Annotated in this window: 89 protein-coding genes and 1 tRNA gene (1 of these 90 running past the window's edge); 34 read left to right on the forward strand and 56 right to left on the reverse strand. The window is 62.1% G+C overall.

The features are described 5' to 3' along the window. Positions 1 to 250: 250 nt before the first annotated feature. Entirely contained in the window at positions 251 to 1,153 is a 903-nt protein-coding gene (locus tag CXK96_RS10555; RefSeq protein WP_102836426.1) for a serine aminopeptidase domain-containing protein, read from the reverse strand. Between the two features lie 99 nt (positions 1,154 to 1,252). Here CXK96_RS10555 and CXK96_RS10560 point away from each other — a divergent pair, with 99 nt between their 5' ends. Next, positions 1,253 to 1,834, forward strand: coding sequence for a TetR/AcrR family transcriptional regulator (locus tag CXK96_RS10560; RefSeq protein ID WP_102836427.1), 582 nt, complete (start codon positions 1,253 to 1,255; stop codon positions 1,832 to 1,834). Between the two features lie 90 nt (positions 1,835 to 1,924). Here CXK96_RS10560 and CXK96_RS10565 read toward each other — a convergent pair whose 3' ends face one another. Then, positions 1,925 to 2,707: an IclR family transcriptional regulator gene (locus CXK96_RS10565; protein ID WP_102836428.1), complete on the reverse strand. Its 783-nt coding sequence runs from the start codon at positions 2,705 to 2,707 to the stop codon at positions 1,925 to 1,927. 617 nt (positions 2,708 to 3,324) lie between these two features. Between CXK96_RS10565 and rpmB the strand changes: the two genes are divergently transcribed. Both rpmB and rpmG read left to right on the forward strand, forming a co-directional pair. After that, positions 3,325 to 3,561: a 50S ribosomal protein L28 gene (gene rpmB / locus CXK96_RS10570; protein WP_019339373.1), complete on the forward strand. Its 237-nt coding sequence runs from the start codon at positions 3,325 to 3,327 to the stop codon at positions 3,559 to 3,561. Between the two features lie 11 nt (positions 3,562 to 3,572). Then, entirely contained in the window at positions 3,573 to 3,728 is a 156-nt protein-coding gene (gene rpmG, locus CXK96_RS10575) for a 50S ribosomal protein L33 (RefSeq protein ID WP_025243687.1), read from the forward strand. A 196-nt stretch (positions 3,729 to 3,924) separates the two neighbouring features. Here rpmG and CXK96_RS10580 read toward each other — a convergent pair whose 3' ends face one another. Beyond that, positions 3,925 to 5,244, reverse strand: a complete 1,320-nt coding sequence (locus CXK96_RS10580; protein ID WP_102836429.1) for an aspartate aminotransferase family protein — start codon at positions 5,242 to 5,244, stop codon at positions 3,925 to 3,927. Between the two features lie 203 nt (positions 5,245 to 5,447). Here CXK96_RS10580 and CXK96_RS10585 point away from each other — a divergent pair, with 203 nt between their 5' ends. Next, a complete protein-coding gene (locus CXK96_RS10585; protein ID WP_102836430.1) occupies positions 5,448 to 6,941 on the forward strand; it encodes an aldehyde dehydrogenase in 1,494 nt (497 codons plus the stop codon). 96 nt (positions 6,942 to 7,037) lie between these two features. Here CXK96_RS10585 and CXK96_RS10590 read toward each other — a convergent pair whose 3' ends face one another. From CXK96_RS10590 to CXK96_RS10635, 10 genes are all read right to left on the reverse strand, one after another. After that, positions 7,038 to 8,441: a glycosyltransferase family 2 protein gene (locus CXK96_RS10590; RefSeq protein WP_102836431.1), complete on the reverse strand. Its 1,404-nt coding sequence runs from the start codon at positions 8,439 to 8,441 to the stop codon at positions 7,038 to 7,040. Beyond that, positions 8,438 to 9,553, reverse strand: a complete 1,116-nt coding sequence (locus CXK96_RS10595; RefSeq protein WP_178114612.1) for a HEAT repeat domain-containing protein — start codon at positions 9,551 to 9,553, stop codon at positions 8,438 to 8,440. The genes CXK96_RS10590 and CXK96_RS10595 overlap by 4 nt, the downstream gene beginning before the upstream one ends. Then, complete coding sequence (locus tag CXK96_RS10600; RefSeq protein ID WP_256061674.1) at positions 9,543 to 10,682, reverse strand: YaiO family outer membrane beta-barrel protein; 1,140 nt, start codon at positions 10,680 to 10,682, stop codon at positions 9,543 to 9,545. Before CXK96_RS10600 ends, CXK96_RS10595 begins: the two co-directional genes overlap by 11 nt. Further along, complete coding sequence (locus CXK96_RS10605) at positions 10,679 to 11,068, reverse strand: response regulator transcription factor (protein ID WP_064480983.1); 390 nt, start codon at positions 11,066 to 11,068, stop codon at positions 10,679 to 10,681. Before CXK96_RS10605 ends, CXK96_RS10600 begins: the two co-directional genes overlap by 4 nt. Beyond that, a complete protein-coding gene (locus CXK96_RS10610) occupies positions 11,065 to 13,935 on the reverse strand; it encodes an ATP-binding protein (protein WP_102836432.1) in 2,871 nt (956 codons plus the stop codon). Before CXK96_RS10610 ends, CXK96_RS10605 begins: the two co-directional genes overlap by 4 nt. Before the next feature lie 174 nt (positions 13,936 to 14,109). Continuing rightward, positions 14,110 to 15,741 carry a diguanylate cyclase gene (locus CXK96_RS10615; protein ID WP_102836433.1) on the reverse strand — a complete coding sequence of 544 codons (1,632 nt, stop codon included), beginning with the start codon at positions 15,739 to 15,741 and terminating at the stop codon, positions 14,110 to 14,112. Further along, the gene (locus CXK96_RS10620) at positions 15,734 to 16,123 is read right to left on the reverse strand and encodes a response regulator (RefSeq protein WP_102836434.1); all 390 of its coding nucleotides are present in this window, start codon (positions 16,121 to 16,123) and stop codon (positions 15,734 to 15,736) included. Before CXK96_RS10620 ends, CXK96_RS10615 begins: the two co-directional genes overlap by 8 nt. Further along, the gene (locus CXK96_RS10625; protein WP_102836435.1) at positions 16,120 to 18,522 is read right to left on the reverse strand and encodes a PAS domain S-box protein; all 2,403 of its coding nucleotides are present in this window, start codon (positions 18,520 to 18,522) and stop codon (positions 16,120 to 16,122) included. The genes CXK96_RS10620 and CXK96_RS10625 overlap by 4 nt, the downstream gene beginning before the upstream one ends. Positions 18,523 to 18,556: 34 nt before the next feature. Beyond that, positions 18,557 to 18,943, reverse strand: coding sequence for a response regulator (locus tag CXK96_RS10630; protein WP_102836436.1), 387 nt, complete (start codon positions 18,941 to 18,943; stop codon positions 18,557 to 18,559). 96 nt (positions 18,944 to 19,039) lie between these two features. Then, complete coding sequence (locus tag CXK96_RS10635) at positions 19,040 to 21,994, reverse strand: PAS domain S-box protein (protein WP_102836437.1); 2,955 nt, start codon at positions 21,992 to 21,994, stop codon at positions 19,040 to 19,042. Positions 21,995 to 22,263: 269 nt separating this feature from the next. Here CXK96_RS10635 and desA point away from each other — a divergent pair, with 269 nt between their 5' ends. Together desA and CXK96_RS10645 are read left to right on the forward strand one after the other, a co-directional pair. Continuing rightward, positions 22,264 to 23,454, forward strand: coding sequence for a delta-9 fatty acid desaturase DesA (gene desA, locus CXK96_RS10640; protein WP_102836438.1), 1,191 nt, complete (start codon positions 22,264 to 22,266; stop codon positions 23,452 to 23,454). 141 nt (positions 23,455 to 23,595) lie between these two features. Then, the gene (locus CXK96_RS10645; RefSeq protein WP_102836439.1) at positions 23,596 to 24,594 is read left to right on the forward strand and encodes a GGDEF domain-containing protein; all 999 of its coding nucleotides are present in this window, start codon (positions 23,596 to 23,598) and stop codon (positions 24,592 to 24,594) included. A gap of 68 nt (positions 24,595 to 24,662) precedes the next feature. On the opposite strand, the gene aguA is transcribed toward CXK96_RS10645, so the two are convergent. From aguA to CXK96_RS10665, 4 genes are all read right to left on the reverse strand, one after another. Beyond that, positions 24,663 to 25,778: an agmatine deiminase gene (aguA, locus tag CXK96_RS10650; protein WP_102836440.1), complete on the reverse strand. Its 1,116-nt coding sequence runs from the start codon at positions 25,776 to 25,778 to the stop codon at positions 24,663 to 24,665. Between the two features lie 139 nt (positions 25,779 to 25,917). Then, a complete protein-coding gene (aguB, locus tag CXK96_RS10655; RefSeq protein ID WP_102836441.1) occupies positions 25,918 to 26,796 on the reverse strand; it encodes an N-carbamoylputrescine amidase in 879 nt (292 codons plus the stop codon). Positions 26,797 to 26,931: 135 nt separating this feature from the next. Then, positions 26,932 to 27,588, reverse strand: a complete 657-nt coding sequence (locus CXK96_RS10660) for a TetR/AcrR family transcriptional regulator (protein WP_102836772.1) — start codon at positions 27,586 to 27,588, stop codon at positions 26,932 to 26,934. Positions 27,589 to 27,752: 164 nt separating this feature from the next. Beyond that, positions 27,753 to 29,129 carry a glutamine synthetase family protein gene (locus tag CXK96_RS10665; protein ID WP_102836442.1) on the reverse strand — a complete coding sequence of 459 codons (1,377 nt, stop codon included), beginning with the start codon at positions 29,127 to 29,129 and terminating at the stop codon, positions 27,753 to 27,755. A gap of 251 nt (positions 29,130 to 29,380) precedes the next feature. On the opposite strand from CXK96_RS10665, the gene CXK96_RS10670 reads away from it, so the two are divergent. The 8 genes from CXK96_RS10670 to CXK96_RS10705 all read left to right on the forward strand — a co-directional run bounded on the left by CXK96_RS10670 (position 29,381) and on the right by CXK96_RS10705 (position 38,624). Further along, positions 29,381 to 30,127, forward strand: a complete 747-nt coding sequence (locus CXK96_RS10670; RefSeq protein WP_102836443.1) for a gamma-glutamyl-gamma-aminobutyrate hydrolase family protein — start codon at positions 29,381 to 29,383, stop codon at positions 30,125 to 30,127. A 45-nt stretch (positions 30,128 to 30,172) separates the two neighbouring features. Beyond that, positions 30,173 to 31,531 (forward strand): glutamine synthetase family protein, encoded by a 1,359-nt coding sequence (locus CXK96_RS10675; RefSeq protein WP_102836444.1) that lies wholly within the window; start codon positions 30,173 to 30,175, stop codon positions 31,529 to 31,531. Between the two features lie 68 nt (positions 31,532 to 31,599). After that, the gene (locus CXK96_RS10680; RefSeq protein ID WP_102836445.1) at positions 31,600 to 32,958 is read left to right on the forward strand and encodes an aspartate aminotransferase family protein; all 1,359 of its coding nucleotides are present in this window, start codon (positions 31,600 to 31,602) and stop codon (positions 32,956 to 32,958) included. Between the two features lie 205 nt (positions 32,959 to 33,163). Then, a complete protein-coding gene (locus CXK96_RS10685; RefSeq protein ID WP_102836446.1) occupies positions 33,164 to 34,261 on the forward strand; it encodes a polyamine ABC transporter substrate-binding protein in 1,098 nt (365 codons plus the stop codon). Between the two features lie 228 nt (positions 34,262 to 34,489). After that, the gene (locus CXK96_RS10690) at positions 34,490 to 35,575 is read left to right on the forward strand and encodes a polyamine ABC transporter substrate-binding protein (RefSeq protein ID WP_102836447.1); all 1,086 of its coding nucleotides are present in this window, start codon (positions 34,490 to 34,492) and stop codon (positions 35,573 to 35,575) included. A 105-nt stretch (positions 35,576 to 35,680) separates the two neighbouring features. Next, positions 35,681 to 36,832: a polyamine ABC transporter ATP-binding protein gene (gene potA / locus CXK96_RS10695; protein WP_102836448.1), complete on the forward strand. Its 1,152-nt coding sequence runs from the start codon at positions 35,681 to 35,683 to the stop codon at positions 36,830 to 36,832. After that, positions 36,829 to 37,725 carry an ABC transporter permease subunit gene (locus CXK96_RS10700; protein WP_102836449.1) on the forward strand — a complete coding sequence of 299 codons (897 nt, stop codon included), beginning with the start codon at positions 36,829 to 36,831 and terminating at the stop codon, positions 37,723 to 37,725. Before potA ends, CXK96_RS10700 begins: the two co-directional genes overlap by 4 nt. Beyond that, positions 37,722 to 38,624: an ABC transporter permease subunit gene (locus tag CXK96_RS10705; protein WP_102836450.1), complete on the forward strand. Its 903-nt coding sequence runs from the start codon at positions 37,722 to 37,724 to the stop codon at positions 38,622 to 38,624. The genes CXK96_RS10700 and CXK96_RS10705 overlap by 4 nt, the downstream gene beginning before the upstream one ends. A gap of 12 nt (positions 38,625 to 38,636) precedes the next feature. Here the strand turns inward: CXK96_RS10705 and CXK96_RS10710 are convergent, their stop codons facing one another. Beyond that, complete coding sequence (locus CXK96_RS10710; protein ID WP_102836451.1) at positions 38,637 to 39,254, reverse strand: DUF6436 domain-containing protein; 618 nt, start codon at positions 39,252 to 39,254, stop codon at positions 38,637 to 38,639. 86 nt (positions 39,255 to 39,340) lie between these two features. Between CXK96_RS10710 and CXK96_RS10715 the strand changes: the two genes are divergently transcribed. Continuing rightward, positions 39,341 to 40,279, forward strand: coding sequence for an alpha/beta hydrolase (locus tag CXK96_RS10715; RefSeq protein ID WP_102836452.1), 939 nt, complete (start codon positions 39,341 to 39,343; stop codon positions 40,277 to 40,279). 25 nt (positions 40,280 to 40,304) lie between these two features. On the opposite strand, the gene CXK96_RS10720 is transcribed toward CXK96_RS10715, so the two are convergent. Continuing rightward, the gene (locus tag CXK96_RS10720; protein ID WP_102836453.1) at positions 40,305 to 41,057 is read right to left on the reverse strand and encodes a hypothetical protein; all 753 of its coding nucleotides are present in this window, start codon (positions 41,055 to 41,057) and stop codon (positions 40,305 to 40,307) included. A gap of 107 nt (positions 41,058 to 41,164) precedes the next feature. Between CXK96_RS10720 and CXK96_RS10725 the strand changes: the two genes are divergently transcribed. After that, a complete protein-coding gene (locus CXK96_RS10725) occupies positions 41,165 to 41,773 on the forward strand; it encodes a 2OG-Fe(II) oxygenase (RefSeq protein WP_102836454.1) in 609 nt (202 codons plus the stop codon). 62 nt (positions 41,774 to 41,835) lie between these two features. Here CXK96_RS10725 and dctM read toward each other — a convergent pair whose 3' ends face one another. The 9 genes from dctM to rfbB form a co-directional block, all read right to left on the reverse strand. Then, positions 41,836 to 43,116, reverse strand: coding sequence for a C4-dicarboxylate TRAP transporter large permease protein DctM (dctM, locus tag CXK96_RS10730; protein ID WP_102836455.1), 1,281 nt, complete (start codon positions 43,114 to 43,116; stop codon positions 41,836 to 41,838). Beyond that, positions 43,117 to 43,743 (reverse strand): TRAP transporter small permease, encoded by a 627-nt coding sequence (locus CXK96_RS10735; RefSeq protein ID WP_102836456.1) that lies wholly within the window; start codon positions 43,741 to 43,743, stop codon positions 43,117 to 43,119. Positions 43,744 to 43,982: 239 nt separating this feature from the next. After that, positions 43,983 to 44,978, reverse strand: coding sequence for a C4-dicarboxylate TRAP substrate-binding protein DctP (gene dctP / locus CXK96_RS10740; RefSeq protein WP_102836457.1), 996 nt, complete (start codon positions 44,976 to 44,978; stop codon positions 43,983 to 43,985). A gap of 382 nt (positions 44,979 to 45,360) precedes the next feature. After that, positions 45,361 to 46,752, reverse strand: coding sequence for a sigma-54-dependent transcriptional regulator (locus tag CXK96_RS10745; RefSeq protein ID WP_102836458.1), 1,392 nt, complete (start codon positions 46,750 to 46,752; stop codon positions 45,361 to 45,363). Between the two features lies 1 nt (position 46,753). Next, positions 46,754 to 48,553 carry a sensor histidine kinase gene (locus tag CXK96_RS10750; RefSeq protein ID WP_102836459.1) on the reverse strand — a complete coding sequence of 600 codons (1,800 nt, stop codon included), beginning with the start codon at positions 48,551 to 48,553 and terminating at the stop codon, positions 46,754 to 46,756. Between the two features lie 112 nt (positions 48,554 to 48,665). Continuing rightward, the gene (gene rfbD, locus CXK96_RS10755) at positions 48,666 to 49,577 is read right to left on the reverse strand and encodes a dTDP-4-dehydrorhamnose reductase (protein WP_102836460.1); all 912 of its coding nucleotides are present in this window, start codon (positions 49,575 to 49,577) and stop codon (positions 48,666 to 48,668) included. Next, complete coding sequence (gene rfbC / locus CXK96_RS10760; protein ID WP_102836461.1) at positions 49,574 to 50,119, reverse strand: dTDP-4-dehydrorhamnose 3,5-epimerase; 546 nt, start codon at positions 50,117 to 50,119, stop codon at positions 49,574 to 49,576. The genes rfbD and rfbC overlap by 4 nt, the downstream gene beginning before the upstream one ends. Beyond that, entirely contained in the window at positions 50,116 to 50,988 is an 873-nt protein-coding gene (rfbA, locus tag CXK96_RS10765) for a glucose-1-phosphate thymidylyltransferase RfbA (RefSeq protein WP_102836462.1), read from the reverse strand. Before rfbA ends, rfbC begins: the two co-directional genes overlap by 4 nt. Further along, positions 50,985 to 52,055: a dTDP-glucose 4,6-dehydratase gene (gene rfbB, locus CXK96_RS10770; RefSeq protein WP_102836463.1), complete on the reverse strand. Its 1,071-nt coding sequence runs from the start codon at positions 52,053 to 52,055 to the stop codon at positions 50,985 to 50,987. The genes rfbA and rfbB overlap by 4 nt, the downstream gene beginning before the upstream one ends. A 334-nt stretch (positions 52,056 to 52,389) precedes the next feature. On the opposite strand from rfbB, the gene CXK96_RS10775 reads away from it, so the two are divergent. Then, entirely contained in the window at positions 52,390 to 52,689 is a 300-nt protein-coding gene (locus tag CXK96_RS10775) for a hypothetical protein (protein ID WP_102836464.1), read from the forward strand. Here CXK96_RS10775 and CXK96_RS10780 read toward each other — a convergent pair. The 7 genes from CXK96_RS10780 to CXK96_RS10810 form a co-directional block, all read right to left on the reverse strand. After that, positions 52,686 to 53,813, reverse strand: coding sequence for an ABC transporter permease (locus tag CXK96_RS10780; RefSeq protein WP_102836465.1), 1,128 nt, complete (start codon positions 53,811 to 53,813; stop codon positions 52,686 to 52,688). The genes CXK96_RS10775 and CXK96_RS10780 overlap by 4 nt on opposite strands. 1 nt (position 53,814) lies before the next feature. Next, a complete protein-coding gene (rbbA, locus tag CXK96_RS10785; protein WP_102836466.1) occupies positions 53,815 to 56,556 on the reverse strand; it encodes a ribosome-associated ATPase/putative transporter RbbA in 2,742 nt (913 codons plus the stop codon). Next, the gene (locus CXK96_RS10790; protein ID WP_102836467.1) at positions 56,553 to 57,629 is read right to left on the reverse strand and encodes an HlyD family secretion protein; all 1,077 of its coding nucleotides are present in this window, start codon (positions 57,627 to 57,629) and stop codon (positions 56,553 to 56,555) included. The genes rbbA and CXK96_RS10790 overlap by 4 nt, the downstream gene beginning before the upstream one ends. A 111-nt stretch (positions 57,630 to 57,740) precedes the next feature. Next, on the reverse strand, positions 57,741 to 58,364 hold the full coding sequence (locus CXK96_RS10795; RefSeq protein ID WP_102836468.1) for an ABC-type transport auxiliary lipoprotein family protein: 624 nt from the start codon (positions 58,362 to 58,364) through the stop codon (positions 57,741 to 57,743). Then, positions 58,361 to 59,299 carry an MlaD family protein gene (locus CXK96_RS10800; RefSeq protein WP_102836469.1) on the reverse strand — a complete coding sequence of 313 codons (939 nt, stop codon included), beginning with the start codon at positions 59,297 to 59,299 and terminating at the stop codon, positions 58,361 to 58,363. The genes CXK96_RS10795 and CXK96_RS10800 overlap by 4 nt, the downstream gene beginning before the upstream one ends. Continuing rightward, positions 59,299 to 60,084, reverse strand: a complete 786-nt coding sequence (locus CXK96_RS10805; RefSeq protein ID WP_423835189.1) for an ABC transporter ATP-binding protein — start codon at positions 60,082 to 60,084, stop codon at positions 59,299 to 59,301. Before CXK96_RS10805 ends, CXK96_RS10800 begins: the two co-directional genes overlap by 1 nt. After that, on the reverse strand, positions 60,081 to 61,268 hold the full coding sequence (locus CXK96_RS10810; protein ID WP_102836471.1) for an MlaE family ABC transporter permease: 1,188 nt from the start codon (positions 61,266 to 61,268) through the stop codon (positions 60,081 to 60,083). The genes CXK96_RS10805 and CXK96_RS10810 overlap by 4 nt, the downstream gene beginning before the upstream one ends. Positions 61,269 to 61,573: 305 nt before the next feature. Here CXK96_RS10810 and CXK96_RS10815 point away from each other — a divergent pair, with 305 nt between their 5' ends. Beyond that, complete coding sequence (locus CXK96_RS10815) at positions 61,574 to 61,981, forward strand: VanZ family protein (protein WP_102836472.1); 408 nt, start codon at positions 61,574 to 61,576, stop codon at positions 61,979 to 61,981. A 15-nt stretch (positions 61,982 to 61,996) separates the two neighbouring features. On the opposite strand, the gene CXK96_RS10820 is transcribed toward CXK96_RS10815, so the two are convergent. Next, positions 61,997 to 62,650, reverse strand: coding sequence for a DUF2238 domain-containing protein (locus CXK96_RS10820; RefSeq protein ID WP_102836473.1), 654 nt, complete (start codon positions 62,648 to 62,650; stop codon positions 61,997 to 61,999). 138 nt (positions 62,651 to 62,788) lie between these two features. Here CXK96_RS10820 and coxB point away from each other — a divergent pair, with 138 nt between their 5' ends. Genes coxB through CXK96_RS10850 form a run of 6 tightly spaced genes read left to right on the forward strand, consistent with a single transcriptional unit; the run spans position 62,789 to position 69,245 of the window. Further along, positions 62,789 to 63,808 (forward strand): cytochrome c oxidase subunit II, encoded by a 1,020-nt coding sequence (gene coxB / locus CXK96_RS10825; RefSeq protein ID WP_102836474.1) that lies wholly within the window; start codon positions 62,789 to 62,791, stop codon positions 63,806 to 63,808. Next, entirely contained in the window at positions 63,805 to 66,333 is a 2,529-nt protein-coding gene (gene ctaD, locus CXK96_RS10830) for a cytochrome c oxidase subunit I (RefSeq protein ID WP_102836475.1), read from the forward strand. The genes coxB and ctaD overlap by 4 nt, the downstream gene beginning before the upstream one ends. Next, complete coding sequence (locus CXK96_RS10835; RefSeq protein ID WP_102836476.1) at positions 66,330 to 66,755, forward strand: hypothetical protein; 426 nt, start codon at positions 66,330 to 66,332, stop codon at positions 66,753 to 66,755. Before ctaD ends, CXK96_RS10835 begins: the two co-directional genes overlap by 4 nt. Continuing rightward, positions 66,752 to 67,381, forward strand: coding sequence for a cytochrome c oxidase assembly protein (locus tag CXK96_RS10840; protein WP_102836477.1), 630 nt, complete (start codon positions 66,752 to 66,754; stop codon positions 67,379 to 67,381). The genes CXK96_RS10835 and CXK96_RS10840 overlap by 4 nt, the downstream gene beginning before the upstream one ends. Next, positions 67,362 to 68,633: a c-type cytochrome gene (locus CXK96_RS10845; RefSeq protein WP_102836478.1), complete on the forward strand. Its 1,272-nt coding sequence runs from the start codon at positions 67,362 to 67,364 to the stop codon at positions 68,631 to 68,633. Before CXK96_RS10840 ends, CXK96_RS10845 begins: the two co-directional genes overlap by 20 nt. A gap of 3 nt (positions 68,634 to 68,636) precedes the next feature. Continuing rightward, entirely contained in the window at positions 68,637 to 69,245 is a 609-nt protein-coding gene (locus CXK96_RS10850) for a DedA family protein (RefSeq protein WP_019340847.1), read from the forward strand. Between the two features lie 45 nt (positions 69,246 to 69,290). Here the strand turns inward: CXK96_RS10850 and CXK96_RS10855 are convergent, their stop codons facing one another. The 8 genes from CXK96_RS10855 to CXK96_RS10890 form a co-directional block, all read right to left on the reverse strand. Further along, positions 69,291 to 70,475 (reverse strand): polysaccharide pyruvyl transferase family protein, encoded by a 1,185-nt coding sequence (locus tag CXK96_RS10855; protein ID WP_102836479.1) that lies wholly within the window; start codon positions 70,473 to 70,475, stop codon positions 69,291 to 69,293. An 8-nt stretch (positions 70,476 to 70,483) separates the two neighbouring features. Further along, positions 70,484 to 71,542, reverse strand: coding sequence for a nitroreductase family protein (locus tag CXK96_RS10860; protein ID WP_102836480.1), 1,059 nt, complete (start codon positions 71,540 to 71,542; stop codon positions 70,484 to 70,486). Continuing rightward, entirely contained in the window at positions 71,539 to 72,867 is a 1,329-nt protein-coding gene (locus tag CXK96_RS10865; protein WP_102836481.1) for a flippase, read from the reverse strand. Before CXK96_RS10865 ends, CXK96_RS10860 begins: the two co-directional genes overlap by 4 nt. A gap of 600 nt (positions 72,868 to 73,467) precedes the next feature. Then, positions 73,468 to 75,126 (reverse strand): GGDEF domain-containing protein, encoded by a 1,659-nt coding sequence (locus CXK96_RS21095; RefSeq protein WP_272867944.1) that lies wholly within the window; start codon positions 75,124 to 75,126, stop codon positions 73,468 to 73,470. A gap of 225 nt (positions 75,127 to 75,351) precedes the next feature. Further along, a tRNA-Thr gene (locus CXK96_RS10875) sits at positions 75,352 to 75,427 on the reverse strand. A gap of 75 nt (positions 75,428 to 75,502) precedes the next feature. Next, positions 75,503 to 76,732 (reverse strand): methyltransferase, encoded by a 1,230-nt coding sequence (locus CXK96_RS10880; RefSeq protein ID WP_102836482.1) that lies wholly within the window; start codon positions 76,730 to 76,732, stop codon positions 75,503 to 75,505. 93 nt (positions 76,733 to 76,825) lie between these two features. Then, entirely contained in the window at positions 76,826 to 78,202 is a 1,377-nt protein-coding gene (locus CXK96_RS10885) for a TRAP transporter large permease (protein WP_102836483.1), read from the reverse strand. Next, the gene (locus CXK96_RS10890; protein WP_102836484.1) at positions 78,195 to 78,740 is read right to left on the reverse strand and encodes a TRAP transporter small permease subunit; all 546 of its coding nucleotides are present in this window, start codon (positions 78,738 to 78,740) and stop codon (positions 78,195 to 78,197) included. The genes CXK96_RS10885 and CXK96_RS10890 overlap by 8 nt, the downstream gene beginning before the upstream one ends. Before the next feature lie 194 nt (positions 78,741 to 78,934). Here CXK96_RS10890 and CXK96_RS10895 point away from each other — a divergent pair, with 194 nt between their 5' ends. Beyond that, a complete protein-coding gene (locus CXK96_RS10895; RefSeq protein ID WP_102836485.1) occupies positions 78,935 to 80,035 on the forward strand; it encodes a TRAP transporter substrate-binding protein in 1,101 nt (366 codons plus the stop codon). Between the two features lie 62 nt (positions 80,036 to 80,097). Here the strand turns inward: CXK96_RS10895 and CXK96_RS10900 are convergent, their stop codons facing one another. The 4 genes from CXK96_RS10900 to CXK96_RS10915 form a co-directional block, all read right to left on the reverse strand. Continuing rightward, positions 80,098 to 80,523: an OsmC family protein gene (locus CXK96_RS10900; protein ID WP_102836486.1), complete on the reverse strand. Its 426-nt coding sequence runs from the start codon at positions 80,521 to 80,523 to the stop codon at positions 80,098 to 80,100. A 99-nt stretch (positions 80,524 to 80,622) separates the two neighbouring features. Beyond that, entirely contained in the window at positions 80,623 to 80,931 is a 309-nt protein-coding gene (locus CXK96_RS10905) for a DUF2388 domain-containing protein (RefSeq protein ID WP_102836774.1), read from the reverse strand. Positions 80,932 to 81,008: 77 nt separating this feature from the next. Then, positions 81,009 to 85,706 carry a PAS domain S-box protein gene (locus CXK96_RS10910; protein WP_102836487.1) on the reverse strand — a complete coding sequence of 1,566 codons (4,698 nt, stop codon included), beginning with the start codon at positions 85,704 to 85,706 and terminating at the stop codon, positions 81,009 to 81,011. Positions 85,707 to 85,929: 223 nt separating this feature from the next. Beyond that, the gene (locus CXK96_RS10915) at positions 85,930 to 87,579 is read right to left on the reverse strand and encodes a L,D-transpeptidase family protein (protein WP_102836488.1); all 1,650 of its coding nucleotides are present in this window, start codon (positions 87,577 to 87,579) and stop codon (positions 85,930 to 85,932) included. A 239-nt stretch (positions 87,580 to 87,818) separates the two neighbouring features. Here CXK96_RS10915 and CXK96_RS10920 point away from each other — a divergent pair, with 239 nt between their 5' ends. Next, positions 87,819 to 88,529 (forward strand): murein L,D-transpeptidase catalytic domain family protein, encoded by a 711-nt coding sequence (locus CXK96_RS10920; RefSeq protein WP_102836489.1) that lies wholly within the window; start codon positions 87,819 to 87,821, stop codon positions 88,527 to 88,529. A gap of 68 nt (positions 88,530 to 88,597) precedes the next feature. Here CXK96_RS10920 and CXK96_RS10925 read toward each other — a convergent pair whose 3' ends face one another. Both CXK96_RS10925 and CXK96_RS10930 read right to left on the reverse strand, forming a co-directional pair. Then, a complete protein-coding gene (locus CXK96_RS10925) occupies positions 88,598 to 90,382 on the reverse strand; it encodes a GspE/PulE family protein (RefSeq protein ID WP_102836490.1) in 1,785 nt (594 codons plus the stop codon). A gap of 209 nt (positions 90,383 to 90,591) precedes the next feature. Further along, on the reverse strand, positions 90,592 to 91,956 hold the full coding sequence (locus CXK96_RS10930) for an inorganic triphosphatase (protein ID WP_102836491.1): 1,365 nt from the start codon (positions 91,954 to 91,956) through the stop codon (positions 90,592 to 90,594). Positions 91,957 to 92,060: 104 nt separating this feature from the next. Between CXK96_RS10930 and CXK96_RS10935 the strand changes: the two genes are divergently transcribed. From CXK96_RS10935 to argA, 4 genes are all read left to right on the forward strand, one after another. Next, positions 92,061 to 92,738, forward strand: a complete 678-nt coding sequence (locus CXK96_RS10935; protein ID WP_045164191.1) for a TIGR00153 family protein — start codon at positions 92,061 to 92,063, stop codon at positions 92,736 to 92,738. A 38-nt stretch (positions 92,739 to 92,776) separates the two neighbouring features. Next, positions 92,777 to 94,042 (forward strand): inorganic phosphate transporter, encoded by a 1,266-nt coding sequence (locus tag CXK96_RS10940; protein ID WP_102836492.1) that lies wholly within the window; start codon positions 92,777 to 92,779, stop codon positions 94,040 to 94,042. 102 nt (positions 94,043 to 94,144) lie between these two features. Continuing rightward, a complete protein-coding gene (gene argE / locus CXK96_RS10945; RefSeq protein WP_102836493.1) occupies positions 94,145 to 95,299 on the forward strand; it encodes an acetylornithine deacetylase in 1,155 nt (384 codons plus the stop codon). Between the two features lie 102 nt (positions 95,300 to 95,401). Next, complete coding sequence (argA, locus tag CXK96_RS10950) at positions 95,402 to 96,703, forward strand: amino-acid N-acetyltransferase (protein ID WP_102836494.1); 1,302 nt, start codon at positions 95,402 to 95,404, stop codon at positions 96,701 to 96,703. Positions 96,704 to 96,731: 28 nt separating this feature from the next. Here argA and CXK96_RS10955 read toward each other — a convergent pair whose 3' ends face one another. The 4 genes from CXK96_RS10955 to CXK96_RS10970 all read right to left on the reverse strand — a co-directional run bounded on the left by CXK96_RS10955 (position 96,732) and on the right by CXK96_RS10970 (position 101,516). After that, positions 96,732 to 96,911, reverse strand: coding sequence for a hypothetical protein (locus tag CXK96_RS10955; protein ID WP_073299324.1), 180 nt, complete (start codon positions 96,909 to 96,911; stop codon positions 96,732 to 96,734). Positions 96,912 to 97,085: 174 nt separating this feature from the next. Further along, the gene (gshA, locus tag CXK96_RS10960) at positions 97,086 to 98,675 is read right to left on the reverse strand and encodes a glutamate--cysteine ligase (protein WP_102836495.1); all 1,590 of its coding nucleotides are present in this window, start codon (positions 98,673 to 98,675) and stop codon (positions 97,086 to 97,088) included. A 130-nt stretch (positions 98,676 to 98,805) separates the two neighbouring features. Next, entirely contained in the window at positions 98,806 to 99,192 is a 387-nt protein-coding gene (locus CXK96_RS10965; protein WP_102836496.1) for a PaaI family thioesterase, read from the reverse strand. A gap of 2 nt (positions 99,193 to 99,194) precedes the next feature. Beyond that, complete coding sequence (locus CXK96_RS10970; RefSeq protein WP_102836497.1) at positions 99,195 to 101,516, reverse strand: Tex family protein; 2,322 nt, start codon at positions 101,514 to 101,516, stop codon at positions 99,195 to 99,197. Positions 101,517 to 101,760: 244 nt separating this feature from the next. Here CXK96_RS10970 and lapG point away from each other — a divergent pair, with 244 nt between their 5' ends. Both lapG and lapD read left to right on the forward strand, forming a co-directional pair. Beyond that, on the forward strand, positions 101,761 to 102,462 hold the full coding sequence (gene lapG, locus CXK96_RS10975; protein WP_102836498.1) for a cysteine protease LapG: 702 nt from the start codon (positions 101,761 to 101,763) through the stop codon (positions 102,460 to 102,462). A gap of 9 nt (positions 102,463 to 102,471) precedes the next feature. After that, on the forward strand, positions 102,472 to 104,454 hold the full coding sequence (lapD, locus tag CXK96_RS10980; protein ID WP_102836499.1) for a cyclic di-GMP receptor LapD: 1,983 nt from the start codon (positions 102,472 to 102,474) through the stop codon (positions 104,452 to 104,454). Here the strand turns inward: lapD and CXK96_RS10985 are convergent. Next, a complete protein-coding gene (locus tag CXK96_RS10985; protein ID WP_102836500.1) occupies positions 104,419 to 104,748 on the reverse strand; it encodes a tryptophan synthase subunit beta in 330 nt (109 codons plus the stop codon). The two genes, lapD and CXK96_RS10985, sit on opposite strands and share 36 nt — an antisense overlap. Positions 104,749 to 104,798: 50 nt before the next feature. Continuing rightward, positions 104,799 to 111,542, reverse strand: coding sequence for a retention module-containing protein (locus tag CXK96_RS21100; protein WP_102836501.1), 6,744 nt, complete (start codon positions 111,540 to 111,542; stop codon positions 104,799 to 104,801). A 300-nt stretch (positions 111,543 to 111,842) separates the two neighbouring features. Here CXK96_RS21100 and CXK96_RS10995 point away from each other — a divergent pair, with 300 nt between their 5' ends. Next, the gene (locus tag CXK96_RS10995) at positions 111,843 to 113,192 is read left to right on the forward strand and encodes a TolC family outer membrane protein (protein WP_102836502.1); all 1,350 of its coding nucleotides are present in this window, start codon (positions 111,843 to 111,845) and stop codon (positions 113,190 to 113,192) included. Between the two features lie 22 nt (positions 113,193 to 113,214). Next, positions 113,215 to 115,343, forward strand: the 5' portion of a protein-coding gene (locus CXK96_RS11000; RefSeq protein WP_102836503.1) for a type I secretion system permease/ATPase. Its footprint extends 43 nt past the window's final position; 2,129 of the gene's 2,172 nt are visible here — the first part of the coding sequence; its start codon is at positions 113,215 to 113,217; the stop codon falls past the right edge of the window.

Consider the following 115,343-nt stretch of genomic DNA (forward strand, 5'->3'; position numbering starts at 1 on the left):
GGCCGCAGCGCTATCTACGTCGCAGGCTCAAAGCCTAAGGGTGGATACGGCTTCCTGGCCTTCCCCCGATGATCAGTCGGGAACTATCACCCCAACATAGCGTGGTAGTCGAGATACAAGGGTGGATGTCGCCTTTCACATCCACGCGGGCGGTTTGGCGCGCATTGGTGGATCGGTGAAGCGTGATCCACCCCACGATCGCAGGCGTATATAGCGGCTCACGTAGATAATCTGGTTGGTGGCAATGAGGCTACGTTGCCGATGCCAGCGCAGCAGTCTGGCCCTGGTGGCTCTGCTCCAACTCTGGCAGCAAATAATCCGTCCACAACGTTGGCGCGAAGACTCGGCGGAAGAAGCCGAAGTGGCCGATGCGATCTGCGCCGACTTCACTGGGCGAGATCCGGCGCATGGTCTTTGGCGCGCCGGTGTAGAAGCCATGCAACGATTCCGTGTTGCGTGCCGACATCATCTCGTCATCGGTGAATGACAACGACGTCAGCGGCGTGCGCACGGCGGAGAAGGCCTGGCGCATCGGCTCACCTTCGATACCGACCAGATAGTCGGGGTGCAAGCACCAGCGCCGCCATTGGCGAATGACGCCGGCGGGCAGGTCGCCCACGGCGCCGATACGGTCCCCCGGAAAGTAGCCGGCAATCGCCGTGAGCGCCGGCGCCAGGCCGTGCCAGAGCAACCAAGCCTTGCGCCGGATCTGCGGGCTGTTCTCACGCCAGTAGCCGCTACCCGCCGCAATGGTGACGATACGGCTCAGCCGTTCATGGCCTTCGACCAGCGGCAGGATCTGCGCGCCGACGCTATGGCCGATCCAGTAGATCGGCAACTCGCCAGCGGCTTCCACCACGGTCGCGAGCACCGCGCTACAGTCGTGGCGGGCCCAGTCGAGGATGTCGACCTTCAATTGACGCAGCGGTATCTGGCGGGAGCGGCCCATGCCCAGATAATCGAAGGTGACAACAAGATAGCCCTGGTCGACGAGCCAGCCGGCAAAAGTGGCGTAGAAACCTTGTTTGACACCCATCGCCGGGGCGATCAGCACCGCACCACGGGGCGCGCCGTCTGGCTGATACCAGTGGCTGGAAATCGGGTGACCATTGCCGTTGTCGATCGAGCGCTCTTCTGCCTGTATCGTCGCCATCTTGTTGTTCTCCCTCTTCTGGGTTTGCCGCGAGCAATGCAGTATACGAACAGCAGAATATAATTCTAGAAAAGTATTCTAGTCGGTTGTGGAGGTTGGATGGCTCGCAGTAGCCGTAAACAGGAAATTTTGCAGGCTGCGCTCGCCTGTTTCACCGAATGTGGCGTTGAGGCGACCACCATCGAGATGATTCGCGACCGTTCCGGCGCGAGCATCGGCAGCCTGTATCACCATTTCGGCAATCGTGAGCGGATCATCGCGGCGCTGTATCTGGAAGGCATCGGTGAATACGCCGCGCTGCTGGAGGCTGGACTGATAGAAACGCTGGATGCCGAGGCGTGCGTGCGGCTGTTCGTGACCAGTTATATCGACTGGGTGGTGGCGAACCCTGATTGGGCCCGCTTCGTCCTGCATAACCGTGGACGGGTCGAGGCCGGGGAGATGGGTGAACGGCTGCGCGAGGTCAATCAGGCCCATGGCGAGCGCGTCAGCGCGATCTTGCGTCGACACCGGGAGAGCGGCGCCTTCAGACGGATGCCGGGTGATTGCTTTCTGGCCGTGGTGATCGGGCCCTGCCACGACATGGCCCGCAACTGGCTGGCCGGACGTTCACGTACAGCGCTGGCGGATTGCCGCGAATTGCTCGCGGACATCGCCTGGGCCAGCGTCAGGGCTCAGTGATGGATTGCAGCGTGTCGCGAACGCTTTCGCTGATGACGCTGGATGGCTCCGGAGCCCTAGACGTGGGCCCTTGTCTGGCTGGGCAGCCGATCAGACACCCAAGCTTTCGATATCGCGTGCGAGCATTTCCAGCTGATGCGCCAGTGAGCCCCGCAGGGTTTCTTCACTGAGCTGGAAGGACGGTGCGCCGCAGGTCAGCGCCATGATGCTGCCGTCGGCCAGGTGCAACGGCACGCCGGCGGCCATCACGTTGCGGTCCCAGTCGCCGAGCGACAGGCAGAAGCCGTGCTGGCGGAACTCGGCAAAGGAGCCGTCCAGAGACTGCTTCATGTTTGCCCAGTCGTCTCCGTATTTGGTTTCCAGCGCCCCCATCAGGTGTTCGCGCTCCTTGTCCGGGGTCGCGGCGAGGAAGGCGCGGCCTGCCGCCGTGGTGGCCAGGGGCAGGCGTACACCGGCGTCCATGCGCAGCGTCGAAACTTCGGCCGGCCGGCAGTTTTCGATATAGATCATCGACAACCGGTCACGGCAGGTGAGCCCCACCGAGGTGTTGGTGCGACGCGAGAACTCGTCCATGTACGGTTTGGCTAGCTGGCGCACGCGCAAGTTGGAGACGTAGGCATAACCGAGCGCCAGTACGCCTGAGTCGAGCTGATACTTTTCCAGCTGCGGCGAGTAACTTAGGTAACCGAGCTTGGTCAGGGTATAGGTCATGCGCGACACCGTCGGCTTCGGTAGCCCGGTGATGCGTGCAATATCCTGGTTGCCCATGACCACCGAGCCGTGAGTGAAGGCACGCAACACATCCAGTCCGCGCGAAAGCGCTTCGACGAATTTGCGGTCCTTGGGAGTATCGGTGTCTTCGATGTTGCTCATGGTGGTGTCGGTCTGTCTGGTGGTAGGGCGGCGGCGCGCACGATAGCAGATCGCCCATTGCTCGGCAGGGCGGGCTTTGCCAAACGGGCAGGCCAGCGTTGGAAGCCGACTGCGGCTACGAGGTAAACGCCAATTTGGTCATGATAGCCGAAATTAACGGTCCTGCATTCCGCACAGTAAAACGCTGGTTCGCTTATGGTGAGAAAATTGCTGTTAGTTGCCTCGTCTAGCTCGTTGCCTACAGATAGGATTCGGCGCTAACCGCCTCGCTCCGCGCGTTTACGGAGTGGCGCTCGGTGGACTTTGTCGTTCTGACAGCTTCCTATATAGAAGTGGGCAATCACGCAGGCGACGAACGGTTTCTCCCGGCGAGCCTCGCCAGGCGTGGGCCGGGAAGAAATTGAGCCAGAACAGGCCGACGGCGAAAAGTCACACCGCGCTTGTTGCTCGGGGGGCTTTCTGATATAAAGCAGCGCTCTTTTCTAGGGGCCCGGTTTCTTCGCTTGCCGCGTAGCCGGTAAGACCCCAACGAAACGTGGCGCTGAGCGCCAAATGACAATTGAATTCAAGCGGCCAACCCATGCCGGGTTGGGCATGTGGTTTTAGAGGGCTGAGGCATGTCGAGAGTCTGTCAAGTTACCGGTAAGGGTCCGGTAACCGGGAACAACATTTCCCACGCGAACAACAAAACCCGTCGTCGTTTTCTGCCGAACCTGCAGCATCACCGCTTCTGGGTCGAGTCCGAGAACCGCTTCGTACGTCTGCGCCTGACTGCCAAAGGCATGCGCGTTATCGACAAGCGCGGCATCGACGCCGTTCTGGCTGAACTCCGCGCTCGCGGCGAAAAGGTTTAAGGAGAAATATCATGCGTGACCTGATCCGTTTGGTGTCCAGCGCCGGTACCGGCCATTTCTACACCACCGACAAGAACAAGCGCACCACCCCAGACAAGCTCGAAATCAAGAAATTCGATCCTGTCGTACGTAAGCACGTGATGTACAAGGAAGCCAAGATCAAGTAATTGATCGGCCCTTGAAGAAAAACCCGCCACTAGGCGGGTTTTTTCGTTTTTACAGCGCCGTGTGCGCCATCTTCAGGTTTTGGTGCTGGGGTGAGAGCCGCCCTGTACAGCCGGGAAGGGGCGACTCGTTCGGGCACGCGTTGCATCGAGCGCCCTTGTCGATCGAATGATCGCACCCGCCCCGGTCACCGCTTTGTCAGCCGGCCTTGCGGATGGCGCCAGCCAGGCGCTCGATCATCGCATCGATGTTCTCGCGCTCGACAATCAAGGCCGGCGACAAGGCAATGGTGTCGCCACTGGCGCGGGCCAGCAGGCCATCTTCGAAACACTGGCGGAACACCTCGTAGCCACGCTTGCCAACGCCGTCGGAGTGCGCTGCGAACTGAATGCCGGCGACCAGCCCGACCGTGCGAATATCGGTCACGTTCGGCAGCCCCTGCAGGCTGAACAGGGCGTCCTGCCAGTAACCTTCGATTTCGATGGCTTTCTGGAACAGGTTCTCCCGCTGGTAGATTTCCAGGGTCGCCAGAGCGGCGGCGCAGGCCACCGGATGGCCGGAGTAGGTGTAGCCGTGGAAGAACTCGATAGTGCTTTCCGGGCCCTGCATGAAGGCCTCATGAATCTTCTCGTCCACCAGCACCGCGCCCATGGGTATCGCGCCGTTGGTCAGGCCCTTGGCGCAGGTGAGGATATCCGGCGTCACGCCCCAGCGCTGTGCGGCGAAGGCCTCGCCAACCCGCCCGAAGCCGGTGATCACTTCATCGAAGATCAACAGAATGCCGTGCTTGCGGGTGATCTCGCGCAAGCGTTGCAAGTAGCCAACCGGCGGCAGAATCACACCGGCTGAACCGGACATAGGCTCGACGATCACGGCGGCTATGTTTTCGGCACCATGCAAGGTGACCAGACGTTCCAGCTCATCGGCTCTTTCCACCCCATGCTCGGGCAAGCCGCGGCTGAACGCGTTGCGCTGCAGATCGAGCGTATGCGGCAGGTGATCGACGCCCGGCAGCAGTGCGCCAAAGGCCTTGCGGTTGTTGGTCATGCCGCCTACCGAGATGCCGCCAAAACCGACGCCGTGATAGGCCAGCTCCCGGCCGATCAGACGGGTGCGGCTGCCCTGGCCGATCGCACGCTGGTAGGCCAGGGCGATCTTCAGCGCCGTATCGGCCGATTCTGATCCCGAGTTGGTGAAGAACACCCGGTTGAGTCCGGCGGGGCTGATCTGTGCGAGCCGCTCGGCCAGCTCGAAGGGAAGCGGGTGGCCCATCTGAAAGGTGGGTGCGAAATCCATATGGGCAATCTGCCGGCTTACCGCCTCGCTGATCTCGCGTCGGCCATGTCCTGCGTTGCAACACCAGAGGCCAGCGGTGCCATCGATCACCTGGCGGCCATCGGTGTCTGTGTAGTACATACCCTCGGCGCGCTCCAGCAGGCGCGGGCTGCCCTTGAACTGACGGTTGGCAGTGAAGGGCATCCAGAAATGTTCGGCGGATGTGGCGTGATCGTGGGCCATGATTGCTCCGGCAAGGCGACGGGTTCGACGGCTATGCTGTAGCGCGACATCACCCAGGCGCCCAGCGGTTTTGGCGAGTCTATGTTTAATAAAACGAACAAAACAAGGCTGGAAAAGGCTGCCGCGTAAAAAATATTGATAGGCCTGGTGCCGCTGGTTTAGGGTGCCTTTCTGATTATTCGACAGATTACTGAGGACGCCCCATGACCACCCTGACACTTGCCGATTGGCAACAGCGTGCCCGCGACCTGCGCATCGAAGGCCGGGCCTTCATCCAGGGCGAATACACTGCGCCCAGCGCCGGCGCCAGCTTCGACTGCATCAGCCCGGTCGATGGGCGAGTGCTGGCTCAGGTGGCGAGCTGTGACGAGGCCGATGCTGATCGCGCGGTGATCAGTGCGCGCATGGCCTTCGAGTCTGGCGTCTGGTCACGAATGGCGCCGGCCAAGCGCAAAGCCACGATGATTCGCTTTGCCAACCTGATCCAGGCCAACGCTGAAGAACTCGCGCTGCTGGAAACCCTGGACATGGGCAAGCCGATCGGCGATTCGCTGAATGTCGACATGCCAGGGTCGGCCAATGCGCTGCGCTGGTCGGGCGAGGCGATCGACAAGATTTACGACGAAGTGGCGGCCACGCCCCATGATCAGCTGGGCCTGGTGACACGCGAGCCGGTGGGTGTGGTGGCGGCCATTGTGCCTTGGAATTTCCCGCTGATGATGGCCTGCTGGAAGCTGGGCCCGGCGCTGGCCACCGGCAACTCGGTGGTCCTCAAGCCGTCCGAGAAGTCGCCCCTGACCGCCATTCGCGTCGCGCAGCTGGCCATTGAGGCAGGCATCCCGGCCGGTGTTCTCAATGTGTTGCCGGGCTACGGCCACGCCGTAGGCAAGGCGCTGGCGCTGCATATGGATGTCGATACTCTGGTGTTCACCGGCTCCACCCGGGTTGCCAAGCAATTGATGATCTACGCGGGCGAGTCGAACATGAAGCGCGTCTGGCTGGAGGCCGGCGGCAAGAGCCCGAACATCGTCTTTGCCGACGCGCCGAATCTGCAGGCCGCTGCTGCGTCGGCTGCCGGTGCCATTGCCTTCAATCAGGGCGAAGTCTGCACCGCTGGCTCACGGCTGCTGGTCGAGAGTTCGGTTAAGGAGCGCTTCCTGCCGATGGTGGTCGAGGCGCTTAAAGGCTGGAAGCCGGGCAATCCGCTGGATCCGGCCACCAATGTCGGCGCGCTGGTTGATACACAGCAGCTCGATACGGTGCTTGGCTACATCGAGGCCGGTCGCAACGATGGCGCCAAAGTGCTGATCGGCGGCCAGCGGACGATGCAGGACACGGGCGGTCTTTACGTCGAGCCGACCATCTTCGACGGCGTCAGCAATGCAATGAAAATTGCCCGTGAAGAGATCTTCGGGCCGGTGCTGTCGGTGATCACCTTCGACACAGCGGCTGAAGCGGTGGCCATCGCCAATGACACGCCCTACGGTCTCGCTGCCGCCGTCTGGACGGCTGACCTGTCCAAGGCGCACCTGACCGCTAAGGCGCTGCGGGCTGGCAGTGTCTGGATCAATCAGTATGACGGCGGCGACATGACTGCGCCGTTTGGCGGCTTCAAGCAGTCCGGCAACGGCCGCGACAAGTCCCTGCATGCCTTCGACAAGTACACCGAACTGAAGGCGACCTGGATCAAGCTGTAAAGACATCCGTAGGGTGGAGGTCGCTTTTTACCTCCACTTTGCTGCACAGCAAGGGTGGATCGATAACGCTTCATCCACCCTACGGTTTCTCGGCGTTTAGCTTTGCCCCCACTGCCCGCTACGACGCATGGCGCCCCATTGATGCTTGCGCCGTGAAAACCATTGCCAGAGTCCACGGCAGCGCCAGAGGGTGTTCAGTTGGCGGTAACCGAAATTCTCCAGCACGGCCATGAGAAACAGCCGCAGCATGTCGCGGCGCCGCTCGTAGACGCGGAATGACAGGGTTTCCAACAGCAGGCCGTTGACCGAGAGCAGAATGCCCATGCCAATGGCGACCAGCAGAAAAGCGGTCAGCGCCGTGTAGGACACCACGCCATAGATGAACCCGCCGATCATGAATCCGTAACCCACCAGCTCGATCAACGGGCCCAACCATTCGAACAGGGCCAGGAACGGCCAGGCCAGCCAGCCGGGCGTTCCACCGCGAAGGCTGAAGGCGAGGCGGGCGTGACGGCCCAGGCTCTCGGCAAGCCCGCGTTGCCAGCGACTGCGCTGACGGCCGAGGGTGCCAAGGTCTTCCGGGCATTCAGTCCAGCAGATCGGGTCGGGCAAGTAACGGATGCGGTAGGGAATGCGCTTTTCCCGATGATAGCGATGCAGCCGCACCACCAGCTCCATGTCCTCGCCAACCGTGTCGGTGCGATAGCCGCCTACGGCCATGACCCGTTCCTTGTCGAACAGACCAAAGGCGCCGGAGATGATCAGCACGGCGTTCATCGGCGACCAGCCAAGCCGACCGAACAGAAAGGCCCGCAGGTATTCAACGATCTGGAAGCGTGCCAGCCAGTTGCTCGGCAATCCGGTGCGGATGAGGAAGCCACCGCGTACCTCGGAGCCATTGGCGATACGCACCGTGCCGCCCGCCGCAACGGTGCGTTCGTCTTCGAGAAAGGGTTGGACGACACGCAACAAGCTGTCGCGCTGCAGAATCGAATCGGCATCCACCCCGCAGAACAAGCCGTGCCGCGCGGCGTTGATGCCGGCATTCAGTGCATCGGCCTTGCCGCCATTGGCCTTGTCGATGACCCGCAGATTGGCGTAGCGCCGTGATCGGTAGATCGCCTGCACCGGCTGATGGGCCACGGCCTGGCGCAGCGGCTCGGGGTGCGGCACCAACTCGAATTCCTCGATCAGCACCGCGAGGGTGTCGTCCTTCGAGCCGTCGTTGATCACCACCACTTCGAATTCGGGGTACTGCAACTGCAGCATCGAGCGCACCGAGGTGCGGATCGTCGCTTCTTCGTTGAACGCGGGCATCAATACCGAGACCGGCGGCTCTACGCCCAGATAGGGCGCGATTTCGCCGGTTTCGGCACGTTGGCGGATATAGCCCATCAGGCTGATCATCGATAGCACGTTGAGCAGCAGGTACATGCCGTTGAGCAGCAGGAAATAAACGATGAAGCCCAGTTGCAGCCACCACAGCCAGTCGATAGTCACCGCCTGACCTCCGCCATGGCGCGACGCAGGGCGTCTTGCCCGTAGCGATCATGCACTTGCCTGAACAGCGTCTGCAGCCGTTCCGCGGTGGCGCCCGGTAGGGTGGCCAGACTGTCTGCGGCGGCCTGGCGAACCCACCAGCTGGGGTCGCCCAGTAACGGCATGAACAGTTCGCTGTCGTCACCGCGGGCTTGTTTATGCAGGGCTTGCAGGGCAGCCAGGCGCACATTCTCGTGGCGGTGTTGCAGAGCCCGCAGCAGCCGGCCGCGATCACGTGGATCGCCCAGCTCGCAGAGGCAGCGCAGCGCAACCTGCAACTGCTCAGGCGCCGCGTCCTCTTCCAGCCGCGCGCGGGCCCAGGGCGCGGCGTGACGGGGGTCGCCATGCACCAGCAAAGGCACCAGTCGCTCGCGGCGCGGATCTTCGGAGCCGGAGAGGGTGACCAGCAATGGCAAGGTCACCGCCTGCTCACCGGCCTGCTGACAGAGGCTCGCCAGGCGCGGCAAGGCCCAGTCGGGGCGGGTCACGGCGGTTGGCAGGATCAGCTGCATGGCGCGTGCCGCGTCCATCGCAATCAACGTTTGCGCCGCGGCCAGTGAAACGGTCACGTTGCGGTTCATCAGCAATGGTTGTACGGCTTGCCAATGGGCGGGGTCGGCCAGATGACGTAGACAGGTCAGGCCGATCAGTTTGCTGCGGACCCGGCCGCGCAGCAGCGCCAGGGCCTGTTGGTCCATCCCCAACGCGACCAACGCGTGGTTCATCCGCTCACGTGCTGCGCCGCGAAGCTGCAGCTGGGTGCGGTTCCACTGCAGCAGAAACCACAGCTGGTGACCCCGCGGCAGCGCAGGAGCCGGCTCTGGCAGCTCGTCACCCAGGCTGCACAGGGCAAAGAAGGGTCGCCACTGGTCGTTGAAGGTTTGCCGCCGTGCTGAGCGGCGCCGAGCGACCTCACCGAGCAGCATGACCTGGAACATCACCAACAGCGTCAGCGCGCCCAGGCTCAGTGCACAATAAAGAGCCAATTGCAGCATGCCGTCTTCGGGCCAGATGCCCAGCCAGGCTTTGCGCGGCGCCTCGCACAGCCAGACAGGGCAGGACTCAGAAAGCATGTCGCAGGCCGAGTTGCAGCCAGCGCCGCGTGTAATAGTCGCCCTGGCGATGCTGGCCGACTTCCCAGGTCAGCGCCCAGCGGCTGTCCAGCCAATGGCGGCCCTGCAGGCTGAGGGCGCGTACGTCGCTGGTGATCAGCTGCTGTTCCTCGACCGCTTCTTCCTCACCGATGGTTAGGCGCAGGCCGGCATAGCTGAGGCCTGCATAGTAGTAGTCCAGCGCCAGATCATGGCCGACCGGCGTTCCGGCATTGGCCACATCGGTGATGTTCAATGTGTAGCCCGCCCGCCATGAGTCCCAGTAGCGTTCGGCGCTGAGGGCCAGCCGCTCGACGCGGGTGGTCTCGTATTCGGTACGGCGCAGGCTGACAGCACCGAGGAAGCCCGCCGGCAGTCGCCGTTGCAGACGTAGATCGGCATGCCATTCGGGCAAAAAATAGGGCGAAGGCTGATAGCCGACTTCGGGTTGCAGCGTCCAGTTGTCGTCCAGCGCGATCACCGCGCCCGCCTCGACGCCCTGGTCCCATTCGCCAAAGCGCTGCTCGCGCAGCAGTGCGCCGTACCAGCCGAGCCCTTCCGGTTGCGTCGAGGCGTAATCCAGCCGTTGGCTGCGCCAGTTGTCGAAGCCGCTGTCCAGCCAGTCCTGGCGGGCTGAAAGCTCCAGTTCATGTCGCCGTTGTGCCGTGGTGGCGCTGGCAGCCGGCGCTGTGGTCGTGATGGGCGAGGTCAGCGATGCCCGTGCTTGCTGCATCGCCTGCTGGACGTCCGCATAGTCCGGTGCGATCTCCGCGGCGCGCTCCAGCGAGACCAGGGCGGCCTGGGGGCGACCTGCCCACAGCAATGCCTGGCCCTGCCCGAGCAGGTAGTCGGCGTTATCCGGCTCGCGTTCCAACAGCTGCTCATACAGTGGCAACGACTGCTCGGGCTGTCCTTGCCAGGCGCGCACCCGGGCCAGCAGGTACAGCGCCTCGCTGTCGTCGGGTTGCCTTGCCAGTTGCGCTTCCAGTGTCGCTGCCGCGGCGCCGAGTTGCTGGGCATCGACCTGGCGTTGGGCGGTCGCGACGTCGGCCAGTGCCATGGAGGACAGCAGCCATGCAGGCAATACCAAGGTAAACGCCGTTCGCATCATCGTGGACGCCTCAGCAGACGACGGATACGCGCCAGCAGTTCCTCCGGCTGGAAAGGCTTGGTGACGTAATCGTCGGCACCCAGTTCCAGCGCCCGGACGATGTCTGCCTCGCGAGCCTTGGCGGTCAGCATCAACACCGGCACCTGTGCCCAACCGGCCTGTGCGCGGAGCCGCTCTATCAGCTCCAACCCGTCGTGGTAGGGCAGCATGATGTCCATCAGGGTCAGATCGGGCGGGCTCGATGTGGTGATCTTCTCAATGGCCTGGCGACCGTCTGCCGCGTGATCGACGACAAATCCGTGCCGTTCAAGCATGAAGCGAATGAGGAACGCGATGTCCTCCTCGTCCTCAACCATCAAGATGCGCTGGCTAGCGGAGTCGCTCATGCGTTGACCTCTTCGGAAATCTGGGTTTGGCTGGGCGGCCATGTCTGCAGCAGTTGCTGGATCAGCGCGGCGAGCTCGTCGCCGTCATGGCGAGACTTGACCAGCTGGCGCAGGGCCAGGCGGCTGTCGTGCACCGGTGAATCCAGTGCGGAAAATATGATCACCGGCGGGGGCGGCGCGCTTTGGGCCAGCTGGTCGAACAATTCGCTGCCGTCGCCGTCGGGCAGCATCAGGTCGATGATCGCCAGGTCGAAGTGTTGCTCGTCTATCAGGTGACGAGCCTCGGTAAGCGTAGAGGCGCCATGGAGATCAATCGCCAATGGCTCGACCAGCCGGGCGAGCAGAACGCGCAGATCCTCGTCGTCCTCAACATGAAGAATTCGCGGGCGGGCTCCGTTGGTTCTGAGGCAGGCCTGCACCACCTCCATGACCCGTGACGGGTCGACCGGCTTGTGCAACCAGTCGATCACACCGACAGCCCCGCCGCGCAGGGCGCCATCGTCATTGTCGCGACGTTGTGGCTGCAGGCTGACAATCAGCACCGGCAGATGCCGATAGGCATTCTGGCTACGCAGGTTCTGCAGAAAGGCAATGCTGTCCTCGTCGCTCAGTGCAGGGCTCAGCGTCAGTGCCTGGATGCTGAACTCGGCCAGCATTTCTCGCGCTTGGGCCGCCGTGTCGGCGATCAAGGTGCCGTACCCGTGTTGCTGCAGTGCGGTCGCCAGTTGTTCGGCGGCAGCTGCGTCGGGTTCAAGGACGAGGATACGTTCGACCGGTCCATTCTTGCCCGCCTGCGGCAGCGCTTGCGCGACGGTTGGCGGGCTGGCTGACGGAGTCGACGCGACAGGCAGACGGAGCCAGAAACGCGTGCCTTGGCCTTGCTGTGAGTCGAAGCCAATCCGACCGTGCATCTGCTGCACCAGGGAACGGGTGATCGCTAGGCCCAGCCCGGTGCCCCCACGCTTACGAGCGTCGGAGGAGTCGGCCTGGGCGAACCGCTCGAATATGCGGGCGCGGAAGTCGTCTGGAATGCCTTGACCCTGGTCCTGAACGCCGATCTCCAGGCTGTCGCCGTGGCGACGTACATCGACACTGACGACAGCGCCAGCCGGTGAGTGCTTGACCGCATTGGACAGCAGATTCGCCATCACCTGGGCGAAGCGGTCTGGATCGAGGTTCGCTTCGCCCAGTTGCGCGCCGTTTGGTGTCACGAGAACAAGACCGACGCCGTACTCATCGCCGTACGGCTTGAGATCGGTCAATGCCTGTTCAACCAGAGTCAGCACCTCGCAGCGGGCAAAGTGGAACGGCAAGCGCCCGGCTTCGAGTTTTTCGATGTCGAGGATGTCGTTGATCAGGCGGACCAGGCGCTCGCTGTTCTTGTGTGCGATGTCCAGCAGTGGTCGAGCGCCTGCGTCGATCTCGCCGGCAACGCCGCCGACCAGCATACCCAGTGCGCCGCGAATGGCAGTCAAAGGGGTCCGTAGCTCATGGCTGACGGTGGAGATGAATTCGGTCTTCATCTGCTCCATGCGTCGCCTGAGCGACATGTCGACCGCAACGGTCACGACATAGCAGGCCCCGTTGGACATGGTCATGGGGCGCTTGACCACCTGCAGCCAGCGCTCCTGGCCGTGCGTATCGGTGAGGCCGACCTCGGTGATGCGCAGTTCGCCACTGCCACACAGCAGCTCGGCCTCGCCCTGCAACAGTGGCAACAGCAGTTTCGCCCCAGTGATGTCTTCGGCCCGGCGACCTTCAATGGCCTCGGGTCGAGTATCAAGCAGGGCGGCAAAGGCACTGTTGCACAGCAGGAAGCGCCCCAGCTCGTCACGCACGAAGATCAGGTTCTCATCAGTGTCGACGACCCGTCGCAGGAAAACTTTCTGGTTCTCGAGCGTATCGCGGTTGCGTTGCAGCTCGGACACATCACGAGCAATCGCCAGGTGATCACCGAGGCCGGTCGGCACCAGACGAACCTCGAAGATCCGCTGCTGATCCAGTTCGCACCAGGTGGTCTGGCGCAGCTGGAGCGAGTTATCGCTATGGGGAAGCAGCCCGAGCAGCAGCGGCTCGATGGTCTGGGCCGCCGGAGCCTGCACCGCGTTTCCTTGCGACAGGGCGGTGATCCTGCGCTGGCCGTCGATGGCATAGAGGTAGTCGGGAACCGCCTGCAGCAGGGCGCCCAGACGCGCCTCGCCGGCTTGCGCCTTGATTGCCAGGGCCTGACGAATCTGCAGGTTGCGGCGGATGGCCCAGAACGCAGCCAGGGACAACGCTGCAACCAGCAGACTGCCGATCAGTGCAAGCCTGCGGCTGTGTGCGATGGTTTCGGTCACGGCCTGGTTGGCGGCGGCGAGCTGCTTGCGCTCCTGTCGCTCGACCGCATCGAGCAACGCCCGCAGGCGATCCATGATCAGTTTGCCGCCCGCTTGGTGCAGGCGTTCGGCCGCCGCTTGCAAGCCGGCAGTGCGGCGCGTCTGGATGTTGCCGGCGGCTATCAGCAGACGCTCGGCAATATTGCGATCCAGCTGCTCGAACCAGCGCTGGTCCGGAAATGTCCGTTGCTCCAGAAGCCGCTGCAGCTTGCGGCGGTGCGCCTCGATCTGCCGCAGTCCGAGTTCATAGGAATCGAGGTAGTTGGGATCGCCGGTCAGGACGAAGCCGCGTGACCCGGTTTCGATGTCCTGCAGTGAAGACAGCATCGACTGGGTCGCGGTGATGATTTCCAGGCTATGGCTGACCGAGAGATTGGTCGCCAGAACCTGTTCCTGGGTTTGCTTGCCTTGCCAGCCCAATGCGACGAGCAGAATGAAGGCGATCAGGAACGCGAGCCAATGCCAGCTGATCTGGGTTCTTGCGGGCAAACCGGAACTCCTTTCGCCGGTTGAACGAATAGGGACGGCTTCGAAGGCTGGAGCCAGCGCAGGCGTGCCGTCGCCTGCCAGCGCCTGCGAACGGCCGCGACTGCTATGCAGTGTAGTTGGAGTCCTCAATCGCGTGACGGTTCGCTCGTTTTTCCCGCCAGCCCGCTCGGGTCGTTAGGCGATCTGCACCTGGTTTCGACCGTTGTGCTTGGCGGCATAGAGCGCCTGGTCGGCCAGTTCGAGCATGGCACCAGCACTGGAGTGGCCGTCGGTCTCGCTTATTCCAGCGCTGAGTGACACGCTGAAGGTGTGCGCGCCGGCGTGGAAGCTCAAGGCGGCGAAGCGCAGGCGGATCTCGTCAAAGATCCGCTTGGCCTGTTCTGCCGGGCAATCCGGCAGCACTGCGACGAACTCTTCGCCACCGTAGCGGCCGATACTGTCGATACGGCGCAGTCGCTGGCGCATCAGGTTGGCCAGCGAGCGGATGACGTTGTCCCCCGCGGCATGCCCGTACTGGTCGTTGACCTGCTTGAAGTGATCGAGGTCGAGCATCACCACGCTGGTGGGCTTGCCACTGCGTTGCGCGCGTTCCACTTCCAGCGCCACCTGTTCCTTGATGTCGGCGTGCTTGAGCAGGCCGGTCAGGCTGTCTCGCGACAGCGCCATGCTCAGCGAGCGTGCGCGCTGCACGCGCGAGAACACGGCGGCGGTCAGGGCATTGTCGCTGATGGGCTTGGTGATGAAGTCATCACCGGCCTTGAGCAGGGCGGCCATCTGCCGATTGATGTCGGTTTCAGCCGACAGGTAGATGATGGGCACCCGCAGCCACTCGTCATTCAGGCGAATCATCTGAGCCAGCTCGATCCCGGTGAAATCCGGCATGTTCATGTCGAGCAGAACCATTTCGGGATCGAAATCGCGCATCACCTCGAACAGCCGACTGGGGTCGCTCAAGGTCTGCACCAGCATCTGCGAGTTACGCAGGACCAGGCTGTAACGCGCGGCCAGGTCGTCGTCATCGTCGACGATCAATACCCGGTAAGGCTCGCTCAGCTGCAGGTTGAGGATGTTTTCCAGGCTGTTCTCCAGCTGCGTGACATCCAGCGGCCGGACGAAAAACCCCTTGGCACCGGCTCGCACGGCCGCCAGCTGACTGTCGAAATCGGCTCGATGACCGATGACCAGCAGCGGCAACGGCGCCTCCAGGGTTTGCTGCAGCGCGCTGATGGCATCCAGTTCGTCATCGTGCTGGCTGACGATCAGGGCGTCGGGCAGTTGCCCCTGGACAGCGCTCTGCAGCAGTGGGACGTCTGGAAAAATCAGCACTTCATAGCCGAAGTTGCCCAGGGTCTGGCACATGTTCTGGCCGGCATCAAAGTCCTTTTCGAGCAGATAGATCCGGCACCCGGCTGGCAGCGCGTCGGGCATGCCGCTGTGCATCTCGCCATGCTGATCACGGCCCCCGGCGCGCTCGGCCGCGGCCATTTGGTTGACCGCTCGAACAAACGCGGAAAGCGCCTGCCCGCTAGGCTTGGCCGCCTCAAGCCAGCGCTCTGCGCGTTGCTCGAGCAACCGCGACTGCTCGCCCAGGGTGGTGAAACCAAAGGTGCCCGCCGTGCCGGCCAGGCGATGCAGGCGTTCGTGCAGGTCGAGCATCAGCTGGCGCCGCTGTTCCTGTTCGCGAACCGACTGCAGCTGCTCGGCGTGTTGCTCGAGTGCTGCCAACTCCTCGCTCAAGCGTTCAGCAAACTTTTCGTTGAGTGCCTGCAGTTGGCGTTGCAGCGCTTCGTTAGCGCCCTCATTCATGCTCGGCATTCCATATTTCGTTCAGTTTTGTCGCTAGTTGAAGTGGGTCGAAGGGTTTGTGCAGCAGTTTGCGCACGCCCAGGCGCTGCAGTTCCTCAGGGTCGCCCGGCTCGTCCGACTGACCGGTCAGGAGCACCACGGGGGTCTGCTGCAGGTCGATCAGTGGCGCAAGCTGGCGCAACAGTTCGATGCCGCTGATCTGCGGCAGCATCACGTCGAGCAAGATCATGTCCGGCTTGAATCCGGGTGCCTGCTGCAGCGCTTCCTGAGCAGAGGCGCAGCTGAGCACCTTGAACCCCCCCAGCTTCTCCAGCGCGATGCGAGTCACCACTTGAATGGAGGGCACGTCCTCGACGTGCAGAATGCGCAGCAAGGGCTTCACTCGAAGGCTCCATTCAGCGCATGGCAAGGCAGCTCGAACCAGAAGCAGGCCCCGGCGCCGGGCGTCGAGTCGAAGCCGATCACGCCGTCCATGTGTTCGATCAGCTCCTTGCTGATTGCCAGGCCCAGGCCGGTACCGCCTTGCTTGCGCGTATCCGACGAATCGGCCTGGGCAAACTTGCTGAAAATGCGCTCACGAAAGGCCTCGCTGATGCCGGGACCCTTGTCGCAGACGCCCACCCGCACCCGCTGCGGGTCGATGAGCTGGGCGCTCATGGCGACGGTTTCGCCGGGCGGGGAATACTTCGCGGCGTTGGACAGCAGGTTGCTCATCACCTGTTCCAGACGCATCGCGTCGACAGTGATCGACACGGCCGGGCAATCCCCCAGCTCGATACTCACCGCATGGCTTTCTGCATAGCCCTGATTGCTGCGCAGCGCCTGCTCAAGCAAGGGTTGCAAGGGCTGCGCCCACAACTCAAAACGCATCTTGCCGGCGTACAGCTTGTCGATGTCCAAGAGGTCGTCGATCAGTGTGCTCAGCCGCTTGCTGTTCTGGTGGGCAATCTCCAACAGCTCCTGCAGGTGCTCGGGCACCTCGCCCATGACCCGCCCGCAAATCAGTCCGAGCGATGCGGTAATGGACGTCAGCGGCGTGCGCAGTTCGTGGCTGACGGTCGAGACGAAGTCTCGTTGCAGGTTCTCGATCTGCTTGCGCTCGGTGATGTCGTGCAACACCACCACCGCACCGTTTTGCTGACCGTTAGAGGCGTACATCGGATCGGCGTTGGCCAGCACATAGCGCGGCGTGCCATGCAGCACGATGGCCATCTCCAGATTACGGATGTGCTCGCCACGCAAGGCGCGTATCAGTGGGAGGTCATCCGTCACCATCGGTGTGGTGCCGTCCGCATGATAGAGATGATAGGCATCGGGCCACTGCTCCGGCGCAATGTGCTCGGCATCGAGGCCGTGCCAGCGGCGGGCGGTGTGGTTGAACAAGGTGAGGTTGCAGTCGGCGTCGCAGGCCACTACCCCTTCGGACAGGGCCTCGAGCAGGCGTCGATTCATTTCCTGTTGCTTGTCCAGCTCCAGCTGCTCGGCCTTGCGCTCGGTGACATCGGTCACCAGCCCGTGCCAAAGCACTGAACCGTCTGCTTGACGCATGGGCGTGGCGCGGGCTTCAACCCAGATTATGCCCTTGCGAGGATGGTCGATCCGGTGCTCGAAGTGCCACGGCGTCAGGGTCGAGGCGGCTTGGCGGATGCTCGCCAGTACATGCTCGCGGTCCTCGGGGTGAACTCGCTCGTAAATCGGCCCGATGCTGGGCGCCATCTCGGCGGCGCTCAGGCCGTAGATGTCTTCGACCCCCTCACTGAGGTACGGGAACGAACTGTTGCCGTCGGGGCGCCAGCAGAACTGGAACAGCATGCCGGGAACCTGCGCCGCGATCTGCTGCAGGCGCAGTTGCAGGTGTTCCTGGTGGGCCAGGTCATAGGCACTGACGATGTAGCCGCGCAACAGCTCGCGCTCATCGTGGATTGCCGAGACATTCAGCAGCACCGGCACGCCACTGCCGTTGCGGTGCAGCAGACGCCACTCGCGCATTTCGCGGCGGCCTTCGAGCAGCGGTGCGGTGAGCACGGCGAATCCCGGCTCGATGGGTTCACCCAGCGCATTGCCGAGAATGGTCGCGCGGCGCTGCAGCGCCTCCTCCGGGAACAGCACTGACGTCAGCGGCTGGCCGATCAGCATCTGCTCGGAATAGCCGAACAGGCGCTCGGCGGTGGGGTTGACGCCCGATATGTGCCCGTCGTCGGTGGTTACCAGCATCGCGCTCGCGGCGCTGTTGAGCAAAGCCTGTTGCAGCGCCGCTTGCTCGGCGTAGCGGTGGGCCTGCAGGCGTTCTTCGAACAGCCGCATGATCTGTCGACTGAGGCGTTCCAATGCACCGCGTTGCGCTTCGCTCAGCTGTCGCGGCTGACGGTCGATGACGCAAAGAGTGCCGAGGTTGTAGCCGTCCGGCGAGATTAGCGGCGCACCGGCATAGAAGCGGATGTGCGGGTCGCCGGTGACCAGCGGGTTATCAGAAAAACGCGTGTCCCGATGCGCATCCTCGACTTCGAAGACGCCCTCGCCTTCGATGGTGTAGGTGCAGAACGACAGCTCTCGCGGGGTTTCACTGACCTCAAGGCCGAGGCGGCTCTTGAACCACTGGCGATGGTCGTCGACCAACGAGATCAGCGCGATGGGGGTGTCACAGATGTAGGCAGCCAGCTCGGTGAAATCGTCGAAAGCGGATTCATCAGGCGTGTCGAGAATCTCGTAGCGCAGCAACGCGGCGAGTCTGGACAGCTCGCGGGGCGGGGAGGGGGCGGGTATCGATTTCGATGACTCCATCTGGCTGGGCTCTCTCGGATTCAGGGCCAACGGCTTACTTGCCGCCAGCCTCCCAGATGGCTTGGATCTGGCTGGCCAGGCGCATCGGATCGAAGGGTTTGACGATCACATCGCGGGCACCGAGGTTGCGCAGGTGCTCAATCTCGCTTGGCTGGACCTTGGCGGTCATGAACACCACCGGGACCTGTGCCAGATCGATCCGCTCGCTGAGCCGGGTGAGGGTCTCGGGGCCGCCCATTCCGGGCATCATCACATCCAGCAGGACGAACTGTGGGGCGAAGGCTTCCACCTCTTCGAGCGCCTGGTGGCCGGATGAGCACGACTGCACCTGATAGCCCCCGATCGCCTCCAGCGAGACTTTGACCACCGCCTGAATGGACGGATCGTCCTCGACATGCAGAATCCGTTTCAGCTCGCCCATGCGAGACCTCCAACAAAAGCGTGCCTGGCGCGCTCGAAAATGAACAGTTTGCCAGCTTGCTCATCGGCTGACGCGGCACACTAGAAAAATAGTCGCTTAACCGGCTTCCTGCATTGGCAGTTCGAACCAGAAGCGTGCGCCCTTTTCCCGCTCCGAGTCGAAACCGATGCTCCCGTTCATGTGCTCGATCAGCTCCTTGCTGATGGCCAGGCCAAGGCCTGTACCGCCCTTTTGGCGGGTATCAGACGAGTCCGCTTGGGAAAACTTCTGAAAAATCCGCTGGCGGAAGCTCAGGGGAACGCCGGGGCCGGCATCGTCAACGATGACGCGGATCTGACCACCATGGCGCTGGCTGCTTAAGGTTACGACTGCTCCCGGTGGGGAGAATTTCGCCGCGTTGGACAGCAGGTTTGCCAGCACCTGCTGCAGGCGGTGCGCGTCCACGCTAACGGTTGCCGCGGCTTGCTCGCCCAGCTCGATACGTACCCCGAGCTGTTCGGCATAGGCCTGATTCGAGTGCAGTGCATCCTCCAGAATCGGCGCGAGAGGCTGCGGCTGCAGCTGGAAACTCATCTGCCCGGCAATCAGCTTTTCCATATCCAGCAGATCGCCGATGAGTAATCCGAGGCGCTGGCTGTTCTGTTGCGCGATGCCGAGCATTTGCCTCATGGCCGGCGGAGCCTCGCCAACGGCGCCGCCAAGGATCAGGCCCAGTGCCCCGGAAATCGAAGTCAGCGGCGTGCGCAGTTCATGACTGACGATGGAGACGAACTCGCTCTTCATTCGATCGACGCGCTTGCGCTCGGTGATGTCGCGCACCAGCCCAATGAATTTACGTTCACCGCGGTGACTGATTTCCGAAACGCGCAGCTCGATGGTGAACAGTTCGCCGTTGCGGCGAACCGCCTGCAATTCGCGGTTCTGCTCCAGGCTGCGGCCTTCCCCGCGTCTTTCGTAGTCTTCTAGATACCCGTCATGGGCAGCGCGATGGGGCTCGGGCATGAGGAGCGACAGGTTGCGCCCAAGCACTTCCTCTTCGCTGTAGCCGAAGGTGCGTTCCGCGGCGTGGTTGAAAGTCTCGATCAAGCCGCGCTGGTTGATGATGATGATGGCGTCGATGACATTGGCGATCAGCAGGCGCACATAGCTCTCGCGCTCATGGGCTTCGCGCTCGGCCAATGCGCGGGCGGTGACGTCGCCGATGAAACCGTCGTACCACTGCACCCGGCCATCGGCGTCGCGCAGCGCGCGTCGGTTCTCTTGCACCCAGAGCGTTTCACCGCGGGCGTTGATCAGTCGGTAGGTGCGCTCGAACGGGTCCGCGCCATCGTCCTCTAGACTCGCGCGGTCTTCAGGATGAATCAGGCTGCTGTACTGGCGTGTGCCTGGCGCTACGAAGTCGCTGGCGGGGTAGCCGGTCAGGCGTTCGATGCCGTCGCTCAGGTAACTGAGGGTCCGTTCGGTATCGACGCCGCGGCGGTAGACCACGCCCGGCAGGTTGCTGACCATGCTGCGGAAGCGGCTTTCGCTCTCACGCAAGGCGAGCGTCGCGCTCATCAGTGGGGTGATGTCAGCGATGAATCCATGCCAGAGGACGGACCCGTCGCGCAGGCGCTCGGCGTTTGCGCGCACTTCAACCCAGATCAGTCCCTTGCTTGGATTTTTGATGCGGTAACGCGTAGCACCACTGCCCAAAGTGACTACCGAGCGTTCGATCGCGGCTCTGAGGTTGGGGCGGTCAGGGTCATACACGGCGGCAAAGGCAATGTCTGCGTTTTCGACAAGCTGTTCCGGGCTGATCCCGTACAGTTCGCGTGCACCTTCGCTGGCATAAAGGAAGCTGTAGCTGCCGTCGCCGGAGCGCTTCAGCTGGTAGACCATGCCCGGCAGCAGGCTGGTGATTTTCTGCCCGCGTTCGAGCAGGCGACGGCGGGCGCGCTCCTGCTGTGTGGAGCGGATCTGGTGAAGACGTTGCACGATGCCGCGGCGGTGCAGCATGAACCCCAGCATGAGCAGCAATGCTTCGGCGATGAGCCACGCCAGGCCCCATTTCAAGAGCAGACGGCGTTCAGCCTGTTGCTGCTCACGAAGTGCCAACGTGATGTCGCGCCAGACCAGCGCAACCGCCATGGGCAAGCGACCGGGACTGTATTCAGCCCGGACGTCATGCAGCGGAATCTGGTTGAGCAAAAAGCTGCGGCCGTTTGATTCAAGCATGCGCAGAGCTTGCCCCGCTTCGGGTGCCGGTAGCGACTGCTGCTCTGCCCATTGCAGGATCTGTGGTGCCGAGTGGGTATCGAGCAACCAACCGCTTAGGCCCTCGAGCTGGATGCCCACCGGGCGCGCCCAGAGCATTTCCTCCAGTTCGGCACGGTTGACCAGCAGACCGAGACCGGCATTCAACTGATCGCCCAGTTCGGGCAGATCCGGAAGAATCTCGAACCCCACCTCCAGAGCGCCGATCACTTCGCTTTCTGGGCTGCTGCTGGCGCGTATCGGTACGATCGCCCGGTTGCCTGCGCTGTGTTGGCCGATGTCCAGTCCAGAGACGGTCTGTCCTTGGGATAACGCCTTGTAGAGCAACGGCCTGCGATCGGCCACTGCATCACCAAAGGCGTCCAGGTCCTGCATGCGCAGCAGCGCGATCCCGGCCTCGCCCCAGTAGAGTTGCAATTGACGGGCACCGTGCGCCTGCATCGCTGTCCAGGTCGGCATCAGCGACTGGGTCAGTTGCTGGCGTATGCGCGCCATGCGTGGGCCGTGCCACTGGGCGCCCGCTTTGATGGCCCGGTCTGCCTGGCGCACCAGACGCAAGGTTTCGGGGCTGGCACTGAGCGTTCGGGCAATCAGCCGGGCCTGTTTTTCCAGGCCCTGCTGGGCGCTACGCAACGCCAGTGCCTGAAGCTCGCCCTGTTGCGCCGTTTGCAACGACCAGAGTGTGCCCCGGGCCTGAAAATCATTGAAGGCCAGGCCGCCGAAGAGCAGGGCCAACAGCAGGCTGCCGAGGCCAAGTAGCCATCGAGGGCTGGAAGAATGGGGGTGAGTGCTCATGGCTCTGTTCTGGGCAAAGACCGGCGCGCCTCGCGCGGCTTCGCGCGGGGCAGACGTCCGACCGGACGAAAAAGAGTGATGGCTATATGCTATCGCGAAAGCGCCGTCCGTTGCTTTGCTGTATCGGCCGCGCGAGCTGTTTCTGTCAGACCCTGAAACGAAAAAGAAACGCTGAACGACAGGCGGCGGCTTATCCAGGGAGGCAGCGTGGATAATGAGCAAGGTCCGTGTTTGCGGATCGGCTTTCTACACCGCGAGGCAGCGACACTATGTGGTACACCGGTTTTCTCAACCTTTCCGCCTGGCAGGTCGTTGCGACCACCCTCATTCTTACCCATGTCACCATCGTTGCGGTCACCGTTTATCTGCATCGTTACTCCGCTCACCGCTCACTTGAGTTGAATGCGGGGCTCAAGCATTTTTTCCGCTTCTGGTTGTGGCTGACCACAGCGATGAATACCCGCGAATGGACTGCCATCCATCGCAAGCATCACGCCAAATGTGAAACCCCGGATGATCCGCACAGCCCGGTGCAGAAGGGGCTGGGCACCGTATTGCGTCGCGGCGCCGAGCTGTACATGGAAGAGGCGAAGAACGAGGAGACCCTGCGGATCTACGGGAAGAACTGCCCGGACGATTGGATCGAGCGCAACCTGTATTCCCGCTTTCCCAACCTCGGCATCGTGCTGATGCTCGGCCTCGACCTGGCGCTGTTCGGCGTGATCGGCCTGACGGTCTGGGCTGTGCAGATGATCTGGATTCCGCTGTGGGCTGCGGGTGTGGTGAACGGGTTGGGGCATGCGGTGGGCTATCGCAATTTCGAATGCCGCGATGCCGCGACCAATCTGGTGCCATGGGGCATCCTCATCGGTGGCGAAGAGCTGCACAACAACCATCACACCTACCCGAACTCGGCCAAGCTCTCGGTGCGCAAGTGGGAGTTCGACATGGGCTGGGCCTGGATCAAGCTGTTCAGTCTGCTCGGCCTGGCCAAGGTCAACCGCACGGCGCCCATTGCCCACCGCGTCACGCCCAAGCATCAGCTGGACATGGACAGCGCCATGGCCATTCTGAACAACCGTTTCCAGATCATGGCGCAGTACCGCAAGCTGGTGATCAAGCCGCTGGTACAGCTCGAATTGCAGCGTGCCGATACCTCCATGCGGCATCAGTTCCGCCGTGCCAAGCGGTTGCTATCGCGTGAGCCGAGCCTGCTGCAGCACGACCAGCAAGCGCATATCGAGGTAATCCTGGAGCAGAGCCAGTCGTTGCGGGTGATCTACGAGCAGCGCCTGGCCCTGCAACAGATCTGGAGCCGCACCAGTGCCAACGGCCACGACATGCTGGCCGCGATCAAGCAGTGGGTGCAGGACGCCGAGGCCAGCGGTATCCAGTCGTTGCGTGAATTCGCCGAGCACCTCAAGACCTATTCGCTGAGACCGGCTGTCGCCCAAGCCTGACCTCTGATCGGCGCGACCTGTAGCTGGTGCGCCGGCCGGAACTTTGCCTTCTTGCCACTCTCTGAACTGCATTCTGGTGCTATTGCGACAGTTACCCAGCGGGTCTCCGCCGGTGCCTGACGCCATTTTTTGGAAGCAGGTATGAATCTGGTGAAGCAGCGAAGCGACACAGGTGTCGGGATCCTTCCGCCGACTGAGGCGCAAACCCTTTTAGCGTTGATGCACGCGCGTGCCGAAGTCGAGCGCCTGAGCGAGCGCGAGCAGTTGTTCAGCACCTTGATGGGGGCTGTTAACGCGGTGCTCTGGGCATTCGACTGGCAAGCCCAGCAGATGATCTACGTCAGCCCGGCCTACGAGCAGATCTTTGGCCGCTCGGCCGCGTTGCTGCTGTCTGACTTCGGCGAGTGGCGCAACAGCATCTACCCGGACGATCTGGAGTACGCCCAGCAGAGCATGCTCGATGTGCTGGACAAGGGCGCAGTCGAAGAGCGTGAGTACCGCATCATTCGCACCGATGGGCAGCTGCGCTGGCTCAGTGATAAGTGCTTCATTGCGCGCAATGCGAACAGCACGCACGGGCCAATCATCGTCGGGATCGCCGAGGACATCACCGAAAAGAAGCAACTTGAAGGCGAGCTGCAACGCCTGGCCACAATTGACGTCCTGACCCAGAGCAGCAACCGGCGTTACTTCTTCGAATGCGCTCAGCGCGAGTTCGATCTGGCCCGGCTGTACGCCACGTCCCTGGCGTTCCAGCTGCTGGACATCGATGACTTCAAGCGCATCAACGACACCCACGGTCATCAGATGGGCGATCAGGTGCTGCAGCGCGTGGCCCAGTGCGGCTCGTCGGTGTTGCGCCGCGGTGATCTATTCGGCCGGATCGGTGGCGAGGAGTTTGCCTTGCTGCTTCCAGGTTGCCAGCCGGACCTTGCCGAGCAGATCGCCGAACGCTTGCAGCGTGAAATTCAGCGGCTGGTGTTCACCAGCCCCGACGGGCAGCGCTTTGGCGTCACCATCAGCCTGGGCGTGACCTACCTGAGAGCCAGCGATCCTGACCTCAGCGCCCTGTTCGCTCGCGCCGATGCGGCCATGTACACCGCCAAGCGTCTGGGTAAGAACCAGGTGATCGTCGCCTGAAGCGACTGTGATGCAGAAAACCGCTGCGTAGCCCAGGGCTAGCAGCTGTTTTTTCGTTTCGTAGGGGCTCAGCCTTTGTGCGTCAAGGTCGCGATCGGCTGTTGCTGGGTGATGCAGTGGATGTTGCCACCGCCGAGCAGGATTTCACGACCAGGCACCATGACGACCTGATGCTGCGGGAACAGCCTGGCGAGGATGGCCTCTGCCTCGGCGTCCAGCGGATCATCAAAGGAGGGCGCGATGATGCCGCCGTTGACGATAAGGAAGTTCACATAGCTGCCCGCCAGGCGAATCGACGGATCGCGCGGCTGACTGCCAACCAGCGGGACCACTCCGGCGCATTCCTCTTCGGTGGCATGCAGCGGCCCCGGAATCGGCATCTTGTGCACGATCAGCCGACGGTCCCAGGCGTCGGTTGCCGTCTCCAGCACCTGCATGGCGGCCTGACAGCGTTCGTAATTGGGATTGTCGCGGTCGTCGGTCCAGGCGAGTAGCACTTCACCCGGGCGAACGAAACAGCAGAAGTTGTCCACGTGTCCGTCGGTTTCGTCGTTGAACAGGCCGTGCGGCAACCAGATGACTTTGTCGATAGCCAGGTAGTCGGCCAGCACGGCTTCGATGTCTTCGCGTGACAGGTGCGGGTTGCGGTTGCGATTGAGCAGGCATTCTCCAGTGGTAATCAGTGTGCCTTCGCCGTCGACGTGAATCGAGCCGCCTTCCAGTATGAAGCCTTCGGTGCGGTAGCGATCACAGCGTTCGAGTTCGAGGATCTTCTGCGCCACCTCGTCGTCGCGCTGCCATTCGCTGTAAAGCCCGCCGTCGAGGCCGCCCCAAGCGTTGAAGGTCCAGTCGACGCCGCGTAGGCCGCCCTTGCCATTGATCAGGAAGGTCGGCCCGGTGTCGCGCACCCAGGCGTCGTCGGTGCTCATCTCCACCACCCGGATGCGTGGGTCGATCAGTTGCGCGCGGGCGGTAAGGAACTGCTCGGCTGTCGCGCACACGGTGACCGGCTCGAAGCGCGCAATGGCTTTGGCGACCGCGGTAAAGGCCGCCTGCGCTTGCGTGGCCTGCTCGCGCCAGTTGTCCGGGCGCTGCGGCCAGACCATCCAGGTCTGACTGTGCGGCGCCCACTCGGCGGGCATGTGGAAATCGTCGGCGCGTGGTGTCGTGGTCAGAGTGGTCATCGGTCTACCTGGGGGACGGCAATCTGTCGTGGCCGGATGCAAACGGCCGTTCATTAGCGGCGATATATCTGACCATGGCGGACGGCGTTCAGCCGTAACGCGTGGTGCGACTGAACACTTTGCCGATCAAAGGCCAGACTCAGGACTCCAAGGAACCGTCCAGCGTCTTGATCGGGCTATACAGGTTCGGACGGCGATCACGGAACACGCCCCAGGCGCTGCGGATGTGCTCGAGCTTGTCCAGATCGAACTGGTGCACCAGCACGCCTTCGCTGGTTTCGTCCAGCTCCTCGACCTTGGCACCGAACTGGTCGGCAATGAAGGATGAGCCGTAGAAGGTAATGTCGTAGCCGTCCTGCTCTTCGCGGCCGATGCGGTTGCTGGCGATCAGCGGCATCAGGTTGGCACCGGCATGGCCCTGCTGCACGCGCTGCCAGTGGTCGCGCGAGGTGATGCTCGAATCGTGCGGCTCGCTGCCAATCGCCGTCGGATAGAACAGCAGCTCGGCACCCATCAACGCCATGCTGCGCGCAGTTTCAGGGAACCACTGGTCCCAGCAGATGGCCACGCCAATCTTGGCGTAACGGGTGTTCCAGACCTTGAAACCGGTATCGCCCGGGTTGAAGTAATACTTCTCGTGGTAACCGGGGCCGTCCGGGATATGGCTCTTGCGATAGACGCCCAGCACCTTGCCGTCGGCGTCGATGATGGCGATCGAGTTGAAGCGTGCTCGCCCAGAGAGTTCGAAGAAGCTTACCGGCAGTACCACTTGCAGCTCCGCCGCGACCTTTTGGAAATGCTGAACGGCCGGGTTGTCTTCCACGGAAGTGGCCAGCTGCAGGTATTCAGGATTCGGCTTCTGGCAGAAATACGGCGTCTCGAATAGCTCCTGAATCAGGATGACCTGTGCGCCCTTGGCTGCAGCCTCACGGACCAGCTTCTCGGCATTGGCGATATTTGCTTCGCGATCCCAGGAACAGGCCATCTGAGTGGCGGCAACGGTGACAGTACGGGACATGAGGAACCTCGCGGATGCTGGCGTAAGGGCTGCCCAAGTCGGGCATGGCGAAATCTAGTCGATAGTTATCTGGATTAAAAGTGCTATTTATTGACTTTGAAAAGTTATTACCTTCATTAGTCCGATAAATATCGATTAAATCGGTGCTGTTCGCTTCGGTAGAAATGGCGGCAGGTACAGCCCCAGGTAAGCGTCGAATACCCGCATGCCTTCTTCGGCCATGCGTGGCGTGATGGCGCCGTGCAGGTGCACAGAGCGCGCATAGACACGGTCGCCAAGCTCCATCGCCAAGGCGAACACGTCCACCTCGTCGGGCAGCACTGGCAGCTGGAAATGCCGTTCAAAGAGGACCTGCATCAACCCGGCGAGTTCGATGTCGTGTTGGCGGTCAGCCTGGGTGACTTCCGCCAGGCCGTGCTGCGCAAGAATCAGCTGGCGGGCCGCTGCATCGCTTTGATAGATGGCCAGCATGCGTTGTTCGATCAGTCGCGAGAGGTCGTGCCAGCTATTGAGAGCGTCGTGCTCAACCGGCTCCTGCAGGCTGGCCCGGAAGGCGGCGTGGATATCAGCGGTGAGCGCCTCGAGCAGGGCCGGCACGCTGGCAAAGAAGTGGTAGACCGAGGAGGGTGGAATCGCCGCGCGCTCCGCCACGCTGTAGATCGACAGCCCACCCACGCCGGAATCAACGAGCAGCTCTCGAGCGGCGGCAAGAATCTGCGCAATCCGCGCCTGGCTGCTGGCGCGAGGCTTGCGGTTGGTAGCGGTACGCGGGGTCGGTTCGGCTGTGCTCATGGCCGTATTGGATGCCAGGCTGTCGACAGATGCAACGGTAGGCATCGCGGCTCATACCGGCTACGCCGCTGCAGGGGCTCACACGGCCGCTGCGCGGCGGCTCATGAGAAACAAGCCAAGGAGACAATCAGGCTGCCCCGTACCCAGCGGTACGGGGCCGGGCGTCAGACGGTGTGCAGGTACCAGTTGTACTCGAGGTCGGAGATCGAGTGTTCGAACTCCTCCAGCTCGCTCTCCTTGCATGCCACGAAGATGTCGGTGTACTGCGGGCTGATGTAGCGCGCCATGATCTCGCTGTCGTCCAGCTCGCGCAGCGCATCGCGCAGGTTGGAGGGCAAGCTTGGCTCGACCTGCTCGTAGGAATTGCCCTCAATCGGTTCATCGGGCGCGATCTTATTGGTCAGGCCGTGGTGAATGCCGGCCAGTACGCTGGCCAGCAGCAGATAGGGGTTGGCGTCTGCGCCGGCAACGCGATGCTCGATGCGCACGGCGTCGGGGCTGTCAGTTGGTACGCGCAGCGCCACGGTGCGGTTGTCCAGGCCCCAGCAGGGCGCGTTCGGCACGTAGAACTGCGCGCCGAAGCGGCGATAGGAGTTAACGTTCGGGCAGAGGAAGGCCATGGACGCAGCCATGGTCTGCTGGATGCCACCAATGGCGTGGCGCAGCGTTTCGCTTTCCAGCGGATTGCCGGTGGCGAAAATATTGTTGCCGTTCTTGTCCAGCAGCGAGATATGCACGTGCAGACCGTTGCCGGCCTGGCCCGGGTAGGGCTTGGCCATAAAGGTGGTGTCCATCTCATGGTCGTAGGCGATGTTCTTGATCAGCCGCTTGAGCAACACCGCGTAATCGCAGGCCTTGATCGGATCGGCGACGTGATGGAGGTTGACCTCGAACTGCGCCGGGGCGCTTTCCTTGACGATGGCATCGGCGGGAATGCCCTGCTCCTTCGCACCTTCGAGAACGTCCTGCAGGCAGTCGACGTACTCGTCCAGGTCATCAATCAGATAGACCTGGGTGGAGTGCGGGCGCTTGCCGGAAATGGGCGAGCGCGGTGGCTGCGGACGGCCGTTTACGTTTTCCTGGTCGATCAGGTAGAACTCCAGTTCGAACGCCGCGCAGATGGTCAGGCCCAGCTCATCGAACTTGCTCACTACTTGGCGCAGCACTTCCCGTGGATCGGCGAAGAATGGCGAGCCGTCTCGCTCGTGCATGGTCATCAACAGCTGGGCCGTGGGGCGTTTCTGCCATGGCTCGTTACTGAGCGTGTTGGGAATGGGGAAACAGGTCCGGTCGGAGTCACCGATGTCCATCCCCAGTCCAGAGCTCTCCACAGTGATCCCATTGATGTCGAGGGCGAACAGCGAGGCCGGGAGGTTGATGCCTTTTTCATACACCTTGTGCAGGCTGGCGCGCTCGATGCGCTTGCCCCGGACGACACCGTTCATGTCTGCAATCAGCAGGTCGACGTACTGGACCTCCGGGTGTTCCTTTAGAAATGCGTTCGCTTCGTTGAGCTGAACGGCACGCGGCGGCGGAAGCATGATGAAGCACCTTAATTGTTAAAAATTTCAATCATCAAACAGCTTGTCTTGGAGTCAATCGAAAAGCCCTGTCGCTGTCAATAGCGCCTCGAAATGCCTCATCAACGCCCACAGTGGGCGTTTTCGGGGCAATCAGGGAGGCAATCCCGAAACGCTGACATGGCTTTGCGAAGCGGAAACCCTCGGCTATTGTCTATAAAAACGAACAAGACTACTCTCCGACGAGCCCCATCTGGAAAGACGAGTATCCCATGCCTCGCGTGCCATTGATCGGCGTTTCCGCCTGTACCAGGCAGATCGGCCACCACAGTTTCCACATAGCCGGTGATAAGTACCTGCGCGCGGCGGCTGTAGCCGGCATGCCGTTGGTCATCCCGGCGCTTGGCGATCTGATCGCCCCTGCCGCCCTGTTAGATAGCTTAGACGGCCTGCTGTTTACCGGCTCGCCATCCAACGTCGAGCCGCACCATTATGGCGGCCCGGCCAGTGCCGAGGGCACCGACCATGATCCTTCACGTGATCAACTGACGCTGCCGCTGATCCGTGCGGCGGTTGATGCGGGTGTTCCGGTGTTCGGCGTATGCCGCGGGTTTCAGGAAATGAACGTCGCGTTTGGCGGCAGCTTGCACCAGAAAGTCCACGAGGTGGGGCCCTATGCTGATCACCGCGAGCGTGCCGAGGATCCCGTTGAGGTGCAGTATGGTCTAAGCCATCCGTTGCACGTGCAACCGGGTGGTTTGCTGCAGCGTCTCGGATTGCCAGCGCAGATAGAGGTCAACTCGGTGCATGGCCAAGGTGTCGAGCGGCTCGGCGAGGGTTTGCGTATCGAGGCGTTGGCATCCGATGGGCTGATCGAAGCGTTTTCCGTCGAAGGCGCGCGCAGCTTCGCACTCGGCGTGCAGTGGCATCCGGAATGGAAGGTGCATGAGCATCCTTATTACCTGGCGTTGTTCCAGGGCTTTGCCCGGGCTTGCCAGGAACGCGCAGGACGGCGCTGAGCGCGGGCCGGCACGGCGCTCGTTTCATTAATTTCTGAGGTCGATATGTCCAGCAAGCTCGACCAGCTCACCGGCTGGCTGAAAGAACGCAAGATTACCGAGGTGGAGTGCCTGATCAGCGACCTGACCGGCATCGCCCGCGGCAAGATCTCGCCCACCAACAAGTTCCTTGATGAGAAGGGCATGCGCCTGCCGGAGAGCGTGCTGCTGCAGACCGTGACCGGTGACTACGTCGAGGACGATATCTATTACGAGCTGCTCGATCCCGCCGACATCGACATGTTCTGCCGGCCCGACCCTGACGCGGTGTTTCTAGTGCCCTGGGCCATCGAGCCGACTGCGCAGGTCATCCACGACACCTACGACAAGATGGGCAATCCCATCGAGATCTCGCCGCGTAACATTCTCAAGCGCGTGTTGAAGATGTACGCGGACAAGGGCTGGCAGCCCATCGTCGCGCCGGAGATGGAGTTCTACCTGACCAAGCGCTGCGAGGATCCGGACCTGCCGTTCCAGCCGCCGATCGGGCGCTCGGGCCGGCAGGAGACGGGCCGGCAGTCGTTCTCCATCGACGCCGCCAACGAGTTCGACCCGCTGTTCGAAGACATGTACGACTGGTGCGAGGCCCAGGGGCTGGATCTGGATACGCTGATCCACGAAGAAGGCACCGCGCAGATGGAAATCAACTTCCGTCACGGCGAGGCGCTGCACCTGGCTGACCAGATTCTGGTGTTCAAGCGCACCATGCGCGAGGCGGCGCTCAAGCACAACGTGGCGGCCACCTTCATGGCCAAGCCCATGACCGGCGAGCCGGGCAGCGCGATGCATCTGCACCAGAGCGTTGTGGATCTGGAAACCGGGCGCAACATCTTTTCCAACAGCGACGGCACCATGAGCCAGCTGTTCCTGCACCACGTCGGTGGCCTGCAGAAATACATCCCCGAGCTGTTGCCGCTGTTCGCGCCAAACGTCAACTCGTTCCGCCGCTTCCTGCCGGACACCTCGGCGCCGGTGAACGTCGAATGGGGCGAGGAAAATCGTACTGTTGGCTTGCGAGTTCCAGACTCCGATCCACAGAACCGCCGCGTCGAGAACCGCCTGCCGGGCGCCGATGCCAACCCTTATCTCGCCATCGCCGCCAGCCTGCTGTGCGGCTACATCGGCATGGTCGAGGAGTTGCCGCCGAGTCAGCCAGTCAAAGGCCGCGGCTATGAGCGTCGTAATCTGCGCCTGCCGCTCACCCTGGAAGCGGCACTGGAACGCATGGAGACCTGCCGGCCGCTGGAGAAATACCTGAGCCCCAAGTTCATCACCGGCTACATCGCAGTCAAACGCGCCGAACAGGAGAACTACCACCGGGTCATCAGTTCCTGGGAGCGGGAATTCCTGATGCTCTCGGTGTAACGAACAGCCGTGGGGTGGATGAAGCGTCTTTCATCCGAGACCAAACAAACACTACCAAGAGGTGATTGATGAGCGATTCGCAAACCCTGCAATGGCAAGCCCTGAGCCGCGACCATCACCTGCCGCCGTTCACCGACTTCAAGGCGCTCAACGCCAAGGGCACGCGCATCATCACGCGGGGCGAGGGCGTCTACCTCTGGGACAGCGAAGGCCACAAGATCCTTGATGCGATGGCCGGGCTCTGGTGCGTCAACCTCGGCTATGGCCGCGAAGAGCTGGTTGAGGCGGCGACTCGGCAGATGCGCGAGCTTCCTTATTACAACCTGTTTTTCCAGACCGCCCACCCGCCGGCGCTGGCACTGGCCAAGGCCATCGCCGAGATCGCGCCGGAAGGCATGAACCATGTGTTCTTCACCGGCTCCGGCTCGGAAGCCAACGACACCGTGCTGCGCATGGTCCGTCACTATTGGGCGATCAAAGGGCGGCCGCAGAAGAAAGTGGTGATCGGTCGCTGGAACGGCTATCACGGCTCAACCATCGCCGGTGCCAGCCTGGGCGGCATGAAGGTCATGCACGAGCAGGGCGACGGGCCGATTCCGGGCATCGAGCACATCGACCAGCCCTACTGGTTCGGTGAGGGCGGTGACCTCGATCCGGACGAATTCGGCGTTCGCGTGGCGCAGCAGCTTGAGCAAAAGATTCTGGAAGTAGGCGAAGACAAAGTCGCCGCTTTTATCGCCGAACCGATCCAGGGTGCCGGCGGCGTGATCATTCCGCCGGATAGCTATTGGCCGAAGATCCGTGAAATCCTCGCCCGCTACGACATCCTGTTCATTGCTGACGAAGTCATCTGCGGCTTCGGCCGGACCGGCGAATGGTTCGGGAGCGACTACTACGGCAATGCGCCGGACCTGATGCCCATTGCCAAGGGCCTGACGTCCGGCTATTTGCCCATGGGCGGCGTGGTGGTGCGCGACGAAGTGGTGCACACCCTCAACGAGGGTGGCGAGTTCTATCACGGCTTCACCTATTCCGGGCATCCGGTAGCGGCGGCGGTGGCGCTGGAAAACATCCGCATCCTGCGCGAGGAAAAGATCGTCGAGCGGGTGAAAAGCAAGACGGCACCCTATTTGCAAACTCGTTGGCGTGAGCTGGTCGAGCATCCGCTGGTGGGTGAGGCCCGAGGCGTCGGCATGCTTGGCGCGCTGGAGCTGGTGAAAAACAAGAAGACCCGCGAGCGTTTCGCTGACCCTGGCGTGGGCATGCTCTGTCGTGAGCACTGCTTCCGTAACGGTCTGGTGATGCGCGCCGTGGGAGACACCATGATCATTTCGCCACCGCTTGTGATCAACGAGGAGCAGATCGACGAGCTGATCAGCAAAGTCCGGTTGTGCCTGGACGCGACGTTGAAGGATGCACGGGGTTGAGTGAACTGGCGCCGGCAGGATGCTTCCGGCGCCGGATAGCGACTTGAAACGCGTCCGCGCGGAACGTATGCAAGCTGTTGAAAAACAGCCAGCGACCTTGCCAGACTGCGCGCGTGCTTTGGCCTGACTTACCGAGGGTGTGTCGATGCCGGCACACCATGAGCTGCCCACAGCCCAACAGATGACTACAACAGGAGCTGCACGGATGAAAACCTTTGCCAAGACCCTACTTGCGATGACGCTGGCTGGCGCGGTCGCCGGCGCTGCGCAGGCCGAAGACAAGGTACTACACGTCTACAACTGGTCCGACTATATCGCCGAAGACACCTTGGAGAATTTCACCAAGGAAACCGGCATCAAAGTCGTCTACGACGTATTCGACAGCAATGAGGTGCTGGAAGCCAAACTTCTCGCCGGCAGCTCCGGCTATGACGTAGTCGTACCGTCCAACCCCTTCCTGGCGAAGCAGATCAAAGCCGGGGTGTTCCAGAAGCTCGACAAGAGCAAGCTGCCAAACTGGGAAAACCTCGACAAGGATCTGCTAAAAGCGCTCCAGCCGAGCGACCCGGACAACCTGTACGCGGTGCCGTACATGTGGGGCACCATCGGCATCGGCTACAACCCTGAGAAGGTCAAGGCTGCTCTGGGCGAAGACGCTCCGGTCGATTCCTGGGACCTGGTGTTCAAGCCGGAAAACATGGAAAAGCTGAAATCCTGTGGCGTTTCCTTCCTCGATTCGCCCACCGAAATCCTTCCGGCTGCACTGCACTACCTGGGCTACAAGCCTGACACCACTAACAAGGACGAGCTGAAGAAGGCTGAAGAGCTGTTCATGCAGATCCGTCCGAGCGTGGCCTATTTCCATTCCTCGAAGTACATCTCCGATCTGGCCAACGGTAACGTCTGCGTTGCCATCGGCTACTCCGGTGACATCTACCAGGCCAAGGCGCGTGCCGAAGAAGCCGGCAACGAGGTCACGGTCAAGTACAACATTCCCAAGGAAGGCGCAGGCACCTTCTTCGACATGCTGGCGATTCCAGCTGATGCGAACAATGTCGACGAGGCTCATGTCTTCCTCAACTACCTGATGAAGCCTGAGGTAATGGCCAACATCACCAACTATGTGCAATTCCCCAATGGCAACGCTGCCGCCACGCCGCTGGTGGATGAAGCGATTCGTACCGACCCGGGCGTCTACCCGAGCCAGGCCGTTCTGCAGAAGCTCTACACCTTCCCGGACCTCGATCCGAAGACTCAGCGCACCATGACTCGCAGCTGGACCAAGATCAAATCCGGCCGTTGATCCACCCGTCTCGCCAGGCCTGTTCGCGGGCCTGCGCGAGGCTTCACCAACCCTTTCAGGCGGCGAAGTACCGACCCGCAACGCTGGCTTGCGATCCGGCTGCGGTGCCTCCTACGGGCGTGACCGTCTCGTCTGTTACGCCGTGCCAGTTGATTTTTAGAGGTTTTTCCAATAAACAGCCCGCCTTTCGCCCACTGATCGCGCGGTCTGCACCAAGAGGACACTCTCATGCGCTCGACATTGAAGTCGCTTCTTATAGCCGCTGCGGTCAGCGGTGCTGCATCCGCTCAGGCTGCCACGGTGCATATCTACAACTGGTCCGATTACATCGGCGAAACAACACTGGAAGAATTCGAAGAAAAGACCGGCATCAAGCCTGTCTATGACGTGTTCGATTCAAACGAAACCCTTGAGGGCAAACTGCTCGCTGGCCGGACCGGCTATGACGTGGTGGTGCCCTCGAACCACTTTCTCGGCAAACAGATTCGCGCTGGCGCTTTCCAGAAACTGGACAAGAGCAAGCTGCCCAATTGGGAGCACCTGGATCCCGCGCTGCTCAAGCAGCTCGAGAAGAACGATCCGGGCAATGCCTATGCGGCGCCCTATCTATGGGGCACCAATGGCATTGGCTACAACGTAGAAAAGGTCACGGCTGCGCTGGGCATCGAGAAGGTCGATTCCTGGGCGGTAATTTTCGAGCCGGAGAACGCCAAGAAGCTGGCCGGCTGCGGCATTGCCTTGCTCGACTCGCCTGATGAAATGATCCCGGCGATGCTCAACTACCTCGGCCTGGACCCCAACAGCACCGACCCGGACGATTACGCCAAGGCTGAAGCGAAACTGCTAGAAATCCGCCCCTACGTCCGCTATTTCCATTCATCCAAGTACATATCGGACCTGGCGAACGGCAACATCTGCATAGCCGCAGGCTTCTCCGGGGACATCTTCCAGGCGGCGGCGCGCGCCGACGAAGCCGGCAAGGGCATCGACATCGCTTATACGATTCCTAAAGAGGGCGGCAATCTCTGGTTCGACATGCTGGCCATTCCGGTCGACGCGCAAAATGTCGAGGAAGCCCATGCCTTCATCAACTATCTGCTCGAGCCTGAGGTGATCGCGTCGGTCAGCGATTACGTGGGCTACGCCAACCCCAATCTCAAGGCTGGCGAGCTGATGGATCAGGAGGTGCGTAACGATCCGTCGGTCTATCCCCCACAAGCGGTGCTGGATCGTCTGTACGTCTCCGCCGAGCTGCCACAGAAAATCATTCGCCTGATGACCCGTACCTGGACCAAGGTCAAGTCCGGTCAATAGCCACACCGGGCAAGGCGGGAGTCGTTGCTGGTCTTCCGTCCTGCCCTTGCAACATGTCGTTTCCCGGCGTTGTCCGGGTCCATTATTCCAATCGGGAGTTCGCGCATGGCCGTTGCCTCCAGCGCCTACAAAAAGGCTCTCACCGGTGAGAGCCAGAACAAGCAGGTGCTGCTGAAGATCGACCGCGTCACCAAGAAGTTCGACGAAACGGTGGCGGTTGATGATGTCTCATTGAGCATTCACCAAGGCGAAATCTTTGCCCTGCTCGGCGGGTCCGGCTCCGGCAAGTCCACCTTGCTGCGCATGTTGGCGGGCTTCGAGCGCCCCACCGAAGGGCGGATATTTCTCGACGGCCAGGACATCACTGACATGCCGCCTTACGAGCGGCCGATCAACATGATGTTCCAGTCCTATGCGCTGTTCCCGCACATGACCGTGGCGCAGAACATCGCCTTCGGTCTGAAGCAGGATGGACTGTCGAAGAGCGAGGTGCAGACCCGCGTCGACGAGATGCTCACCTTGGTGCAGATGAGCCAGTACGCCAAGCGCAAGCCGCATCAGCTGTCCGGCGGCCAGCGTCAGCGTGTCGCGCTGGCCCGCTCGCTGGCCAAGCGACCGAAGCTGCTTTTGCTCGATGAGCCCATGGGCGCGCTGGACAAGAAGCTGCGCTCGCAGATGCAGCTGGAGCTGGTCCAGATCATCGAGCGGGTCGGAGTGACCTGCGTGATGGTGACCCACGATCAGGAAGAGGCCATGACCATGGCCGAGCGCATCGCGATCATGCACCTCGGTTGGATCGCTCAGGTCGGCAGCCCGATGGACATTTACGAAACGCCAGCGAGCCGCCTGGTGTGCGAGTTCATCGGCAACGTCAATCTGTTCGACGGCGAGCTGATTGAGGACCTGGAAGACCATGCTGTGATCGCCTGTCCTGGCTTGGACAATCCGATTTACGTCGGCCACGGCATTAGCACCCGGGCCCAGGACAAGCAGATCACCTACGCCATACGGCCGGAAAAGCTGCTGATCGGCACCGAGCTGCCTGACCTGCAGCGGCCCGGCTACAACTGGGCCAAGGGCGTCGTCTACGACATCGCCTATCTGGGCGGCCACTCCGTCTATTACATTCAGCTGCCGTCCGGCGGCATCCTGCAGGCGTTCATGGCCAACGCCGAGCGACACGTGAAGCTGCCAACCTGGGAGGAACAGGTGTTCGTCTACTGGTGGGACGACAGCGGCGTGGTGTTGCAGGCATGAGCCGCTCACGCCTGAACCCGGGGCGTCGACTGGTCATCGGCGTTCCCTTCCTCTGGTTGGCGCTGTTTTTCCTGCTGCCGTTCGTAATCGTGCTGAAGATCAGCTTTGCCGAAGCCGATGTGGCGATTCCGCCCTACACGGAAGTTTTTGCCTACGCCGAGCAGCAGCTGCAGATCATCATCAACCTGGGTAACTACGTCTTCCTCAGCGAGGACGATCTGTACTGGGCGGCCTACGCCGGTTCGCTGCGCATTGCGTTTTTCAGCACGCTGATCTGCCTGCTGGTGGGCTATCCGATGGCCTACGCCATCGCTCGGGCGCGCAAGGACCTGCAGACGGTGCTGCTGCTGCTGATCATGATGCCGACCTGGACGGCGATCCTGATTCGCGTCTACGCCTGGATGGGCATCCTCAGCAGCAACGGTATTCTCAACGGCCTGTTGCAGGGCCTGGGCCTGATCGACGAACCGCTGCGCATCCTCAACACCGACCTCGCCGTCTACATCGGCGTGGTGTATTCCTACCTGCCGTTCATGATCCTGCCGCTCTACGCCAACCTGGTGAAACACGACCTCAGCCTGCTGGAGGCCGCGTCCGACCTCGGCGCGCGCAACCTGACCAGTTTCTGGAGGATCACGGTGCCCCTATCCAAAAACGGCATCATCGCCGGCTGCATGCTGGTGTTCATTCCGGTGGTGGGCGAGTTCGTCATCCCCGAGCTGCTCGGCGGACCGGAGACGCTGATGATCGGCAAGGTGCTGTGGCAGGAGTTCTTCAATAACCGCGACTGGCCGGTAGCGTCTGCACTGGCGGTGGTGATGCTGGCGATCCTCTTGGTGCCGATCATTCTGTTCAACAGGAACCAGACCAAGGAACTGGAGGGCAAGCTATGAAGCGTTACAGCTTTTCCAACCTGATCCTGGTGCTCGGGTTGTTGTTCATCTACCTGCCGATGGTGCTCCTGGTCATCTACTCCTTCAACGCCTCACGGCTGGTGACGGTGTGGGGCGGCTGGTCGCTGAAGTGGTATGCCGGGTTGCTGGACAATACCCAGCTGATGGGCGCAGTCATGCGTTCGCTGGAGATCGCTTTCTACACCGCTATTGCCGCAGTGGCACTGGGCACCATGGCCGCCTTCGTGCTGACGCGGATCCCCAACTTCCGCGGCCGCACCGTGTTCGGCGGTCTGGTCACGGCGCCGCTGGTGATGCCCGAGGTGATCACCGGTCTGTCCTTGCTGCTGTTGTTCGTGGCCATGGCGCAGCTGGTCGGCTGGCCTGCTCAGCGCGGCATCGTCACCATCTGGATCGCCCACACCACCTTCTGCTCGGCCTATGTGGCGGTGGTGGTGATGGCGCGTCTGCGCGAGCTGGATCAGTCCATCGAGGAGGCCGCAATGGATCTGGGGGCGCGCCCCTGGAAGGTGTTCTTCCTGATCACCATGCCGATGATTGCGCCATCCTTGGCGGCGGGCGGCATGCTGTCCTTTGCCCTGTCGCTGGACGATCTGGTTCTGGCCAGCTTCGTCTCCGGTCCAGGAGCAACGACGCTGCCAATGGAGATTTTCTCGGCGGTGCGCCTGGGTGTGAAGCCTGAAATCAACGCCGTCGCCAGTCTGATCCTGCTGGTGGTGTCGCTGGCGACCTTCATTGCCTGGTACATCGGCCGTCGCGCCGAAAAGCGCCGTGTGCGGGCGATGCGCCAGGCGATGGATGACAGCCATGCCAACCCGACCTGGCGTCAGGTGATCGACAGCCGCAAGGTGATGACGCCGCCCTCGGCGCACAGCTGATGGCGCTGGCGGTCAGCGATTATCCGCTGACCGCTGGTTGGCGGCGGCTTCAGCCGCCGGCGAAGGCCCCCAGTCACAGAAACAACCCACCGCGAGCGAGTGCGTCGCCTTGACCTGGCGGCCAGCCAGCACCGCTTCGAGGATGGGCTCGATGAAACTGTTGTCGGAGCTGCACACGGCCCCTTCGCTGTAGGGGCCGATGTAGATCAGCCGTCCACCGGCATCCCAGATCCCCACTGCAGGACTGGCAGGCAGGCTGCTGGCCCCCGGCAGATTAGCGAGCGCCTGCAGACCGCCCAACTGGTCCGGCAAACGGCCCTGGCTACCCGGCTTTTGCAATGCATAAAAGCTGACGCCCCGCTCACCGAAGCGTTGCAGCAGCTCGGCCAGGTGTTGCTGATTGCCGGCGTTGCAGGGACAGGCTGGATCCCAGAAGTGCACCACACGAACCGGCCCGGGACCGCTCAGCGACTCGGGCAATGCCAGCTGGTCGCCCGAGAACAGCTCGGCCCGCTCGGTCTCGAAGGGTCGCAGGTAGCGTGCATCGAACCACCAGAAGGCGGCCAGCATGGCGCCACCCCAGAGCAGGGCAACGAGTGCCGCGATCAGATACTTGTTGCGTACGGACATGACGGAGCTCTTGGATGGATGCGCCAGCTTGCCACGTCGCGCTGCAGAGCTGAATATTCTGTTTACCCCTAGCAAGAAAACCGCTCATGCCTTCGCGAATCAATCCCGACGCGCTCCGCGCGCAGTTAAGCCCGCTTCGCCACACCGCAGACCTGACCGCCGATGCACGCTTCTATCAGGCCTATTACGGGCTGGATCTGCCTCACCACGGCGGTATCCAGCGGCACCTGGGGCGCTTTCAGGTGCACGGCTATGAGGTGGTGGCTCAGGCCTGGTATCCCGAACAGCCGGTGGCGACGCTGCTGGTGCTGCACGGTTACTACGACCACATGGGCCTGTACCGGCACGTGGTGGATTGGGGGTTGCGCATGGGCTTTGCCGTGCTCGCCTGCGACCTGCCGGGGCATGGACTGTCCAGCGGGCCACGTGCCAGTATCAACGAATTCGAGGAATACCAGGCGGTGCTGCAGGGCCTATTACACGAAGCTGCTGCGATGGAGCTGCCGCAACCCTGGCATCTGCTGGGCCAGAGCACGGGTGCGGCCATCGTGCTGGATTACCTGCTGTGCCAGCCGGTGCACCCTGCGCTGGGACAGAGCATTCTGCTGGCGCCCTTGGTGCGGCCGCGGGCCTGGGGATGGTCACGCTTCAGCTATGAGGTGATGCGGCGCTTCGTCAAACAGATCCCGCGGCGCTTCAGTGAAAACTCGGGCGATCCGGCGTTTCTCCAGTTCATCCAGTCCAGCGATCCGCTACAGCCGGATATCTTGCCGACTGCCTGGGTGGGCGCGCTGTCACGCTGGATTCAGCGTATCGAAGGCGCGCCCGCCAGTCCGCACAGTCCGCTGATCGTTCAGGGGGAGGCCGATATGACGGTCGACTGGCAACACAACCTGCCGGTCCTGCAAGACAAGTTCGCCGCTCCGGAAATTCTTCGGCTGCCCTCGGCGCGGCATCACCTGGTCAACGAGCAGGAAGCCTTGCGCCGGGAATACTTCGGGTTTCTCAGTGAACGCTTGAAGTAGATTGGGGCGCTGGCTGGAAGAACGCCTAAGCCTGAGTCTCGTTGCCGCTCACGCCGACTGCGAGCCCGGCACGCAGGGCCTGTAGGGCTGCGCTGTAATAGCGCTGTCCGACTTCTGACTGGGCGAACTGGACGAATTCCTCCAGTTCGGCGTCGGAGAGGTCGCGATAGATGTATAGCAGCGTGTTGTCCAGATCGCTCTCGACCTGCTGCTGCAGACGCTCGCGCTGGCTTTCCAGCAGCCCCTGCGCCTGGCCACCGCCAAGCAGGCCCGGAATCATCTGGCTGAGGCTGTCGGCCGCGACGCCAGCCAATGCCAGACTGACCTCCGCCCCGGCTTCGGCGGCGGGTATCGCCTGAGCCAGATGGCGGATCAGCAGCTGCCGGTTGCTGCCGGCTTCGATGCGCGGGATGCCGTTTTCGTATCGAGCCAACTGCTCGCGGCGGCCGGCCAGGGTCTCGGCGGCGACCACCTTATGGCCTAGCGGCGACTGGAAAAAGTCCAGCGCTGGTTGCGGATTGGCGAGGTTGTCGCGCAACGCCTGCTTGGCCCGCTGATCGATGGCGTTGACCGCGAAACGGCGGTTGCTGTTCGTTACCAGCGCCTGGTAAACGGCCGGCGGCAGAGTGTTCTTGTAGCGTTGTTGAGCGGCCGTCAGGGCATCGCTGAAATTGGCGCGTTGTTCGGTCCAGCCGGCGGTTTCGTACAGCTCGTCGTAGGTGTCTGCGAGGGTGCTGCAGCTGAAGGCAAGTAATACACAAGCGATTAAAGCGCGCATGGAAGCTCCTGTTGGCGGGCAGTTTATTTTCAGCGCCCTGACGGCTGCTGTCGAGGCGCGAAAGCGCTGCTGCTAGACTCCGAAACAATCCTTTCGGAGTCTCTTCCTTGCAGTTCGATCCCATCATTGACGACCTCGCCGAGCATGGCTGGTCGCTTCGTCATTCGTTCCTGTCAGACGATCTGACCCTCGGTTTGGCAGCAGAGTGCCGCAAGCGTGAGGCACAGGGCGCCCTGGCCCCGGCGGGCATCGGCCGCGGCGACGCGCTAACCATTCGCGAAGGCATCCGTGGCGACCAGATTCAATGGATCGAGCCGGGCCAGTCACCCTTATGTGACCGCTATCTGGAGCTGATGGATGGGCTTCGACAGCGCATGAACCAGACGCTGTTTCTCGGCCTGGAAGAGTTTGAATGCCATTTTGCCTTGTATCCGCCGGGCGCCTTCTATCAGACGCATCTGGATCGCTTCCGCGATGACGACAGCCGCTGCGTTACTGCGGTGGTCTACCTCAACCCGGATTGGCATCCGGCTGATGGTGGCGAGCTGCGCATGCATTTCGCTGACGGTTCTCAGCGCGACATCCCGCCGCTTGCGGGCGATTTGCTGGTTTTCCTGTCAGGTGACTTCCCTCACGAAGTCTTAGTCACCCATACCGACCGCCTTTCGCTGACGGGCTGGTTTCGCCGGCGTCCTGCGGATGTGCTCGCGCTGTAGTGCAGCGCAAAAAAAAAGCCCGGCGCGAGCCGGGCTAAAGGGAACGGTTTGACCGATGTGCTTTACATGCCAAGCAGGTTTGGCAGCGCCAAGGAGATCGACGGCACGTAAGTGATGATCATCAGGAAGCTCAGCAGCAGCGCGAGCCACGGCATCACGGCACGGATCACCTGAGTTACCGGCATGCCGGTAACTGCCGAGGCGACGAACAGGTTCAACCCCACCGGTGGTGTGATCAGGCCGATTTCCATGTTCACTACCATGATGATGCCCAGGTGAATCGGGTCGATGCCCAGCTCTATGGCGATCGGGAACAGGATCGGTGCCAGGATCAGGATGATGGCCGACGGTTCCATGAAGGCACCGGCGACCAGTAGAACGATGTTCACTACAAGCAGGAACATCCACGGCTGCAGGCCGGCCTCGAGCACCATGGCGGTGATCTGCTGCGGGATCTGTTCAGTCGTCAGCACGTGCGCGAACAGCATGGCGTTGGCGATGATGAACATCAGCATGATCGACAGCTTGCCCGACTCCAGCAGCACCTTGGGGCAGTCGCGAAGCGTCAGGTCCTTGTAGACGAACAGCGCGACGAACGCCGAGTACACCGCCGCCACCGCAGCCGCTTCGGTCGGGGTGAACATGCCCGAGTAGATGCCGCCAAGGATGATCACCATCAGCAGCAGGCCCCAGACCGCCTTGCGTGCGGCGGACAACCACTCGCGGAAGGTCGCCCGCGGCAGCGCAGGCAGGTTCTTTTTCACGGCAATGATGTAGATCGCCACCATCAGCCCGAGACCCAGCATCAGGCCCGGCACCACACCGGCCATGAACAGCTTGCCCACGGAGGTTTCAGTCGCGGCGGCGTACACCACCATGACGATCGATGGCGGGATCAGGATGCCCAGCGTACCGGCGTTACAGACGATGCCTGCGCCGAATGCCTGGGGGTAGCCCGAGCGGACCATGCCGGCAATCGCGATGGAGCCGACCGCAGCAACCGTGGCTGGCGACGAACCGGACAGGGCGGCGAACAGCATGCAGGCCAGTACGGCTGCGATGGCCAGGCCGCCGCGGATATGGCCGACGCTGGCATTGGCGAAGTCGATGAGCCGCTTGGCGACGCCACCGGTGGTCATGAACGCGCCGGCCAGCAGGAAGAACGGGATCGCCAGCAGGGTGTAGTGCTCGGACGTCTCGAACAGCTTGATCGCCAGCGAGGTGACCGAATCCGGGCTGAACAGCAGGATGGTCAGCGAGCCGGCCAGTCCGAGGGAAACGGCCACCGGCACGCCGATGAACATCAGCGCGAAGAGCGCAACAAAGAGGAACAGGATAGTCATTTACTTCGGCTCCTCTGCACCCAGTTTCGCAGCTTCGGCGGCTTCGTCAGCCAGGCCGAGGCCGGTTTGCTCGTTGCGCAGGATGCGCACGAAGATTTCGGCGAAACGGATGAACACCATGGCGAATCCGATCGGCACGATCATGCCGATGTGCCATTGCTTGACCCCGAAATGACCGAGGTCTTCGGCGCCGATGTCAGCGGTGAACAGCGCCGAGATCCAATTGAAGCTGGCAAACACAAACAGGCCTGCATAGCCGAGGCAGAACAGGCAGGCTACAAAGCCGATGTAGCGCTGGACGTGGCGCGGAACCAGTTTGACCAGCGCATCGATGCCGATGTGGCCAGCGGTACGCACACCGTATGCCAGGCCGGAGAAGATCAGCCAGGCGAACAGCGCCTTGGTCAGTGCCGTGCTCCAGGTCATCTCTTGCGCCAGACCAATGGTGAAGTCACCCATGGCGAAGAACAGATCGCTTGCGCCTTCATAGCGATCGCCGAGGCTGTAGAACACGGTGTAAAGGTTGTTCAAGACCACATAAACGAAGGTCACCAATGTCATGGCGGCCAGAAGGAAGGCGATAAACGCTTCTTCGAAGTGGTCCCAGACGCGCCAGAGGGCGTTCATGGATGACATCTCCTGATGGATTGCATTGTTTCGGTGGGCGTACAGAACGTGCGCCATGAGCCGGTCGGGTGACCGGGTGACAGAACAATGAAAAACTCTTGTTTTACAGGCCTCTGGTACGGGATCGCCGCGCCGTTGATATTGCCTGACTGGGTTGTCTTTTCACTGGTCTGTCGATGTCGCGGGTATTGCTCTATTCGGGACGCGGAGGGCAGCTTGTGGCTGCCCTCCGGCAAGGCTTACTGAGCCTTGTTGGCTTCTTCGGCGGCCTTGATCAGGTCAGCGCCGATGTCGTTCTCGAACTTGCTCCAAACGGGCTTCATGGCCTCGCGCCACTTGGCACGCTCTTCCGGAGTCAGAACGAGAATTTCGGTGGTGCCAGCAGCCAGGATGTCCTGCTTGGCTTTCTGGTTCAGGTCATCGGCCTGCTTGTTCACCTCAACGGTGACCTCGTCGATGATCTCGTCCAGCTCGGAACGCACGTCTTCAGGCAGACCTTCCCAGAACTTGGTGTTGGTGATCAGCATGTAGTCGAGCAGACCGTGGTCGGACTCGGTGATGTGCTTCTGCACTTCATGCATCTTCTGCGAGTAGATGTTCGAGTAGGGGTTCTCGGCACCGTTGACCACGCCTGTCTGCAGGCCCTGGTAGACCTCGGCGAAGCTCATCTTGCGCGGGTTGGCGCGCAGGGCCTTGAACTGCTCGTCCAGTACGGCGGAAGCCTGTACGCGGAACTTCAGGCCGCGGGCGTCTTTCGGCTCACGCAGTTCCTTGTTGGCAGACAGCTGCTTCATGCCGTTGTGCCAGTAGGCCAGGCCGGTAATGTTCTTGTCTTCCATCGAGCTCAGCAGCTTCTGGCCGGCATCGCTCTGCTGGAAGCGGTCAACCGCCTGAATGTCGTCGAACAGGAACGGCAGGTCGAACACCTGAACGCCCTTGGAGTAATGCTCGAACTTCGCCAGCGACGGCGCGATCAGCTGTACGTCGCCCAGCAGCAGTGCTTCCATTTCCTTGCCATCGCCGAACAGGGACGAGTTCGGGTAAACCTGAACTTCCACCTTGCCGGGCAGACGCTCTTCAACGAGCTTCTTGAACATGATGGCACCCTGACCTTTCGGGGTGTTCTCGGCAACCACGTGGGAGAACTTGATCAGGATCGGGTCGGCGGCCTGGGCCAGGCTTGCCATACCGAGGGACAGAGCACAGGCGAGCGCAGTAGCAGTCAGCTTGAACATTGTTGTGTTTCCTCTTGTTGTGAATGAGCACCCGCATTGGGAAAGGGCGCTCGGCTGAAACCAGCAAGACAAGTCTAGGCGTAATTGATTACATCGTTGCGCCGCACGACGGCCCGGCTTGCCGATCCATGGATTAGCGGGAGCAAGTGCTGTGCCAGAAATGGCAGCGGCCTCCCGTGCCGCGGGAGTTTACTCGTATGATGGCAAAATACTGACGAGTATTTCTCAGCTAGGCCGCTCTAGCCTGCAGGTTCTATACGGATGCCCGCGCCATGGGCGGCTGGCCGTGTTGCAGCCAGAAAACACGCGCCGCGAGATTGTCGGCAGGCAATGATGGGAGGGCGACCCCGATCATAGCCGTGAGTTGGCGGGAAACCGCCACCTATTCGCCCTCGTCGGGCGGGGTTCCGCCAGCATCGTTGAACACCAGGCCATGCTTACGAAGTTTGTCGTGCAATGTCTTACGCGGCAGCCCCAGAGCCTCGGCAACACTGCGCAAGGAGCCATGGGGCCGCGCCAGTTCGGCCGCGATCAGGGCGCGTTCGAACGCGTCCACCTGCTCACCAAGCCCGTTGGCTGCGCCGGCGCCGCTGACGTCAGCAGCGCGAGCGTGATCATCGAGGCCCAAATCAAGCCCGAGCGCGAAACGTTCGGCGGTGTTCTGCAGCTCACGCACGTTGCCCGGCCAGGCATGCCGGAGCAGCTGCGCCCGCTGCTCAGGGCGCAGCTCACGGATTGGCAGGGCGTGGCGGTTGGCGGCGGTTTCGGCAAAATGCTGGAACAGGAACAGCAAGTCTTCGCTGCGTTCGCGCAGCGGCGGGATACGCAGAGGGGCGACGTTCAGGCGGTAATAGAGATCGGCGCGGAAGCGCCCCTGGTCGGCGGCCTGGCGCAGATCCTCCTTGGTCGCAGCGATCACCCGGATGTCCAGCGGGATCGACTGATTGCCGCCCAGGCGCTCGACGATGCGTTCCTGCAGCATGCGCAGCAGTTTTACCTGAACGTCCAGGCTCATGCTTTCGATCTCGTCGAGAAACAGGGTGCCGCCGTTGGCGAACTCGAACTTGCCGATCCGGCGCTTCTGCGCGCCGGTGAAAGCGCCGGCTTCGTGCCCGAACAGCTCGCTTTCAACCACCGACTCGGCCAGTGCCCCGGCATTGATTGCCACGAACGGCCCGTTGCGACGGCTGGAAAGGTCGTGCAGCGCGCGCGCTACGACCTCTTTGCCTGCGCCGGTTTCGCCAAGGATCAGCACGTCTGCCTGGGTCCCTGCGAGCGCACCGATCTGCTCACGAAGGCGTTGCATGGCCGATGACTGGCCGAGCAGCCGGGTCGACAGCTGCTGACGGTCGGCCAGTGCCAGCCGCAGACTGCGATTGTCGAGAACCAGTTGGCGCAGGGCGAGGGCGCGGCGCACGCTGTCGAGCAGCGCCTCGCTGGGGAAGGGCTTCTCGAGGAAGTCATAGGCACCGGCCCGCATGGCTTGAACCGCCAGCTGGATATCACCATGGCCGGTAATCAACAGAACCGGTAGTTCGCGGTCGATTGCGTGCAGTTGTTGTTGCAGCTCCAGGCCGTCTATACCGGGCATGCGGATGTCGCTGACCACCACGCCGCCCCAGTCCTGGGGCAACATGCCCGGCAAACCGCGCGCATCACTCAGACTGAGCACTTTGAGCCCGGCGAGATCGAGGGTTTGGCTCAGCGCCTTACGCAGATGGGGATCGTCATCGACCAGGATGACCTGAGTCTGCGGGTCGATCGGGTGGGTCATGCTAGTCCTCGCTCGGAAAGGCAACGCCGGGGTCGGCGCAATGCAGATAGAGACTGATCTGCGCACCGCCCTCGGGATGGTTGGCCAGAATCAGTTCACCGTCCAGGGCGCGGGCCAGGGTATCGCAGATGGCCAGTCCCAAGCCCAGCCCCTGAGCGCTGGTCTTGGTGGTGAAGAAGGGCTCGCGAGCACGTTTCATCGCCTCGTCGGAAAAGCCCGGTCCGTTATCGCGCAAGGTCAGCAGCACGCCCTCGCCCTGGCGCTCGGCGCGCAGCCAGATGCGCCTCACCGGCGGGCGTTCGACCAGGGCGTCCAGCGCGTTGCTCAGGAGGTTGGAGATGATCTGCCGCAGGCGCGTCTCGCCGGCCTGTACCCAGAGCGTGGCGTCCGGCAGGTCGCGAATCAGTTCGACGCCCATGGCCTGGCGCCGCTTGGCCAGCAACGCCAGCGCGTCGTCCAGCGCCGGCTGCAGCGCGACCCGCTCCGGTGCATGACGGTCGCGTCGAGCAAAGGCGCGCAGATGAGCAATGATCGAGGCCATGCGCGCGGTCAGCTCGCTGATCAGGCGCAGATTATCGCGAGCCTCGTCGTTTCGCTGCTGGTCGAGCAGGACGCCTGCGTTTTCCGCATAGCTGCGAATCGCCCCGAGCGGCTGGTTGAGTTCGTGGCTGATGCTGGCGGACATGGTGCCAAGCGCCGAGAGTTTGCCGGCCTGAAGCAGCTCGTCCTGGGCACGGACCAGCTCTTGCTGGGCCTGCTCGCGCTCCAGCACTTCTTCCTTAAGCCGGCTGTTCAGCGCTTCCAGATCGTAGGTCCGCTCCTGTACACGTCGCTCAAGCTGCTGGCGCGCCTTGGCATCCAGGGCGATGCGCTCGAGATAATGACGGCGCCGCTGCATCAGCAGGCCAAGCAACAGCAAGAGCGCGGCGAGGGTGGCCGCGCCGATAGCGACGACCGTCTGCACGGGGCGCTCGACCAGGCTGATCGGTGCAAGGATGCGCACCGTCCAACCGGTTTCCTTGAGTTCGCGGCTCTGGATCAGCCAGGTATCGATATCGAGCGTCAGATCCCGAGGTTTGAGCGTGGGGTAGGGACGTTCAGACGCGATCTGCTCGCGCTCTTCAATATCGAGCGCGCGGCTGGCGCGAAACCGCCATTCCGGTTTCGAGGTAAGGATCACCACGCCGAAACTGTCGGTCACCATCAGTTGCTCGGGCGTGCTGCCCCAGAGCGTTTCGGTATGGTCCAGATCCACCTTGACCACCAGCACGCCGAGGACTTCGTCACCGTCACGGACCGCAGCCCCGAAATAGTAACCGCGCTTGCCCGAAGTGGTGCCGAGGCCGAAGAAGCGGCCCAGCTCTCCGGCCATGGCCTCTCTGAAATAGGGTCTGAAGGCGAAGTTTCGACTGACGAAGCTGTCTTCTTCGTTCCAGTTCGATGCCGCCAGCGTGTTGCCGTCGGGGGCCATCAGATAGATGACGTCGGCGCCGGTTTCCTTGCGCAGCTGATTCAGAAGGCGGTTGGCCTGGTCCTTGGCAGCCGGGTTGTCAGGCTGGCGCAGCGCCGTGCGCAGGGTCGGCAGATCACCAAGGATGCGCGGCAGCACTTCGTAACGGCGCAACGAGCCGAGCAGGTTGGCGACGTAGAGATCGAGCGTCTGGCGGTTCTGCTCGATCAGCTCGTTGCTGTAATAACTTTTGGCCAGCTGTTGCAGGGGCCAGAGCAGCGGCGCCAGCAACAGTGCAACCACGGCCAGGTTGCGCCAGCGAGGGCGGCGGGGGGAATCGGGTGAGGTCATGCAGATGCGCCTGTGGTTCGGGCGCCATTATGCACGTCCGGCCAGCTTTGGGGCTTGCGGCTGGTTGAGCGGTGCAGTCAACTCTACCGGCGATGCCAGCCTCTCGGTGCTATCAGACGCTTTGCGCAGCAGGAACGGCGTGCTCTTCACGGGCATGGGGCTTATCGCCAAGGCATTGCTGCAGGGCGGTTTCCCAGTTCGGCAAGCTAATCTGCCAGTCGTGCTGCAGGCGTGCGCAGTTGAGGCGCGAGTTGAGCGGGCGCTGAGCTGCCGTGGGGTAGTCGGCAGACAGGATCGGCTCGATCCTTGCGCGCAGCCGGCCCTGGTTCTGCAGGTGCTGAGCGATATGACAGGCGAAGCCGTACCAGGACGTCTCGCCGCTCGCGGTCAGATGATAGAGCCCGCCGGGTCCACCGCTGCCAGAACGTCGCTTTCGTACGATCTCTGCGGTGACTTGCGCGATAGTGCCTGCCCAGGTTGGCGCACCGATTTCATCATCGACCACCGACAGCGCGTCGCGCTCCTGTAGCAGGCGCTGCATGGTCAGCAGAAAGTTGCGGCCATGCAGCGAGTAGACCCAGCTGGTGCGCAGGATAAGGTGATCCCCACCTACAGCCTGAATCGCCTGCTCACCGGCCAGCTTGCTCGCCCCGTATACGCTCAACGGAGCTGGCAAATCCTCTTCCCGGTAGGGTTCGGTCTTGCTGCCGTCGAAAACATAATCGGTGGAGTAATGGATCAGCGGTACACCCAGGGCTGCCGCTTCCTCAGCGAGCACACCCGGGCCGGTAGCGTTCACGGCGAAGGCTCGCTCGCGGTCGCCTTGTGCCGAGTCCACTGCCGTATACGCGGCTGCGTTGACGATCAGATCGGGGCGTAGCAGACGAACCTGTCGACGGATCTGTGTCGGTTCGGCCAGGTCGAGCAGCTTATGACCCAGCGCGAGGACTTTCCCTTCACCGGCCAACGCCAGTTGCAGCTCCCGAGACAGTTGCCCCGCGCTACCGGTGATCAGGATTTTCATGCAAACAGCTCCGCTTCGCTGAGTACCTTGCCGTCGATATCTTTCTGGGAAAGCTGGGGCGGCTCGGTGAACGGCCAATCGATACCGACCTGCGGGTCATTCCAGAGCAACGAGCGCTCGTGGGCTGGCGCGTAGTAGTCGGTGGTCTTGTAGAGAAACTCGGCGCTCTCGCTGAGCACCACGAAACCGTGGGCAAAGCCTTCCGGGATCCACAGCTGGCGCTGGTTCTGCGCGCTCAGATGGACACCAACCCAGCGGCCGAAGCTTGGCGAACTGCGGCGCAGGTCAACCGCGACGTCGAACACTTCGCCCGCCACGACGCGTACCAGTTTCCCCTGGGGCTGCTGGATCTGGTAGTGCAGCCCGCGCAGCACGCCGCGCTGGGACTTGGAATGATTATCCTGGACGAAGCTGCGCTTGAGGCCTGTCGCGGCCTCGAAGGCTGCGGCGTTGAAGCTTTCGTAAAAGAACCCCCGCTCGTCGCCGAACACCTTCGGTTCGATGATCAACACGTCAGGAATGGCGGTTTCGACGACCTTCATGCGTCTTCACCTGCCAGCTTGAACAGGTACTGGCCGTAGCCGGTCTTGCCCAGGGCATCGGCGCGCTGCAACAGCTGATCGCGGTCGATCCATTTGTGCTGATAGGCGATCTCTTCCAGGCAGGCAACTTTCAGGCCCTGCCGGTGCTCGATGGTCTGCACGTACTGCGACGCTTCCAGCAGGCTGTCGTGGGTGCCGGTGTCGAGCCAGGCGAAACCGCGACCGAAGCGTTCAACATTCAGGTCGCCGCGTTTGAGGTAGACATTATTGACGTCGGTGATCTCCAGCTCGCCGCGTGGCGAGGGCTTGATCGACTTGGCGATCTCGACCACGTCGTTGTCGTAGAAGTACAGCCCGGTCACCGCATAGCTGGACTTCGGCTTCGCCGGCTTTTCCTCGATGGATAGCGCTTTGCCGGTCTCGTCGAAATCGATCACGCCGAAGCGCTCCGGGTCTTTGACCCAGTAGCCAAAGACTGTGGCGCCTTTTTCCTGCGCTGAGGCGCGCTGCAGTTTCTCGGTGAAGTGCTGGCCATGGAAGATGTTGTCGCCGAGGATCAGGCACACCGAGTCATCGCCGATGAATTGTTCACCAATCAGGAAGGCTTGGGCCAGACCGTCAGGAGAGGGCTGTTCGGCATAGGAGATGCTGATGCCGAACTGGCTGCCGTCGCCCAGCAGGTTGCGGTACTGGGGCAGGTCCTGCGGGGTGGAAATCAGCAGGATGTCGCGGATCCCGGCCAGCATCAGCACCGAGATCGGGTAGTAGGCCATCGGCTTGTCGTAAATCGGCAGCAGCTGCTTGGATACGCCGAGGGTGATGGGGTGCAGACGGGTGCCGGAGCCCCCGGCGAGGATGATTCCTTTCATGCGTTCTCCAGCGCGCCGAGGCGCTCACGTTGATAGCTGCCGTCCTGGACGCGACGGCACCATTCGAGGTTGCTCAGGTACCACTGCACGGTCTTGCGCAGGCCGGTCTCGAAGGTTTCCTGCGGGACCCAGCCCAGCTCGCGCTCGATCTTGCTGGCATCGATGGCGTAGCGCAGGTCATGGCCTGGCCGATCCTTGACGAAGGTGATCAGGTCCTCGAAACGCTCAAGACCTTCTGGTTTCCCCGGTGCCAGTTCTTCGAGCAGGGCGCAGATGCCGCGCACCACGTCGATGTTCTTCTGTTCGTTGTGGCCACCAATATTGTAGGTCTCGCCGACCTGGCCTTCGCTGACCACCTTGAACAGGGCGCGGGCATGGTCTTCGACGAACAGCCAGTCGCGTACCTGGGTGCCGTTGCCGTAGACCGGCAGAGGCTTTCCATCTAGCGCGTTGAGGATCACCAGCGGGATCAGCTTCTCGGGGAAGTGATAGGGCCCGTAGTTGTTCGAGCAGTTGGTGATCAGAACCGGCAGCCCATAGGTACGCTGCCAGGCCCGGACCAAGTGATCCGAGGAGGCCTTGCTCGCGGAATAAGGCGAGCTGGGCGCGTAGGGCGTGGTTTCGGTGAACAGGTCATCGACGCCGTGCAGGTCGCCGTACACCTCATCGGTGGAGATGTGGTGGAAGCGAAAGGCTTCACGGCGCTCGGCTGGCAGGGACTGCCAATAGGCACGCGTCGCCTCGAGCAGCTGGTAAGTCCCAACGATGTTGGTCTGGATAAATTCGGCCGGGCCGTCGATCGAGCGGTCGACATGGGATTCGGCGGCCAGGTGCATGATGGCATCCGGCTGGAATTCCAGCAGCGCTTCACTGACACGTTCGCGATCGGCGATATCGGCTTGAAGGAATTGATAGCGGTCGCTGCTGTGGACTTCGGCCAGCGACTCGAGATTGCCGGCGTAGGTCAGCTTGTCCAGGTTAAGGACGCTGTGCCCGGTGTCTTGGATCAGATGGCGGATCAGAGCAGAGCCGATGAATCCGGCTCCGCCGGTTACGAGAATGCGCATGATTGAGTGGCTTCCTTGGCGCGCTACAGAGCTACAGGCTCTTGGCATGTCGGCAGGATAGACCCGCCGACAATACAAAAATTCCCGTCCATGGCGCTGAGCCTCGAACGGCTGTGAAGGTAACTGAGCGCATTATTCCGGCAAACCGCTGGCCAGAGCGCTGCCCAGCATCGCGGGTCGATTCGCCTGTTTTTGCTAATAGAGTTGCGGTGCATGACACGAACGCGTCTGCGCTCAACCCTGAGGCTGTGACGATTCAACCATAGCGGCGATGCAGGCAATCGGCAGAAATGCAGTAATATCATGGCGATATCAACCTTTGGGTGGCAATGGAATGCACACTTGTAACGAGCAACTCGCCGAGTTTCTGAACATGGCTGCACGCAGCCTGTCGCAACTGAGCGAGGCTTTGACCACCTACTCGTTCGAGATGATGGCCAGTGACGATCCCGCCGTACGTATCGCCAGCCGCCGCATGGTGTCGCGGGTGGCGCAGATCCAATCGAACTTTGATCATCAGCTGCGATTGGTCAGCGCGCTGACCGGCGTCGAGCACGCTGCGGGCGGTTCGATTCTCGAGGTCGAACTGCAGCCGTCGCCCGAGGTGGACCCGTCTACCGGCTACGACCGCTAACGCAACGACTGCCGCAGCCGCGACAGCGCACCGAGAAAAAATACCGCGCCAATTCCCAGCAGCGCCAGCAGCTGTGGCCAGATCATCGAGAGGCCGGCGCCGCGAAAGAGAATGGCCTGCGCCAGCTCAACGAAATGGGTGGTCGGCGCCGCCAGCATGATGTTCTGGATCAGCGCCGGCATGCTCTCGCGCGGGGTCACGCCACCGGAGAGGATCTGCAACGGGATCAGCGTGAGGATCACCAGCAGCCCCAGTTGCGGCATGGAGCGCGCCACCGTGCCGAAGAAAATGCCCATGGACGTGGCAGCAAACAGGTGCAGCGCGGCGCCACCGGCGAACAGCAACAGCGAGCCTTGAATCGGAATGTCGAGCCAACCCTCGACCACGAAGCGCAGGGCGAACGCCGCGGCGACCAGCACCACCAGCCCCATCGCCCAGACCTTGCCCACCATGATCTCGACGGGCGTCACCGGCATCACTAAGAGGTGCTCGATGGTGCCGTGCTCACGCTCGCGGATCAGCGCAGCGCCGGTGAGGATGATCGCCAGCATGGTGATCTGGTTGATCACCTCGTTCACGGCGCCAAACCAGGCCCGATTCAGGTTGGGGTTGAACGCCGTGCGCACCACTGCCTTGACCGGCAGTGCATCGCCGCTGCGGTAGTGTCGGACGAACTCGGCGGTCTCGCTGGCGATGATCTGCTGGATATGCCCGGCGCCCGTGAACGCCTGGCTGACCTGGGTGGCGTCGACATTGAGCTGGATTGTCGGCTGGCGACCGGCCAGTAAATCTGCCTGGAAGTTTGGCGGGATGTTCAGGGTGAAGGTGTAGAGGCCGGCATCCATGCCGCTGTCCATCTGCTGCAGGGTGATGGCCTTGGGCTCGATGAAGTAGGGCAGCTGGAAGGCGTTGATGATACGCAGCGAGGCCTGAGAGCGATCCTCGTCGACCACGGCAATGCTGGCGCGGTGCGGCGCCTCGGGCACGGCGGTGGCGCCTTCATAGATGGCCAGGGTGAACGAATAGATGATCAGCACCAGCATCGCCGGATCGCGGTAGAGGCTGCGCAGCTCCTTGAGGCCGAGCTGGATGATGTTGCTGAGCTTGCGCCGAATGCTAGCCATGCTAGTGCTCCTGCTTGCGCAGGCCGGCGACGCTGAGCAGGGTCAGCAGCGGAATCGCCAGTAGCATCGGAATGAAATAGGGGTACAGGTCGGCCAGGCCCAGTGCTTTGGAAAACACCCCGCGGCTGATGATCAGAAAATGGGTGGTGGGATAGAGTTTGCCGATAAAGGCGCCGGCGCCCTCCATGGCCGAGGTCGGATGGATCAGCCCGGAAAACTGGATGGCTGGCAACAGGGTAACGATGGTGGTGCCAAAAATCGCCGCGATCTGGCTGTTCAGGATCGAGGACATCAACAGGCCCAGCCCGGTGGCGCAGGCCACGTAGAGCAGGGCGCCAAGGCAGAGGGTGAGGATGCTGCCCTTGATTGGAATGCCGAAGACAAACACCGCCAGCAACGCCAGGGTGGCGAAGTTGAACATGCCCAGGGCGATGTAGGGCAGCTGCTTGCCGAGCAGGAATTCCAGGCGGGTGGTCGGGGTGACGTAGAAATTGGTGATCGAACCCAGCTCTTTCTCGCGCACCACGCCGAGGGCGGTGAGCATCGCCGGAATCATCATCAAGAGCAGCGGGATCATCGCCGGCGCCATGGCCGGCAGGCTTTGCACGTCGGGGTTGTAGCGATAGCGGATGGCAACGTCGGCTGGCGCCAGTTGGCCGTCCACGCCGGCTTCGCGGGCCAGTTGTTGCAGGTAGGTCAGATGAATCCCTTGCACGTAACCCTTAATGGTGTCGGCGCGCATGGGCATGGCGCCATCGATCCAGAATGCAACTTCAGGCACGGCCCCGCGTTTGAGGTCGCGGCCGAAATTGGGCGGGATTTCCACCGCCAGGCTGATCTCGCCGCTGCGCAGGCGTGCATCCAGGTCGGCATGGCCGGCCAACGTCGGCTTCTCCAGAAAGTAGCGCGAGCCGGCGATGTTCTGCAGGTAGCGCTGACTGGTGGTGGTCTGGTCCCCGTCGAGTACCGCGTAGGTCAGGTCTTCCACGTCGAAACTGACCCCGTAACCCATGATGAACATCAGCAACACGCTGCCGAGCATCGCCAGCGTTGCGCGGATCGGGTCGCGGCGCAGTTCCATGGCCTCGCGGCGGGTGTAGCTGAGCAGCCGACGCAGGCTGAAGCGGGCCTGGCGGACGCTGGTGCTGGTCGCGTCGAGCGGGCCATGCGTAGCGGCTGGCGCGGCTGCTGGCTGCCCGGCAACGTTGGCTGCGGCGGCTTCTTGCAGGTAGGCGATAAACGTTTCTTCAAGGGTCGGCAGGCCGCGCTTGGCCATCAGCGCCTGTGGTGTGTCGCTGTCGAGCACCCGGCCGGCGTGCATCAACGAAATGCGGTCGCAGCGCAGCGCTTCGTTCATGAAGTGGGTGGAGATGAAGATGGTCACGCCGTCTTCCCGTGACAGCTGCACCAGCAACGCCCAGAAGCCGTCGCGGGCCACCGGATCGACGCCAGAAGTGGGTTCGTCGAGAATCAGGATTTCCGGGTTGTGGATCACGGCCACCGCCAGCGACAGGCGCTGACGCACACCCAGCGGCAAGCGACTGGGCAGGCTGTCGGCCTCGCCGCTGAGGTCGAAGCGCGTGAGCATCTCCTGCACGCGCGGGTCACGCCGTTCGGCCGGCAGGTGGAACAGCCTTGCGTGCAGGTCGAGGTTCTGCCGCACGGTCAGCTCGCTGTACAGCGAGAACGCCTGGGACATGTAGCCGACCCGCTGGCGGGTCTGCATGTCATGCGGGTCCACCGGCTTGCCAAACAGCAGCGCCTCGCCCTCGCTGGCTGGCAGCAGACCGGTGAGCATTTTCATGGTGGTGGTCTTGCCGCAGCCGTTAGAGCCGAGAAAGCCGAAGATTTCACCACGGGCAATGCGGAAATTGACCTGATCCACCGCGACGAAATCGCCGAAGCGCATGGTCAGCCCATGGGCCTCGATGGCAATGCTTTCGCTGAGCGGCTGCGGCGGGATGACCAGTTCACGATGTTGACTGCGCTTGGCGTCCGGCAGCAAGCGGATAAAGGCTTGTTCCAGCGAGTCGCTGCCAGTGCTCGCCAGCAGCTCGGCCGGTGTGCCGGTGGCGAGTGCGCGGCCGGAATCCATCGCTACCAGCTGATCGAAGCGCTGCGCCTCATCCATGTAGGCAGTGGCCACCAGTACGCTCATCTGCGGGCGCTCGTGGCGGATGCGTTCGATCAATTCCCAGAACTGCGCGCGTGACAGCGGATCGACGCCGGTCGTGGGCTCGTCGAGGATCAACAGGTCGGGGTCGTGGATCAGTGCGCAGCAAAGGCCCAGCTTCTGCTTCATGCCGCCGGAGAGTTTGCCCGCCGGTCGTTCGAGGAAGGGCGCGAGACCTGTGCTGCGCGTCAGTTCGGCAATGCGCCAGCGGCGCTCCTCGGCCGCCTGGCCGAACAGGCGACCAAAAAACTCGAGGTTTTCGCGCACAGTCAGCGTTGGATAAAGGTTCTTGCCCAGCCCCTGAGGCATGTAGGCGATGCGCGGGCAGACCCTGCGCCGGTGGCCGGCGTCAGCGATGTCACCGCCGAGCACCTGTAGCGTGCCTTGCTGGAGCTTGCGCGCCCCGGAAATCAGCGCCAGCAGGCTGGATTTGCCCACGCCATCGGGGCCGATCAGGCCGACCATGCATCGCGCGGGCAAACTCAGCGTCAGCTCATCGAGCGCACGCGTCTTGCCGTATTGCAGGCTGACCCCGGCCACCTGCACCACCGAATCGAGCGGCTCGCTCATGGCGCGACATTGATCTGCAGGTCGGCGGGCCACTCGCTGTCAGCGTCGAGTTTCAGATAGGCCATGCCCGGCAGGCCGGTCTTGACCTGCTCCATGTGGCGCTTGAGCAGTTCGGGATCGATACGTGCCTTGACCCGGAACATCAGCTTTTCGCGCTCGCTTTCGGTTTCCACCGTCTTTGGCGTGAACTGCGCCACGCTGGCCACATAGCTGACCTTGGCCGGGATCACATACTGCGGAGCGGCGTCGATCACCAGGCGTACCTCGGCGCCGATGGCCACGCGGCCGGCCTGACGTTCGGGAAGAAAGAAGGTCATGTAGACGTCGGTCAGGTCGACCAGGTTGAGCAGCTTGCCCCCCGCGCCAAGGACTTCACCGGGTTGCGCCACCCGGTATTGCACGCGAGCCACCCGGTCGCTCTTCAATTCGCTGTCACGAATGTCCGCTTGCAGGCGCTCGACGCCAGCCTGCGCCGCCTCGACAGCTGATCGTGCCTCGACTACCTGGGATTTTGCGGCGGCAATGCCGGCGTCGGCAGAAATCACCTGTGAACGTGCGGCGGCCAGGGCCGCCTGGGCGCTTTGCATCGCGGCCAGGTCATCGTCAAGTTGCTGTCGCGCCATGGCGTTGCGTGCGACCAGGGTTTCGGTACGCTGGTGGCGCTTCTGGGCCGCGGTCAGTTCGGCGCGGCGCTGGGTCACCACGGCTTCGGCGGTGGCGCGTTCGCTTTCGCGCTGGGCGACCATGGCCTCTGCGGTAAGGATGGCGTTCTCGCCCTGGCGGACCTGCGCACGCGCCTGGTTCAGTTGCGCCTGGAGTACGTCGGTATCCATACGGGCCAGCACCTGGCCCGGTTGGACGAAATCGCCCTCGTCCGCGAGGATCTCCAGTACCCGGCCGGGGCTCTTGGTGGCGACATCGATTTCGGTCGCTTCGATACGGCCGTTACCCCTGGCGAAACCTTCGCCGAGACCGCTGGGGCGCAGTTCGCTCCACAGCAGCGCCCCGATGACGGCAATCACGGCGACGGCCGCGAGCACCTTGAGGGTGGCTCGGGTGCGTGGCTGACTCATGACTCTGCTCCGGCTGTTGAATGTGCGGAGTCATCTTAGGCGCTCTAGTACGCAGTTTGTGTGTATCTGGATCAATTCCGGCGCGATTAGCGTCAAGCGTACGGCATTTGCTCAGGGCTGCTGTTGGGCATGGCTCAGCGTCCACTCGAGAATTTCGGCGCTGAGCCTGTCACTGGCCTGACCGAAGGCCTCGACCACACTTTCCACGCTGGGGTCGGCACTCGGCTGACGTACTTCAAAGCGGTGATTGGCCAGGGTGCGCTGGTCGTTGCGATTGACCAGCCGCGCATCGAGGGTGATCACCACCACCGGCTTGCCATCGATGTACACGGCCTGGAAGGCCCGCAGATCGCTATGCAGGCTGAGATCGGCATAGAGGTTGACGTCCTCGTTGCTCACCGAGGGCATGCGCCCGTCACGCTGGAAGGCTTCGATCAGCCGGTCACGCAGCAACGCCGGCGCCGCATCGCTCCAGCGTGCGCTGCCGTAGGCGCTGATCTCGTTGCCTTGTGGCACCACGGCGATGCGTTGGCTGGCGAGAATCCGGCTGGCCTGCGGGGTATTGATACGCAGCGCCTGCTGGATGGTCGGTTCGCTGGCCTGTTGCGGTGCCGGTGAGGTCGGCAGCAAGAAGATCCGCAGGGTTTCGGATTCCGGCAGAACCGAACAGGCGCTGAGCGCCGTGATCAGTCCAAACAGGGCGAGGCGGCGCATGGAACGGTGGCGAAGGCTCATGGGTTGAACTCCTGCACTTTGTCGCGGCCGAGGAGGAACCCGCTGGGGTTGTCTTCCAGGCGCTGGGTGACACGGCGCAGCGCCCCGAGAGTGCTGCGCAGTTCGTTGATCGCCGGGCCGAGCTCGTTGAAACCCTGCATGCCGTTGTTCAGCGCGCCCTGGTTTTCTTCGAGCAGGGTATCCAGGCGTGATGTGGTGCGGTCCAGAGCGCTCATTGCCTGAGTCGCACTGTCCAGCACGCTGCGGCCTTGGTCATCGAGCAGGCCGTTGGCGTTGCGCGCCAGGCTCGACAGCTCACCCATCACGGTATTGGCCTGCTGACTCAGCTGGTTGAATTGCTGGAGCGTCTGGGCCAGATCGCCACGTTGCTCCGAAAGCACGCTGGTGGCCTGCTCCAGGTGTTCCAGCGTGCGGCTCAGGCGGGTGGTGTTTTCCTCGGAGAAGATCTGGTTGGCGCTGAGCAGCAGGTTGTTGATGTTGCTCATCAGGTCTTCGCCATTTTCCAGCAGCGCGCTGAGCGAGGACGGGTCGGCGATGATCAAGGGTGGATCGTCCCGGTCACCTTCCAGCCGCGGGGCTTCCGGTGTGCCGCCGTGCAGCTGGATGACCATGCTGCCGGTGATATTGGCCAGCGCCAGGCGCGCCTGGGTATCGGTCTTGATCGGGGTGCCGGCGTAGACGCGAATGCGCGCGCGCACCTTGCGCGGATCGTCCGGCTGCAGCCACAGCTCGGTGACATCGCCAACCTTGATGCCGCTGTATTCCACCGAGCTGCCACTGGACAGCCCGCTGACGGCCTGGCTGAAGCCGATGTCGTAATAGCTGTATTCGCGGTCCATGCTGGATTTGCCCAGCCACAGGGCGAAGAGCAGGGCGCAGCCAACCGCGACCACGGTGAACAGTCCGATCAGTACATGATGGGCACGGGTTTCCATTAGGGGTTCTCCAACCGTTGCGCGGCTTCGTGCGCGGCGCGGCCACGCGGGCCGTGAAAATATTCGCGAATCCATTCGTCGTCAGTTGTGGCGACCTTTTCCAGCGTGTCGACCACCAGGACGCGTTTCTGCGCCAGCACAGCAATGCGATCGCAGATGGTGTACAGGGTGTCGAGATCATGAGTGACCAGAAACACACTGAAACCCAGCGCATCGCGCAGGGTCAGGATCAACTGGTCGAAGGCCGCTGCGCCGATCGGGTCGAGACCGGCGGTGGGCTCGTCGAGGAACAGCACTTCCGGGTCCAGTGCCAGCGCGCGGGCCAGCGCGGCGCGCTTGACCATGCCACCGGACAGCTCGTCGGGATATTTGCAGGCGGCCTCCGGCGGCAGGCCGGCCAGCGCCAGCTTCTGCCGCGCCAGGTGTTCGGCATCGGCGCGCTTGAGGCCGATGTGCTCGATCAGCGGCAGGGCAACGTTTTCCTGCAGATTGAGCGAGGTGAACAGGGCTCCGCGCTGGAACAGCACGCCGAAGCGTCGCTCGACTTCCGAGCGGCGTTGGGCTGAAAGCTTCAGCAGGTTCTCGCCAAACACCTTGACGCTGCCTGCATTTGGCTGGCGCAGGCCAACGATGCTGCGCAGCAGCACCGATTTACCAGTGCCAGAGCCGCCAACCACGCCGAGAATCTCGCCGCGGCGGATGTTCAGGTCGAGATTGACGTGCACCGCCTGATTGCCGAAGCGGTTGACCAGCCCCTGGACCTGAATCACGGGATCGTCATTCACCAGCCCATCTCCATGAAGAACAGCGCGGCGACGGCGTCCAGCAGGATCACCATGAAGATCGACTGCACCACGCTCGAGGTGGTGTGTTCGCCTACCGACTGGGCGCTGCCGCTGGCCTTGAAGCCTTCCAGGCAGCCAATTACCGCGATCAGGAAGGCGAACACCGGCGCCTTGCCCATGCCCACCAGGAAGTGATTGAGCGGAATATCCCGCTGCAGGATGGTGAAGAACATTGCCGGCGAGATATCCAGCGCCAGGGAGCAGACCACCAGCCCGCCGACGATGCCGCTGAGGATGCCGATAAAGGTCAGGATCGGCAGCGTGATCAGCATTGCCAACACCCGCGGCAGCACCAACAGCTCGATGGGGCTCAAGCCAAGGGTACGAATGGCGTCGATTTCCTCATTGGCTTTCATCGCACCGATCTGCGCGGCAAAGGCGCTGGCCGTGCGCCCGGCCAGCAGGATAGCCGCCAGCAGCACGCCGAATTCACGCAGGAAGGAAAAGGCCACCAGGTTGACCGTATAGATGGTGGCGCCGAAATCGGCCAGCACCGTGGCGCCGAGAAAGGCCACGACCGCACCGACCAGAAACGTCAGCAGGGCAACGATGGGGATCGCGTCCAAGCCGGTCTGCTCGATGTGCACCACCAGTGCGGTGATCCGCCAGCGGCGCGGATTGGGCAGCGCCGTGAACAAGGTCTGCAGGGTCAGGCCGATGAAACCGAGCAGGGTGCGTTGCTGGTTCCAGACGCCGGACACGCTACGGCCTACATCAGCCAGCACATCGGCCAGGCCATTGGTTGCCGGCGCCTGTTCGGCTTCAGGCTGGTCCAGCGCGGCGGCCACGGTTTTCAGCAAGGCCTGGCGCTCGGCGGGCAGCTGTGACGCCCCGTCGCTAAGGCGGGCAGCCCGCTCGGGGCCGAGGAGCTCGATCAGCAGCCCGGCACCGGCGGTATCCAGCTCGCCAAGCGAGTCGAGCTTGAGCTGGTCGGAGTCGGTGATCTGGCGCCGCGTGCGCTCGATTTCGCGCCGCAGCGTTGCGTAGTGCTGCAGGGTCCAGTCGCCGCCAATGGTGAGTATGGCGTGTGCGTCCTGCTTGGGTTGCCGCTGCAGACTGCCTGGCAGCGAAGTGGGGTGCGTCAAAGTGGTATCCCGTAGTGCTGGTAGCGGAGCGCGGAGCATGCCGTTCCCCGTAGCATTGCCCAGATCCTACCAGTTCGGACCTCGAACACGAGGTTACGTTTGGGTCTCCAGGGTTTTGGATGTCGGCCGTCGGTCATGGCGGCGCAATTTGTTACAGGCCCGCACGAACTATCGATGGCTTTGGTCCTCCATAGCGTGCACGCCGACGACCATGCTCGGTACGCACCGCGTCAAGGGGCTGCTATGTTACGCCGCCTTTGTAGTCGTCTTCATCACGCCCGCGATTCGGGCCCTGCCAAATTTCGCCTTTTCCATCTCATCTCAGCGAGAGCTTCCGATTGCCTATGAATTACTTGCGCATCCTGCCTTTCTTCGCGGTGCTAGCAATCATCCTTTTCAGCGGGCTGCGGCCCGAACCGGTCCCCCAGGTCTTCGATCAGCAGGACAAGCTGCATCACATGCTTGGCTTTGCCGCGCTGATGTTCTCGCTGCGCCTGGCTGTTCCGCAGTGGCACGTATTCTGGGCGGTGGCGGTGAGCCTGGTCGCGGCCACGCTGATCGAGGTCGGCCAGAGCCTGTTGCCCAATCGACAGGCGTCGCTGGGTGACATGCTCGCCAATACTCTTGGCGTTCTGCTCGGCTGGGGTTGCTCGTACCTGGCTTATCAGTGGTATTTGCGGCGGATCGGTGTGACCACTGATCCCGAGACACCCGACGCGCCCGAGCGGCTCGGAGACGCCGCTCGACCCTGAAGCCGGTGGCCGTCGTCACTCCTGCGATTCTCTGTGCGGGCGCCGTGCTCGGGCCATGATTCCAGTGACGATCATGGCGATGAGTGCGCCGCCAGCCGCCAGCGCCATGTCCTTTTGCGGGTCCCAGCGATCATTCTGGGTGGCAAGAAAGGTGCGCCCCAGGCCGCCGTCCAACACTTCCGCGCCTGCCCATTCGATCAGCTCGTAGATCGCCGAGGTCGACAGCACTATGTCTATCGGCAGGATGAGGCTCCAGATCCCTGGGCGAATGCCCAGTCGGATCAGCACTTCACGCATCGGATAGGCCAGCAGCAGCCCATAGCTGAAGTGCGCCAGGCGGTCGAACTGATTGCGCTCCCAGCCCAGCTGTTCATTCAGCCCTTCGCCTGTCAGCGCCTGCCACCAGTCGTTGTAGGGCACGTTTGCGTAGGTGTAATGAGCGCCGAGCTGGTGAATGCAGAGGTAAAGGAATATCAGCGTCGCAGCACTGCGGGAGGGCAGGTAGTGCTTGTGGCCCAGCAACAAGGCCGCGGCCAGCCCCACAACCAACAGGTTCTCCAACAGCCAGTCGTGGCGGTTGAAGGGGTTGATCGCCAACGCGCCCCAGATCAACAGGAACATGCCGACCAAGGTCAAAAGGTAACGTCGGTGGCGTCTGTCTGTAGCCATGGAATCTCCTGAGTCGTTCTCCTTGTTCTTTAGGACAAGCGCAACGACTCAAGGGTCCACCGCTTGCGAATTCGACCGTTTATCCAACTTTTCCTGCCTGCGGAGTGTCACAAAACGTGACCCACAGCGAGGCGGACCATGCGGCTGACTCTGACAAACGACCTCACCGGTGCATGCTTTCGAGCGCGTGGCGTCTCGCTGTTGCTGCTGAGCGCCGTGTTAGCGGGTTGCGACGGTCAGCAGTCAGCGCTGAATCCGGCCGGGGTCGGTGCGCAGAGCATCGCCACGCTGTTCTGGTGGATGGCTGGCGGTGCGCTGGTCATCTGGCTGGTAGTGATGGGCATCGCCGTGTATGCCACCCAGGCCCACCCGGAAGCCCACGGCATTCGCGGTGCTCGGTGGTTGATCATCGGGGGCGGAGTCATTTTCCCCGTCGTGGTCCTGACCGGCCTGCTGATCTACGGGCTGATGCTGATGCCGCAACTGCGTTCCTCGGAAAACGTCGCCCTGCATGTCGATGTGTCGGGCGAGCAGTGGTGGTGGCGGGTGCGCTACCGGACCGAGGCGGGAGAGGCGGTCGAGCTGGCGAACGAAATACGGCTGCCAGTGGGGGAGCGAGTGGCTTTCAGCCTGACCAGCCCGGACGTGATCCACTCGTTCTGGATTCCGTCGCTGGGCGGCAAGGTCGACATGATCCCCGGGCGCACCAATGAGCTGGTGCTGGAGCCGACCGAGATCGGCACCTTTCGCGGCGCCTGCGCCGAATATTGCGGGACTTCCCATGCGCTGATGAATCTCGCCGTGGTGGTGATGACCCGCGAGGCCTTCGATCTGTGGCTTGCCAAACAGGCCGAGCCTGCCCAGCCACCCACCACCGAATTGCAGCAGACCGGCCAGCAGGCGTTTCTCGCCAATGGCTGCGGTGCCTGTCACCAGGTGCGAGGCACCGAAGCAGACGGCACGATCGGGCCTGACCTGACCCACGTCGGCAGTCGTCTGACCCTGGCAGCCGGCACGCTTCCGACCGATGTCGATACGTTCAAGCGCTGGATCGGCCACAGCGGCGCGATCAAACCAGACGTGAAGATGCCCGCCTTCGGCATGCTGCCCGAGGCGCAGCTGAACGCCATGGCGCACTACCTGAAGGGCCTCGAATGAGCGAGCCGATCGAGTACCGCGACCCGCAGGAAGAAGCCCGCGCCAAGGCGCAGGCCGAACGCCTGGCAGCGGCCTGGAAGACACCCACCGGCTGGCGTTACTGGTCCGCGGTAAACAACACCGAGGTGGGGCTCTGGTATACCGGCGTGTCGTTCCTGTTCTTCCTGTTTGCCGGCGTGCTGGCGATGCTGATCCGCGCCCAGCTGGCGGTGCCGAACAACGATCTGCTGTCTGCCGAAACCTACAACCAGGTCTTCACCCTGCACGGCTCGGTGATGATGTTCCTGTTCGGCGTGCCGATTTTCGAAGCCTTTTCCATCCTCATCCTGCCGCAGATGCTGGGTGCGCGGGATCTGCCCTTTCCCCGGCTGTCCGCCTACGGCTTCTGGTGTTTCATCATTGGTGGCGTGTTCGTCTGCGGCTCGATCTTTTTCGGCGTGGCGCCCCAGGGCGGCTGGTTCATGTATCCGCCGCTCACCACCACCTATCAGGACGGCCTCGGTGCGGATATCTGGCTGCTCGGGCTGTCGTTCATCGAGGTGTCATCGATTGCGGCGGCGGTGGAGCTGATTGTCGGCGTGCTGAAGACCCGGCCTCCAGGCATGCGCATCAACCTGATCCCTCTATATTCCTGGTACATCTTGGTGGTCGCGGGAATGATCCTGTTCGCCTTCCCGCCGCTGATCGCGGGCGACCTCCTGTTCGAACTGGAGCGCGCCTTCGACTGGCCGTTCTTCGATGCCAGCCGTGGCGGCGATCCGCTCTTGTGGCAGCACCTGTTCTGGATCTTCGGCCACCCCGAGGTGTACATCATCTTTTTGCCCGCCGTGGCGCTGGTGGCGACCATCGTGCCCACCGCAGCCGGGCGGCCCATCGTCGGCTACAGCTTTATCGTGCTGGCTGCGGTGGGCACCGGGTTCATCAGCTTCGGGTTGTGGGTGCATCACATGTTTACCACCGGGATGCCCGGCATCTCGCTGGCCTTTTTCTCGGCTGCCTCCGAGGCCGTGGCAATCCCTACCGGCGTGCAGATCTTCTGCTTCCTGGCGACAGCCCTGGCCGGGCGCTTCGTCAAATCGGTGCCGATGCTATTCGTCGCCGGTGCGCTGGCGATCTTCGTGCTTGGCGGGCTGACCGGGGTAATGGTGGCGCTGGCGCCGTTCGACTTCCAGGCGCACGACACCTATTTCATCGTCGCGCATCTGCACTACGTACTGATCGGCGGCATGCTGTTCCCGGTGATCGCCGGCCTGTACTACTTCTTCCCGCTGGCGCGCAACAAGACGCTCTCGGACCGCCTCGGGCGCATTGCCTTCTGGCTGATGTTCATTGGCTTCAACATTGCCTTCCTGCCCATGCATTTCACCGGTTTGCTGGGCATGCCGCGGCGTGTTTATACCTACGGGCCGGACATGGGCTTCGACATGCTCAACATGGTCTCCACGGTGGGCGCGTTCATCCTCGCCGCTGGCGTCGCGGTGCTGGTCTGGGACGTCTTGCGACCCAAGGGCAAGCAACCCTACAGCGCGCGCAACCCGTGGAACGCCGGAACGCTCGAATGGCTCGCGGAAATGCCCGGCAGGGCCTGGGGTGCACGCTCGATTCCGATCATCAAGAGCCGCTACCCGCTGTGGGATCAGCCAAACCTGATGCGTGACGTCGACGCCGGGCGCTTCTACTTGCCGGACGCCGAGGAGGGCAAGCGCGAGACCCTGATCAGCAGCATCATCGACGCCGAGCCGATCCAGTGCCTGCGCGTGCCGGGCCCAACCTTTCTGAGCATGTGGGCGGCTATCTTCACCGGCGGCCTGTTTATCTTCGCCACCTACAGCTGGTACGTCGCCGCACTGGTCAGCGGTGGCCTTGCGCTGATCACCATTTTGATCTGGCTATGGACCGGCACGGCGGTGATCCCGGAGAAACCGAAAAAGGACATCGGCCTGGACGTGACGGTGCCGCTTTATGCGTCGGGCGCCAAGTCGGTGGGCTGGTGGGCCATGTTCATCACCATGATCGGCGACATGAGCGCCTTCGGCAGCCTGGTGTTCGGCTACTTCTTCTTCTGGACCGTGCACGAGGATTTTCCACCCGCGGATGCGGCCGGCCCCGGCGTGTTCTGGCCGGTATTGGGGCTGGGGTTGATTGCCGTGTCCTGGGCGCTGACGCTGCTGGCGCGGCGCTGCAACTTCCGTGATCAGGCGGCGGGCTTTTACGGTTCGCTGGGGCTGGCCGCGATCTGCACCCTGGCAGGTGCCTATTCGATGTGGGCCGGGCCGCATTTCAGTGGCCTGGACCCAACCACTAACGTGTACCCGGCCACGGTCTGGGTGCTGGTGCTCTGGTGCCTGATCCACCTGTCCATCGGCCTGATCATGCAGCTCTATTGCTTGGCGCGCCGTGCTGCCGGCCGGATGACGGCGGTGCATGACATCGATATCCGCAATGTCGCGCTGTTCTGGCATTTCATGCTCATCACCATTGGTGTCACCGTGGCGGTCATCGCCGGCTTTCCGGAGGTGCTATGAGTGAACATCTGAACGAACCGCAACGGCCAATCGAGCAGCAGCCGCCCGAGGCACCGCCGCAGGAGCGCGACACGCTGTGGCTGATCACCTTCAGCCCGACCATCTGGGCGGCGCATTTTCTGCTGTCCTACCAGGCTGTGTCTGTGTGGTGCGCGAAGGTGGCGGGCCGCAGTGGCGAGCTGGGCGACATTCGACTCGCCATCGCTGTGCTGACACTGATCGCCCTGGTCGGTATTGGATTGACCGGCTGGAAAGGCTGGCGCCATCACTCCTTTGGTCATGCAACGGCACCGCACGACTTCGACACACCGGGCGACCGCCATCGCTTTCTTGGTTTCGCCACACTGCTGCTTAGCGGCCTGAGCTTCGTGGCGACGATTTTCGTCGCCTTGAGTGTGGTGTTCATCAGGAGCTGCACGTGATCTGGCGGCCGCTCTCGCTGCTGCTCGGCCTGGCCACGCTGGGTGCGGTCTGGCTCGGGCCTTTGCCGGACATGGCGGACCGGCTGTTCGTCGGCCACATGCTGATGCACGTGATGGTGGTAGCGGTGGCGGCGCCGCTGCTGGCAATCGGTTTGGCCGGTGGCCGGTTTGATTTTTCCAACCGCATCCCGTTGCTGTTCTCGCCGATCCTGGCCTCTGTGATCGAACTGTTCGTGGTCTGGGCCTGGCACATGCCGGCGCTGCACCATGCGGCGCGCACCTCGCAGTCGGCGGAACTGCTGGAGCAGGGCAGCTACCTGTTCGTTGGCCTGCTGGTGTGGCTTGCGGCATTCGGCGGCGTACGGCATCAGCGCGCCCTGGCCGGCATCGCCGGGCTGCTGCTGACTTCGATGCACATGACGCTGCTCGGCGTGCTGCTGGCGATGTCGAGCCGACCACTATTCGAGCACACCGGCTCGGTGTTGTCGGGCATGAGCCCGCTGGAAGATCAGCAGATGGGCGGTGTGATCATGCTGGCCTTTGGCGGCAGCGCCTATCTCATCGGCGGGCTGTACCTGCTGTTCGGCCTATTACAGGACAAGCGCAATGCCGTTTCAGTCAGCTAAACGCATGGTTCAGCGATGCTCGGCGCCCTTGCGGCGCTGGCTGTACTGGCTGACAGGAGGCTCCTGGAAACGAGTTGTAGCCGCTGTCGCGTTGCTGGCGGCGCTCGCGGGGACCGGCGCGTTTGTGCTGGTTTCGCTGGGGCTGGTCTCGATCAGTGCCAGCTCGGGTCACTGGAAGGCGACCGGCTGGATGCTGCACTACGCCATGCGTCGTGCGGTGAGCACGCAATCGATGGGCATAAAGGTGCCGCCGCTGGACGATCCGGCGCTGCTGCTCAAGGGCGCCGGGCATTATCACACCGGCTGTCTGGCCTGCCATGGCGCCCCAGGTAAGGAGCGCTCGCTGATCGTCCAACAGATGACACCCGAGCCGCCATACCTGCCGCCGCGGATCGAACACTGGGCGCCGCAGGAGCTGTTCTGGATTGTGAAGAATGGTGTCAAGTTCACCGCCATGCCGGCCTGGCCCGCGCAGAAAAGGGACGATGAGGTCTGGGCCGTGGTGGCCTTCCTGCAGGCGATGTCAGACATGTCGCCCGAGCGCTATAAAGAGCTCGCGCTGGGCGGGCGCCGCGACGAAACCATCAAACCCATCACGCCTGATCATCTGCGGCCACTGCAGGACTCACTCGGTTCGGTGTTGGCCAACTGCAACCGTTGTCATGCCGAGGACGGCGGCGGCCGAGGCGAAGGCGCTTTCCCGCGGTTGGCCGGGCAGAGCGAGCCTTATCTGCTCGGTGCGCTGCAGGCCTACGCCCGCGGCGAGCGGCATAGCGGCGTCATGCAGCCGATCGCCGCAGGCCTGGAGCCGGAAGTGCTCGAGGCATTGGCGCAACACTACGCCGAGCTGCCACCGGTCAGCCGAACGGAGGCTCCGGAGCCGGCGCCGGACATTCTGGCAGAAGGCCTAACGCTGGCCGAGCGCGGTGTACGAGCGCGCGGCATCCCTTCATGCGTGCACTGCCATGGGCCGAAGGACGGACCACGCAATCCCATGTACCCGAACATTGCCGGTCAGTACGCGCCCTATCTGAAGTTGCAGCTGGAGTTGTTCACCGAGGGTAAGCGTGGCGGCACGGAGTACGCGCATATCATGCACAGCGCTGCGCAGCGGCTTACGTCGGAGCAGATGCAGGCGCTGGCCGACTACTACGCATCGTTGCCGGCTGCGGCAGCGCCGCTCGTCACGGAGGCCACACCAAACCGTGCCGAGACCCCGGCGCAGAATTCTTCCACCCAACAGCAGAGGTAACCGATGTTCGACAAGATCGTGGAAATCGTCTCGGCGTTCGGCTACATCGGCGTGTTCTTGCTGATGTTGCTGGAGAATATCTTCCCGCCCATCCCGTCCGAGCTGATCATGCCGCTGGCCGGTTTCGTTGCGGCGCGGGGTGATCTCAACTTCATTGCAGTGATCCTGGTCGGCACGGCAGGTTCGGTCGTCGGCGCGTTGCCCTGGTACTACGCCGGCGCCAAGCTCGGCCAGGCGCGCATGAAGCGCTTTGCCGAACGTTGGGGGCATTGGCTCACGTTGTCGCCAGAAGATGTCGACAAGGCCAGCGAGTGGTTCGACCGGCACGGCAAGGGCGCGGTTTTCTTCGGTCGTCTGATCCCGGCGGTGCGTACCCTGATCTCGGTCCCGGCCGGTATTGCCGGGATGTCGATGACCAAGTTCCTGATCTACTCGACGCTGGGGTCGCTGATCTGGACCGCACTGCTGGCACTGGCCGGCTATCTGCTCGAGTCGCAGTACGAGAAGGTCTCCGAGTACATGAACCCGATCTCCACCGGGGTGGTCGTGTTGATGGTGCTCTACTACCTGTACCGGCTGATCCGTCAGCGCTTCGGCAGGAAAGAGCACTAGGCCGTGACGCCAGCCTGCGACGCCACGGCTATCGGTCAGGTCAGATCAGGCCGCGCCAGCCCTGTGGTGTTGCGGCTGGTGAGCACGCTCGCACTGATCGATCACGGCGAACACCTGCTGCCACATCTGCTCTGACTGTTGCTTGAGTTGTTCGGTACGGGCCTGGATCAAAGTTTGGATCCGCGCCGCATCGTCTGTGATCAGGTCGATCTTGCGCTTGATTTCCGCCTCATCGGTGGTGACCTGAACCAGCCCTTCGGGGAAGCCATAGTCTTCAAACAGCATCTGATACTTGTGGCTCCAGCCGGTGGCCAGCGCCGGAACGCCTTGTGACAGCGCGCTGACCAGGCCATGAAAGCGGCTGCCCAAGGTGCCGCTGCAGGCGCCGAGGATGCCCTTGATCTCCAGCGCGCCGCTTTCCTTGACGATTGGAATGCCGCCCACCGCTGCGGACAATTCGTCAGCCAGGCGCTGATCGTCCTTGCCTTCGTGCACCAGCACGAACGGCTTGGCGCCTTTTTCCAGCAGGTACCGCGTGCAGCTGATGAGGAAAGGCAGGTAAGCCTCGCGCGTCTTCTGGTCCGTCTTATCGAGCATCCGACAATTGGGCACGATGCAGAAACGGTTCTGCTCGGTATCGAAGCCTTGCGGCAGCACGCCGGTCATGAGGTTGGTGAAGTCCGGCGATTGCTTGATCTTGGCCTGCTCACCCACCAGTTCAGTCAGGTGTTCGTAGGACACGCGCTCGCGCGGGAAAATCAGGTCGACGTTTTCGACCACCGTCTTCATCGCCGCGCGGTTTTTCTCGGACTTGAACGGCCCCAACGCCTGCGGCAGCAGGATCACGCGGGTGCCGTTCTTCTTCCAGCGCCGGGTCGATTGCGCCAGTTCCGCGCAGGGATCCTCGCCCCATTGATCGCTGTAGGCGAAGCCCGCCGCGTCAACGACCACGTCGACTTCCCTATCCAGCACCACGCCGTACATCTCGCGCAGCGGGCGCGGGGCGAAGTTGGCGAGGGTGCCCCACTGTATGCCGTAGCGCCACAGCCAGGCCTTGGGGTAGAAGCCCAGCTGCACCAGCTTACGGAACGGTTGTTCGGCTTTTTTCGGGGTCGGCGCCATGACGAAGGTAGCGTCGGGATACCGGGTCCTCAGCTTCTGCAGCGCCGCGTGCAACATCAGCTCAGCGCCTTTATTGACGAAGCCTGCCTTTCTGATCTCGATAATCATCGCTTACCTCAGTTGTATACGATCAAGTCTTTCTCGGTCTTCTTGTCCGAATAAGGAATCCCTCCCGTTGGATCGGCATAGCCCACCGCCAAGAGCATCACGGTGCGCTCCTGATACGTTAGGCCCAGTATTTTCGCCAGTTGGCGTTCTCTTTCTTCAACGTCTGGCCAGTTGATCGAGCAGCTCGACAACCCCAGGCTTTCCAAGGCCAGCATCAGCTGCATCGCTGCCAGCGAGCCGTCGATATAAACCACGTGGCGGTCGCGTGCTTCCGGGTAGCAGCCGAGGTCGCCGACCACGGCAATCACGCAGGGCAGGTTGTCGTGAAAACCTGCGGTGCCTCCGGCGCACTTGGCGACCTCGGCGGCCTTTTCCTTGCCGTTGCTGACATAGAAACGGAACGGTTGGCGGTTGCAGGCCGATGGCGCCAGCGCGGCGGCCCGCACCGCCTGCTCGAGCAGTTCGTTGCTGACCGGCTTGTCCTGATACCAGCGCACCGAGCGACGACGGCGGAACAGCACCATCAGCTCGTCATAGCTGACCGGGCACTCAGGCAGCTGGCTGTGCGGGTAGGGCACGCAGCGGTTGGTGTCGTCAGGCGTCTGGGTGCTGGTGAAGGCGCGCTTGGCCGAGTCGATGCGTGGCGTGCTGCCAACGGCGGAAAAATAGTCGGTGAGCACGTCGTTGGCCCAGCGCTGCTGGCCGTTGATGACGCCCGCCTGGTTCGCATTGGCATAGCAGCGGACCGTCGGTCCAATGTAGTCCTCGGCAAAGGTGCTGCGCCGAGGGCGCATGATCAGCCCTTTCTCCAGGCGATGAACGTTGCGGCGCAGAAAGGCGTCGTTTTCGCCCTCTCCGCGCATCCGTTTGGCGAAATTCAGCCGGCCGAGCAGTACTGCGCGGTGCTCCCGGTCGAACTCGCGGCTGATCAGGCAGTAATAGACAGAGGCCAGGAATCCGCTGGAGGAAAACAGGTGGACAAGGGCCAGGCCAGTGTTGTCGCGGGTGGCCTTGATCGCGTTCTTGACGGGATCAGGCAAGGCTCTGGCGAGCGACATCAGGCTCATCGGGCGGCTCCTACTGCGTTGAATGCGTAACGGACGGGGCTGAACATCGATTTGGTCATCATGTAGAACACCGGGCGGGTCTTCTTGTGCACCAGCAGGGCAGCGTAGGAAGCAACCGCATAAGAAATGAGCGTGGCCATGGCGGCGCCTTCGCCGCCGTAGTGTGGAATCAGCAGCAGGTTGATGCCGATGTTGGCCAGCGCGCCCAGGCCCTGAGTGATCAGTGAAAACATCAGTGCGCCCTCGATCAGAATCCAACGGCTGAACGCGGCCCGCATGAAGATGAACACGCCTGCCCAGATATGGATGGTGAGGATCGCGGCGGAGTTCTGGTACTCGTCGCCAAACAGCAGGGCGATCACGGGTTCGGCGACGAGCGACACCAGCACTGCGACGGCAATGGCAAGGATGAACAGGACATCGAACAGCTGCTGGAAGCGCTTGTTGAAGAGCGCCGGGTCGGCGGCGTGCAGCTTGATCAGCTTCGGGAAGAACGAAGCGACAATGGCGATCGGCAGGAAGTACCAGGCTTCCGAGAGTTGCGCCGCAACGGCGTACACACCGACTTCCTCGGCGCCCACCATCCACTTGAGCATGACCTGATCAATCTTCATGTAGACCACCGCGAAGATCGAACCGAGGTACAGAATCCAGCCCTGGCTGAGCAACTCCTTGGCCTTGGCCAAGCTGGCTTTCCAGCTCATCAGCGAGACGGTGGTGGTGCCTTTATAGAGCAGCGCGAGAATCAGCGCCGCCATCGCGAATTGCGCTGTGTGGGCAAAGGCGAAGGCGATTACGCCAGCGCCGCTGAACACCATCAGCAGTTTGAGAGCCGCTGACAGCAGGATCGCACTGGACTTAGCGATGGCCGGGTAGCGGGCCTGCACCTGGGACTGGAACCAGTACTCCACCACGTCGAAGGTCTGGAAGAAGATGGCCGAGGCGACGATCAGCAACATCCAGAACTCGGTACCGCCGACCTCTTCGAACAGCGATGCGTAAACGAGCACCAGGACGAAACCAATGGTCATGCCCGTCAGCTTAAGCATGAACGTGGTGCCCAGCGTCTCCGGGACCTTGTCCGGCTGCTTTACCACCTCGCGCACCACCAGGCCCGCCAATCCCATGTGACCGGCCGAGGCGAAGATCGCGGTCATGGAAATGGCGTAGGCAAGAATCCCGAACTGTTCCGGTCCCAGGTAGCGGGCCAGCACGATCGCCATGAGAAAGCCCACGCCGATGTTCAGCAACCGCTCCGCCATCATCCATGAAGCATTGAACAGGTACAGTTTGAGTTTGTGGAAGAGGGTGGTGATTACGCTCATCGAGTGGCTCGGCTCCTCAAGGCTGGCTCCGTGGTGGCAAGCATTGCCTTCAGTTGCGCTGGAGTGGCGACGCACAGCAGACCGTGGTTTGCCTGGCATGTTCCGGGCGTAAACAATTGGAAATGTATCGCGGGTCCGCCGGGCAAGGCGCTGGCGAAAGGCCGTTAGAGCAGGTCGGTTTGCAGGAAACTGGCGGGCTGACAGCAGGCGAAACGGTCGGCCGGAGGCTCATCTGGGCAAGCGTGCCCCACGGCGTGGCCGACTGACGGTTACATGGGCATTTTCTGGCAGTGCTTAATCTGATGGCCTTTTCATTTCAAAAGTGGAACTTTTGCCATCACACCTGTTCTTAACCCTGCTGCCGCTGCTGGCCGTTCCCTGACCCATCTCGATGTGCCATGGAGCGCCTAGCACGGCGACCAGCCCTCCGCCTTGGGGCTGGTGCAAGGCTGCCGCGAAGGATCTCGCGAAACGTCAGGACTGACGCAAGGAATCGCTGCTGGAAGCGGCCGAAGGGACAGGACTCAGCCAGACAGAAAAGCCCCGCATCGTTTGATGCGGGGCTTTTTTGCGTCTGGCTATGCGACTAGGTTCGCTGACTCATACCGTTTCCGGGTGGTCCTGGTGGACGCTCTCGTTGCTTGCGAAGTTAAAGTTCGCCCGTCCCTTGCCTGCTCCCTTGGCCTGATACAACGCTTCGTCGGCCAGCATCAGCGCTTCAGAAAACTCGCCTCCGGACCAGAGTGCGCCGCCGACGCTGCCGCCGATGGTGATCTTTTCGCCCGCCAGCAATACCGGCTCAGCCAGCCTGGCGATGATGCGCTTGGCCGCGAGTTGCACATTGCGCACGGACTCGCCCTTCCGCAGGCGCAAAAGCAGGACGAACTCATCGCCGCCATGGCGCACCGCAATATCACCGTCGCGGATCGAGGCGGAGAGCCGCAAACCAACCTCATGGAGCAACGCATCGCCGGCGGCATGGCCAAAGCGATCATTGATCGGCTTGAAGCCGTCGAGGTCCAGGCATAACACGCCAAAGCTGCATTGAAGCTCGTCTGCTGTACGCACGGTTTCGACGTATTTCTGCAGCGCTGCTCGGTTTGGCAGTCCGGTTACGGTATCGCGATAGGCAATGCCTTCGACGACCGCCAACTGACTTCTCTTGCGGGTCAGGCTGTCCACCAGATGCCGTATCGCAACGCTCAAGGCTTCAACTTCCCGCGTGCTTGTCAGTAACGGGATGCGGACATCAGCTCCCTCGGAAATACGAGCGGCTGCGTCAACGATCTCCTTTAGCGGTCGTGTGATCATGCCCGCAGCAAACCAGCCAATCGCTGCGAAGGCCAAGGACAATAGGGCGCCCCAGGCAAAGATTTCGTTGCGCAACTGGCGTGCTTCGGCAAACGCGAGCTTAACCGGCTGACGGGCAATGACTGTCCACCCCAGTCCCGGATAGTCTTCGAAGCCCAGGCTTTCGGCAAAACCGGTCAAGTACTGCGTGCCGTCTGGCCAGTGCACAACAGACCAATTCTGCACGGGCCGATCTTCGAGCCTGATGCCAATGGGCTTGCCGATCATTTCCCTGGGGCCGAGCAGTACCGTCCGGTCTTTGCTGACGACGAGAAACTCCAGCCCGGGCAAACGCTCCTGCAACGGTTCAAACAGTGACCGGCCCACCTCGTCAGCCCACTCCCAGGACAGATGGGTCGCCAGCACGCCTACCAGCGCCCCGGCGGCGTCGCGCACCGGCATGCTGATGTCGACAAACTTCATCGCCTCTCCCGACAGATTCGGGAGCAGCTGGGCCAGGAGCACCGCTTCGTGGACATCGCCGATAAAAGTGGTTTCCAGCCCGTTGGTGAATACGGGTCTGGCCGAAATATCCACGCCCTCCAGCAAGCCGTCGGTCGACGCTACGACCTTGCCGCTGGCATTGGTGAGACCAATCCAGGAGTAGCTCGGAAAGTGATCGCTCAGATCATTGAGAAGCGCGCGGGCTTCGCCAACATTCTCCGGATTGCGAAGCGCCTGTAGCTCACTGAGCACAGCCAGTTCCTGGGAGCGCCCGCTCATGTCCCGGTCAAGGCGATCAACCATGGAAAATGCAGCTTCTCCAAGCTGCAAGCCTGTCCATTCCTCCAGGCGCGAAATGGAAGACTCACCAATGGCGGCGCCGAAGATGCAGCTGAGTACAAGGACAACCGAGGCGACAACGATTGCGAAACGAGCCCGCAAGCTGCGTAGAGGAGAGTTAAGCATCAAGCGCAACCGTGAGAAATTAAGTCAAAACGCCATTGTCTGCCCGGCGTAACACGCCGCTATGTCGGCCTCGGGTCTGGATTCTTCAATAAAATCAATCGTAGCGACCGATTTACGGGCTCTCGCGCGAAGCCCCGGCACGCCGCCGATGAGGCCATTTCGTCCCGAGCGCTGCATGAAACAAAAAAGGCCCACCATGCGGTGAGCCTTTTCTGTTGTTTCGTATGGTGCCGGCACCAAGAGTCGAACTCGGGACCTACTGATTACAAGTCAGTTGCTCTACCAGCTGAGCTATACCGGCTAAAAGATGGGCGCCATTATAGCCATTGCTCGCGGCGAGTAAACTGTTTGTTGCCAGTTGTTTGCATGAGTTTTCTCAGGTGCTTGCACTTGGGTGCTCGAACTCGGCAATCAGCATCAGATTGCGAGGCGTCAGCTCGGCTGGGCAGAAGGTGCCCAGGCGTATCGCATAGCCGTTTTCGGACAGCAGCAGCGCGCGGTCGAGCAGCAGCCAGATCTCTAGCGGCCGCCGAAACAGGCCGCGTAACAATTCCAGATTGCGCACCTCAGCGAGTCGTTGCCAGCCGCGTTTTTCGAGCGCGTCCCAGTTCTGCTCAGGTGGCTCGGGTAGTTGCTTGAGGGCCGCCAGGTCGCGGCAGTAGTGGGCGAAGCTTTTTTTCAGCCAGCTGCTGGGAAGTGACGGTGTGGGCAGGTATTCGTCCTTACTACGCAGATCACGCTGGAGCAGGTCGAAACCGAGGCGCCAGGCCATCGATTGATCACGCTGACGGCGTTCGCGTGCGCCGGCGGTCACGGTTTCGCTGAGGGGTAGGCCAAGATCGTCGCGTGATAACTCAAGGGCGGATTGTCGCGCGAGGGATGACATGGGCTGGTAGCGATTGGTCTGGATGCGGTTGTAGCAGCAGGGCGCTAGCGCCAGCTGGCGACAATGTTGCGCAATGCTCAGGTCGATCAGTCGAACATGCAGATCGCCGCAAGCATGTAGCGCCACTGGCGTCATCGTCGGATCGATCCTTGATGACGCGCTGTCAGTCATCACGTCCTGCTGACAGTGGGTCGCAACGACGCCCAGCTTCTGACTGAGCTGGGTTCCGGCTGTAACCAAGGCCTTATCCCACTCGAGACAGGTCAGCCCGCCGCCGCGACTGGCCAGTTGACGGCCCAGGTGGCCCTTGCCCGCACACCAGTCGAGCCAGTGCTGGGGTGTTTCTCTGAGCCTCAGCGCTGCACCGAATGCCTGGATCTGCTGCCATTTTCGCCCCGGTACATCGACCGATTGCCGGGCGTCAGGGACGGGCGTCGACGAGGTGGGTAACTCATCCATCCAGCTCAGGGCGGCGGCCTGCGCAGCAAGCTGAGGAAATGGGGCGGGCGCTAGCAGCTGTGCAGGCTGGTTGTGCGCGACTTCAGCATCTTCCAGCGAGCGGCCCCGCAGCCAACAGGCAAGCTCGGGGAGCTCAGCTTCCCAGGCAAGGCGCCTATGAGTGAAGGGGCGCGGACGCCACAACGCCTGGTGCTGCAGCAGGAACTCGTCGAGTCGCCGAAAGCGCTCTGCCAGTTGTGCGTAGCTGAATGAGGTCGACATGAGGGTTCGGCGATGGCGGGTTCATGGCTATGATCGCGCCGAAAGCCGCTGCCGAAAAGCCAGACGCCCGTCAAAACGGGCGTCTGCTTGGGGCTATTGACCGTAGATCTGTTCGGGTAGCCAGGTAACCAGCCCCGGGAACTGGTAGGCAATCACCAACAGCAGTAGCTGAATCAGGATGAACGGCAGCACACCTTTGTAGATCGTGCTGGTGGGCACAGATTTTGGCGTAACGCCGCGCAGATAGAACAGCGCGAAGCCGAAGGGTGGCGTGAGGAACGAGGTCTGCAGGTTCAGTGCGATCATCACGCCGAGCCACACTGGATCGAGCCCCATGGCCAGCAGTACTGGGCCGACGATCGGGACGACCACAAAGGTGATCTCGATGAAGTCGAGAATGAAGCCCAGCAGGAAGATCACGACCATGACCAGGAAGAAGGCACCGAGCACGCCACCTGGCAATTGGGCAAAGACGTCTTCGATCAGCACTTCTCCGCCGAAGCCGCGGAACACGAGCGAGAACAGCGAGGCGCCAATCAGGATCAGAAACACCATGGCGCTGATTTCAGTGGTGCCATAGGCCACTTCGCGCAGCTGACCGAAGTTCAGCTTGCCCTTGTAGAGCGCCAGGATCATCGCACCTAGCGCACCCAGCGCCGCGGCCTCTGTCGGTGTGGCGTAGCCGGCAAGGATGGAGCCGAGCACGGCGCTGATCAGCAGCAGTGGCGGCACCAGAGCGTTGATCAGCTTGCCCCATTCGATCGGGCCCAGCTCTTCCTGCGGCAGTGCCGGCAGTTTCTTGGGTTGAAAGATGGCTACCGCGATGATGTAGAGGATGTACATGCCGACCAGCAACAGGCCGGGCAGTAGTGCACCGACAAACAGATCGCCGACGGAGACGGTCTTCGGCGAGAAGATGCCCATCTTCAGCTGCGCCTGCTGGTAGGCGCTGGACATCACATCGCCCAGCAGGACCAGCACGATCGACGGCGGAATGATCTGGCCGAGTGTGCCGGTGGCGGCCAGAGTGCCTGTCGAGATGGCTGGATCATAGCCGCGGCGCAGCATGGTCGGCAGCGCCAGCAGACCCATGGTTACTACCGTGGCGCCGACAATGCCGGTGCTGGCTGCGAGCAATGCACCTACCACGCAAACGGAGATCGCCAGGCCGCCACGCAGGGTGCCGAATAGCCGCGACATGGACTCGAGCAGGTCTTCGGCCACTCGACTCTTTTCCAGCATCACGCCCATGAACACGAACAGCGGGACCGCCAACATCGTCTGGTTGTTCATGATGCCGAACAGGCGGTTCGGCAGGGCGCTCAGGTAGCCGCCGTCAAAGGTGCCGGTGATGATGCCGAGGCCGGCGAACAGCAGTGAAACGCCGCCAAGCGTGAACGCCACCGGGTAGCCGGCCATCAAGGCCGCACAGATGCTGATGAACAGCAGTATTGCCATCAACTCAGCCATGCTTCACCTCCTGCTCAGGCAGGCGTCCAGCCATGGCGTAGCCAGCTTTTATGATCTCGGAAAGGCCTTGCAGGATGAGGCAAATCACCAGCACGAGGATGATGCTCTTCTGCAGGTAAACGAATTTCAGCCCGCCAGACTCGCTGGAGCCTTCCAGCGTCGCCCAGGAGTTGGCGACATAGTCCCAGCTTGCCCAGCCGAGAAACAGGCAGACAGGCAGGAGAAACAGCAGGGTGCCGAGCACTTCGACCAAGGCCTGGTAGCGCGGGGTAAAGCGCTGGTAGAAGATGTCGACGCGGACATGGCCGTTGCGTTGCAGCACCCAGGCAGCGGCGCCCATGAACACCAGGGCATGTGCGTAAAGGACGGCTTCCTGCAGCGCAGTCGCGCCGATACCGAATCCGTAGCGCAGTACGACGACCACGGCGGTGCCCAGGACGAGGAAAAGGGTCAGCCAGGCGCAGGCCTGTCCGAAGCGGGCGTTCACGGCGTCGATGACTCTGGCGAGTCCGAGCAGTGGAGGGGCATGTTTCGACATGGCAGATCCTTTATTGTTATGGCCAGGCGGCCGGCGATTCTAGGCGGCTGTGCGAACGTGTCGCAACCGGCAGTACTACGTACGTAGTGCCTGTACGTAGTCACGGTGCTTGAGTGAGAGATAGCCATATGATAGCTAGAACTACCTGATTTCGGGGTTCCGACATTCAGCATTACAACAACAAGGAGTGACTCATGAAACGTCGTCAAATTCTGGCCGCCGCTGGCGTTGGTCTGGCCGCAACCGCACTGGCCGGTTGCAATAAGGAAGCCGAAACCGCAGCCAAGCCCGAAGGCACAGCAAGCACCGAGAAATTCAACTGGAAGATGGTCACTTCCTGGCCGAAGAACTTCCCCGGCGTGGGCGTTGGCGCTGAGAATTTTGCCAAGCGGGTCAACGAAATGAGCGATGGCCGCCTCACGGTCAAGGTCTACGCTGCAGGTGAGCTGGTGCCGGCACTCGAGGTATTTGATGCGGTTTCGCGCGGCACTGCCGAGATGGGTCATGGCGCGCCCTACTACTGGAAAGGCAAGGTTCCGGCTGCTCAGTTCTTCTGCGCTCTGCCATTCGGTCCCAACGCCCAGGAAATGAACGCCTGGCTGCATCGCGGCGGTGGCATGGAACTGTGGGAAGAGGTCTACAAGCCGTTTGGCGTACTGCCCATGGCCTGTGGCGCGACCGGTGTACAGACCGCCGGCTGGTTCAACAAGGAAATCAAATCGGTAGACGATTTCAACGGCTTGAAGATGCGTACCCCCGGCCTGGGCGGTGAAGTACTGACCAAGATGGGCGGCACCGTAGTGAACATGCCGGCCGGCGAGATCTTCACCGCGCTGCAGACCGGTGCCATCGACGCCACTGAGTGGATTGGTCCATACAACGATCTGGCGCTGGGGCTGCACAAAGCGGCCAAGTACTACTACACGCCGGGCTGGCAGGAGCCGAACGTTACCTTCGAACTGGACGTCAACCTCAAGGCTTGGGAAACCCTGCCGGATGATCTGAAGGCCATCGTTCGTTCCGCGGCCCGTGCAGTCAACGGAGACATGCTCGACGACTACAACGCGAAGAACATGGAGGCCATGGAGCAGCTGCGTGAGCAGGGCGTTGAAGTTCGCCGCCTTCCCGACGAAGTGCTGGCCCGCCTGAGGGAAGTGGCTGCCGAGGTGGTCGACGCCTCTGCCGCAGCTGATCCGGTCGCAAGCAAAGTCTGGGAACAGCAGAGCGCCTACCTCAATCGCTTGTACGAATACGCCGAGCTGAACGAGAAGGACATCTACAACATCCGCGGCTGACCCAACAAACCGCACCAACAAAAACGCCGCCCCATGGGCGGCGTTTTTTTGTTTGCGCGGACTTAGCTCTCCAGCGTCGCGTCCAGGCTGATCTGTGCATTGAGCACGCGCGATACCGGGCAGCCTTCCTTCGCCTGGTTGGCGATCTGTTGGAACTGCTCGTTGTCGGCTCCAGGCACCTTGGCCTTCAGCGTCAGGGCGATGGCGGTAATGGAGAAGCCTTTGTCATCTTTGTCCAGAGTGACTTCGGCGGTGGTGTTGATGCGTTCGGCAGTCAGTCCCGCCTGACCGAGCATCATCGACAGGGCCATCGAGAAACAGCCAGCGTGTGCTGCGCCAATCAGCTCTTCCGGATTGGTGCCAGGCGCACCTTCGAAGCGGGTGTTGAAGCCGTACGGATTGTCCTTAAGCGCGCCACTTTCGGTGCTGATGGTGCCTTTGCCGCTTTTCAGATCACCTTGCCAGACGGCGGATGCGGTTTTCTTCATGGAGTTCTCCGGATGCTGCGAGTGGACGAATGGCGATGCGTTCTGCCGCTTCAGTGCATGCGGAGCGACATGCCGGCCGGCTGGCCGGCATCGCGTCACCTAGTGTTGTTCGGCTGCAAGGATGGCGCTGGCCAGCTGCATGTCGCTGGCTTCCAGTTGCGGTTGCTCGTGGCGTAGTTTGACGAGCATCGCTTCGAGATAAGGGCCACGGAGGGCACCATCGCTGGCCACAAAACTGCTGGCGTCTTCGCGTGCCGCAGCGACCAGCTTGTCGTCGCGGAACGTCATGTAGGTGGAAGCGGTGGTGGCGCCCGACGACAGAATCTGACGAACGAAGCCGTCATCCGCCATCGCCGCGCTAAAAGGGATACAGCTCAGGGTAACGGCTGCCAGAATAGTTTTGCGCATGATGGATGCCTCTGCTTGATCCTCCATTAGAGAGTGCGCAGCGATCAGCAGAGTTCCTTGGCTCTCCGCTCTTGGGGCTATCCGCTGCGCTCGATCAGTTGGCGAACCTTGGCGCCGAGCATGTCGATGCTGAAAGGCTTGGCCAGCATGTCCATGCCGGGGCCGAGGAACTCGCCACGGACCTGGGCATTGGGTGCATAGCCGGTGATGAACAGCACGTGCAGGTCGGGTCGGTGCTGGCGAGCAATCTCGGCCAGCTGACGCCCGTTGATGCCGGGCAGACCGATATCGCTGACCAGCAAGTCGATACGTCGCGCGCTCGTCAGGTGCGGCAGTGCGCTGTTGCCATCCACCGCTTCGATGACCTGATAGCCGAGCTCTTGCAGCACCTCGACCACCAACATGCGCACCGCGGCTTCATCCTCGACAACCAGCACGGTTTCGTCGGCCTCGGCACCGCTGACGGCTACCGGTTTGCTGGATAGCTCCTCGATATGGGCCGCCTGTGCCCGGTTGCGCGGCAGGAACAGGGTGATCAGGGTGCCTTGTCCCGGTGTGCTGTCGATGCGTACGTGGCCGCCAGTCTGTTTGACGAAGCCATAGACCATCGAAAGCCCAAGGCCGGTGCCCTGGCCGATAGGCTTGGTGGTGAAGAACGGGTCGAATGCCTTGGCTACCACTTCCGGCGGCATACCCGAGCCGTTGTCGGCCACGCTGAGGGTGACGTATTCGCCGGGTTCTGGACCGTCTGGCTGCGAGCTATTGATCTGTACCGAGCCGGTTTGAATGATCAGCTTGCCGCCCTCGCTCATGGCATCGCGCGCGTTGATCACAAGGTTGAGCAGGGCGTTCTCGAGCTGGTGCGCATCGGTGTAAGCCAACCAGGGGCTTTCCTGCAGGCGGGTGTCGAACTCGATGTGCTCGGCCATGGTGCGGCGCAGCATATCTTCCATCGACTCGACCAACAGGTTGACGTTTACCGGTTGCGGGTCCAGCGATTGGCGCCGCGCGAAGGCGAGCAGGCGATGGGTCAGCGCCGCGGCGCGGGTGGCCGAACTGGCCGCCGCATCCACGTAGCGACCAAGATCGTTTACCTGACCATTGGCGACTCGGCGCTGGATCAGGTCGAGGGCGCCGAGCACGCCGGTCAGCATGTTGTTGAAGTCGTGAGCGAGGCCACCAGTCAGTTGGCCGATGGCTTCCATCTTCTGGGCATGGCGCAAGGTGTCCTCGGCGCGTTCCCGTTCACCCATTTCCAGATGCAGCAGATGGTTGATCTCGGCCAGTTCACGCGTACGCTCGGCGACGCGCCGTTCCAGATTGTCGTTCAGCTCGCGCAGTGCTTCTTCTGCGGTGACCTGAGCGGTGATATCGGTGTTGGTGCCGAACCAGCGGGTCACCTGGCCGAAATCGTCGCGAATGGGCACTGCACGCGCAAGGAACCAACGATACTGCCCGCTCTTGCCGCGCAGGGGGAAAGTCTCTTCCCAGATCGAGCCGATTGCCACGGCGCGCTTCATCGAGGCGCTGACGCGCTCGTGGTGGTCGGGGTGATGCACCGAGCGCCAACCCAGGGCCCGCATGGCTTCCAGCGTGGTGCCGGTGTAGTCGTACCAGCGCTTGTTGTACCAGTAGATGCGGCCCGCGGGATCGGCCATCCAGGCAAACTGACTCATGTTGTCGGCGAGGGTGCGGAACTGCTCCTCGCTGGCGCGCAGTGCACTTTCCGCGCGCATCCGCTCATCGGCCGTCCAGGCACGGTCAGCGACTTCGCGGATAAAGGAAATGTCATCTTCGGCCCATTGCCGCGGTCGGTCCTGCAAGAGAATCAGGGCAGCGCTCAGGACGCCCTGCTCCTGCAGCGGTACGCAGACCAGGCTTTGAATGCGCCGCAGTCGCAGGCTCGCTGCTTGTGCGGCGGTCCGTGGGTCATGCAGCACGTCTTCGACCACCACCAGCTCGTCGTGCTGCAGGTCGTAGATAAAGTCACCGTAGTCGGCAAAGCACATGCGCTCGCTGTAGTCACCCAGAGCGCCGTCGCTCCAGTAGCGCTCGACGGTGGCGTACTGTCCGCCCGGGTCGATGGACAGAAAGGCGGCGCGGGTCACCTGCAGCGTAGTGCCCAGTGCGCGCACGGCAGCCGTGACGATGGTGACGCTGTCGGGTTGCCCACGCAGCAGATCGCCCAGCTCCATCAGTACCGATTGGCGCTGCTCGGTGATCCGGCGTTCCTGTATCTGCTCTTCGAGCAGCGCGTTCATGCGTAGCAGTTTCAAGGCAGCGTTGCGTTCGGCGGTAATGTCTCGGGCGGTACCGAGCAGGCTAACCCTGCCGTCGCCGTCGATCAGCCGGCGGCCACGGTTGGCCAACCAGCGGAACTGCTCGCTGCGCTCGTCATATACCCGGTAGTCCAAGTTCAACTCGCCGCCGCCGACGCCGTCGAGCGCATTACGAAAGGCCGCTATGAGGGTGTGCCGGTCATCCGGATGAACCCGCGCAAGGAACTGGTCGACCGACAGCGCTGGCTCGTTCGGCCCCAGGTTTGCGAGCATCTTGAGTTGCGCATCCCAGTGCAGGCGGTTGTGCTCGAAATCGTATTCCCAGACGCCGATTGCAGCAATTTCGTTGGCCAGGCTGACGCGCTGTTCGGCTTCCAGCAGGGCCGAGCGCGCGCGTGCCCGGTCGGCGGCGGCACGGATGCGCTCGACCACTTCTCGTACAAACGAAATATCGGTCTGGCTCCAGGCTCGCGGTTGCCGGCTGCCGAACAACAAAAAGGCGCAGTTGGCCGTTTGCTGCAGCAGTGGCGCCAGCAGCAGGCTGCGATAGCCGAAATGCTCATGCAGAACACCGAAACGGCCGTGGCAACCGGCCTCATCGAGGAGGTCGTCGAAGGGCACGATCAGGCCCTGCGACAACCGTAGGCGCAACGGTTCGGCACCGGCGCCCATCGTGTGAGCGGTGCGCGGCTTGCTGACAGCCTGCGGCCAGTACTCATCGACGATCAGGTTATCGCGCTCGTCGAGATGTCCCTGATAGATGCACTCCGCCCCCATCAGCTGGGCAAGCCGCTCGGCCATCATGTCAGCCAGCTCGATGCGGCTGCTGCTGTCCTGGAGCTGGTCGCTGAGCTCCAGCAGATAGGATTGCTGGGCTTCACCGCGGGTTCGTTCGCTGATGTCGGTAAAGGTGCAGATCGCACCTTGCAAAACATTGTCTTGGTACAGCGGGGCGACCCGGTACTCGACGGGCAGGCTGCTGCCGTCCAGACGAAAGAACAGTTCGTACTCGACGTGTACCGACTCACCGGTTTTTGCCGTGCGTTGAATCGGACACTCTTCGATTGGGTAAGGCGAGCCGTCTGTGTGACTGTGGTGGATCAACGGGTGCAGCTGCCGGCCAAGCACCTCGTCCTTGCTGGTAAAGCCGAGCAGCTTGACGAACGCCTCGTTGCAGAGCGTGACCAAGCCTCGCGTGTCGATGGAATAGAAGCCTTCGCTGGCCGCATCCAACAGGCTGCGGGTGAACGCCTCGCTTTCCAGGCGCTTGATCTCGGCCAGGCGACGCTCGTGAATGTCCTGCGCGACCAATACCCAGTGCAGCAGCCGGCAATCGCAGTCATAAACGGGCGCCCCGCTGCCCTGGAACCAGCGTGAGCTGCCGTCGGCGGCCAGCAGCGGGACTTCGAAATTGCCGGCCTGGCCGGATTTCAGGGCGCCTTGCCATTGCTGCAGTATGGCGTCGCGGTGATCCGGCGCCACGGCCGACAGCCAGCCCATGCCGGCCGAGGCTTCGGCGCTCATCCCGGTGAAATCGCACCAGTAGCGATTACAGAAGATCAGCTGCCCGTCGGCATCGCACTGCCAGATCACCTGAGGGCTTAGGTCGACCAGGGCCCGGTAGCGCTCTTCGGCTTGGCGGATCGCTGCTTGCTCATGAAGACGTTCGGTCAGGTCGCGCAGGATATGCACGAAACCCAGGTGCTGTCCGTGATCATCCTTGAGCGGCATCTGCACGCCGCTGGCCCAGAAGCGGCTGCCGTCCTTGCGCACATGCCAGCGTTCGTTCATTGCCGAGCCGTCGCGCGCCGCAGTGGCCATTTCCTTGTCAGGCACGCCGCAGGCGATGTCCTCCGCTACGTAGAATCGCGCCGCGTGGCTGTCGACGGCCTCGCACGATGGCCAGCCGAGAATGCGTTCGGCGCCCTGGTTCCAGCTGGTGATGACACCCTTGGCGTCGGTGGTGAGGATCGCGTAGTCCACCGCGCTGTCGATGATCTGTCGGTTGCGCTCGTTGGCTTCACGGCTGCGACGCAACTCCAACAGCGCCATGACCTGGCGGCCCAGGGCCTCCAGATGGGCGGATTGGCGCTCCGACAGCTGCCGCGGCTTGCTATCGAGAACACATAGCGTGCCGAGCGGCAGGCCCTCGGCGGTGCGCAGTACCGCTGCGGCATAGAAACCCGTCATGCCGTTGGCCAGCGGCTCGTGGGTCAGGTCTTCGATCACCAGCGGTTCTGTGCACCCGAGGGCCCGGGAGCAGAGTGCTTCGTCCCGAGGGCGGTCGGCGCCCGCGACGTTGACCGAGGCCTTTACCCATTGGCGGTCCTCGTCGACAAACACGATGGCCGCGCTGGGACAGGCACATAGCTCGGCAGCAAGCTGTACCAGATCGTCGAATGCCGCCTCGGCGGGGGTGTCGAGAATGCGGTAACGCGCAAGCGCTGCCAGTCGGTCAGCTTCGTTCCAAGTACTGCTTGTATTTTTTTTCTTCAAAACGTCTGCTCGGCTATCCGTGGCGGCAACGATCTTGGTGTTCCAGACTGCGTTGACCGAGCGCCTGCAGCGGCGAGGCAATGGCGTAAGTGCAGGCGGTTGTTGCTAGGCAAGATACCTGGGTTCGACCCCAAGGCAAGTAGACATCGGTCGACGATCAATCTGCCAGAGCCGCTGGTCTGGTCCTGAGCGGTAGCTCCCAGCTTATTGTGCTGGGCTGGCGTTAGTGCTCATCAATGGCCGGGATGGCGCGCAACATGGCGTTGCGATCGGCTGCTTGCAACGCTGCGAGCAGCTTTGGGTCACGGTGATAGACGTCGGGGCGATAGCGTGGCAGGCCGGTGCGGTCGGCTTCGGCTGTCCAGTAGGCCAGGAGTATCGGGGTGGTTTCTGCCGGGCGGTATTCATAGGTCAGGCCGGTTTCAAGCAATTGGTTAACGCGCTCGTGTTCGTCCTCGTTCAATAAAAGATCGACCAATTGCATCACCGATTCGACCCTTACACAGCCCGAGCTGAACGCCCGCTGCGAGCGTGCAAACAGGCCTTGGCTGGGCGTGTCGTGGAGGTAGATGGAGTAGGGGTTGGCGAAACGGATCACCACCCGGCCCAGCGGGTTGTCGGGCCCGGCGGCCTGGCGCAGCAGGATCCGCCCCGGATTGCTCCAGTCGACAGTGGCTGGGTCGAGTACCTGACCCTGATAGTCCAACACCTGCATGTTGTGTTGCGCGAGGTAGTCCAGGTTGTCGCGGATCTGCGGCAGTTTATCCTCGCGCAGGATGGTCGGCGGTACCGTCCAGGTCGGGTTGAGGGTGAGGCGCGTGACGGTCGACTTGATGGACGGGGTCTGCCGGGTATCTCGGCCGACCTGGATGCGCGCTTCCCATTGAGGGCTGCTGTCGCGAAAGTAGATCACCCGTCCGCCGGCGATATCGACCAGCAGCGAGCGCGGCTCGATGTCGGCCGATAGCCAGCGGAACCGCTCCAGATTCACCCGCAGCTGGTTCAGCCGATCGGCTGGAGTGGCATTCAGTTCAATAAGGGTGTCGGCACCGAGGATGCCGTCGTCCTGCAGGGCGTGACGGCGCTGAAAAGCCTTGAGCGCCTCCACCAGTTGATCGTTGTAGCGATCATCGCGGGTGCCCGGCGTGACTGCCGAAGGGGGCAGGTAGCCGTCGGCGCTTAAACGATGCCGCAGTTGGGGAACACGCGGGTCCAACATGCCTGGGCGCAAGGTCTGGCCCGCGGGGATTGGTTGCCACTGGGGCTGGGGTTGATCGCGCAGCTGCGCATAGGCCTTGCGCAGGTTGTTGTATTGCTCCAACGACGGACGCGCTTTATTGAAGGCGTGCTCGAGATGCTCCAGCCCTTCGCTGGCGATCGCCATCAGCTGCGCCTCGGCCTGTAGTGTCCCAGGTGCATCAGGGCTGTGCCAGACGGGCTCGATGCGGTCTTGCGGCAGGCGACCCTGCGCCAGGTGACCCAAGGCCGACAGATAGGCGTGGCTGGCCAGTACATCGCTGCATTCGCGGTGCAGCGGATCACGGGTGGCGGTGTGCATGACCCGACGAATGGTTTCGGGATGGTAAGAAGCAGGTTGGAGCCCATCGTCCGCCAGCGACTCGAGCTGGGCCAACAGCGCGTCAATCTGCGCATAAGAGGTCCACAGCAAGGCAAAGTGGTTGCGTCGGTAGAGCTCGGAGAGCCGCGCCAGAGCTGTTTCGTCCACGTTGGCCAGAGGCTGCCCGCACGCCGTCGGAAGGTTCTCCAGGACACCCTGAACTGGGCCGGCGGGCTCTACTGCGGGTTCCGCCATCGCCAGCCATGGCGCCAACAACCAAGCGAACAGCAGACTCGATGTATGTTTTTTGTACAACGCTTCACTCCTGGCGGTCCCGCCGACTGCTAGACTCCGCCGCTGAACAAGCCGCGGTGCCTGAAAAAAACATGGCCCGTTCAGGCTACTAGAACACGATGTATCAGACGACGTGGGAGCGCTTCAGGTCCCGTCTGATTTAATTTCGCTACTTTTTGATTGTTTGGGCCTGGTAGCGAGCAGGTGGCGTCGGTCGGCAGGGATGATCGGCATTGGCGCCCGCCGAGGTTGATCTACGAATGATGGTTTCGCTTCGCCGCCTCTGTCTGGCCGCCGGCTTGCTCTTGTCCATGCCGCTGTTGGCCGCTCCGCCTGCTTATCAGCCGCTGGTGGACGATCTTTCCCGCGTGGCACCAACGCTCGATCCGGTCGTGTTGACCCATGCTGTCGCGGCTATGCAGTGCGCTGTGAATCATGGCGCGACGCCGGCTCAACGGTTAGCCGTCATCGACTTTTCTCTGCCTTCCTCGGAGCGCCGACTGTGGATTTTCGACCTGCAGCGTGGGCGTTTGTTGCTCAAGGATTTCGTCGCTCATGGCAACGGATCGGGTGAAAACCAGGCCACGCGTTTCTCCAATGTGGAGGGCAGTCATCAGTCGAGCCTCGGCCTGTTCCGCACCGCCGAGAGCTACAGCGGCAAGCATGGCTACTCGCTGCGCATGGACGGGCTCGAGCCCGGGGTGAATGACCTGGCGCGCGAGCGGGCCATCGTCATCCATCCGGCTGACTATGTGAACCCGGCCTGGATCGCGACGCAGGGGCGTATCGGTCGCAGCCAGGGCTGCCCAGCGGTTCGCCCGGAAGTGGCGCGCATGGTGGTCGACAGCCTCAAGGGCGGGCAATTCATGTTTTCCTGGTACCCGGATCAGCAGTGGTTGCAGTCGTCGGCTTACCTCAACTGCGAGTCAGGCCAAGTGGCGACGCTGGTGGCGTCGAGAAGCGGCAACTAAAAGGTTCTGCTGCCTTAAGAGCGGGGAGGGCTTGGAGGCTGGCTTTGCCCTCACTCAAAGCCGTCCCGCTATTTCTGCTCGCTTTGCGGCGTGACCCTGAGAACCTCTTCCAAGGTTGTAAGGCCCGCTGCGATCTTCTGCGCGCCGGACAGCCGCAAGCTGTGCATGCCGTCCTTGAAGGCCTGGCGGCGCAGGGCGATGAGATCGGTATCGGCGGTGATCAGCGGCTTGATCGCATCGTTGAGCAGCATGATCTCGTAGACCCCGGCGCGGCCGCGGTAGCCCGTGTCCCGGCATTCGATACAACCCACCGCCTGTTGCGCGTGGCTCGGCAACGGCGCGTTCCAGGGTTTGGTCAGGGCCTGCCAGTCATCCGCATCCAGCTGCACCGGTGCCTTGCAGTGCGGACATAACGTACGCACCAAGCGCTGCGCCATGACGCCCAGGAGCGTCGCCCTAAGCAGGTAATGCGGTACGCCCAGTTCCAGCAACCGCGTGATTGCCGATGGCGCATCGTTGGTATGCAGAGTCGACAGCACCAGGTGCCCGGTCAGTGCCGCCTGGATCGCCATTTCCGCCGTTTCCAGATCGCGAATCTCGCCGACCATGATGATGTCCGGATCCTGGCGCATCAGGGCGCGCACGCCGCTGGCGAAGGTCAGGTCGATGTTGTGTTGCACCTGCATCTGGTTGAAGGCGCCCTCAATCATCTCGATCGGGTCTTCGATGGTGCAGACGTTCACTTCCGGCGTCGCCAGCTGCTTGAGGGTGGTGTAGAGCGTCGTCGTCTTGCCCGATCCGGTAGGGCCGGTGACCAGGATGATGCCGTTGGGCTGGCCGGTCATGCTCTGCCAGCGACGCAGGTCTTCGGCGGAAAAGCCCAGCTGGTCGAAGCCCTTGAGCAGCACTTCAGGGTCGAAGATTCGCATCACCATCTTCTCGCCGAAGGCGGTCGGCAGGGTCGACAGGCGCAGCTCCACCTCGCCGCCATCCGGCGTCTTGGTCTTGACCCGGCCGTCCTGCGGCTTGCGCTTTTCAGCGACGTTCATTCGCCCCAAAGACTTGAGTCGGCTGACAACGGCCATCGCAACCTGCGGCGGAAACTGATAGACGTTGTGCAGGACGCCATCGATGCGGAAGCGCACGCTGCCCTGCTCACGACGCGGTTCGATGTGGATGTCACTGGCGCGCTGGTCGAAGGCGTACTGGAACAGCCAGTCAACGATGTTCACCACATGAGCGTCGTTAGCGTCGGGCTCCTGATCACTGGCGCCGAGGTTCAGCAACTGCTCGAAATTGCCGGTCCCGCTGACCTTTTGATCGTTGGCAGTGGCGCCGCTGACCGACTTGGCCAGGCGGTAGAACTCGACGGTGAAGCGCTGCAGGTCGACGGGATTGGCCACTACCCGCTTGATCGGTCGCTGGAGCACATGGGTGAGGTTGGCTTCCCAGCTTTTCACGAAAGGCTGGCTGCTGGCGATGGTCACTGCCGAGCTGTCGACCGCCACCGCGAGGATCTTGTGCCGCTGGGCGAATGCGTAGGACATCAGCGGGGTGACCGCTGCGACGTTGATCTTCAGCGGGTCGATGCGCAGATAGAGTTGCCCGGCCTGCTCGGCGAGCCAGACGGTCAGTGTTTCGAGATCCAGCTTCTTGCCGGGGCGAGCCAGATCATCGAGTTGCTGAGCGCCGAGAAATTCCAGCGGATGCTGCTGGCTGTTTGCCGAACTGCGCCGCAGGGTCATGCATTGCTCGGCCGTTTCCTGCGACAGCCGCCTCTGCGCGACCAAGTCACGCAGCAGGTCATTGAGGTCGAGGAAGCGATCCTGGGCAGGCGAATTCAACACGGACATGGGCTCTTCGGTCGTGGCGGGTACGAGGAGCAAGCTTGCCGATAAATCAACGCGCTGTCTGCCGTGCGGTCCAACTTTACGTGATGTCGGGCTGGGCCGAATTGGACGGCACGCGGTGACCCGCCGACCGTGGCGGGGCTCGCTACTTCGCCAGTCCTTCACCTAGGGTGAAACAGGCATAGGCCGAATGCCAGCGGAGCCTCACGGCGCTATTTCGTTAGCAGCTTCCAGGATTTGAGCGTCCAGACCACGCGAGCCTGCTCTACGCGAGCCTCAAGCAGCTCGTCATCCAGTGGCGGTCCTGCCAGTTCGTTCAACTTGGCCAGTTCGCCGAAGAGACGGTCCGCTTCCGGCAGCTCCAGCGTGGTGCGGGCCAGGTGCAGCCAGACCAGCAGCCGCTCCATGCGCGGCCGCTGTTCGGCGAGGTCCTCGGGCTGTTGCTGGTAGCGCAGCAACTGCAATGCCTCGGCTTCCTCGCCCAGCAGGCGTGGCAGCCAGTTGCCCAGCTCGGCTGCGCCCTGGCGGTTGCCGCGGTTGTTGCGACTGGCGGTCCAGCTGCGCTGCAGCAGCCAGAGTGAGGCGTTCAGCGAGAACATGCCCCAGCGTTGCGCAGACAATTCAGCGGCAAATCGTTCAGGCGCTGCCTGGCGCACGCTTTCATCGTCGCGTCCGGCTTCGACCTGGGGACGCCAATCCTGGATCAGCGCATCGAGTTGTTCGCGCAGCTCGCGACTGGTGGCGCGCGGAGCGGCCTGACCGAGGCTGCCCAGCAGGGCGCGCAGTTCGACCAGTTGCTGCAGCCATTCGCCCAGCAGTTTCCAGTGGCCATTGAAACGGTACTGTTCGGCCAATCGCTGGCTATTACCCAGCAGCTGCCAGGCCAGTGCGGCAAAGGCGTCGTCCAGCGGCATGGTCGCCGCGAGCGTTGGTGCGGGCAGGCTCAGCGAGTAGCTGTCGGCGTCATACAGGCGGTAGCCGCGCTCGGCTTTGCTGATGTCGCAAGGCATCAAGGGGAGATCGGTGGCCAGCTCGGCGGCTAGTTCCAGCAGGGCCTCGGGTTCGCCTTGGCGCAGCTCCAGCTCCAGCTCGCAGATTTCCTCGCTCCGCTTGCCGACCACGACCTTGCCCAGGTCCAGCGCCGCTTCGATCACCACCTTGGCCTTGCCGCGACCCCAGGCGATTTCGGCTTTTTCGCGGACGAAGTCCGTGGTGAAAATCGGCTTCAGGGTTTTCTTGTCCAGCTCGGCCAGGCTCGCGGGCCAACACTCATCCGCGAGTTTTTTCAGGTCCAGCTTGGCCTTGTCCAGGTACCAATCCCACTCGTTACGCTCGGACAGCCCAGCCACGCTCTGGCCGCGGCTTTTCAGCGTCTGAATGAACTGCTCGCCGTCGCGGCGCAGACGCAGCGCAACCTTGGCCTGAGCCAGGTCGCGCTCGGGGGTGTCGTAGTACTGGTTGAACAATTCGTGCCGCTGCCAGCCGCTCTTGTTGCGTTTCTTCAGCAGCGGATGCTCACGCAGGGCCGCCAGGGTTTCGCGACTGACGCGCAGTTTGATTTCGGTTTCTTTCTGCATGGTGCCGAGATGATGCCTATGTTTGAGTGTGACCTACGTCACTTGGTAGCGGCCCTTTGAGGTCATCCGTATACTTGCCGCCTTCTGAAGCCGGGGTGCTCCCTATGCCAATCAATCCTTTCGTCAGCCTGTTCGGACGTTCGCCCATCGGGCCGATGCAGCAGCACATGGCTAAATCTCACGAATGTGCCGCCAACCTGGTACCGCTGTTCCAGGCGATCACAGCCGAAGATTGGGAACGGGTCGAACAGATCCAGAAAGAGATGGCCCGACTGGAAAACGAGGCCGACAAGCTCAAGAAGAGCGTCCGTCAACATCTGCCCAAGAGCCTGTTTCTGCCGGTTCCGCGCTCGGATCTGCTGGAGCTGCTGAGTGTACAGGACAAAATTGCCAACCGTGCCAAGGACATCGCCGGTCTGATGCTGGGCCGTTGCATGACCATTCCGCCGGCCCTGCAGCCGGAAATGATGGCCTTCGTGCAGCGCAGTGTAGACGCCAGCTGCCAGGCGCTGAAAGCGCTGAAGGAGCTGGACTCGTTGCTGGAAACCGGCTTTGCCGGCCGTGAGGCCACGCTGGTCGAGAAAATGGTCGAGGAGCTCGAGGAAATCGAGCGCGAAACCGACCGCATGCAGATCACGGTTCGCCGTGCCCTGTTCAAGCTGGAAAAGGAATTGCCTCCAGTCGACGTAATGTTCCTCTACAAAATCATCGAATGGATCGGTGACGTAGCTGACCGTGCCGAGCGAGTCGGTAACCGTCTGGAACAATTGCTGGCGCGCTGAGGCGCCAGCGTCTTTTCTGGTTCAACAGGTAATTCCTTATGTCCTTTATCGCGGAATACGGCTTCGTACTTCTCGTGCTCGCCTGTGCTTTCGGTTTCTTCATGGCCTGGGGCGTAGGCGCCAATGACGTGGCCAATGCCATGGGCACCTCGGTGGGTTCCCGGGCGCTGACGATCAAGCAGGCCATCATCGTCGCGATGATCTTCGAGTTCTGCGGTGCCTACCTGGCGGGTGGCGAGGTCACCGAGACCATCAAGAACGGCATCGTCGATGCGGAAGTCATATCGCCCGATCTGATGGTGCTGGGCATGATGTCGGCGCTGCTGGCAGCCGGCACCTGGCTGATGATCGCCACCATGAAAGGCTGGCCGGTTTCCACCACGCACTCGATCATCGGTGCGGTGATCGGCTTTGCCGCGGTCGGCGTGTCCACCGACGCGGTGCATTGGGATGCCATCGGTCCCATCGTGGCCAGCTGGGTGGTGACACCGATGCTGTCGGGCATCGTCGCCTTTGGCCTGTTCATGAGCGTGCAGAAGCTGATCATCAATACCGATGATCCCTTTCTCAACGCCAAGCGATTCGTGCCGCTGTACATGTTCCTGACCGGTTTCATGGTCGCGCTGATGACCGTCACCAAGGGCCTCAAGCATGTCGGCCTGACGCTGAACGGCGGCCAGGGCATCCTCCTGGCGTTCGCCATCGGCGTCCTGGTGATGCTGGTCGGGATCGCGCTGCTGTCGCGGATCAAGCTTGATGTCGAGGCCGATCGCACCTTTCACTACGCCAGCGTGGAAAAGGTCTTCGCTGTGCTGATGATTTTTACTGCCTGTTCCATGGCCTTTGCCCATGGTGCCAACGATGTGGCCAACGCCGTCGGCCCGCTGGCGGCCGTGGTCGGGGTCATCCAATCGGGCGGCGCAGCAGAGGTTGCTGCCAAGTCGGCGGTGCCGGGCTGGGTACTGCTGCTGGGCGCTGTGGGTATCGTCATCGGTCTGGCCACCTATGGCTACAAGGTGATCGCCACCATTGGTAAGGAAATCACCGAGCTGACTCCCAGCCGTGGCTTCGCCGCAGAGTTGGCAACCGCAACCACGGTCGTTGGCGCGTCCGCTATCGGGCTGCCGGTCTCGACCACTCACACGCTGGTTGGCGCCGTACTCGGTATCGGCATTGCGCGCGGTATCGGCGCGCTTAACCTCGGCGTGGTCGGCTCGATCTTCATGTCGTGGCTGATCACCCTGCCAGCCGGGGCGATCCTTTCGATCATCTTCTTCACCATTCTGAAGGCGATCTTCGTCTGATCTAGCCGTCGCCGCAGTTTTTACCTCGACGGTAAGGCTGCGGCGGCGCGTTTCATGTTTCACTGGGTGCCTTCGTCTTTTCCGTCTTTCAGGAGGCTGTCGGTGCCCATCCCCTCGCTTAAAGACCAGTTCGCCGCGCTGATCGCTGCGCCATCGGTAAGTTGCACCCAGGCGCATTGGGATCAAACCAACCGCCCTGTTATCGATTTGCTGGCAGGCTGGTTGAGCGATCTCGGCTTTACCTGCGACGTGCAGGAAATCACCCCCGGCAAGTTCAACCTTCTCGCCAGCTATGGCAGCGGCCCCGGCGGCCTGGTGTTGGCCGGACACAGCGATACCGTGCCCTTCGATGCCGAGCTGTGGACGGCCGAGCCGCTGCAGCTGCGCGAAGCGGATGACCGCTGGTACGGGTTGGGCAGCTGCGACATGAAAGGCTTCTTCGCGTTGATCATAGAGGCCGTGTTGCCGCTGCTGGATAAGCCGTTCCGTCAGCCGCTGCTGATCCTCGCCACCTGCGATGAAGAAAGCTCCATGTCCGGCGCCCGTGCCCTGGCCGACGCCGGGCGGCCGCTGGGCCGGGCGGCAGTGATCGGCGAACCGACCGGGCTGCGCCCAGTGCGCTTGCACAAGGGCATCATGATGGAAGGCATCGAGATTCAAGGGCAAAGCGGGCATTCGTCCAATCCCGCTTATGGGCATAGCGCTTTGGAAGCCATGCATGACGTGATGAGTGAGCTGATGACGCTGCGCCGGGAGTGGCAAAGCCAATACAACAATCCGTTGTTCGACGTGCCACAGCCAACGCTCAACCTCGGCTGCATCCATGGCGGCGACAACCCCAACCGTATCTGCGGCCAATGCTCACTGGAGTACGATTTGCGGCCCCTGCCGGGGATGGAGCCTGATCAGCTACGCGAAGCTATCTCCGGGCGCCTGCGTCCGGTGGCTGACAGGCATCAGGTGAAAATCGACCTGGCCCCGTTGTTCCCCAGCGTGCCGGCCTTCGATCAGCCTGCCGAGGCCGAGCTGGTCAAACTGGCCGAACGCCTCACCGGTCATGTCGCTGAGGCAGTGGCCTTCGCCACCGAGGCGCCTTATCTTCAGCAGCTTGGCTGCGAGACGCTGGTGCTCGGCCCGGGTGATATCGCCTGCGCGCACCAGCCGGACGAGTATCTGGATCTGAACCGGATCGAACCTACTGTGAGGCTGTTGCGCGGGATGATCGAACACTATTGCCTGCAACCAGGCCGAGGATAGGAGCAGGTCTGGCGACATGTTCGCAGCGTGAACCTGCTCCCTGCATCTCCATACTCGACCCGGCTTCCGGACTGAACAAAGCTGTTATCTAAGGCTTGCGCAATGCACAACTACGTCACCTGGCTTCGCGACTCATCGCCCTACATCAACTCCCACCGTGACCGCACCTTTGTGGTCATGCTGCCCGGCGATGGCCTGGAACACCCCAATTTTGCCAACATCGTTCACGATCTGGTGCTGCTGCACAGCCTCGGCGTGCGACTGGTACTGGCGTTCGGCTCACGTCCGCAGATCGAGGCGCGGCTGGCTTCACGGGGTATTGAACCGCGCTTTCACCGTGACCTGCGGATCACCGACACGGCCACCCTGGAATGCGTGATCGATGCAGTCGGGCATATGCGCATCGCCCTGGAAGCCCGGCTCTCGATGGACATGGCCGCCTCGCCGATGCAGGGCGCGCGGCTGCGGGTGGCCAGTGGCAACTTCGTCACCGCGCGGCCCATCGGTGTGCACGATGGGGTCGACTATCAGCACACCGGCGAGGTGCGTCGTGTCGACCGCAAAGGCATCGGTCGGCTGCTGGACGAGCGCACCATCGTGTTGCTCTCGCCGCTGGGGTATTCCCCGACCGGTGAAATCTTCAACATTGCCTGCGAAGACATCGCCACTCGCGCCGCGATTGATCTGGAAGCCGACAAGCTGGTGCTTTATGGCTCCGAGCGAGGCCTGCGTGATGAAAGTGGCAAGCTGGTGCGCGAGCTGCGTCCGCCGCAGATTCCGGCCTATCTCGAGCGCCTCGTTGGCACCTACCAGGCCGAGCTGCTGGATGCCGCCGCGCAAGCCTGCAAAGGCGGCGTGCGCCGCAGCCATGTGATCAGCTACGCCGAGGACGGTTCGCTGCTCAACGAGCTGTTCACCCGTGACGGCGGCGACGGCACCCTGGTGACCCAGGAGCAGTTCGAGCAACTGCGCGAGGCGACTATCGAGGACGTCGGCGGGCTGATCGACCTGATCACGCCGCTGGAAGAGCAGGGCATTCTGGTGCGCCGCTCACGCGAAGTGCTGGAGCGCGAGGTCGAGCAGTTCAGCATTGTCGAGCGCGATGGCCTGATCATCGCCTGCGCCGCGCTTTACCCCATCGCCGATTCCGACTCCGGTGAGCTGGCCTGCCTGGCGGTGAACCCGGAGTACCGTCACGGCGGACGTGGCGACGAGTTGCTTGAGCGTATCGAGGCGCGTGCCAGGGCGTTGGGCCTGAAAACCCTGTTCGTGCTCACCACTCGCACGGCGCACTGGTTTCGCGAGCGCGGCTTCGAGCCCAGCGGTGTCGAGCGCCTGCCGGCCGCACGGGCCTCGCTCTATAACTTCCAGCGCAATTCGAAAATCTTCGAAAAGGCGCTGTGATCGAGCGGCGGCCCTGCGCCGCCTCGATTCAGTCCGGCGTCGGGTAGGGGCTCGCTGAGCGCACCTCGACCGCATCGCCGGTCAGGCGAAGCGCGGGGTCTGGGATAAGTCCATCAATCTGCAGAATCAGCCCGATCAGCAAGGCAATGGTGATTGCCGTGGTCAGGCTGCCCTTGCGGGCGGACACCAACAGGTCCAGTAGCGACATGAATGCACCTCTCTTCTTCTTGTTCTTTTGAGGCTTCGGCGCGCTGCATCGGCGCGGCGAAGACACACATTGGAACCCTGAGAAGGAGGGAAAAGTTCACATCTTGCCGCAGCATATCCGGCGCCCCGCCCAAGCCACCGGACTAGAGCGATCCCGCGGGACTGCTGGTGAAGACTAGGCTCCGCCGAGGCTGGTCAGGCTGCGCTGGTAGTCTTCGACAAAACTGTCGAAGTCCTGAGTATCGGCGGCTTCCACCTGCGCCTGCTGTGTCAGCGAGTTACGCGAAGCCTCATCGAACCAGGCCATGTCGGCATCGGACAACGCACGGCCACGGAAGTCCTCGGCGTGCTGGCGGGTCTGACGCAGGGCGAACTGGCTGAAGCTTTCGCCGTTGCGCTGCAACTCTTCAAGTACGCGGGCAGATGGCGTCAGGCTGCTGTCGTCAACCTTGGCCTGTTGTTCGGCAACCGCGCGAGCATGCTCGTCACCGCCATGGCTGCGGTCGAGCAACGCGGCGACCTGGCCGATTTGGCCAATCAGTTCGCTCGCCCATTGCTGCAGGCTGACGTCTTCGTTGCAGCGACGCAGCTCCAGCCCCGGTTTGCGACCTTCCTTGACGACCTTGAGGAAGTTGTCGCTGCTGGCCCGGCATTCGCCTTCTATCAGGCAAGGGCTCTGCTGCAATGTGCAGAACACGAGGAAAGCATCGAGAAAACGCGCTTCGCTGACGTCTATGCCCAGCGGCAGGAAGGGATTTATGTCCAGACAGCGCACTTCGATGTACTGGATGCCCCGCGCGCGCAGCGCATGCAGCGGGCGTTCCCCGGTATCGGTGACGCGCTTGGGGCGGATGTTCGAGTAGTACTCGTTCTCGATCTGCAAGACGTTGGTGTTGAGCTGCTGCCAGTTGCCGTCAGCATCCTTGGTGCCCAGCGCTGCGTAATCGGGGTAGGGCGTCGACACCGCCTTGTGCAGGCTGCTGGTGTAGCTCGGTAGATCGTCGTAGCAGGGCGTAAGGCCAGCTTGCGCGTTGCTTTGATAACCCAGATCACTCATCCGCAGGCTGGTGGCATAGGGCAGATACAGGGTGTCTTCGTCGAGCTGCTGGAGCTGGTGCGACCGGCCCCGCATGAAGCTGGCATCCAGCGCGGGCGAAGCGCCGAACAGATACATCAGTAGCCAGCTGTAGCGGCGGAAGTTACGGATCAGTGCGATATAGCGCCAGGACTGATAGTCCTGCGCCGAGCGCTGGTCGCTCTCATCGGCCTGCAGCTTAGCCCACAGCGCCTCGGGCAACGAAAAGTTGTAATGGATGCCGGCAATGCACTGCATCGTCTTGCCGTAACGCAGCGCCAGGCCTTGGCGGTACACATATTTCAGTCGACCGATGTTCGAGCTGCCGTACTCGGCGATCGGAATCTGCTCCTCCTCCGGAAGGTGTCCCGGCATCGACGGGCTCCAGAGGTATTCGCCATCCAGCTGGCTATAGGTATAGCGATGGATGGCGTCGAGCTCGGTCAGGGTCTTGGTCGGGTCGGTTTCAGTGCCGGTGATGAACTCCAGCAGCGCTTCGGAATAATCCGTGGTGATCTTCGGATGAGTCAGTGCCGAGCCCAGTGCACGCGGATGCGGCGTCAGCGCCAGCTGACCATCGGCATCGACACGCAGGCATTCACGCTCGATCCCATGCAGGCATTGCGAGAGCAGCGACAGGTTGTGGTGCTCGGCCAGCAGCGCCAGGCGGTGGGAGAGAAGATCGCTCAATTGGGAATTCCTTCACGCGTCAGTCGGCACAATATGGGGGTGGATCGCACGCTCTACAAGAGGCCGTCAGCGTTGGACGGCGCACTGCTGCGGGGCGTTTCCAGCGAACCCGACGCTGCAGTGCGGTGACTCAGATAACCGAGAAGGTCGCCTGGGCCTTGGCCACCAGTTTTTCGCCCTGATGCACCTCGGCTTCGATGACCTGGGTGCGCCGACCGCCGTGCACCACCCAGGCCCGGCATGTCAGCTCGCCGTCTGTCACCGGGCGGATGTAGTTGACCTTGCACTCGAGCGTGACGCTGTTCGGTTCGCCGTCATTGAGGCTGTGGCTGGCCTGGCCCATGGTGGTGTCGATCAGCGAGAACAGGGCGCCGCCGTGCAGCTTGCCGTGCAGATTGCGCAAGCCATCGTGCATGGCCAGGCGCAGCAGTGCTTCTCCATTTGCGACCTGGACGATCTCCAGCCCCAGCAGACGCCCGAAGGCACTGCTGCTGCCCACCGCTTCGACTTCGCGCACCTTTATTTCCTCAGATTTTTAGCGTTGGCGAACAGCGCAGCCATGGCGTTGTTGGCCGGAGCCGGCTTGGTCTCCGGCTTAGCCGCTTTGCGCTCGCCGCGCGGCTGGCCGCCACGGTTGTTACCGCCGCCGCGCATGTTGTCCGCCTTTTCGCCGGGGGTATCGCTCATGCGCATGGACAGGCCGACGCGTTGGCGCGGGATGTCCACTTCCATGACCTTGACCTTGACGATGTCGCCGGCTTTGACCACTTCGTACGGATCCTTGACGAACTTTTCCGACAGCGCGGAAATGTGCACCAGCCCGTCCTGATGCACGCCAATGTCGACGAAGGCGCCGAAGTTGGTCACGTTGGTCACCACGCCTTCGAGCACCATGCCAGGCGTCAGGTCGCTGAGCTTTTCCACGCCTTCCTGGAACTCGGCAGTCTTGAACTCGGGGCGCGGATCGCGTCCGGGCTTCTCCAGCTCCTGAAGAATGTCGCTGACGGTTACCAGACCGAAGCTTTCGTCGGTGAACTGCTTCGGATCCAGGCGCTTGAGAAACGCCGAGTCACCAATCAGCGAGCGGATGTCGCGGCCAGTGTCGGTGGCGATACGTTTGACCAGCCGATAGGTTTCCGGGTGAACGGCCGAGGCGTCCAGCGGGTTGCTGCCGTTCATCACGCGCAGAAAGCCGGCGGCCTGCTCGAAAGTCTTGTCGCCCAGGCGCGGCACTTTTTTCAGCTCGCTGCGTGCGGTGAACGCGCCGTTGGCATCACGGTATGCCACGATGTTCTGCGCCAGGGTGGTGTTCAGCCCGGAAATGCGAGCCAGCAGCGCCACCGAGGCGGTGTTGACATCGACGCCAACGGCGTTCACGCAGTCTTCTACAACGGCATCCAGCGAGCGTGCCAGCTTGAGCTGGGAAACGTCGTGCTGGTACTGGCCGACGCCGATGGCCTTGGGCTCGATCTTCACCAATTCGGCCAGCGGATCCTGCAGGCGACGGGCGATAGAGACGGCGCCGCGGATGGAGACGTCAAGATCCGGGAATTCCTTGGCGGCCAGCTCCGAGGCCGAGTACACCGAGGCGCCGGCTTCGGAGACCATCACCTTGGTCAGCTTGAGGCCGGGCACCTGCTTGATCAGATCGGCCGCGAGCCGGTCGCTTTCGCGGCTGGCGGTGCCGTTGCCGATGGCGATCAGGTCGACGGCGTGCTTGGCACAGAGCTTGGCCAGCACGGCCAGGGTGCCGTCCCAGTCGTTGCGTGGCGCGTGCGGGTACACGGTGGCGGTATCCAGCAGCTTGCCGGTGGCGTCGACCACCGCCACCTTGCAGCCGGTGCGCAGACCGGGGTCGAGGCCCAGGGTGGCGCGCGGGCCAGCCGGCGCGGCCAGCAGCAGGTCATGCATGTTGCGCGCGAACACGCCGATGGCGTCGTCTTCAGCTTTGTCGCGCAGTTCGCCAAGCAAGTCGGTTTCCAGGTGGGTGTAGAGCTTGACCTTCCAGGTCCAGCGCACCACTTCGCTCAGCCACTTGTCCGCCGCGCGGCCGCGATTGGCGATACCGAAGCGCTCGCCGATCATCACCTCGCCCGGATGCATGGTGCCGGGTGCTTCGTCGCCCACTTTCAGGCTCACACTGAGCACGCCTTCGTTGCGGCCGCGGAAGATCGCCAAGGCGCGGTGGCTCGGCGCGCTCTTGAGCGGTTCGTCGTGTTCGAAATAGTCGCTGAACTTGGCGCCTTCGTTCTCTTTACCGGGCACCACGCGCGCGCTGAGCGTAGCGTTGTGGGTCAGGAAATCGCGCAGCTTGGCCAGCAGGTTGGCGTCTTCGGCGAAACGCTCCATGAGGATGTACTTGGCACCTTCGAGCACAGCCTTGACGTCGGCGAAGCCCTTTTCGGCATCGACGAAACGTGCGGCTTCGGTTTCGGGATTCAGCTCGGGGTCGGCAAAGATCGCATCGGCCAGGTCGCCCAGACCGGCTTCCAGAGCGATCTGGCCCTTAGTGCGGCGCTTCTGCTTATAGGGCAGATAAAGGTCTTCGAGGCGGGTCTTGGTCTCGGCGAGGTCGATCTCGTGCTTGAGCTCGGGCGTCAGCTTGCCCTGTTCCTCGATGCTGGCGAGGATTGAGGCGCGGCGATCATCCAGCTCGCGCAGGTAACGCAGTCGCTCTTCGAGCAAGCGCAGCTGGGTGTCATCCAGGCTGCCGGTGACTTCCTTGCGGTAACGGGCGATGAAGGGCACGGTCGAGCCCTCGTCGAGCAGCGCCACGGTGGCGGCAACCTGTTGCGGGCGCACGCCCAGTTCAGCGGCGAGGCGAGAATTGATGCTGTCCATTGATGTCCTGCTGCGGGCTTGGGGATCGGCCAGCCGGCCGGAAAGGGGCGCGATTATAACCGCCGCTGGAAGGGTGAGGGCTAGCGCGATGGCCGCTGGTCGATCAGCCCTACCGTTACGTTTGTCGCCGAGCTGCGGAGCGCTATTGTCTTTTGCCTGTGTAGCCGCCAACATCACAGCCTGTATGGCTTAAAGCCAGCACCCCTCCGGCGCCGGCCGCGTCCGCCTTCACGAGTCCATGTAAATGCCAGGTCAGCCGTGGCCCATCAGTATTCGAACCGGTGCCGCTGCTCTCGTGCTGAGCTGGCTACTGGGACAGCTGGTATGGGCCGCTGCCGTTGAAAGCTGGAATTTCGAACGGATTCTCAGCCAGGCCGAGAAGCGCTACGGCGCGCTTGGCGAAGGGCGCAATCGACTGCTCGCCTGGGAGGAATTGCTGCGCAGTGGCGCCGCGCTTGATGAGCAAGGCCAGCTTCGAGCGGTGAACAACTTCTTCAATCTTCAGCTGCGTTTCGCGGACGATCGTGATTTGTGGAAGCAAACTGACTATTGGGCGACCCCGGTCGAAGCACTGCGCATCGGCGGCGCAGACTGTGAGGATTACGCCATTGCCAAATACATCAGCCTTCGACGCCTGGGCGTGCCGAGCAGCAAACTGCGTATCACCTATGTAAAGGCTGTGCGGCTCAATCAGGCGCATATGGTGCTGACCTATTACGCGCAGCCGGACGCAGTGCCGCTGGTTTTGGACAATCTGGTCGGCGGGATTCTGCCCGCGAGCCAGCGCAGCGATCTGGTCCCGGTCTATGCCTTTAACGGCGAAGGGCTATGGCTGCCAGGTGCACGAGGTGACAAGCAGGTTGGTGACAGCAAGCGCCTCTCGCGCTGGCAGGATTTGCTGAAAAAGATGCACACGGAAGGTTTTCCAGCTGAGTCTGGATATTAGGAGTCCACCATGTCCCTGTTCAAACAGCTGCTGATTGCGATCTGCTTGTTCCTCTTGGCAGCGTTCACCGGCAGCTTCGTGGTCAGCCTCGAATCTTCGCGCGGGCAGTACGTCAATCAACTGCGCTCCCATGCCCAGGACGCAGCGACGGCACTCGGGCTGTCGCTCACGGCCAACATCGAGGATCCGACGATGGTTGAGCTCGTGGTCAGCTCACTGTTCGATAGCGGCTACTACTCGAGCATCCGGGTTATCGATCTGGAGAGCGGCGAGCCGATCGTCGAGCGCCAGGCCGAGCCGGATGCAGGAAGCACACCGGCCTGGTTCCTGGACCTCATTGATCTGCATGCAGAAGGCGGGGACGCGATTGTCAGCCGTGGTTGGCAGCAAGCGGCGCGGGTTGAGGTGGTCAGTCACCCGGTGTTCGCAGCCGCCCGGCTGTGGCAGAGCACGCTGGGCATGCTCGGCTGGTTGGTCTTGTGTGGCGTGGTCAGTGCCGTACTGGGCGCGTTGCTGTTGCGTCGTCAGTTGCGTCCCCTGGACGACATGGTCGAGCAATCCCAGGCCATCACCCGGCGGGAGTTCCTCAGCGTGCCGCAGCTTCCAGAAACACCTGAGCTGCGTCGCGTGGTCCTGGCCATGAACCTCATGGTTGAAAAGCTCAAGACACTCTTCGATGAAGAGGCTCGACGCAGCGAACGCCTGCGCGAAGAGGCCTACCACGACAGCCTGACCGGCCTCAGCAACCGTCGTCATTTCGACATGCAGCTACAGGCGCGGTTGAGCGGCGAAGATCAGGCGGTCAGCGGCTACATGCTGCTGCTGCGCATCAAAGACCTGATGGGCTTGAACCAGCGTCTCGGCGGAGCCCGCACGGACGAGTTGCTGCGTGCGGTTGCTGGGCAGATGCGCCAAGTGACCAGTGATCGCTATCTAATTGGACGGACCCGCGGGGGTGAGTTTGCCTTGCTTGCCGTTGGCCTTGACCGGCTAGAGGCCGAGCGTCTTGCCGAGAGCCTTGAGCAGGCACTTGCGACCCTGCAGCAAACCGGGCTCAGCGATCGCCTGCCGGTCGCCCATATAGGCCTGACGGCTTTCACTCATGAGCAAACCGTAGGCGGGCTTTACGCCGCGCTGGATGAGGCGCTCGCGCTTGCCAGCAGCCAGACCCGTCAGGCCTGGGCTTGCCATGACACTTCAGTGAACGCGCCAGTGGCCGAGCAACACAACGACTGGCACCGCCTGCTCGACAGCGTGATAGAAAATGGATTGCTGCAGCTGTACTTCCAGCCGGTGATGAGTGCTGTCGATCCCAAACGCCTCATACATAGCAAGGTGCTCGCGAGGCTGGTCGATGGCGATGGCGAGCTGCTTCCTGCGGCACGCTTCCTGCCTTGGCTGGAACGCTTCGGTTGGACTGCTCGCCTGGATCTGACCATGCTTCGGCAAACGCTGGCGCATCTGGAACGTCACCACTCTCCGCTGGCGATTAGCTTGTGCGGCGCAACCTTGCGAGATCCAGGCGCGCGCGAGCAGGTCTTCGAGATGCTGGCGCGGCATGCTGAAGTGGCCGGTCTGTTGACCCTCGAGTTGGACGAAGCCCAACTGCCGGATCAGGCAGACCTCGAACAACTGACGCGGCGCCTGCGTCAGATCGGCTTTGGCCTTGGTGTGCAGCACTTCGGCGGCCGCTTCAGCATGATCGGTAATCTGGCGCGGCTGGGGCTGGGCTACCTGAAGGTGGACGGGAGTTACATTCGCGGCGTGGACACCGAAGACGACAAGCACCTGTTCATTCAGGCGATGCAGCGCGCCGCCCATAGCATCGACCTGCCGCTCATTGCTGAGCAGGTCGAGACCGAAGGCGAATGGATGACGCTACGTGCGCTTGGCTTCGAAGGCGGACAGGGCCGCTTGCTGGGCAACCCCGCCCCATGGAGCGAGGTTGCCAGCCGCTCAGATCAGGCCGGTGTCGTCATCGTCGACCAGTAAACGCGTCGCGCCGAGCGCATCGCGCGCCCGGCTGCGCCCTGCCAGCTTGGCCTGCGCGGCCTCCGGCAGATCAGTGATGCGCAACACGCCCTTGTCGATCAGGGCGTGCACCAGGTCTTCGAGCACCCGCACCATGTCCAGGTCGCTCTGGCGCAGGTGCGCGAGGCTTTCGCGCGCAGCGAGCCAAGCGCGCACTTCGCTGTCGTCCTCCGGTAGCTCACCGGTCATGTCGGTGAAGGGACTCTGCTCAACCGCCAACAGTCGCCCGTCAGCGTCGCGTTTGATATACAGCATGGTCAAGGCCTGAATGAAGGCGTCCGCCTGCTGGCAGGCGGACGAGCGGCTTAGGTGTGGTCGATCTTGACCGTAGGGTCTGTTCCGGCCACCAACGAATTGACGATATCGGACATCGAGCCGGTTGCACCGGTCAATAGCGTTGTGTTCTGCAGCTGAATCGTCACGTCAGCCGTCCCTGCGCCGTTGATAAAGTGCCCGGCCGAGCTGATCTCCAACGTAGACGTGGTCGTGTCTACCCGGAGGTAGCTGAGGATGTCTCGATTTTCCTCTCCGACCAGAAGGTCGCGGAGATCGATCCGGTCACCTTCGCTCGTATTGAAGTCCTTGATGACATCGTTGCCCATATCGCCTGCTTTCCACACGAATGTATCCGCGCCGCCACCGCCGTTGAGCTGGTCATTGCCCAAGCCGCCGATGAGGATGTCGTCGCCAGCGCCGCCAACCAGGAGGTCGTTGCCGGTGCCACCATCGAGCGTGTCGTTCCCCTGCAATCCGTAAAGCAGGTCGTCGCCCGCGCCGCCGCTGAGGTAATCGTTACCCGCTGCGCCCGTGTGCGAGGAGCTGGCCGAGCCGCCGATGACGGTGATTGCCGAGCTGCCCTGGTCATTGATAACCAAGGTGACGGTGGGCATATAGTTTGACGGCAATGCACTGCTTGTGACCAATTGCAATTGGTCGGTACCCACAACCTCCGTGCCGGTCGACAGCAGCGACACGTAACTGCTGAGGTCATACTCGCCCTTCTCATCGCGTGGGAACTCGACGTAGCTGTCGCCTACCTTCAGCACCAGAGTGGCGTCCGCCGGCAGATCGCTAAATGTCAGCGTCTGGATTGTTTCCAGAACGCCCACCTTGTCTTGCACAACAGCAAACACGTCGACTGAATAGTTGTAGCTGCTCAGCGACCCCGTGCCCGGATTTACCGAGAGCGAGTCGATTTGGAAACCATCATTGTTGCCATTCTTCGAGAACGTGTTGGATGGGTCTTGTGCAATGGTGAAGTTCAGCATGTCGACATTCGTCACAACGGACACACTGTCCGTACCGCCATTGCTGAACAGTTTGCCGCTGATATGAATCTCGACCTGAGCTTTATCGAAAGCCCCGGTATAGGTTTGATTGACGCTCCAGCTACCGCCGCTAAGGACTGTCCCTTGTTGGAGGTTAACAGTATTGCCACTCGCGTCGACGAGCCTGAGATAGACCTCAACGTTTTGATCCGATACTGATGATCCCTTAGCAGTCGTGCCAACGGAGCCAGTAAGTTTTCCAACGCCATTTGCCAAGTCGGAAAGTGCTACTTCGGATTTAATAAGAACCGTGTCATCCGATGTGTTCTTTAGCGATAGCCCAACAGTTTGCATCCCTATCGGGAAGTTGAAGGTAATCGCATCAGTACCCGCTATACGTGTTTGATTATCTTGTTCTCCCGAGCTTTGTATTGACAGCCCATTGCCTTTGCTCCAATCGAACTTCTGGTTCGTTCCAGCGCTAATCCCAATACCATTCGGGAAAGTAAAGGAGGTCTGCCCGTCGATCGCGGAGAAGCCGCTGGTAGAGCTCGAGAAATCAAAAGTGTTTTCGGTCCCCGGGCCGACCTTTACAGACACGGTACCCGCCGGAATCGCATCGGCGACCGGTGCCACCGAAATCGTACGGCTGTCGATATCGGTCAGAACGTCGCTTCCACTGCTGTTGCCACTATCACGTGTCGTCATCGTAACGGTGACGTCACCGCTTGCGTCTGGACTTGGCTTGAAGACCGGCTGGGTTGAAGGAGCGGCAAGGTAGTTATTGATCGCGCTCAGCGTACCGGTTAATACCAGCTCAGACGCCGTGCCGCTGACGGTGACACCGTTCAAGCTCGACGCTGAAAGCGATCCATCGCTTACCGACAGAGTCACGCTGATCGGGCCACTGCCGGCATCGACATCGGAGACGGCAAGTCCCGCGAGCTTCAACGCGGTGTCCTCGGCGGTGACGAACGAGGCCGGCATATGGTTGATGGGTGCATCGTTTACCGCATCGATCTGGATGGAGACCGTTGCCGATGTCTTGTCCAGATTGCCTAACGCGTCCGTAGCACTGTATTGAAATAAGGTGCTACCACTCCAATCCGCTGTCGGTATGAAATCAACGGTGGCCTGGTTATCAAGGGCGGGGATGGTCTGACCCATCATAACTGGCTGGCCGTTGTACATAAGCGTTCCATTAGCTGGCAAGCTGGTTATCGTGAAGTTGGCAATACTGCTTGAAGAATCGGAGGCGTTCAGCGCAATTCGGAGAGGATTGTCCTCACTGCCGAGGGCCGTAACATCCGCAGTTTCAGGCGCCACGGTATCGCCGATTGTAATGTGGGTGCTGGTGGAGTTTAGGCTGATTCCGTCTTGGGCAAAGGCTGTCACCGTTAGGCTCTGGCTGCCGGTGGGGCTGCCATCGAACGTCATAGTCAAACCGGTTACGGTTATTGCTTTGTTGTCCGGGTTAATCGTCGCGCTATACGAACCTTGGCTTACCAGCGGAAGTGTCCAGGTGCCGTCCCCGTTGTCGATCCCTGCCGATAACGTGGCGCCAGCGGGCACCGAAACTTTGATGCTGCTGATTGATTCCGAGAAATCCACATCCGTCGGAGCGGCATTGATAGTCAGCGGATAGCTGGTTTTCGAAACGAAGGTAACGGAGTTGATCAGGAAGTCATCACCCGTGCGCGGCGCAGTGAACTCAATGCGACTGATGGCGCTGCCGTCAGCGGCTGTAAGCGAAAGCGCTTCGTCTATCCCATCGCTTCCCCCATAGATCGTGCTGCCGCCGATCTGTTTGCCAGTACTGTCATATAGCTTGTACTGAGCCTGCTCCCCCGGGTTCAGCCACGCAAGCCGGACAGTTACATTTGCCACGGGTGCATCGAACGCGATAGCCAGCCGCTCCGAATGCTGGTTGCCGTAGCCCAGCTCCGCGCTATCCCCCGACGCCTCTGCTCCCACCACTCCGAATCCGCTAGGGCTGCCATGGGTGGAGATCGTGCCGACCGTGCCGTCCAGCTTGTACGCAGTAACCGTGAACCCTTGATCAGTCGCGGAGGCGTTGGTGGTGCTAATGACGGTCGTGCTGGTGCTTACGGGTTCGACACTGACGCTTACGGTTGGCGCGTCCGCAACAGGGGTTACCGCAACGGTGGCGTTGGCTGGTGTTACGGCTTTCCCATCCGATACGCCGTAGCTGAATTGAATGTCGCCGCTCCAGTCCGCCTCAGGCGTGAAGCTCCAAGTGCCGTCTTTATTGTCAGCTAGCGAGCCTTTGCCAGAACTGATGGCCAAGTCTGTGACGGTGAGATAGGGATTATCGACGTCGTTGGCCTGGGCCAGTAGTTCTGCCTGAGTAATCAGCAGAGCACCGCTGTCTTCGGCAATGGCAGTCAGGGTTACTGTGGATGTAGTCGGGGCATCGTTAACCAGCGTAACGGTTGGATCAACGGTGGCTGCTGCGCCATCCACGGTGCCGTCGTTCGGCGTCAGGGTGAAGGCGGGCAGGTCCTGGCCGCTGTTAACCAGGTTCAGGCCGGCCTGGGTCAGGGTGACGCTGCCGTTGCCGTCGAGGGCGTAGTTCACCGTATCGCTGAGGGTCACACTTACGGTGTTGCCGTCCTGGTCAGCAGTGGTGTAGGTGGCGACCACCGAACCGACCGCATTGCTGGCGGCATCCTCGGTGAAGGCGTTGACCAGGGTGACCGTCAGGGACGGGGCATCGTTAACCAGCGTAACGGTTGGATCAACGGTGGCTGCTGCGCCATCCACGGTGCCGTCGTTCGGCGTCAGGGTGAAGGCGGGCAGGTCCTGGCCGCTGTTAACCAGGTTCAGGCCGGCCTGGGTCAGGGTGACGCTGCCGTTGCCGTCGAGGGCGTAGTTCACCGTATCGCTGAGGGTCACACTTACGGTGTTGCCGTCCTGGTCAGCAGTGGTGTAGGTGGCGACCACCGAACCGACCGCATTGCTGGCGGCATCCTCGGTGAAGGCGTTGACCAGGGTGACCGTCAGGGACGGGGCATCGTTGGTGCCGGTGATGGTCAGTGTCAGTGTGCTTTGACCGCTAGCGCCGTGTTCATCGGTCACCTGGTAGGGAACGATCAGCTGCTGGACTTCGCCATCGGCCAGCTTGTCGTATTCAGTATTGGCTGTGTCGAACGTCCAGGCGCCATTGGCCGCAAGGACGAAGCCTGCTGGCGCAGGCCCGCTCAAGCTGAACGCCAGGGTTGCGCCGTTATCGATGTCGCTGGCGTGAAGCTGACCGCTGACGGGGCCAAATTTCAGTGTATCGGTAAGCGTCTCGCCGTCTGCGCCGCTGCTCTTCAGTACCCAGCCGGAGCCGCTCTGGCTGACCGAGCCGACCTGATGGGCAACGCTGGAGTTAAGCGACAGGTTGCTGAGCAACAAGGTTGAGTCGTTGACCGTGTCTCCTATGTCTGCAACACCAATCACAACGGTGTAGGTGCCCGGTATGGCAAAGTTGTGCTTGAAGCTATGAGTGCCGGAGCTGCCATAGTCGCCTACGCTGCTGACGCTGCTTAGCGTGCCGACTGGTTCGCCATTGATTTGCACAAAGGCGAAATCGTTGAACGGCAGGTAGTCAGACGTGCTGAACGCCCAGTCGAAGCTCACGGCTTCGCCAGGTGTTGTCGTGGTGATGGTAAGGGTGATCGCAGCACCCTCGGTGGCTGACTCAACCGGTCCGGCTGAGGTCGCGGCGCCTTCCAGGGCGGTTGCGTTGGCGGCTTGCGCGACCGGTGCGTCGTTGGTTCCGGTAACGACCAATTGCAGCGTGCTGGAGCTGCTTGCGCCTTGCACATCGGTCACCGTGAACGGGATATCCAGCGTTAGCATCGTACCTTGCGCCAGGTGCTGATATGCGTCGACGCCGGCATCGAAGGTCCAGCTGCCGTTATTGTTTAGGGTAAAACCGGCCGGCAACGGCGCATCAGCTGCAAAGTTCAGCACCGCGCCTGCATCGACGTCACGGGCGGCCAATTGCCCATTGATCGTCTGGTCTTCATTGATCGCGTCGTTCGTGGCGCTCGCCATCGGAGCGTCATTTGCCCCGGTTATCGCGACGGCTAATGTGCTTGTGCTGATTGCGCCGCTGGCGTCGCTCACGGTGTACGGCAGCTGCAATGTCAGGGTTTCGCCGGCCGGCAGGCTCTGGTACTCGGTCAATGTCGTATCGAGCGTCCAACTGCCATCGGCATTCAGTGTGAAGCCAGCAGGGGCGTCGTCGTTCAGGGCGAAGCTAAGCCGGTCGGTCGAATCGATATCGGTTGCAACAAGTCGACCGGTCAGTTGGCGATCGTCCTCGCTTCCTGCCGAACTGGCAGCGGTCGCGACAGGTGCGTCGTTGCGACCTGCAACGAGAATGTCCAGCGTGCTGGTGCTGCTGGCGCCGGACGCATCGGTTACTACGTAGCTCAGGCTGAGCGCGAGGTCTTCACCTGCCGCCAGGCTTTGGTATTCGACAAGGCTGGTATCCAGCGACCAGCTGCCGTCGGCGTTCAAGGTAAAGCCGGCTGGTGCGTTGCCCACCAGAGCGTAGCGCAGCGTATCGTTGGCGTCCGCATCGCTGGCGACCAGCTGACCGGTTACACGTCCGTCGTCTTCGGTGATGCTGCCGCCAATAAGCTGAGTCGCATCGGCCTTCGGCGTGTCGTTGGCGCCCGTGAGCGAGATATTAATGACACGGCTATTGGTGGCGCCGAGGGGGTCGGTGACGGTGACTGTGAAGGATTCAGTTGGCGTTTCGCCGGCGTGCAGTGCGTTCACCGCAGCGGCGTCAGCCGTATAGCGGTAGCTGCCATCGGCATTAACAATCAACTGGCCGAAGCGGCCGTTCGCGCTTCCACTCCAGACCAGGTCGGCACTGTCCACGTCAGTGGCGGTGAGCTGGCCCTCGATGACGGTAAAGCTGTCGCTGGCTGAGGTGTCGGCCAGGCTTATGCTGTAATCGCCCGTGGCAAACGGTGCGTCGTTGGTCCCGGTAATCGTGATAGTGAAGCTGGCTGGCTGGCTGGTGATGCCGAAGCTGTCTGTTGCGGTATAGCTAAAGCTGACCTGGCGCGTTTCGCCTGCTGCCAGACTGTCGAAATCGCTGCCCGGGTCGAAGCGGTAAGTGCCGTCGGCATTGAACGTCAAAGTGCCCATGCCTGCGCCCGGCCCAGAGACAAGGGAATATCCGGTAACGGAATCAGCGTCGCGAGCGGTGGGTACGCGACCTTCGAGCGCAGTGTTCTCTTCGGTCTCACTACTGCCGTCGAGAGCGAGAGGGGCGAGGTTGTCATTCGAGCCGCTGTCTTGAGCCACCGCGGCCGCTGAAAACGTCAGCCCCTCAGTCGCGAATCCTGTCACCGCTTCGACGCGCTGACCTGTTTCGCTGAGCATCACGGCGCTATGACCGCCGCCACCTGCACCGCCTGTTCCTCCGGTGCCCGGCCCTGCGGCGGTGGGATCGAGTTGAGTGGTGGGGTCGAAGCCGTCGGCAATCGCTTGCTCAAGGTCGCTTAGCGGCTGGGCATCGGCCTGACTGGCGTCAGCATCGACGAAGCTGCCTGCCTGCCAGGTTGCCGAACTGCCGAGCGTCAGCTCTTCGCCGTTCGGCAGTTGCAGGGTGACCGAGCCAGCCGCTTCCGTTTCCAGCCGGTCGCCAGCGAAAACAGCCTCGCCTTCGAAGACCTGTCGGCGAACGCCTTCTGCTGATACGGCGAATACCTGACCTATCAGGCTCTTAATAACAGCGTAGGCGTTGCTCATGACCGTTGCTCCGGAAGTAGGTGTGGCTGTCTCTGGACGCTAATAGCAATTGCCAGATTAACCGAGTCCATTCGACAAAAAAATGGCGACGCTTATGCGCCGATAAACGGTAGGTCAAAGTCTTGACCCCCATAGTGTGATGTTAAACAATGCACGCGGTGATGTCACTGTGCTAGCACAGTAATTATTGACATTCATCTGCCGCTGTGACGTGAAGGGTGTGACGGCTCGACCGAGGCCGCTGATGTCCGTTCCGCCTGGCCCTACGTCAGCTGTTATTTTCTTCGAAGGATTCTCTCCATGAAACGCGCGCTCCTCATGCTTCCCTTGGCTGTTGCCCTGCCGTTCGCCACCCAGGCGCAGACCCTGCAAGAGGCGATGCGCAGCGCCTTGGAGGTACACCCTGAAATTCGCGCCGGTGTGAGCGCTCGGTTGGCCGCCGAAGAAGAGTTGCGCGCTGCCAAAGGTGGCTATATGCCCCGGGTCGATCTGGTTGGCGGTTACGGACGGGAAGGAACCGATAATCCGAGTGGCCGCGCTGATGGTGACCATGATTACGAGACGCTGACCCGCAGCGAGGCCCGGCTAAACGTCGAGCAAATGCTGTTCGACGGTTTCGCTACTTCCAGTGAGGTCAAGCGTAATCGTGCTGTAGTCAACTCGCGGGCGCTTGAGCTGTTGGGCAACTCCGAGCGCACTGCGCTAGAGGTAGCTCAAGTTTATCTGGACGTCTTGCGCCGTCAGGCGCTGGTTCGGTTGGCGGAGGATAATCTGCGCAGCCACGAGCGTATCTTTGACCAGATCAATCTGCGCAGTCAGCGCGGCGTTGGCCGCATGGCTGATCTTGACCAGGCTGAAGCGCGCCTGGCCCAGGCGAAGAACAACCTGCTGACTGAGCAGGCTAATCTGGCGGATGCGCGCGTCAACTTCATCAGCGTGGTGGGACAGGCTCCAGAGCAGCTGGATGCACCGGCGCCGATCGTCCCGGAGCTCCCGGATTCGTTCGAAGTGGCCCGCGATAAAATGCTGGCGGATAACCCTCAACTTCGCTCCGCCGAGGCCGATATCAATGCCGCTGAGGCGCAGATGGCAGCCGCGAAGTCCGCGTTCTATCCGCGGTTTGCGCTCGAGCTGAGCACCGGTGCTAACGAAAACATCGACGGTGTACCTGGGCACGAGAACGAATGGCAGGCAATGGTGCGCATGCGCTACAACTTGTTCGCCGGCGGCAGTAACAAAGCTGAGTTACGCGCCCGCTCACATCAGGCCAATCAGGCGTTGGACATCCGCAACAACGCGCTGCGCCTGCTGACCGAAGAGCTTGGCCTGGCCTGGAACGCGTTGTTCAACGCTCGCCAGCAGCTGCCGATCGCCCAGGACTACGCTGATCGCAGTGGCCGGGTACGCGACTCCTACCAGCAGCAGTTCACGCTGGGCGAGCGCACGTTGCTCGACCTGCTCGACAGTGAGAACGAAATGTTCACAGCGGCACGCCGTCTGGAAGAGGTGCGTTTCACCGAGGCACTGAGCCAGTACCGCATCAAAGCGGTAACCGGCTCGCTGCTGCAGAGCCAAGGCGTTGTTGCGCCTGTGGCTGCCGTGCCGATGGACGAGGTCCAGGCGCGGGTCCAATTGCCCGCAATGAATTGAAGGGTGTCCCGGAGGGCCGGCGATGAGTCAGTTACAGCAGTCGGCCGCCGCGGGCCCTGAGATCACCCGTCATGATCCGCGCGAGCGCTATGACGACCCCTTGCTCGACAGCCTGCTGTCGCTTTGTGCCTGCCACCAGAAGCCAGCCAGCCGGGCAACACTGACTGCAGGCCTGCCGCTGGCCAGCCAGCGGTTGACGCCCGAGTTGCTGCCACGCGCCGCCGCACGTGCGGGCTTGCGTGGCCGTTGGCTTCGCCGTGACCTTGACCAGATCCCGGCCCTGGTCCTGCCCGCCTTGTTGCTGCTGGGTGATGGCCGCAGCGCGTTGCTGGTCGGTTGGAGTGTCGATGGCCGCGCCCGGTTGATGCCGAGCGAGACCGAAGGCGGCGAGATCCTCGTAGATCGTGCGCTGCTCGAAGAGGATTACTCCGGTCAGGCATTCTTTGCACAGCCACAACATAAGTTCGACCTTGACCAGGGCGAGCTTGTACCACGGGCGCGCCATTGGTTCCGAGACACGCTGAAGCGCTCACGCTGGCTCTATGCTGACGCGATTGCTGCGAGCTTCATGATCAGCCTCATTGGCCTGGTCACTCCGCTGTTCGTCATGAACGTCTATGACCGCGTCGTACCGAACCAGGCCGAGGCGACCCTTTGGGTACTGGCCATCGGCGTCGGTGGCGCGTTCGTCTTCGATCTGATTCTCAAAACGCTGCGTGGGCTCTGTCTGGACCTGGCCGGCAAGAAGACCGACCTGATCATCTCGGCGACGCTTTTTGAGCGGATTGCCGGAATGCGAATGACGCATCGGCCTGCTCGCGTTGGCACCTTTGCGCAGCATATCCATGAGTTCCAGTCCCTGCGTGATTTCCTCGCCTCGCTGACGCTGGCCAGCCTGATCGACCTGCCGTTCACGCTGTTGATCGTCGCGGTTATTGCCGTGATCGGAGGTCACCTGGCGTGGATCCCGCTGCTGGCCTTTCCGATCGCTGCCGGCATCAGCCTCGCCCTGCAACGCCCGCTCGCCGACACACTCGAGCGCAGCATGGCGCTGTCAGCCGAGCGTCAATCCGGTCTGATCGAAACGCTTGCCGGGCTCGATGCAGTAAAGGTCAACAACGCCGAGAGCGAGCGCCAATACCTGTGGGAGCAGACTATCGGTACGCTCGGCCGCCTTGAGCTGCGCGCGAAAATGCTATCGAGTCTGGCGCTCAACTCGACCATGGCACTGCAGCAGTTGGCCGGCGTGGTGATCATTGTGTTCGGTGTCTACCAGATCATTGCCGGACAGCTGAGCATGGGCGGCCTGATCGCCTGTTACATGCTCAGCGGCCGTGCGCTCGGCCCGCTGGGCCAGGTTGCAGGGCTGTTGACCCGTTATCAGCAGGCGAAGGTAACCGTGCGCTCGGTCAACGAAATGATGGCGCTGCCACAGGAGCGCCAAGCCGGGGAGCGATCACTCAAGCGCGAAGCGCTACAGGGTGCGATCGAGTTTCGCCAGGTCGATTTCAACTATCCGGATCAGCAACAAACGGCGTTGAGTCAAGTCAGCCTGTCGATTTGGCCCGGCGAGAAGGTTGGCATCATCGGACGTAGCGGCTCAGGGAAAAGTACGCTGGCCAAATTGATCGTCGGGCTCAACCAGCCGAGCGATGGAAGTCTGCTTATCGACGGCGTAGACGTGCGTCAGCTCGACGTTAGCGACCTGCGGCATAACATCGGTTACGTCCCGCAGGATGTGCAGCTGTTCGCGGGTACGCTACGCGACAACCTGGTGATGGGTGCGCGCTATGTCGAGGATGACCAGGTGCTGCAGGCCGCTGAACGTGCCGGCGTGCATGAGTTCGCACGTCTGCATCCGAAAGGCTACGAACTGCAGGTCGGCGAGCGTGGGCAACAGCTGTCCGGTGGCCAGCGTCAGGCCGTGGTTCTTGCGCGCGCGCTGCTGCTCGACCCGCCAATCCTGCTGCTCGATGAGCCGACCAGTTCACTCGACAACACCAGTGAAGATCGCCTGAAGCAGCAAGTTGCCGGCGTAATCGGTGACAAGACTCTGTTGTTGGTCACCCACCGCACCTCCATGCTGACGCTGGTGGATCGGCTGATCATCGTCGACCGTGGCCAGATCGTGGCCGACGGGCCAAAGCCAGT

Origin of the sequence: Stutzerimonas stutzeri, from assembly GCF_002890895.1 — a bacterium.
Lineage (GTDB): Bacteria > Pseudomonadota > Gammaproteobacteria > Pseudomonadales > Pseudomonadaceae > Stutzerimonas > Stutzerimonas stutzeri_AB.

Coding starts and splice junctions, on each gene's coding strand:
- CXK96_RS10555 (WP_102836426.1), bottom strand. CDS start 1,153: ATGGCGACGATACAGGCAGAAGAGCGCTCGATCGACAACGGCAATGGT.
- CXK96_RS10560 (WP_102836427.1), top strand. CDS start 1,253: ATGGCTCGCAGTAGCCGTAAACAGGAAATTTTGCAGGCTGCGCTCGCC.
- CXK96_RS10565 (WP_102836428.1), bottom strand. CDS start 2,707: ATGAGCAACATCGAAGACACCGATACTCCCAAGGACCGCAAATTCGTC.
- rpmB (WP_019339373.1), top strand. CDS start 3,325: ATGTCGAGAGTCTGTCAAGTTACCGGTAAGGGTCCGGTAACCGGGAAC.
- rpmG (WP_025243687.1), top strand. CDS start 3,573: ATGCGTGACCTGATCCGTTTGGTGTCCAGCGCCGGTACCGGCCATTTC.
- CXK96_RS10580 (WP_102836429.1), bottom strand. CDS start 5,244: ATGGCCCACGATCACGCCACATCCGCCGAACATTTCTGGATGCCCTTC.
- CXK96_RS10585 (WP_102836430.1), top strand. CDS start 5,448: ATGACCACCCTGACACTTGCCGATTGGCAACAGCGTGCCCGCGACCTG.
- CXK96_RS10595 (WP_178114612.1), bottom strand. CDS start 9,553: ATGCTTTCTGAGTCCTGCCCTGTCTGGCTGTGCGAGGCGCCGCGCAAA.
- CXK96_RS10600 (WP_256061674.1), bottom strand. CDS start 10,682: ATGATGCGAACGGCGTTTACCTTGGTATTGCCTGCATGGCTGCTGTCC.
- CXK96_RS10605 (WP_064480983.1), bottom strand. CDS start 11,068: ATGAGCGACTCCGCTAGCCAGCGCATCTTGATGGTTGAGGACGAGGAG.
- CXK96_RS10615 (WP_102836433.1), bottom strand. CDS start 15,741: ATGAATGAGGGCGCTAACGAAGCGCTGCAACGCCAACTGCAGGCACTC.
- CXK96_RS10625 (WP_102836435.1), bottom strand. CDS start 18,522: ATGGAGTCATCGAAATCGATACCCGCCCCCTCCCCGCCCCGCGAGCTG.
- CXK96_RS10630 (WP_102836436.1), bottom strand. CDS start 18,943: ATGGGCGAGCTGAAACGGATTCTGCATGTCGAGGACGATCCGTCCATT.
- CXK96_RS10635 (WP_102836437.1), bottom strand. CDS start 21,994: ATGAGCACTCACCCCCATTCTTCCAGCCCTCGATGGCTACTTGGCCTC.
- desA (WP_102836438.1), top strand. CDS start 22,264: ATGTGGTACACCGGTTTTCTCAACCTTTCCGCCTGGCAGGTCGTTGCG.
- CXK96_RS10645 (WP_102836439.1), top strand. CDS start 23,596: ATGAATCTGGTGAAGCAGCGAAGCGACACAGGTGTCGGGATCCTTCCG.
- aguA (WP_102836440.1), bottom strand. CDS start 25,778: ATGACCACTCTGACCACGACACCACGCGCCGACGATTTCCACATGCCC.
- aguB (WP_102836441.1), bottom strand. CDS start 26,796: ATGTCCCGTACTGTCACCGTTGCCGCCACTCAGATGGCCTGTTCCTGG.
- CXK96_RS10660 (WP_102836772.1), bottom strand. CDS start 27,588: ATGAGCACAGCCGAACCGACCCCGCGTACCGCTACCAACCGCAAGCCT.
- CXK96_RS10665 (WP_102836442.1), bottom strand. CDS start 29,129: ATGCTTCCGCCGCCGCGTGCCGTTCAGCTCAACGAAGCGAACGCATTT.
- CXK96_RS10670 (WP_102836443.1), top strand. CDS start 29,381: ATGCCTCGCGTGCCATTGATCGGCGTTTCCGCCTGTACCAGGCAGATC.
- CXK96_RS10675 (WP_102836444.1), top strand. CDS start 30,173: ATGTCCAGCAAGCTCGACCAGCTCACCGGCTGGCTGAAAGAACGCAAG.
- CXK96_RS10680 (WP_102836445.1), top strand. CDS start 31,600: ATGAGCGATTCGCAAACCCTGCAATGGCAAGCCCTGAGCCGCGACCAT.
- CXK96_RS10685 (WP_102836446.1), top strand. CDS start 33,164: ATGAAAACCTTTGCCAAGACCCTACTTGCGATGACGCTGGCTGGCGCG.
- CXK96_RS10690 (WP_102836447.1), top strand. CDS start 34,490: ATGCGCTCGACATTGAAGTCGCTTCTTATAGCCGCTGCGGTCAGCGGT.
- potA (WP_102836448.1), top strand. CDS start 35,681: ATGGCCGTTGCCTCCAGCGCCTACAAAAAGGCTCTCACCGGTGAGAGC.
- CXK96_RS10700 (WP_102836449.1), top strand. CDS start 36,829: ATGAGCCGCTCACGCCTGAACCCGGGGCGTCGACTGGTCATCGGCGTT.
- CXK96_RS10705 (WP_102836450.1), top strand. CDS start 37,722: ATGAAGCGTTACAGCTTTTCCAACCTGATCCTGGTGCTCGGGTTGTTG.
- CXK96_RS10710 (WP_102836451.1), bottom strand. CDS start 39,254: ATGTCCGTACGCAACAAGTATCTGATCGCGGCACTCGTTGCCCTGCTC.
- CXK96_RS10715 (WP_102836452.1), top strand. CDS start 39,341: ATGCCTTCGCGAATCAATCCCGACGCGCTCCGCGCGCAGTTAAGCCCG.
- CXK96_RS10720 (WP_102836453.1), bottom strand. CDS start 41,057: ATGCGCGCTTTAATCGCTTGTGTATTACTTGCCTTCAGCTGCAGCACC.
- dctM (WP_102836455.1), bottom strand. CDS start 43,116: ATGACTATCCTGTTCCTCTTTGTTGCGCTCTTCGCGCTGATGTTCATC.
- CXK96_RS10735 (WP_102836456.1), bottom strand. CDS start 43,743: ATGAACGCCCTCTGGCGCGTCTGGGACCACTTCGAAGAAGCGTTTATC.
- dctP (WP_102836457.1), bottom strand. CDS start 44,978: ATGTTCAAGCTGACTGCTACTGCGCTCGCCTGTGCTCTGTCCCTCGGT.
- CXK96_RS10745 (WP_102836458.1), bottom strand. CDS start 46,752: ATGACCCACCCGATCGACCCGCAGACTCAGGTCATCCTGGTCGATGAC.
- CXK96_RS10750 (WP_102836459.1), bottom strand. CDS start 48,553: ATGACCTCACCCGATTCCCCCCGCCGCCCTCGCTGGCGCAACCTGGCC.
- rfbD (WP_102836460.1), bottom strand. CDS start 49,577: ATGAAAATCCTGATCACCGGTAGCGCGGGGCAACTGTCTCGGGAGCTG.
- rfbC (WP_102836461.1), bottom strand. CDS start 50,119: ATGAAGGTCGTCGAAACCGCCATTCCTGACGTGTTGATCATCGAACCG.
- rfbA (WP_102836462.1), bottom strand. CDS start 50,988: ATGAAAGGAATCATCCTCGCCGGGGGCTCCGGCACCCGTCTGCACCCC.
- rfbB (WP_102836463.1), bottom strand. CDS start 52,055: ATGCGCATTCTCGTAACCGGCGGAGCCGGATTCATCGGCTCTGCTCTG.
- CXK96_RS10775 (WP_102836464.1), top strand. CDS start 52,390: ATGCACACTTGTAACGAGCAACTCGCCGAGTTTCTGAACATGGCTGCA.
- CXK96_RS10780 (WP_102836465.1), bottom strand. CDS start 53,813: ATGGCTAGCATTCGGCGCAAGCTCAGCAACATCATCCAGCTCGGCCTC.
- rbbA (WP_102836466.1), bottom strand. CDS start 56,556: ATGAGCGAGCCGCTCGATTCGGTGGTGCAGGTGGCCGGGGTCAGCCTG.
- CXK96_RS10790 (WP_102836467.1), bottom strand. CDS start 57,629: ATGAGTCAGCCACGCACCCGAGCCACCCTCAAGGTGCTCGCGGCCGTC.
- CXK96_RS10795 (WP_102836468.1), bottom strand. CDS start 58,364: ATGAGCCTTCGCCACCGTTCCATGCGCCGCCTCGCCCTGTTTGGACTG.
- CXK96_RS10800 (WP_102836469.1), bottom strand. CDS start 59,299: ATGGAAACCCGTGCCCATCATGTACTGATCGGACTGTTCACCGTGGTC.
- CXK96_RS10810 (WP_102836471.1), bottom strand. CDS start 61,268: ATGCTCCGCGCTCCGCTACCAGCACTACGGGATACCACTTTGACGCAC.
- CXK96_RS10815 (WP_102836472.1), top strand. CDS start 61,574: ATGAATTACTTGCGCATCCTGCCTTTCTTCGCGGTGCTAGCAATCATC.
- CXK96_RS10820 (WP_102836473.1), bottom strand. CDS start 62,650: ATGGCTACAGACAGACGCCACCGACGTTACCTTTTGACCTTGGTCGGC.
- coxB (WP_102836474.1), top strand. CDS start 62,789: ATGCGGCTGACTCTGACAAACGACCTCACCGGTGCATGCTTTCGAGCG.
- ctaD (WP_102836475.1), top strand. CDS start 63,805: ATGAGCGAGCCGATCGAGTACCGCGACCCGCAGGAAGAAGCCCGCGCC.
- CXK96_RS10835 (WP_102836476.1), top strand. CDS start 66,330: ATGAGTGAACATCTGAACGAACCGCAACGGCCAATCGAGCAGCAGCCG.
- CXK96_RS10845 (WP_102836478.1), top strand. CDS start 67,362: ATGCCGTTTCAGTCAGCTAAACGCATGGTTCAGCGATGCTCGGCGCCC.
- CXK96_RS10850 (WP_019340847.1), top strand. CDS start 68,637: ATGTTCGACAAGATCGTGGAAATCGTCTCGGCGTTCGGCTACATCGGC.
- CXK96_RS10855 (WP_102836479.1), bottom strand. CDS start 70,475: ATGATTATCGAGATCAGAAAGGCAGGCTTCGTCAATAAAGGCGCTGAG.
- CXK96_RS10860 (WP_102836480.1), bottom strand. CDS start 71,542: ATGAGCCTGATGTCGCTCGCCAGAGCCTTGCCTGATCCCGTCAAGAAC.
- CXK96_RS10865 (WP_102836481.1), bottom strand. CDS start 72,867: ATGAGCGTAATCACCACCCTCTTCCACAAACTCAAACTGTACCTGTTC.
- CXK96_RS21095 (WP_272867944.1), bottom strand. CDS start 75,126: ATGCTTAACTCTCCTCTACGCAGCTTGCGGGCTCGTTTCGCAATCGTT.
- CXK96_RS10880 (WP_102836482.1), bottom strand. CDS start 76,732: ATGTCGACCTCATTCAGCTACGCACAACTGGCAGAGCGCTTTCGGCGA.
- CXK96_RS10885 (WP_102836483.1), bottom strand. CDS start 78,202: ATGGCTGAGTTGATGGCAATACTGCTGTTCATCAGCATCTGTGCGGCC.
- CXK96_RS10890 (WP_102836484.1), bottom strand. CDS start 78,740: ATGTCGAAACATGCCCCTCCACTGCTCGGACTCGCCAGAGTCATCGAC.
- CXK96_RS10895 (WP_102836485.1), top strand. CDS start 78,935: ATGAAACGTCGTCAAATTCTGGCCGCCGCTGGCGTTGGTCTGGCCGCA.
- CXK96_RS10900 (WP_102836486.1), bottom strand. CDS start 80,523: ATGAAGAAAACCGCATCCGCCGTCTGGCAAGGTGATCTGAAAAGCGGC.
- CXK96_RS10905 (WP_102836774.1), bottom strand. CDS start 80,931: ATGCGCAAAACTATTCTGGCAGCCGTTACCCTGAGCTGTATCCCTTTT.
- CXK96_RS10920 (WP_102836489.1), top strand. CDS start 87,819: ATGATGGTTTCGCTTCGCCGCCTCTGTCTGGCCGCCGGCTTGCTCTTG.
- CXK96_RS10925 (WP_102836490.1), bottom strand. CDS start 90,382: ATGTCCGTGTTGAATTCGCCTGCCCAGGATCGCTTCCTCGACCTCAAT.
- CXK96_RS10930 (WP_102836491.1), bottom strand. CDS start 91,956: ATGCAGAAAGAAACCGAAATCAAACTGCGCGTCAGTCGCGAAACCCTG.
- CXK96_RS10935 (WP_045164191.1), top strand. CDS start 92,061: ATGCCAATCAATCCTTTCGTCAGCCTGTTCGGACGTTCGCCCATCGGG.
- CXK96_RS10940 (WP_102836492.1), top strand. CDS start 92,777: ATGTCCTTTATCGCGGAATACGGCTTCGTACTTCTCGTGCTCGCCTGT.
- argA (WP_102836494.1), top strand. CDS start 95,402: ATGCACAACTACGTCACCTGGCTTCGCGACTCATCGCCCTACATCAAC.
- CXK96_RS10955 (WP_073299324.1), bottom strand. CDS start 96,911: ATGTCGCTACTGGACCTGTTGGTGTCCGCCCGCAAGGGCAGCCTGACC.
- CXK96_RS10970 (WP_102836497.1), bottom strand. CDS start 101,516: ATGGACAGCATCAATTCTCGCCTCGCCGCTGAACTGGGCGTGCGCCCG.
- lapG (WP_102836498.1), top strand. CDS start 101,761: ATGCCAGGTCAGCCGTGGCCCATCAGTATTCGAACCGGTGCCGCTGCT.
- lapD (WP_102836499.1), top strand. CDS start 102,472: ATGTCCCTGTTCAAACAGCTGCTGATTGCGATCTGCTTGTTCCTCTTG.
- CXK96_RS10985 (WP_102836500.1), bottom strand. CDS start 104,748: ATGCTGTATATCAAACGCGACGCTGACGGGCGACTGTTGGCGGTTGAG.
- CXK96_RS21100 (WP_102836501.1), bottom strand. CDS start 111,542: ATGAGCAACGCCTACGCTGTTATTAAGAGCCTGATAGGTCAGGTATTC.
- CXK96_RS10995 (WP_102836502.1), top strand. CDS start 111,843: ATGAAACGCGCGCTCCTCATGCTTCCCTTGGCTGTTGCCCTGCCGTTC.